Below are 115,343 nucleotides of genomic sequence, written 5' to 3'. Positions count from 1 at the left end.
GGATGTTGAACACTTTTGCCGCTTTCGCCAGCGCCACGGTGTTGTTTTTCAGCACCTGGCGGTCAATAGACTGCACGCCAAACGCCATCTGCGGCTGGTGGTCGATGAAGATGATCTGACAGTTGGCTGGGGTTAAGACTTCGAGCTTTGTAGTGGTCATAAGATTATCCAGTGAGGTTAAAGGTTAAAATCGCCGCGAACAGCACGCCGATAAAATCGCATTCATCCTATGACCCACGCCGCTGGCGCGTAATTATCTCTTCGTATAGTTAACCTTAGGTATAGTTATACTTTGGTATACCTATCCTATTGTATAACTGGATCTTTCCCGAAACCGGTTCCCATAATCCTGACCATTCCCCTCTCAGTCTGGAGCAGTTATGGTTACCCTCGGTAAAGCCGATCTCATTCTGGTTAACGGCCAGTTTCACACCGTCGATCGCGAGAACCCTCTCGCGGAAGCCGTTGCCGTGCGCGACGGGAAATTCCTGGAAGTGGGCACCGTCGCCGAGGTGATGCAACACCACTGCGACGGCACTAAGATGGTCGACTTAAAAGGCCACACCGCCATCCCCGGCCTGAACGACTCGCACCTGCACCTGATCCGCGGCGGGCTGAACTACAACCTCGAGCTGCGCTGGGAAGGCGTACCGTCCCTGGCAGATGCCCTGCGCATGCTGAAAGAGCAGGCCCTGCGCACGCCGTCGCCCCAGTGGGTGCGCGTGGTGGGGGGCTGGAGCGAGTTCCAGTTTGCCGAGCGCCGTATGCCAACTTTAGACGAGATCAACGACGCCGCGCCGGATACGCCGGTTTTCATCCTGCACCTGTACGACCGCGCCCTGCTCAACCGCGCCGCGCTGGAGGTGGTCGGCTACACCAGGGACACGCCGAACCCGCCGGGCGGCGAGATCCAGCGCGACGCCAACGGCAACCCGACCGGGATGCTGATCGCCCGTCCTAACGCCATGATCCTGTACTCAACCCTCGCCAAAGGGCCGAAGCTACCACTGGAGCAGCAGGTCAACTCCACGCGCCAGTTCATGCGCGAGCTGAACCGCCTGGGGCTGACCAGTGCCATCGACGCGGGCGGCGGCTTCCAGAACTACCCGGAAGATTACGAGGTAATTGCCGAGCTGCACGAGAAAAAGCAGATGACCATCCGCATCGCCTACAACCTGTTTACCCAGCGTCCGGGCCACGAGCTGGAAGACTTTGAAAAATGGACCGACATGCTCACGCCGGGCCAGGGCAGCGACTTCTTCCGCCACAACGGCGCGGGCGAGATGCTGGTCTTCTCCGCCGCCGATTTTGAAGACTTCCTCGAGCCGCGCCCGGATCTCGCGCCGGGCATGGAGGACGAGCTGGAGCGCGTGGTGCGCCATCTGGTCGAACACCGCTGGCCGTTCCGCCTGCACGCCACCTATAACGAATCCATCAGCCGCATGCTGGATGTGTTCGAGAAGGTGAACCGCGACATTCCGTTCAACGGGCTGCACTGGTTCTTCGACCACGCCGAAACCGTGTCACAGGCCAACATCGACCGCATCAAAGAACTGGGCGGCGGCATTGCCGTGCAGCACCGCATGGCCTTCCAGGGGGAATACTTCGCCGAGCGCTACGGCATCGAAGCCACCCGCCACACGCCGCCGGTGGCGAAAATGCTGGAGACCGGCGTGCCGGTGGGCTTAGGCACCGACGCCACCCGCGTGGCGAGCTATAACCCGTGGACCGCGCTCTACTGGCTGGTCTCCGGCCGCACCGTTGGCGGGATGCAGATGTACGATCACAGCGCCCGTCTGGATCGCGATACCGCCCTGATGCTCTGGACCCAGGGCAGCGCGTGGTTCTCCAGCGAGCAGAACCAGAAGGGGCAGATCAAAACGGGCCTGCTCGCGGATCTGGCGGTGCTCAGCAAAGATTACTTCCGTGTGCCGGAAGAGGAGATCAAGGGCATCGAGTCCGTCCTCACCGTGGTCAACGGCGATATCGTCTACGCCGCTGGCAGCTTTGGCCCGCTCGCACCGCCCGCCATTCCGGTCCTGCCCGAGTGGTCCCCGGTGGTAAAGGTGCCGGGCCACTACCGCAGCGCGCCGCCGCAGGCCGCACGCGTCGGCATGAGCGCCGTCCACCACTGCAGCGGCCCGTGCGGGGTTCATAGCCACCAGCATGATTTCGCCCGCACGTCAGAGATGCCGGTGTCCGACGATAACGCTTTCTGGGGGGCGCTGGGCTGCAGCTGCTTTGCATTCTGATGAAACAAAATGACGCTTCACCCCGGATCGATCCGGGGCTGTTTTTCCTGCGCCTGACCGGCAGCCTGCTGCTGCTTTACGTGCATGGCCTGCCTAAGGTGCTCCACTTCAGCGAAGAGCTGACGCGCATCGAAGATCCGTTTGGTTTCGGACCTTACGCGAGCCTGATCCCGGCGATCGTCGCCGAGGTCATCTGCCCGCTGTTTATCATTGCAGGGGTTTACACCCGCCTGGCGTGCCTGCCGATTATCGCCGTGCTGCTGGTGGCGATGCTGGCGGTCCACCCGAACTGGTCGATTGCCGAAGGGCAGTTTGGCTGGCTGCTGCTGATTATCTTCACCACCCTCGCCCTCACCGGACCGGGCCAGTGGCGGCTGCAGCGTAAGACGACGGAGAGGTTCGCATGACCCAGGTTAACGACGTTCGCGACGCACACGTCGAGACGACGCCCGCATCGGCGGCTTCGCCCTGGCAGCCGCTGAGCCAGCCGGTGTTCCGCATGCTGTGGATCGCCACGGTGGTCTCTAACGTCGGCTCATGGATGAGCGACGTCGGCATCAACTGGAGCATGCTGACGCTCAGCGCCGATCCGCTGGATATCGCGCTGGTGCAGGCGGCCAGCAGCCTGCCAATGTTCCTCTTCGCCCTGCCGTCCGGGGTGATGGCGGACATCGTTGACCGACGAAAATACCTGCTCTTCTCCCAGCTATGGGTATTCATCGCCGCTGCCGGGCTGACGCTGCTCTCTTTTACCGGACACGTCACCCCCACCGTTCTGCTGGCGGCAACGTTTCTGCTGAGCGTGGGCGCGGCCATGAGTTCGCCGCCGTTCCAGGCGGTGGTGCCCGATCTGGTGAGCAAGCCCGAGCTGGGTTCCGCCGTGGCGCTTAACTCGCTCGGGGTCAACATCAGCCGGGCGATTGGCCCGGCGCTGGGCGGTTTCCTGCTGTCGCTGGCCGGGCCGTGGATGGTGTTTGCGCTTAACGCGCTATCCGTGGTCGGCGTGGCGTGGGTGCTGTGGCGCTGGCGTCCGGCGCCTTCCGTGCAGCGGCTGCCGCCGGAGCACTTCTTCTCGGCGGTGCGGTCCGGCATTCGCTACGTGCACGCCGCCCCGGTGCTGCGCAACGTGCTGGTGCGTACCGTGGCGTTCTTCGTTTTCGGCAGCGCGGGCTGGGCGTTACTGCCACTGGTGGCGCGCCGCGAGCTGGGCTTAGGCCCGGCGGGCTACGGCGTGATGCTGGCGTGTATCGGCCTGGGGGCGATTGCCGGGGCGATCCTGCTGCCGCGCCTGCGCCAGCGGCTGAATGCCGATCGGCTGATGGTGGCCGCCAGCCTGACGTTTGCCCTCACCATGCTGGCGCTGGCGTTCGTGCGCCACGTCTGGCTGCTGAACCTGTTTGAGTTTTTTACCGGCTTCGCGTGGATTGCGGTGCTCTCCACCCTCAACCTTGGCGCACAGCGCAGCGCCGCCCGCTGGGTAAAAGCCCGGGCGCTGGCTGTGTATCTGACGGTGTTCTTCGGCTCGATGACCGCAGGCAGCGCCGTCTGGGGGCAGATCGCCTCGCAGTTCGGCACCCCGACCTCGCTGGTGGTTGCCACGCTGGGGATGGTGCTGGCAAGCGCGACGGCGTTCCGCTGGAAGCTGGAGAAAGATCCGAATTTAAATCTCGACCTGAGCGGGCAGCCGCTGGACGGCGTGGAGATTGAACTCCCGAACGAGCGCGGCCCGGTGCTGGTGTCGCACGAGTACATCATCGACCCACAGAACGCGAAAGCGTTTTTGCAGGCCGTGCACGAGCTACGCCGGGTGCGCCGCCGCGCCGGAGCGATGAGCTGGGCGGTGTACGAGGATATCGAACGTCCAGGGCTGTTTATCGAGACCTTCCTGATGGGTTCCTGGATTGAGCATTTGCGCCAGCAGGAACGCCACACCATGAATGACCTCCTGTTGCAGAGCCGCGTTCTGGCTTTTCATCAGGGCACAACATCACCGGCAATTCGCTATCTGGTCGCGCCGGTATAACCATAACGATCACCTGCACAGGAACACACTATGGCACTGTTTAAGGCAAAAGACGGCACGCAGATTTACTACAAAGACTGCGGCGCGGGCAAACCGATCCTCTTCAGCCACGGCTGGCCGCTGGACGGCGACATGTGGGACAGCCAGCTGAACTACCTGGCCGAGCGCGGCTTCCGCGCCATCGCCTTTGACCGTCGCGGCTTTGGGCGTTCGGATCAGCCGTGGAACGGCTATGACTACGACACCTTTGCGTCCGACATTAACGACCTGATTACTACCCTGGATCTGCGCGACGTAACGCTGGTGGGCTTCTCCATGGGCGGTGGCGACGTGACCCGCTACATCAACAACTACGGCAGCGAACGCGTGGCTGGTCTGGCGCTGCTGGGCGCGGTCACTCCAATCTTCGGTAAATCGGATACCTTCCCGCAGGGTGTGGATCAGAGCGTGTTCGACGGCATCCGTGACGGACTGCGTAAAGATCGCGCCCAGTTCATCAGCGACTTCGCCACCCCGTTCTACGGCACCAACGCCGGGCAGACCGTTTCCGCGGGTGCCCTGACGCAGACGCTGAACATCGCCCTGCTGGCGTCCCTGAAGGGCACCATCGATTGCGTGACCGCCTTCGCCGAAACCGACTTCCGTCCGGATATGGCGAAAATCGACGTGCCGACGCTGGTGATCCACGGCAGCAACGACCAGATCGTGCCGTTTGAAAGCACCGGCAAGCTGGCGGCGGAGATGATCAAAAACGCCACGCTGAAGGTGTACGACAACGCGCCGCACGGCTTCGCGCTGACCCACCAGGATCAGCTCAACGAAGATCTGCTGGCGTTTGTGAAGTCGCTGTAAGTCATTACTCGAAGCCTGATGGCGCTTCGCTTATCAGGCCTACAAGGGCTGGTCCTGTAGGCCGGGTAAGGCGCAGCCGCCACCCGGCGCTTTCGCAGACGCATTCCGCTCCGCCAGCAGCCGACAAATCTCCGCATGCTTCTCTTCGGTAAAGGTAAAGCGCGACATAAAGCCCATGCGGATCAGCGACCCAATCGCCGGCAGCAGGCAAATCCCGAAGAACAGCCCCGACAGTACGCCTTCGCTCTGGATCTGCGCCTGCGGCACATAGTTGATCATCGTCAGAAACACGCCGATTAACCCGCCGCCCACCGCCACCGACATCTTGCCGGTAAAGGTCTGCCCGGAGAAAGTGATCGCCGCGCAGCGCTTGTTAGTGTGGTACTCCGCGTACTCGATGGTGTCGGCAATCATCGACGAAGTGAGGATGTTGGTCATCATCACGAACAGCGTGCTCAGGCCGAGGAGAATAAACAGCATCGTCACCTGCTGATACCCGACAAACCACATCACCACGCGCACCGCCACGTCCAGCCCGCAGAGGATCATAAACAGCTTCCGCTTCTGCATCCGGCGCGTCAGCAGCGGGGCGACCAGGCACAGCACCGCCGCCACTATCCCCATCACGCCAATTGCCATTTGCAGGCTGCCGTCGCCCATGTTGTTGATAAAGAAGTAGATATAGAGTCCGCCCGCCACGTTATGGAACACGCAGAAAAAGAACGACAGCAGGACGATAAACAGCGGCTTGTTCTGGCGCAGGTTGTGGAAGGTGTCGCGCATCGTCACCTTTTCCGGGCTGGGCGGGACGCGCTCTTTGATCTGCATAAAGCCGTTGAGCATCAGCGGCAGCCCCACCAGCATCATCACCAGCGCCGCCATAAAGTAGCCTTTATCGTTGCTGTACTGGGCAAAGAACGCCGCCAGCTTCGGGAAGAAGATGTTGGCGCAGGCAATCCCGGCGTTTACCCCGAGCATTGCCGCCGTCACCGCGCGGGTGCGCTGGCCGGAGTCATTGGTCATCACCGACGACATCGACCAGAACGGGATATCGGAGATGGCGTACAGCGTCCCCCACAGGATATACGTTACCCCGGCGTAGAGGATTTTGGTGGTCATGTCCGCTTCGATTTTATAGAACGCCAGCAGGGTGACGCCGGTAATCAGCAGCGGCGCAATCAGTAAAAAGTGGCGAAACTTGCCAAACCGGCTGTTAATGGTGTCCATAATGCTGGCAAACAGCGGATCGTGAACCGCGTCCCACGCGCGGGCAATCAGGAAGATGGTACTTGCCGCCAGCGCCGAGATCCCCAGCACGTCGGTGTAAAAATAGTTTATAAACGAACCCACTAAACCAAAGCTAAAACACTGACCTAAACCATAGCCAAAGTAGGACCATAACTCGCGAGACGGTATTTTCATTGTCATTGCCATAGTGCGTACCTGGTTGCCCGGCGACAGCGCGCCGGGTCGTTATTATTAGCCCTGCGGATCCGGGGCGATATTGCGCAGCTTCTTCATCAGCGCGATTTCAGCGCGTGAAAACGGGATACCGTTCTCCTCGAACACGTCGTGGAACCACAGGCGGCAGTAGTCCGTGGACTCCTTCATCACCACCGGCCACGGCAGCCAGGTCTGGGTTTTACCGCGCACCAGCCCCCACTGATACGGCGCGACCTTCGCCATGTACATCAGCGGGAGCTGCTCTTCGATGGTGCCGCCCACGTGACGCGCCAGCCATTCGGTGCAGAAGATTGGGCGGCCCAGCGCCTGAAGTTGCTGGATAATCGCCGTCATGCGCCCGGTATTGGTGTAGGCGTGATAGCTCACCACGTCCGACAGTTCCAGCGCGGTCTGGTCCAGCGGGTGCTGATAAAACGTCTCGCCCTCCTCTTCCGCCGGCAGACGCCAGGCGCAGACGGTAAGCGGCTGGGTCGGATCTTCTTCACGCACCCACTGGAACGCCAGCTTCATCAACTCGTGCGCGCAGGTCTCCAGCTTCTTGTCGTACAACACCTCTTCCGTGCCCGTCGCGAAAATGCCGCGGTTTCCCGGCTCGTTATACAGATCCCACAGCAATACGCGCTTATCCTCGCGGAACTGGCGCACAACGTCGCGGATATAGCGCTCAATCTGTGGCCAGCAGTCGCGATCGCACACCTTGTCGCGCCCCGGGCTCGCCGCCGCCTGGCTGTTGTGTTTGCCCGGTACGGGCGGCTTTTGCGGGCCGAGGTACGGCTCATCGCCGGAGAAACCGCAGTCGTCCATCAGGGTCAGCATGGTGCTGAACCCATTGTCGTCGGCAATCGTCAAAAAGCGGTCGATGCGCGCCATCAGCCCGTCGCGGTCATGCTCCCAGACGATGAACGGCAGGTTGATGCGCAGGGTGTTATAGCCCGCGTCCGCCGCCCAGCCCAGCTCGCGGTCGATAGTGGCGGCATCGAAGGTCTCTTCCTGCCAGATATCGGTCCAGTTCACCGCTGTCGACGGCAGATAGTTGAACCCGCACAACCAGCCTTTTTGCTGATACCACGCCTGTGCCTGTTCTTTACTCCACTGCTCTTTCATTACGCATCCTCTTGCTGATAATGTTTAGCTAATAAATATTAGCTGCGGGATAAATGCGCAAATCGCGGAGCAAAGAAAAGCGACGCCTCTCACAAAGTTCACGCTTCGATGAATGAGAAACGTGATCGGCGGCGCTAAAGCGTGCGGTTAGGGTATGATGCAAATTCGCGAAAGGGAGAGGACGGATGAAGCGAAAAACGAAAGTGACGATGAACGATATTGCGCGGGCGGCGGGCGTGTCGCAGGCGACGGTATCGCTGGTGCTTAACCAGTCCCGCAACATCAAGCTCAGCGACGACACCCGTCAGCGGGTGATCAACGTCGCTACCGAGCTCGGCTACGACCGTCTTCCTGCCATTCACGCTCCGCGCAACCAGGAGGAGATCGCCCTGCTGGTCAGTTCGTTGCAGAGCTTCGACCCGTTTATCGACGCCATCAGCCAGGCGCGGGAAGCGGCGTGGCGCAACGAGACGCTGCTCACCGTCTACGACTACGGCGACGACGTGGAGCTGGCCCTGAACATCATCCGCCAGCTGGACAAGCGCAACTGCATCGGGATTATTCTTGCCTCTCCGGTCACGAACGTCGTCGATATGACGCCATTTCAGGACTGTACCCGCATCCCGCTGGTGCTGCTCAACCAGCGCGACCCTGGCTCGCCGCTGCTGCCGTCGTTTATCCCGGACGACTACGCCAACGCTTTCCAGGTGACTAAACACCTCATCGCCTGCGGCGCCACGCGCATCGCCCACATCACCGGCGAGAGCTGGATGGAGGCCTCGCGCCAGCGTCTGGCGGGCTACCAGGCGGCATTGAAGCAGGCCGGTTTAACGTGTGACGAGAGCCTGGTGCGCCAGACCAACTGGCAGTTCAGCGAGTCCTTTACCGCCACCACGTCCCTGCTGGAACTGACCGAACGCCCGGACGCCATTTTCTGTGCCAGCGACTGGCTGGCGATTGGCTGCTACCAGGCGCTGGCGGTGAATGGCGTGCGTATCCCGCAGGACATGCTGCTGGCGGGCTACGATGACCAGAAGATTTCCGAACAGCTAACCCCGCCGCTGACCAGTATCCAGTTGCCCTACAGCGAGTTGGGACGGCTGGCGGTGGAGTACCTGTGCAATCAGGAAGATGCCGCCACACACGTGACGCTGGCGGGCAGGCTGAAGGTGCGCGCCTCAAGCCCCGTCTGAAGTAAATACCATGCCCGCATAGGGCTTCTCGCGACACGCCGCCAGCCGCGCGGCGAGGCTGCCCACGTGCAGCTCCAGCTTGTGCCCGTCCGGGTCGAGAAAATAGAACGACGCCCCCTCGCTTTTGTTCTGCTTCCAGACGGTGACGCCCGCCTGCTCAAGCCTTTGCGAGAGCGGTTCAAAATCCTCTTCCGCCACGGTAAACGCGTAGTGGGTGTAGTCGCTCTCCTGCGGTGGCACGTACTGGCGCGCCTCGTCGTAGGACAGGCAGACCCACAGATCGCCGCAGGTGAGATAGGCCCCGGTATTCCAGCGGGCGTGCAGCGCAAGCCCCAGCAGCTCGTGCCAGAAGGTGACGCTTGTTTGCAGGTCGCTGACCGCGAGGGTCAGGTGGTTGAGTGATTGCAGCATGACGTGCCCTTTTGTTTTTCGCGCCGGACGTGATACGGTAAAGAGATGAACATAAACCACGCCGTGCTCACCGTAAACCGCTGGTGGCTGCCTTCTTAAAGGCGGCACGGAGTAGTTTTCCCCATTTTCTGATAGCCGCCGAAAGGCGGCTTTCACTTTTCTAAGACCCCTTTCGGCAATTGCACATTAAGGAGTCTTTATGAACACACCAACCATCCTCACCGGCGACCGCCCAACCGGCCCACTGCACCTCGGTCATTTCGTCGGATCGCTGCGCCAGCGCGTGGCGCTCCAGCAAACGCACAACCAGTTTGTGCTGATTGCTGACCTTCAGGGGCTGACCGACAACGGCAGCAACCCGCAGAAGATCCGCGACAACATCCCCGAAGTGCTGGCCGACTACCTCGCCGCGGGCATCGACCCGAATATGACCACGATCTGCCTGCAGTCCGCCCTGCCCGCCCTCGCCGAGCTGACGATGCTGTATATGAACATCGTCACCGTCGCCCGCGTGGAGCGTAACCCGACGGTGAAGAACGAGATTGCGCAGAAAGGGTTCGCCCGCTCGCTGCCGGTCGGGTTTATGGCCTACCCCATCAGCCAGGCGGCGGACATCACCGCGTTTAAGGCCGAGTGCGTGCCGGTCGGCGACGACCAGTTGCCGATGATTGAGCAGACCAACGAGATTGTGCACAAGATGAACAGCCTGCTGCCCGCCCCGGTGCTGCGCCACTGCAAGGCGATGCTGAGCGACACCAGCCGTCTGCCCGGCATCGACGGCAGCGCCAAGATGTCGAAATCGCTGGGCAACACGCTGCACCTTTCGGCCAGCGAAGAGACCATTCACCGTGCGGTGAGCGCCATGTACACCGACCCGAACCACCTGAAGGTGAGCGACCCGGGGCAGATTGAGGGGAACGTGGTGTTTACGTACCTCGACGCGTTTCATCCGGACAAAGAGAAAGTGGCGGCGATGAAGGCGCATTATCAGGCGGGCGGGCTGGGTGACCGGGCGTGCAAGAACGAGCTGGAGGGGTGTTTGCAGGAGCTGATTGCACCGATGCGGGAGCGGAGGGCGATGTACATGCAGGACAAGGGAGAGTTGATGGCGATGCTGAAGCGCGGGACAGAACGGGCGCAGGGGGTGACGCAGGCGACGTTGAGGGAGGTGAAGGTTGGGTTGGGGGTGCCGGTGTTTAGTTAAAGTAGGTTTAGCGGTGGAGTGCGGGGGATTGGCATGAAGCCGCTTAATTGTTTTAGAAAGCAGCTATGAAATATTTCATCCCTGCTTCAGGTTGTATATCTTTCGGATGATAATCATCAGTAGCGCGGTAACGACGACCATCATCCCACCTAGCACCCACAGGAATGATGGGTCTGCTTCACCATCAGCAAACCCCAAACCGGTGCGATTTAAAAAATCATTGCTTGCTTGAGATAAGTAATCGAGCAAGCCTCCCAGAGGAAACAGGACGATAAAGAAGGAAGCAATGAGGCATGCCAGACCAATCAGGATATTATTTTTTAACTTTGCATGAAGCATAATCAGCCCTTCCTGTCACATCAATACGTCCATATGCCATCAACCCTTTACCACCAGGAACACGAATCTTCTTACGAGCAAGCAAAGATTGTCTAACCAGTTGAAAATCAGGGATATTATAGAACGTTATGCATCCCCACGACTCTCCCTCACCATTCGGCCTCAACGGATGAAGTCTAAATGAACCTCTGTCGACCCCATTCACAAATACGTTATCAGCCATGGTAGTAGCATTAAACAAACCGAACCATTCAGAATGTTTGGTACCGTTCTTGAAGTCTTTTACAAACCGCTCGACCCGATTAGCAATACTGCCTTCCGGTGCATCAACGATCCAGTACGTACCCACAGGTAATGCTGCATTCCTGATAAAGGCGCACTCTGCAATATTGGTTACGGGTTCTATCCCTGAAAAAACGGGAAACGTCCCAACGCCATAAACGTGTAGTTTCAGCCTTCGTCCATCGGCTGAGACATCGTTGTAATCCATCCTACAAATCTGCATAGCAATCCTCCCTGTCGCTTTGCGGAGAATGTTACAACCGATTTATTGAGTGCACCAGCGGTGTTAGATAATTCATTTAAAAAAGGAAAAATACGGGCATGCGTATTCAAGCCCGTATTAACTTATCCTTTTACATGATTAATGAAGGGATATTTTAGATATTATTCTAACTCTGCCAGACCATTTCCGCGCTTCACCATAGGTATATCTCCCGTATCATTCAGCGCTCCCGGAAACGTTTTTAACCACTGCACGACTTTCTGCTTATTTATATTCACCACACTCATACCTTCCAGACATCCCCATAATTCTCTTGTATGCTGTGGCGTAATCACGATGCAGTCTTTCATGGCGCGGATTTTCACAGGCATACCGTTGATAAAGCCTGCACGGGTTAACCAGTCGCCGCCTAGGAGAAGGTATTTCATGTCTATGCGTGCATACAGTTCGCAGCAAGCGGCACTGTCCTGCGGCGTTTCCGCGCGAGGGTGGACGGGCGCCGCGTTGGGCGGGTTGCCGTGCAGACGGCGGGCGCTGTTTTTGCGTACCAGCTCGCGGTTTTCAATCATGCTGGTGAAAGCGTCTGATTCTGTTTTGCAAACAGTAAACTCTGGCTTAAAATTCGTCGCAGCCATTTTCAACTCCTCAGTAGTTGGTAGTGGTTAGCGGTATGGGGGTGTTGCAGCACCTTCATATCGCGAATTCTCTCTTTAAATATTCCTTGATACTTCCTTTGCCGTTCGGCGTAATTTCTGGTGCTTATTATACAGGGCTGAATATAAATACAGCGGTTTTGGGTGGGGGAAATTTGGAATTTGCGAGGGGGATTCAGGAAATAGAATTCTTTGCGGTAAGGTCATGTTTTTATTGATTGCGGGTTGATTGGTCTGGGTTTTGCGAGCATCATCGCAATTATTTACCTTCTTCCGTAACGCGATGGCTTCCAGCAAAACTCTCGAACAGGCAATTGCCGACATCACCATCTGGCGCAAAGGCGAACAGCGTGCGCCGCATAAGCCCTTATTGCTTCTGTACGTGCTGGCGAACTATCAGCAGGGGCATGTGAGACTGTTTGATTACGGAACCGAGGTCCACGAGCAACTGCTTAGCCTGTTAGAACGCTTTGGCCCACAGCGGAAGGCGCATTACCCGAATATGCCCTTCTGGCGGCTCAAGAGGGACGGATTTTGGGATCTTCAGAACACTGAGTTCTGTTCGACCACCGGCAGTAAGCAACCGCCCGTCAAAGAACTTGTGGAACATAATGTCGCAGGTGGGTTTGATGAAGAACACTTTGCATTGCTGAGTAAGAACAAAAACCTGATCGGCTCGCTGGCGCAGCAGATCCTTGAAGCGCACTTTCCTGAAAGCATTCAGGAGGAGATCGCGGATGAGATGGGTTTTGATATTCAACAGATCCGTAAGGTTCGCGATCCGCTGTTCCGTCAGCAGGTGTTGCGTGCTTATAACTATGAATGCGCAATCTGCGGGTTCAACATGCGGCATGATAACGCATCTGTTGGACTTGAAGCTGCGCATATTAAGTGGAAGCAGTTTGGCGGGCCGTGTGAGATCCCGAACGGACTGGCACTGTGTGCGATTCATCATAAGGCGTTTGATAAGGGCTCTATTGGGCTTGATGAGAGTATGCGGGTGCTGGTGTCCGAGGCGGTGAATGGGGGAGGGATTGTTGGGCGGCTGTTCTGGGATTTTGCAGGGAAGCAAATTGCGCTGCCAATGGTGAAAAGGAATTATCCAAGGGAGGGGTTTGTGGAGTGGCATCGTAGGGAGGTGTTTAAAATAGGTTAAAACCAATCTAAAGTAGTTATTTTTTAAGCAATGACGTACATTTTTATGGGCTTTAATATTAAAATTATCATCTACTACAAAATCTAGTACATATAGTTTATAATACCCCATTGCTTTAATTGGAACAGCAGAATGAAAGAAAACGAAAAAATAAAAGAGTTCGCTATTAAAAAAATACTTTTAACGCATTTATTGAAATGCGAAGATGATTCTAACAGTTATGCTATAACAGAATTTAGCATCGCTAATTTCACGAGAAGAGTAGATGTTTTCTTTGTGAAAGATGATACTCTTCATGCTTTTGAAATTAAAAGTGAATTCGATTCACTTAATAGATTAGAGGGCCAAATCTCTGAATACTTGAATCATTTTGACAAAGTTACTATAGTAGCTGCGTCAAAATTCATTCCTAATATACTACTTAAAACACCAAGCAATGTTGGCATATGGGAAATCAAAGATACAACATTTAAAATCATTAGGCAAGGACGCATATCGCGAGTAAAAGACAAATTAACATTTGTTCGAATGATGACTCTGGTAGAACTGATTAATTTATCAAAAAAACAACATTTAAATATAACGAGCAGAAAAAGAATAGACATCGAAGTTTTAGTGTCAAAACTACCTATTTATCTTCTAAGAGGGGCAGCCATAGAAAATATTAAGAATAGGTATAGAAAAAGAGGAGGTAATTTTTATAATTACTCAGAATTACAGACAAAGGCGATAATTAAAACTGAGAGTAAAAAGAAAAATATGCCAGCAATCTCTTATGAAAAAAAATTAGACAGTTTTCTTCAAGCAATAAAAGCAATCAAAGATGGTATTTAATAACGATATTATAATTATAATATCGTTATTAATGTATTAATCAACCCATTCCTCCTCAGTATCTAAATCATCTAAAGAGTCATGATAATGTAGTTGCTGATACAAATGCAGGTTTATACGTACTGCCGTTGCCCTGTTAGCTGAAGTAATCCCAAAAGGATCTCCAAGGCATGTCTTTTCAATCATTTGAGTGCCCCAAAGATGTAAATTATGATCCCAATATTCAGAATCTAACATTTCACATGCAGCAAGTTTGTATAATTCCTCCTTCTCGATCGTCCCAGATGAAAATTCTTTTCTTATAAAACGCCACTCATTTTTGAGAGGATAATCTATTCTTGGTGGGGGAGTACCGGCACCACCATCATTGTTTAATGCTCTTGTACTTGCTCGATCAGAATAAATAGTCTTAATTTTTTTACAATCTTTAAAAATTTTATTAAAAATCTGTCTTTCATAGATTGGTATCTCCCCACGATAGGAGCCAGCAAAAGAGTATGGAAATGAAGTTCCAGAAACACTAAACACAGCTGAAGGGAGTAAGGTATTAATGTTTTTTATGAGATTAGAATATTTTTGATACTCTAAAAGATCAAACCGATTCACATCGCCATAATCAAATATTACAAGCAAACCATGATCGTAATTTTTTTTTGATAAAATCTTAATTGCAGCAGTGAAATCTGACAGTGATATTGCATGAGACCCAAAAAACTCAAAACGAGCAACAATAGGTTTATTTAATAATATGAGTTTTTCTAATTGAGCACTCAATTCATTAACTTTACCAAATTGAAGCGCAGGTATAAAATTATTATGCTGAGCAATGAAATCCGACCAATTACTATACCCGTCATCTGGTGAAGATAAATTCAAAATTTCCTTAGTAAACTCATCTGAACAAGTAACTTTACCTTCCGCCAAGTTAACCAGAAAGTCTTTATCTAAATCAGCAATAAAATAATTATCACCAATGGCTTTTTTTATCCGTTCTAATGACTTTATAAAAGTTTTCGAGTTTGCCCACTTCTTAAGAGAGATTAAAGGCAATAAAAGAGACTTATCCTTTGAAGGTAATTCTTCCAAGGCTGCCATCTCTGCCGGCTTGAGTGCAAGAATTGGTATGTAAGAAAATTTTGTCAGCAGCATAGACATCCCTTTTCAATTAACTCCCAAACGATATTTCAAGGCTATTACGGAAACAGCAAGACTTTCAGCCATTAACTCATAAAGTATAGCATCTTTTTTCCCTTTATAATGAATTTGATATATCTTATCGATGTGAGATGATGGCATAATTATATCTGCAGCCAGCCTGTTAGCCTCTGCTTCAATATCACCGGATTGTGAAGAACGATATAAAACATCGTCGCTTATACCTTCTCGCAATAAATGGCGGTGCAAAAGAAAATGTGCAATTTCGTGTGCTAAAGTGTAACGTTGCCTGGCTTTAACATCATGCCTGTTTATCCTGATCGTTACAACACCCTCTACTTCCTTAATTTCACCCGAGATATTTGCAGGTAAAGTTGCTAATTTAACCTGCAAACCGAGCTCACTCGCAAGCAAGCCTAATTTAATCGGGCATTCTTCCTGATATTTTTGAATAAGTTGCTTATTTTTTTGAGATAATAGTTGCCATTCATGTGAGTGGTTCATTTCTCTAGTTCCTCATCATCTAATTCTGGATATTTGTTAAAACCATCCTTTGAATCATCTGGGCGGCCTCTCAGTCGTAGATATACCATATCAACTGCACTTTCAAGGTGCTGTGTTAATGCCCCTTCGTCTATTAATCTAACAAGTTCTTTCTTGGCAACATAATCAATTTGTTTTGTTGTTTCTTCTTTTGCAACTAATGATGAAATATTCTTAACTTTTAATTCAATACTCTTTTTGAAGTTTCGATATCCAACGATAGACATTAATGCCAATAACACACTTATAAGTGTGATTATTATCGTCACACATCCTAGAAGGATACTAGCCCACAAAGCATAATTAAAGCTGGTATTTTCTTTCAAATCATCAAGTGCTTGAAGAAATTCATTTTGAGTATCTTTGACATTACCGTACTGCTCTATAAGAAAATCATCATTTTTCTTACTATAATTTTCAAATGAATAATTCGGTTTAATTAATTCAAAAGCAGGATCAGACTGCGGCTGCGTTAAACTTAAAGATTCAAATTTAATGCTTCCATGCGCATTCAATGATACGAATAAAAAAAATAATATGATTTTCTTATGCATATACTGTCCATTTAATACAATTTTATTCAAGATAACACCATAAACCGGAGAAATCTAATGGACAAGTGCTAATTTTAGCATTTTAAGCAAAAAACCACCTTCAGGCAGCTCATTTTTGCATCATTTGGTGCGAAGGCCGGACTCGAATCTCGATGTAACTCACTGAAATTAAATAATTATTAATTTAATTATAACTAATATGCTACCCTTTTAAGCCCAAACCCTTTTTCAACCACTTCAAGCTTAGCCATTTGATATTGCAAGCAAATTAAAGATTACGCCCTATTCGGTAAGGATCCGAAATCCGGCTCCTTACCGAAACTCAATCCCCAAAAAGAATTTTTTTGCATTTAATAGTTCGCCTCGATTATTTCTCATTTTATATCATGTAGTTAAATGATGAGGAGTTAGTGTAGTGTAAACAGTCGACTCTTCACCTTTGTAATTTTTGCGCGCTCAGGTTGGGCCGGTTCAGGCGACGAGGGGAGGGGAATTTTTAGCTTTTACTGTTCATCTTTGATTTTTATATAAAATTTTCATAAGGTTAATAAGGTGATAGACACTGAAGGGGTGAACAGTCGATTGTTCACACAGTATGATCATCAGGTATAAAAAATACCGGCTATTCAGGCCTGACGCGGCTTCGCGGGCTGGTAATCGTAAAAAAACACACCCGCGCAAAACCAGAATTACGTGAATAAACGCTCAGAACTGGCCGCGCAGTAGCCCGTCAAAAAATCCCCGTAAATTAAGCCATGCATGCGCATGGTTTTGCATGCGTTTTACCCGCCTCGCTGCCCTCGATGACGCCAGCTCTGGCACCATCTGAAGCTGCTCTTGCACCTGCATAAAAAGCGGCCCCTTAAGTGAGCAGGCGTGGCGGGAAGAACATTACGCACCAGAAGTAGAATTATTTTTTTAGCAGTGTAGTCTCAAAATGGGATTTCAAATCTTGAAACGATACAATAATTATATTGATAAACTCTTTATTGTCATCATTCAGAATTGAATCAACAAAATCATTTAATGCTGAATATTGACTCAACACCTTGGAATCTATAAATTCCTTGTAAGTAATGCACTCACTTTTAATATTTAAACTATCACCAATGTACTGCTGTTCAAGAGATCGAATACACGGCAAACCGAATTCATTTCCTCGTAAAGTGATTGAAATGTTTTTAATTAGCTCGGTAATAAGCATCTCATCATTTGTTGGTGAGAACACAGAAGAGTCTCTATTTTTCCTAAAAAGTTGAGCCCAGAAAAGATACTGACACAAATAGAACCTTGTGCTATCAACAATATACTGGTTCGATGAAAGATTTTTGTGTTCTTTGATATAATACAATCGGCCTAAAAAGCCATTTGCAGCGCTAAGTAAAGTTAGTCCCCAACGGCCAACCTCAAGGTCCCTTGCCTTCCGAATATCGTAATTACGATCTTCTTCCTTTGCCTTTATATCACTTTCATATTTAAGTTTATTTTTAAAGGATTCTAATTCTCTTTTATCAATATGTTTTAAAAATGTTTTACAAACAAAACCAATAACGGCTAAAGAAATACTAGATGACAGAAGCCCTTCCCAAAACGCACTCATTTTCCACTCCGAGCTAAAAGTTCGTCATAATCAAATCCAGGAGGATTGTGTTTAATAAAATCCGAATCTATTCTAAATGACCGATATTGAGCCTCACGTAACGCATAAATATTCAGGGTAGCTGTTAAAATACAATGATTCTCTCCACCTTTAACATATATTTTATTAGAAATTGTACTGCTAGTAGGTTGAAGAACACATGAACCACCATAATGAGATGTATTTGATTGCGCAACATAGCAGTGTAAATCTCTGGCGGCTGATTCAGTGATGTGTTGATAATAATTTATATCCTTGTTCCATACACTAGCAAATAATATATCAAGCTTAGAGCGGAAAAGTGCCCGATGTTCAATATTTGCCAACTCAAAGCAGTTGTATGTTGAAAACGATATGTTTTTCCATTTTATTAAATGATATTTTTGATGTTCCGGAATAGGTGAAGAAATATCCAGCCTTAATGAGGTCAACATTTTAATTTCACTTGGTGCATAGTGATTTTTAACTCTAAATGTCAACATACTGGACTTATGCTTAAAATGGGAAGAATAAGGTAACATTTCAACCAAAATATTATTCGCACGATCATTCACCACCCAGTGCTCAAGACCAAATATTAGAGCAACTTGCTTTCTTCTTGAATGTGCAGCCATAAATGGCAACCAAGAAACAGGTATCGATAACTCAGGAAGCAGTAATATCTGAACCTTCTCATCGGTCGCGGAATTAAGAATACGATAAAGATTTTTCTGTCGCTCATAGCTTAAATTTGGCAACTGATCTTTTCTACATGCACTCTCAATATCTTTGTATTCGACCTTCATATTTGCAAGAGCAATTTTTATTGTATCATTATGTTTAGTATCGTCTACATCGATCGTTATTTCCAGCGCTTTATTGTCTTTTATACGTTCTACAGAACAACTTTTTCTATGATATTTATTTTCCTCTGTAAAGTCATTTAAAGTATTTTTGTGCAAAGCATCAATTAATTCAAACAGTTGTTCTTCATCGGCATGGATATATCTTGGAGTTTTATTGATCTTTCTTTTTAACAGTGAAACACCATGCAATTTACTATATAAATTTTCTTCTGTAAGATCACCATTATAACTTGTGTAATTAGCTAAAGGCCAAGAAACTAGATTATGACGAATCATGTTGCTCATCCTAAATCTTTTTATCATCAAGGGCATTTCATCATGCTGATTTATTAAATCCCACAATCCTTCCAAACTTCTATTTCGTGGTTTTTCACCCCCTAACAAAGTATCTAAATCTAGCAATGCGAGATTTAAACACATTGAGATATCTATATATCGCTGGATTCCTAGCTTTAACTTATCGGCCACTAGTTCACTAATTTCGTTATTTCTATCGATTACATTATCATCATTTTTACTATACCATTTAACCTTGTGTATTAATTCAATAACTTGCTTATAAAACATTATTGAAAAGCCATATCTCCTTGTAATTAAGGTGTATGAAAGAACCTTTTCCCACAATCGGCAAAACCTTAGCCCGTTTTCACCTTTAAAGAATAATGTTATTTGCTTCAAGGTGTTTTCATTAGAAGGCAAATTACATAATCTGTGAGCTAAAATATGAGAGGATATATACTTAGAAAGCTCTGTTTCATTTTCCGCCAAACCCACTATACTCCTAAATTTATTGGCAGAGCCATCAAATAAAATATCATATGCAAACTTATCTAGGTCACTTGAAATATGCTCTTCTGGCAAAAAACGAAAAGCACTACTTCTGTTTTCAATTTCTTGTTTGAAAACCTGCAAACCAGCAAGACTATGATCTTTATTAAAATAATGAAAGATAAGCTTATCTTTTTGAATGGGTAACTCATGATACGCTGACGTCAATTTGAACCCCTTTTGATCGTCAGTAGGTATTATAAAGTCGTTTAACTTTCTGTTAATGAAATTAACTACTTCATCACCTCTATCTTCAATTCCAATTTTAGGCGAAGAAAAGACAAATAAAATATCATCTACATAACGACCATAATAAGATGGATTAATCTTGGATTTAATATCCCGGTCAAAATCACCGAGATACCAGTTTGCCAATATAGCTGATGACGTAAAACCAATTGGAATCCCCTTTAAAATAGATTCCGGGTGAGTTTCCTCAATAAAAGGAGATATCTTATTCCTATAAGTTTCATGCATCAGCTTTAACTTTTCATTCAGAAATAATGATAGTTCTTTAATTTCTTCAAGTTGATATTCTCTAATAAAATCGTCAATGACATCAAAATCAATGTCAATATTGTAATAATAACCTTTCAGATCAAGTGATAATATAGCAACATCATTACGTTCTTTTTCTATAACCTCAATTGCTTTATTTATCCCACCATCTCGCCATCGATTATAGTTATCAATATATCTTTCGAAAATATTTTTAGCATTTATTTTTCTACTATCATCATTTTTCTTAGAGTATTTCTTGATTGACTTAGAAATTCTATTTCCGAAAACTGAGTCTGAAAAATTATCATCAAGTAAGGACCCAACAAAAATAGACCAAAGGGTTTCAATAATATATATTTCTGTCGGGGCAGTTATTAAATAATTCACTGCACAAACTTTATAATTATCCGCTGTTTTATTATTACTTAAGAAGAGGGCTCCACTTTTTTGTTCAAAGTCTAAATGACTATCAATTTTCTTTGGCAAAAGCTCAACTTCGATTTTATTCAGCCATTTTGTGAAATCTTCATTATCATTTTCGAAGAACTCAACTATTCGATCAATTTTTGATTGAAAATTAAAACTTTCAAAACGAGCCACTTCAGCTTTTAGAAAGAAATTAAGATTTTCATAGTAAGCATATGACTTAAGGCAATTATAAGCGCTTATAACGACATTGTTAGTAATCATTAATTATTATTCCTTTACTTAAGGGCGATTTAGTTTAAATCAAGCAAGCATCATCAATATTATTGATATATATTTAAGTGTTTAACTTTTTGCAAACTCATATGGAGAAATTAATGTCTGGGTATTTCCGGAAAGAAATTCGGCCCCCCATTGAACCATTAGACGACGCTCATCAAAATGTTCAGAAATATGCATGTAGGCCGCACGCACATTGCTACGTTCGGAATGGCTCAACCGCCATTCTATAGCATCTTTGCTCCATAACCCTGACTCTTCCAAAGCAACACGCGCCATTGTTTTGAATCCGTTTCCACAAACTTCAGTTTTCGTGTCATAACCCATCGCCTGCCAAATAAGCGGAACGTTATGCTCCGCTTTCATCTTCATACCAAGGTACGAGTAACGCACATATTTAATTTCATCTCGTTTTGCAGGTACACGCCAAAGAGATTCATCGAAGTCAAACTCATCCCAACGCGTAAAGCGTAACTCACTAAAAGGTAAAAAAGTTAGTAAAGAAAGCTCGACCGCGATCCGTGTCATTACACGGCCACGATATGCAGCAAGACGAGGAAGAAACTCAGGGAAGCGGCTAGAGGATAACGCGGGATAATGTCGCGGTTTGGTTGTCGATAGCGCACCGGCCATATCACTGGCTGGATTTGAGTTGATGTAATCATTCTGTACTGCATAATGCATAATAGTCGTGACACGCTGTTGAAGACGCTGCGCGACGTTATTCTTAGCACTGGCAATAACTTTTTTAATCGGGGCTAATAGGTGGCTGGTTTTGAACTGGCGAATGTCAGACGAACCGATTTGAGGGAAGATATAAAGCTCAAGGTAGCGTAGAACGCGCGATCTATGGTCTTCACTCCAGCGCTTGTTACTGGCAGGCCATTCACGAGCGACAGTTTCGAAAGTATATGCCCCCGAATTCTCGGCCTGAGCTTCTTTCTGCTCGGCTTTTGGATCAATGCTCTGCACTAACAGCTTTTTAGCTTCGTCGAGTTTTGCTATTGTCTGAGCAAGAGTCTCAGTAGGCCAAACACCTAAAGCGAGGCGCTCCTCTTTCCTGTCAGAGGAGCGTCGGTATTTCATGCGCCAGTTTTTAGAGCCCGTGGCCAAAACCTCAAGATACAAACCGCCGCCATCGGCGATTTTGTAGCGTTTGTCTTTTGGCTTAGCTGTCTCGACCTGTCTGGTGTTGACCTTCATTTGGGGGCACATTTCTAATCGAAGTTAAGATGCCCCCAATTATGCCCCCAATGACTTCCGGATTTCAACGGACAACCTCGGACGACTCAGGCCGTAAAAATCGCTGCGAAAATTGATTTTAAGTGAATAGTTGGACTTTTTCGGATGATCTTGGAAATACTACTGGTGCGAAGGCCGGACTCGCACATGATGACTAATCCTATGATTTAAAATAAATAAAAAATAACATTTAGATAATGTACCAACATCGATACCAACACATTAAATCGTTGATTTTGGGACTCGAATCGGGGCAAGAGTTACCTCGAAGATTATCACAATCAAGCATATCTCTGGCGCTATTCATCAACTATAGCTACCTGCGACGAAGATAATATCAGTCCCCCCATCATCTCGAAGCCAGCATTCCCGGAAAGTGTTTCGCAATGATGTCATTCATTCGCTCAATCAATTCCAGACGCTTGAAGGCCAAGTGCGCAGTGCCTTTCTGATAGTAACGAATGCGGAAGAACTCATCTTCGTAAACGTCCTTAGCCGGATTATCCCGGATATGCTCCATCAACCGGGTGGAGATATCACTCCGGTTAACTGACCCGCCAGTCACACTGCCATGCTGCCCATACCGGGACGGCTTTCGCCTGCGTGTCGTCTGGCGGTAAGGAGCACCACGATGTACGCCAAATCTTTCATAGCCCTTGACGGTAATGGTCGTCTCACCGCAGCCAGAACGGCGCAACGGTATCCGTATGACCGCTACACCTGCCACCTGTGCGGCAGTGCGCTGCAGTACCACCCTGAATACGACACTGAGCGACCTTACTTTGAACACCAGTCCGGGATGCTAACAGATAACGGGCGGCTGCATTGTCCATATGTCAGACCAGAGCCTGAGGAGGTCCGTCATAACCGGCAACTTAAATGTTACGTACCGCATGCCCGCCCTCTGGTTTACAAGTATGACTGGCACTGCAGTGGCTGCGGCAGCAATTACCATGGCGAGCGCTACTGCCTGAGCTGCCGGACCGGTGAGTTCAGCCGGGCGCTCCCTGATGCTGAAATTCGGACTGCAGAGGTAACGGCATGCGCGTACTGAAATGTTACCTGGCAAATGACCGCGAAGGTCACTTTGTGACGGCCGGTGAGGCCATGAGCGCACCGGGGCAGATATGGAGTTGTGCTTCCTGTGGTTGTCGTCTGGTGCTGCATGCCAGCACTTTCAGCGACCCGGCGTGGTTTGAACACGATACGCAGAGCGTGGCCCGGGATGTGCTGATGAACTGTGCTCATCTTGACCCGGAAGTGAAAGCTGAGGCCCGGCACAGGAAGCTGTGCAATATGCTCAACGGACTGGATGCAACGGTGATGACGCTGTCCTGGTACTGTGTGTGGTGCGGTGACCATTATCAGGGCGTGAAGCACTGTTACCGGTGCCAGACCGGTATCTACAGCATCGAAGACGTATCGGCAGCATTGCCGGTATACAGCCCTCTCCCCTGTTAACGATTTATATTAGCAAGTAAGTTTGATTATCCTGAACCCCAGACATTCTGTCACAACTGTAACGTTACTAACGAAAACTGGGGACAATGATAAAGTTACGACCCACAGCAATTGGCGCAAGATCGCTTACATCTCATGTTCGAATCCCACGGCAAAGAAACCCTAAGCTAATGATTAGTTTTGATTATGAGAACATACAGACGATGCATTTTGATCTGAGCCAGGCACTGGCATTTTAACTTTCCGTCGAAATGGTTTTACTTTTGCTTCAACGGTAAGATTGCCTCCAAGTTAAGTAACATTACGTAAGCCTACCGGGGAGACTACGTGGCTAAGCGAACCGGCGAAGACAGAACCCTAATGAGATTTAAAAATGAATACCTCTGAGGACTTCAACCGGCTTTATGCCGACGTGGGACGTAACATTGAGCAAACATTAGCTGATATTGCAGGACTTCACGTCGAGAACGAAGATGCTAAAAAGCAGCTTAATGCGATGACGGCGCAACTGCAGATTCTGCAGAATACTTTCAACCAGAAGTTATCCTATCTGCAGGAACATGCCGAGTGGGACAAATTTACGCTCGCGTTTTTTGGCGAAACCAACGCGGGCAAAAGTACTATTATCGAATCTCTGCGGATAGTGTTTGATGAAACCTCCCGCCGACAATTGCTGCAAAATAATCAAAACGATCTACAAAAAGCCGAGCAAGAACTGCGCGAGCATTTGACGCAATTACGCGATGATTTAGGGCGGATTTACAGCGATGTTGTCGATAAAATTAGTGCCATCAGTTTTTCCGCCATCTGCTTGCAGCAAATCATTACCAATGAAAGTGCCTTACGATTAAAAATGGAAGAAGAGGCGAATAAAGCACATCAGTTGCTGGAACAAAATGAAAGCCAGTCGCGTCTACAAATTTTGCAACAGCGAACCAGTACTAAGTCGCGTATCACCCTGCTTGTCACTGCCGTTGTGGGGGTGATAGTTGGTGCTGGAGCAGTTGTGCTAATTAATCTCCTGACGGGGCAATAGGGATGAGTGATGCACTTTATCTTGTAGAGAAAAACCCTGAACGGCTGGCTGATATCAGCCTCAGCGAACGTAAATCGGCGCTCAACATTCAGAAATTACTGGATCAAAGTTTGTCGTGTCTTATCCAGTCAGTTATCCGGACGGAAAAGTTAAAAAATACGGCAAAGCGCGTCGATGGCTTAATTATTGGTACTGGTGAGTCAGATTTTACCAAAGGAAATACCCATTACACGTTACATATCGACGATAAAGACTTTCAACTGATCGACGTACCGGGGATTGAAGGTAATGAGACCCGCTACGTTCATCTTGTGAAAGAAGCCATTGCGCAAGCGCATATGGTGGTTTACGTCAACGGGACCAACAAGAAACCCGAAACTGCGACTGCAGAGAAAATTAAGTCATATCTAGAATATGGCACGCAGGTTTATCCGCTGGTCAACGTTCGTGGTTTTTCCGAAGCCTATGAGTTCGAAGAGGATCGTCTGGAGCTCGCTCAGCAGGGCGGTGCTGGCGATGCACTACGCCAGACCGTTGAAGTGCTGGCTCCAGTCTTAGGGGCGGTAGTGCTACAGAAGGGCCATTGTGTTCAGGGGTTGCTTGCATTTTCGGCGCTGGCATATCACGACAGTACGCAAAGTACGAGCATTCACCCTTCCCGGGAGCATAACTTGGTAGTATCCCAACAGGAGTTTCTGGACGTGTTCCCTAGCCGTCAGGAAATGCGGACATTTAGCCAGATTGACGCGGTTGCACGGACCATCAGAAATAAAGTTGCTACCTTCCGTGAAGATATTGTCGAAAGCAATAAAGGCAAAGTCCGTGAGACGTTGGGGCAATATTTACAGGTGCTGGAGGAGCAGTTAACCAGCCATCGACGCTTTCTGAAAAAGACGGAGCCGGAGTTTGAAAAATGTCGGGTTGCATTCAGGAATGCAATTGCGGAGTTTGAACGCCGTATTGTGAATAACCGCCGCAACCGCTGGAATACCTTTTTTAACGAGCTGGCGGATGCCAGTGACGCTATTGTCGAAGACGATTTCGGCGATAGCGACGCGATATCTCAACGGATTCAGCGCGAGTTTAAAAAACGACGCATCAGCGTTGAGGAAGAAATGCTGAAGGATACAGAACAAGCCGTGGAGGTACTACAGCAACAGATGCTTCAGGCGGTGGAGCGCCTGTTGGAAGATATCAAGCATGTGGAATTTCAACAACGCGTTAGTTTTGAGCGTAGCGGCGGCATCGATTTTGGTAGTGATATGGTACTGGGCTACGACCTTGGTTTGGGCGATTTTGGCTCTATGGCTTTCAAAATTGGCAGCTATGCGATGACAGGTGGCACTATCGGCAGCGCATTCCCGGTGATTGGAACAGCGATTGGTGCCATCGCTGGGGCGCTGGTGGGCGTGGTCATGACGGTGATCGGCTTTTTTACCAGCAAATCGTCAAAAATTCGCAAAGCACAGGGAAAAGTGCGTGACAAGCTGGAGGGTGCGAGGGAGGAGGCCCTGGACGGCGTGCCCGCAGAGGCCCGGAAACTGGTTGCAGCCATAGATAAAGAACTCCAAAGCGGCCTGTTGAAAAAAGTAAATGATATGCAGAGTGCCTTGCAGCAGCCAATTACAATTTTTGCAACGCAAATTACCCGAATCACACGATTAAAAAATCAACTTGAGACGATGCCTTATGGAACAATTCAAACAGTTCAGTATAGAGAAGCAGGCAGCCATTGATTCGCTATTACAATTGCGCAGCATGTTAGAAACGCTGGGTGAAATGGAGATAGACATTGGTGATGACCTACAAAAAATAGCTTCCGCTATTACCGCCGTTGAATCTGATGTACTGCGCATTGCGTTGCTTGGCGCGTTTTCCGACGGAAAGACCAGCGTTATCGCCGCCTGGCTGGGCACAGTCATGGAAGATATGAATATCTCCATGGATGAGTCCTCCGATCGGTTGAGTATTTACAAACCGGAGGGCTTGCCAGGCCAATGTGAAATTGTCGATACGCCGGGGCTGTTTGGTGATAAGGAGCGCGAGATCGACGGTGAACAGGTGATGTATGAAGACCTGACCAAACGCTATATTTCTGAAGCGCATCTGATTTTTTACGTAGTTGATGCCACCAATCCGCTTAAAGAAAGCCACAGCGACATCGTAAAATGGGTTTTGCGCGACCTGAATAAGCTGTCTTCAATCATCTTTGTGATTAATAAAATGGATGAAGTAGCTAACCTAACGAACCAAGTATTATTTGACGAGCAGGCGGTCATAAAAAAAGAGAATTTGAAAAGCAAATTGCAGCGCGCCGCTAATCTCAACGCGGCAGAATGCGAACGGTTGAAGATCGTATGCATAGCCTCAAATCCAAACGGTCGCGGTCTGCCATTCTGGTTCGGCAAACCTGAACATTACGAAAGCCGCTCGCGCATTAACGATCTTAAAAACACCGCTGCCGAGATTCTGAAAGCCAATGTACCTGAAGTACTTTTGGCGAAAACCGGCATGGACGTTGTGAAGGATATTGTTAGTAAGCGCGTTACACAGGCGAGCTTACAGCTCAACGAACTAAATACCTTTGTTGAGAAAAATGAAGAGGATACGCGTCGCTTTCGTAACGATATAACGCAGAGTCGTACAGAGGTTAAAAGGCTGGCTGGTGAACTATTTGAAGAGCTGAACCAGATGGAAAAACAGCTGATGAGTCAGCTGCGTCCACTCAGCCTGGAAGATATCCGCCCGTTTATGGACGATGAACTGGGATATACGCAAGAGGGGGTTGGCTTTAAACTTCACCTACGCATTAAGCTGTCTGTCGATCGTTTTTTCGATCAGTCGACAGCGGTCACACAGCGCTTATCTGATGACATCACTCGTCAATTAAACTCCAGTGAAAGCTTTTTAAGCGGCCTGAGCGAAGGAGCTTTTCGCTCCCTTGGCGGGGCCTTTAAGGGCGTATCGAAAATTAGCCCGGCGACGCTGAAAACGACTATTTTTGCTGCACGCGATACGATTGGCAAACTCACGGGATATGTCTATAAATTTAAACCCTGGCAGGCCACCAAACTGGCCGGAGGTATTGCCAAATGGGCAGGCCCAGCGGGCGCAGCGTTTACGATTAGCTCCGATCTATGGGATGCCTATAAAGCACATGAGCGGGAGCGGGAACTGGAAGAAGTAAAAGCCTCGCTGGCGAAAATCATTAAAGAGCCGTTTAAAGATATCTATGACGTGCTTATCTCAGATGAAAAAATGTTCGCCTTTTTTGCGCCGCAGATTCAAAACATGGAACTGGTCATCACTGAAATGATGGGGAAAAGTCACGCTATTCGTGAGAGCCAGCAAAAACTGACCCTTATTCAGTCACAACTTGCACATTTAACACTGCCCGCGCCGGTAGACCCATCAGTCTGATTTGAATGCCGCTCTACCTCTTCAGAAATCGGTGGCGGTAGAGCGGTAAAATATTGGCTCTTTAAGAGATACTTCTTTCAGTCTAAAACTGGCGATTAACGAGCTATTAGAAAGGTATGCAAAAGCAAGCTGTGGATAATAAATTTAACCAAGGAAACAGGTATGGCATCCGCCTTAGGTTGGCTTGATCACGATGCAGACGCACAGGCCAAAACGTTAGATCTTCTTGCTCGCTTTCAGCAAAAAGAGAGCCGAGATGAGTTGGGCATTGGCACTATCAGAGACAGTTTTGCTGAACAACTATTTCCTGGCACCAGCACCATTCAGACACGTTTACGCTATATGCTTTTTGTTCCGTGGATGTATCAACGCCTCGAAAATAAACGCATACCCGCCGCAAACTTTGGTACCCAAGCCGATCGTGACGAACGAGCCTTAATTATCCCCCTCTCCCAGCTCGAAGAAGATTCGGCCGGTACATTTGGTAAAAACTCACGCGAAAAGCTTAAACGTCTGCCCAGTTCCGTTTACTGGTCCGGGCTACGTCGCTGGGGTATTCGCGAGATCCTATGGTCGCAGGAAGAATATCATCGGCGTGTTGATGAACTTTATCGCTCGCGCACGGAATTCAATGAGCAGAAATATCAAGAAAAAAATCGTGGTGATATGGGCGACACCAGCTTGTTCAAACCAGCCCAAAGCTGGCACTCCAGCCTGCCTGTACCACCGCCAAACTTTCCTGATGAGATAACGTTTGCACTAACACGCCAGGAAGCCAGCTTTCTTCGCGACCGCATTCAATTGTCATGCAAAGGCAGCTTGTTGGCCTGGCTGGCGCTGCATAGCGAACCGGCAGACATTAGTTCTCCATGGGAACACCCAGATTATGCGGGGTTCCCAGATGAACTCAAAGAAATGCTAACTCACGCGCGGCTTTTTTCTTATGCAATGCATGGCGCAGCCCTGCTTTATAACTATTTACTAGCCAAAGAACGTTCAGATAACAACCTTCTGTCTCAATACAATGATAACTTCGTCAACTGGTTTACTGCTCTCCCATGCCAAGAAATAGGTACCTGGTCACTTGATCGCATGTGGGAACTCACCGCCAAACCGGGCTATAGCATTAGCCTGAAAACCCGCCGCTTTGTGGAGCAGTGGATTGCTCTTATCCGACAGTCCCCTGAGACATTACTCACCAGTAAAGAAGCGTGTGCTCTAATTCGTACCCGTGAAATGTCCCTCAAAGGTCCACGCTCGCGTTTTAAAAACAGACGCGCCCTTGAACTATGGAGTGGCAATGCCGGAACCCTACGGCTGGTCTACCGCTGGCATAACGTCCAGATAATACTTAACGATCTGGCGCAGGGTCTCAGGAGAGAAGAATGCTAAATCCCAGCAATCGCAGCTTATATACTTCGGCACTGACCTCTCCACCCGGTATGGTGTTTGACGAAGCCATCGCCACCAGCTTCTCACTCGACCCAGCATTTCTACTGCAAGCACCGGTCTATTTGGCGTTCACAGCGACTGATAGCAATCGCGCTCAGGATCCGCTGTCCATTTTTGAAGCCATTCGTCGTTATTCCGAACGTATCACGGTGTACGTCCAAAAAGGGCGTATTCAGGTCCCCGCAAAGCTCAAGCCCAACCCTTTGTTCGGCTTGCTTGAAGATATGATTGTTGAATCAAAAGCCAAAGGTCGCGGGGTCTTTCACCCCAAAATCTGGGCGATTCGTTTTATCAGCCCTGAAACGGACGAAGTGATGTATCGGTTGGTAGTACTGAGCCGAAATTTAACTACCGATTCGTCCTGGGATCTCTCCTTGCAGCTGGACGGCCACACCGTAAAACGTAAGCAAAGTGCCAATAAAGCGCTGGTGCATTTATTCTCCGTGCTGCCCAAACGGGCGACGGGAAAAATGGCGAAACATCGCCGGGCGCAAGCGCAACGCTTTGCAGATGAACTGCTGTACGTTGAGTGGGAATGTCCCGGTGGCTTTGATGAGGTCGCGTTTTTCCTGCCCGGCGAAGGTTACGACTGGCATCCACCCGAAGCGGATCGCGCGGTGGTTATCTCACCGTTTTGCACCGACGAGGCACTGCAACACATCGTGAAGTATTGCCAGCAAGCCGATGCGCTAATTTCGCGCCCGGACACTCTTCTTGCCTTAAGTGAAGATACTCGTAACCTTTTCACGCGTCAGCTTCACCTTGACGATGCCGCCGAAGAGCAGGCATCCGACGAGAGCACCCTTGATGAAATTATTGCCTCCGGCCTACATGCTAAAGCGTATCTGTTTGAAAAGGGCAGAGATAGCGAGCTAGTATTGGGCTCAGCAAACGCTACCAGTGCCGCGCTATTGGAAAAAGCGAACTGCGAAATTTTAGTCTCGCTCAAGGGTAAGAAAAAGCGCACGGGTACCATTGATGATCTTCTAAGCAGTGGCGGGATGGAAAGCTATTTGCAAGATTTTGACCCTGCCCAGCCGTTTGAGCCAGATGCCATGCGTATAGAAGCCGAATGCCACCTTGAAAAGGCTCGGGCGTTGCTCGCTGATACCGCATTGACTCTTCATTGTCATCCTGGTGAAAACGACCAGAGCTGGTCCTTGTGGCTTGTCGGTGAAATTCCTGAGCTACCAGGTATTGTTAAGGCTACTGCATGGCCCGTGACGGTATCCGATGGGTTTGGCTGCAACCTGCTGGCCCCAGCAGATGGGAATAAAAGATCACTCGGTGAGTTTTCAGTCCAAGCTATTAGCAGGCTGACAGCGTTTTCGCTTAAAACATCGCATTCGGATGTATCTGTCAGATTCGTCCTCAATCTGTCGATTGACGCTTTGCCACCTGATCGCCACGCAATGATTTTACAAAGCAGCATGCAGAAACAGGATTTTCTGCGTTATCTATCGATGTTGATAGGCGAGACGGGACAGCAGGCCTTCTTTGACGAAAGTGCCTTTGGTAATGGCAATTTCTTTACAGGGCTTGCCAATGGGGAAGATTTTGCTGTTCTGGAAGAGCTAACACGTATCTATAGCCGTGATCCCAAACGTTTAAACGATATCTCCGCGCTGATAAGCAATATGCGCAAAGGGCAAAGCGATATGATTCCGCAAGATTTTCTTACCCTATGGGCCGTATTTGAATCAGCGATGAGAGGACGAAATGACCGATAAGCCCCCCTGTATTATCGCCCCACTAACGGGATTGAAAGATTTTCAGCAACGCACTGTGAATTATGTTTTTCAGAAATTTTACGGTGATAGACAGCAAAACCGCTTTTTGGTAGCCGATGAAGTAGGTCTGGGAAAAACGATGGTTGCTCGGGGCATCATCGCCAAAGCCATTGAACATTTGCAGGATAAAGTCGACCGTATCGACATTATTTATATCTGTTCAAATGCGGCCATCGCAGCGCAGAATATCAAGCGCCTAAATGTCAGCAATGAAACGCAGTTTTCGCACTCGACGCGACTGACATTCCTGCCAAAACAGGTACGGTCTCTTCGCAAAAACAGAATTAATTTTATCAGCCTGACGCCGAACACAGCCCTCGATCACACCCGCAGTCGTGGAGGTCATAAAGAAGAGCGCGCGATCCTGTATCGAATTTTGTACGATTTGCCGCTGGCTAAAGGCGATCGTCGCGAACGTTTACGTCTGGGCATGCTTAACCTTCTCCAGGCCGCAGCAGGTCGGTCTGGCTGGCATTCTACGGTTGACCAGCTTTCTGTCGACGATATTGACAGGGAACTGGCAAAAGATTTTCGTTGCAAGGTATTGGACGATGCCGAACTTTACGCCCAGCTTAAAGAAGGGTGTGAATGTTTTGCCGATGACGACGAGGACAGTGAGCTTCACGATACTGAACTGCGTTACGCCCTGATCGGCAAACTCAGAAGCAAGCTGGCTTCCGTGTGCTTATCGGCGCTGGCACCCGATCTGGTTATCCTTGATGAGTTTCAGCGGTTTAAAGCCTTACTCGACGGGGACGATGAAGCCGCACTGCTGGCCAAAGCGCTCTTTGAGCAGCCCGATGTTCGCGTGCTCTTGCTCTCAGCGACCCCGTATAAAATGTTCACCCTCGATCAGGAAAGCGAAGAAGATAACCACTACGCCGACTTTATCCGCACATTGCAGTTTTTGTATAACGATGACAGTCAAATCAAAGATATTCAGCAGTACTTGCTCGATCACCGTACCGCACTGCACGCCTCAGAAAACGCAGCGGAGACAAAAAAAACACTGGAGCACGCTTTATTACAGGTCATGTGCCGTACCGAGCGGGTAATGATGACACAAAAACTGGATGCGATGACGAAAGAAGTCTCACAACCAGCCATGATTACGCCCGCCGATCTTTATCACGCGGCGGCGGTTGATGGCGTCGCCGTGGAAGTACAAGCTCGCAATGTCCTAGAATATTGGAAATCGATGCCTTATCTTTTCAATTTCCTGAAACATTACGAATTACGTACCCGTATGGATAAGGCACTGGAATCGCCTTCAGATGCATTGCGTAAACTCGTCAAATCAGCAAAACCACAGTTGCTGACGAAGGCAAAACTGGAGCGCTACCAGCCGCTTGATGCCGCCAACCCACGTATGCGGATGCTGTTTGAAGACACGCTGGATAAAGGCATGTGGCAGCTTTTGTGGATGCCTCCTTCGCTGCCTTATATGACACCAGACGGGGTATATGCCAACAAAGGCAACCTAACCAAAACGCTGGTTTTTTCCGGCTGGAGTGCAGTACCCAATGCGATTGCCACAGTCTGCTCTTATGAAGCCGAACGACGCATGATTGGCGCCGATCCCCAAATTCTGCACAGCCAGCTCAAGAAAAAAGTCAAACCGCTGCTCAACTTTGCAAAATCATCAAAAGATGGCCGTCTCACCGGTATGCCCGTTATCGCCTGGATGTTGCCGTCACCGACACTCGCCCGCCATATCGATCCGCTTGAAATTGCCCGCCAGCATGCGGGCGAGCCGCTGAGTGTGAAGGCCATAAGAACGATTGTAACGACGAAATGCGAAGCATTGCTTGAAACACTAGGTAAGGGCGAGCCGGGAGTACGTGCGGATGAACGCTGGTACTGGGCAGCTCCGGCGTTACTGGATGCCCGTACCGAAACACCAGACTGGTGGCAAGGTGAACATCACAGGTATATCGGAACGACCCAAAATGAGCCTGCCGAAAACTTCCAGGAACATATCGACCTGTTTGCTCGGATGGCAAAGGGTGAAATCTCCCTCGGCCCGCGTCCTGAAGATCTGGTAGACGTTCTTTGTGACTTCGCGCTTGCCAGCCCCGGTACATGCGCACTACGCGCGCTCAGCCGTATCGACACAGGCCTGGCAACCGATTCGGCTGAGATGTTGTCCGCTGCAGCGCAGATCGCCTCTGGATTTCGTTCGCTCTACAATCTGGCCGAGAGCATTTCGCTGCTACGCGGCACAGGAGATGACACTTACTGGCGGCTGACACTTCGTTATGGCATCGATGGCAACATTCAGGCCATGCTTGATGAGTATGTTCATACGCTGCTGGAGTCGATGGGGTTGCAGCATGAACCCGCCGAAGCACAACTAGCGGCTATTGCATCCCGTATTCAGGCTGTGGTTTCACTGCGCACCACACAATTGAACGTTGATGAGCTCAAGACGAAAGGCGGTAATTATACTTGGAGCGATTTGTACACGCGGTGCCGCTTTGCCTTACGCTACGGCCAACTGCGGGACGACACGGATCAGGCCGTAGCGCATGCAGAGTCGGTTAAAGATGCGTTTAACTCCCCCTTTCACCCCTTTGTATTGGCTTCCACCTCAATCGGCCAAGAAGGACTCGATTTTCACACCTGGTGCCACGCGGTGATGCACTGGAATCTTCCGTCAAACCCAGTCGATATGGAGCAGCGCGAAGGACGAGTACACCGTTATAAGGGCCATGCGGTAAGAAAGAACATTGCCGAGCATTATGGTTTGAGTGCACTTCATTCGCTGGCAGAAAGTGCAGATCCATGGACACAGCTCTTCGCACTTGCGGCAAGTCAGCGTAAAGCGGGACAGTCGGAATTGATTCCCTACTGGATTTTTGAAGAAGGAACCTCTCGCGTCGAACGCCGGGTTCCCATACTGCCGTACAGCAAAGAGAGCATTAAGTTTAAGCGGCTCAAACGAGAACTTGCACTCTACCGTATTGTCTTCGGTCAGCCGCGCCAGGAAGATTTGCTGTTCGGCCTGAAACACAGTGGCGATGAGTCTTTAACGGATATGGCACAGTGGCTTATCTCTCTTGAACCACCAAAGGTATGAAGTTCCTCAGTGTAACTGACTTAATTCTTTACCTTATCCGAAATGCTATAACTCGGGATGTTAACCAGCCAGCCTACAAAAACGCGCTCAGGCAGCACAGTTCGCTGACGGTCTGGCTTGACGAGTCGACTGTGGATGCATGGACTGACAGCGCACAACCTGTAGGTCGTGGACGACCGCTACACTACACTGATATCCGTTCTGATGATGAAGCGCGTGTTTAACCTGTCGCTCCGGGCGTTACAGGGCTTTGTTGACTCGATTTTTAAACTGATCGGCTTGCCGCTTGTGCTGTCCGGACAACTCTCTGGTCAGCCGACGAGCAAAACCCGTCAATATCAGCATTAAAACGCCGACTCGGGGTGAAATCTCGCATCTGGTCATCGACTCTACCGATCTGAAGGTCTTTGGCGAAGGCTAATAGAAAGTTAAGCAACATGGGGCTGAAAGACGCAGGATGTGGCGCAAACTTCATCTGACCGCGGACAGTGCGATGCACGAGATTATCAGTGTCAGTTTATCGCTCAGCGGTACGACGGATGCGCAGGCACTGCCGGAGCTAAAGTCGCCTATCACCGGCGTTCAGTAGAGAAAACAGCGATGTTCCGCATCAAAACCCTGCTGAGTAGCCATCTGCGCCTGCGGGATTATGATGTGCAGGTGTGTGAAGCGATGGCAATGGTCAAAGCGCTTAACAGGATTACGTTGTTGGGTATGCCGCACATTGTCCGGATCGCATAACAGGTGTACCGGTTGGAGACATCCTGTCCGCTAACTCTGATTTATTCAACAAAGCCCAATTTAGTATTTAATTTACGAAATTATCAAACGTCTTGAAGATATACAAATCCCAGCGCATGATATCATCAATTTGATTACATTCTCGGTGTGGTATGAGTTACAGAAATAATCGTTCTTCTCTTTTGGTCTGCAAGCATGGTTAGCACGTCCTCTCAGCATGTCGAGGATTTAAGTCTTGCCCAACGCGAGCGACTTGCCTATATCGATTTCCGGCTTTACTTCTTCGGTGTGATTGGCCGTCCGGACCTAATCGAACGTTTCGGTGTGGCACCTGCGGGGGCTACACGCGATCTAGCGCTGTATAGGGATATCGCGCCACAGAACATCACTTTCGACGGTAGCCATAAGATTTACCGCATTGGGTTGGCCTTTTCCCCGTTGTTTAAGCACGCTTCACATCGCGTGCTATCGGCACTGGCTCTAGGCTTCGGTGATGGCATGAATGGTGAATTGCAGCCAATGTTACCTTGCGAATCACCCACCACTTTGAGCCCCCCCAAGATGGATGTGCTTGCTCCAATCTGCCGTGCAATCCATACCAAAAAACCAGTCATTATCCGTTACCACTCAATGAGCAGTGGTGAGTCCGAACGGGTCATCGTGCCATTAGCCTTAGTAGATACTGGCTTATGCTGGCACGTTCGTGCCTTTGATCGGAAAAGCAGCGAGTTCCGCGATTTCGTCCTTACACGTATCGAAGCACCGAGCTTGCTTAATGAGGAGGTGCAGGCCAATGAACAACCGGACAATGACATCCAATGGATGCGCATCCTCGAGCTGGAGTTCGTGCCGCACCCTCGCCTAGAACGCCCCGAGATCATCAAGATGGACTATGGGATGACCGACGGTTCGATCCGGCTATGTGTCCGCGCAGCAGTGGCGGGCTACATGCTGCTGCGCTGGTGCGTGGACTGCTCGCCTGACTACCGGCTCAATGAAGAACAGTACCGCCTGTGGCTCAGCGATCCGCTGGCGCTGTATGGCGTTGAGAACGCCAAGCTAGCTCCGGGCTATCAAATCCCAGCAACAAATATATTACACCAAGGATAAGAAACGATGGCACAGAAAGACACCGCCAAGAACGGCAACGGCGGCAACCTCGGCTTCGAGGCCGATCTTTTCAAGGCCGCCGACAAACTGCGTGGCAACATGGAACCGTCCGACTACAAACACGTCGCACTTGGACTCATCTTCCTGAAGTACATCTCTGACGCCTTCGAGGCTAAACACAATGCGCTACTGGCGGAAGATGCACAGGCTGCCGAGGACAAAGACGAATACCTCGCAGACAATGTGTTCTGGGTGCCAAAAGAGGCGCGCTGGTCGCATCTGCAGGCCAACGCCAAACTGCCCACCATCGGTACCTTGATTGATGACGCAATGCGAGCCATCGAGAAGGATAACGAGTCGCTCAAAGGCGTGCTGCCAAAGGATTACTCACGCCCGGCGCTCAACAAAGTAATGCTAGGGGAGCTGATTGACCTAATTTCCGGCATTGCACTCAACGAGGAAGGAGACCGTTCCAAAGACATACTCGGACGCGTGTACGAGTATTTTCTCAGCCAATTTGCCGGGGCTGAAGGCAAGCGTGGCGGCGAATTTTACACCCCGCGTTCGGTTGTTCGCGTTCTGGTTGAGATGATCGAACCCTACTCAGGTCGCGTCTACGATCCTTGCTGCGGTTCGGGCGGTATGTTCGTGCAATCAGAAAAGTTTGTGCATGAGCACGGCGGTCGAATTGGCGACATTGCGATTTACGGGCAAGAGTCGAACTATACCACTTGGCGACTGGCCAAGATGAACCTGGCGGTGCGCGGCATCGACTCCGACATCCGCTGGAACAACGAAGGCAGCTTCCACAAGGATGAACTGCGCGACCTCAAGGCCGATTACATCCTCGCCAACCCGCCGTTTAATATTTCAGACTGGGGCGGCGACCGCCTACGTGAAGACGTGCGCTGGAAATTCGGTGAGCCGCCTGTGGGCAATGCGAACTACGCGTGGCTACAGCATATTTACCACCACCTTGCGCCCAATGGCAAAGCTGGAGTCGTGCTGGCCAACGGCTCAATGAGCTCCAGCCAATCCAGTGAAGGTGATATCCGCAAGGCGATGCTAGAGGCCGACGCCGTGGATTGCATGGTAGCGCTGCCGGGACAGCTATTTTACTCCACACAAATCCCCGCTTGTCTGTGGTTCCTAACCCGAAACAAGAACCCCGGCAAGGGACTATGTGACCGGCGAGGTCAAGTACTGTTCATCGACGCCCGCAAGCTAGGCGTGCTGGTGGATCGCACCCGTCGCGAACTCACCGATGAAGAAGTTCAGAAGATCTCCGACACTTACCACGCCTGGCGTGGGGAAGAGGATGCGGGTGAGTATGCCGACATAGCGGGCTTCTGCAAGTCGGCATCGATGGACGAGATCCGCAAGCACGGCCATGTGCTGACGCCGGGGCGCTACGTCGGTGCTACGGAACAGGAAGATGATGACGAGCCCTTCGAAGAAAAGATGCTTAGGCTCTATGCGCAGTGGCGTGGATACCGTACCACTGCTGCCAAGCTTGATGCGGCGATTGAGGCCAACCTGAAGGAGCTTGGGTATGGAGAATGATTGGCGTTCATCCAATTGGGGGGATGAAGTTACTCTCGAATATGGAAAAGCAATCCGTGGCTATAGCCAATCCCACGGAAAATATCGTGTTTTTGGCTCGAATGGCCCAATTGGCTGGACATCCGCTGCGTTAACTCAAGGGCCAGGTGTTGTGCTCGGTCGGAAAGGTGCATATCGAGGTGTTGAGTTCTGTCGAGAACCATTCTGGGTTATTGATACCGCATATTATATTGTACCTAAGACCGATTTAGATATGCGCTGGCTTTACTACGCGGTGAAGCATTACAAACTCGGTGAAGTGGATGACGGCTCACCGATCCCTTCAACAACCCGTGCTGCTGTCTACATGCTTGAATTTAATGTTCCGCCAAAGCATGAGCAATGCGCGGTAGCCCAAATCCTAGGTACGCTCGACGACAGGATCGAACTCAATCGGCAGGCGAATGATACGCTAGAGGCGATGGCTCGCACCTTGTTCAAGGCATGGTTCGTGGACTTTGAGCCGGTACGGGCCAAAATGGAAGGTCGCTGGCAGCGCGGCCAATCTCTACCCAGCCTGCCCGCGTATCTCTACGACCTCTTCCCTGAGCGACTAGTTGAATCGAAGTTGGGTGAGATTCCGGAGGGAATGGAAATAACGTCACTGTCGGAATATTCTTCTCTGAATCCTGAGTCTTGGACAAAACGGACACGTCCTGAGCAGATTCAGTATGTCGATCTTTCAAAAACAAAGTGGGGGCGAATTGAAAGCGCTACGAGCTACGGAGCCAATGATGCACCGAGCCGAGCACAACGAATATTGCGCCCTCTGGATACGATTGTCGGCACCGTCCGTCCCGGAAATGGCTCCTATGCCTTGATCTCTGATGAAGGACTGACAGGTAGTACCGGGTTTGCTGTACTTAGACCACTACGGCATGAATGCTCCGAATTTGTTTATCTCGCCGCCACTTCTCGTGAAAATATCGAGAGGCTATCCAATTTGGCGGACGGTGGGGCATATCCAGCTGTCCGTCCAGAAATCGTATCTGCAACACCTGTTCTACGTGTTGGACAAGAACTAATCAATGCGTTCTCGCGACAAGTTAGCCCAATGTTTGCAGGAATGGCCGACAGTGAACGTACTTCACAGTCACTCGCTCAGCTTCGTGACACTTTGCTGCCCAAGCTCATCTCCGGCGAGATGCGTGTACAGGATGCTGAGCACATTGTCGGAGTGACAATATGACTTTAGATTGGTGTCCCGGTATTCGTGAGGCCTGCGGGCATTGGAGCGATGCACCTATGCTTCAGCATACTTTTGAAGCATTGCAGGCAAGCATTGAGAACGAGAGCGATGCTTCGATTGATGCTGCAAAGGGGCTTGTTGAGTGTGTTTGTCGGGTCATTGTTGAACAGCTCGACAACGCAACAGCGCCACTGAAGCCACGGGATGAAGCAACAATCACCCAATGGGTCACAGCGGCAACTCGGCTATTAAGACTTAGTGATATCCGTGATAGGCAATTCGCTGATCTGATAAAACACCATAACGGTTTGACGGAATCTCTCCGTTTGCTGAGAAATAATGCAGGGCCATTGAGCCACGGAAAAGACGGATTCATCGAAGCCCTAACAGTCTATCATCGTCGATCAGCAATTCTGGCGGCCGATACCGTCGTAGCTTTTCTGCACAAGGCCTATATGGATTTGCAGCTAGACCCGATCAAATCCCGCGAACCTTGGGAACGATTTGCAGAAGAAAATACACTGATCGACGAGCATGTGCGTCTGTCTATAGATACAGAGGACGGCGATTCGCCAACCTTACGTTTCCTGTTGCCAAGCGGTGATGAGCTGCCCATAAATATCGAAGTCAGCCGTTTGCTTTACCAACTGGATCGAGATGCCTACGTCGAAGCGTTGAACTCTGCGCGCGGAGTGGCTCAGGTTCTTACTGTGGTACCCGTCGAAGAAAAAGGAGAACCTTAATGGCTTTTTTGTCGGAGGCCGCTGTGGAGAGAGCGCTACTAGATCAGTTGCACTCGCTTTGTTACAGCATTGAGCGAGAGGAAAATATCGGTCCTGATGGACACAGACCTGAGCGCGATAGTCACGATGAGGTCATACTCAAGAAACGGTTCGAGGACGCTGTTGCGCGACTGAACCTTGGCCTACCATCAGAGGCGATCCAGGATGCTGTACGCCGCGTGATGCAGTCCGAACTACCATCTCTGCTCGAGGAAAACCGCCGCATTCATAGACTGATGACAGAAGGCGTGGATGTTGAGTACTACGCTGACGACGGCACGCTGACGGCTAGTAAGGTTGCGCTCATCAACTTCGAGAACCCAGAGCAGAACGACTGGTTGGTAGTGAGCCAGTTCGTGGTGATTAACGGACAGAACAAGCGGCGGCCTGATGTGGTGGTGTTCGTGAACGGCTTGCCGCTGGGTGTGATCGAACTGAAAGCACCTGGCAGCGCCGGAGCGCACTTGTTGGGGGCGTTCAACCAACTACAGACCTACAAGCAGAAGATTCCAGCTCTGTTCAATACCAACGCATTGTTGGTAACGTCGGACGGCATCATGGCCCGGGTGGGGTCTCTGTCGGCAGACCTTGAGCGCTTCATGCCTTGGCGCACCACCGACGGCATGAACGTTGCGCCGAAAGGCACGCCGGAGCTATCGACATTGATCGAAGGCGTCTTCGAACAGCGACGACTACTAGCCTTGCTGCGCGATTTCACGGTCTTTGGCGAAACTGGCTCGGGACTAGCTAAGATCATCGCGGGTTATCACCAATTTCACGCAGTACGGCACGCGGTCAACAGTACGGTGATAGCTTCCTCGCCAGAGGGTAATCAGCGAGCTGGAATCATTTGGCACACTCAAGGCTCCGGCAAAAGCCTGCTGATGGCATTCTACGCTGGACAACTCGTTAAGCATCCGGCGATGGCTAACCCAACACTAGTGGTACTGACCGACCGCAACGATCTCGACGACCAGCTCTTCTCAACTTTCTCAATGTGTCGCGATCTGATCCGACAGACCCCGGTGCAAGCAGAGAGCCGCGAAGATTTGCAGAAGGTTTTGAGCCGGGCATCAGGCGGCGTAATATTCACGACCTTGCAGAAGTTCGGCGAGATTGCAGGGCCGCTTACCACGCGCCGCAACGTTGTCGTCATCGCGGATGAAGCACATCGTAGCCAATATGGCTTCAAGGCCAAGGTGGACTTGAAGACCGGCGAACTTTCTTATGGCTTCGCAAAGTACATGCGCGATGCCCTGCCAAATGCATCCTTTATTGGTTTTACTGGAACACCCATCGAGGCAGGCGACGTCAACACCCCGGCAGTATTTGGCAACTATATAGATATCTACGACATTAGCAGGGCAGTCGAGGATGGCGCGACCGTGCCGATTTACTACGAATCCCGGCTGGCGCGCATCGAACTCGACGAGGACGAGAAGCCAAAGATCGACGCTGAGATCAACGAATTGACCGAGGAAGATTCCGAGGCAGACCAAGAGCGCTTAAAGAAGAAGTGGTCAGCGGTCGAATCTCTGGTGGGCAGCCAGAAACGCCTTGCTTTGGTGGCTAAAGACATGGTCGCCCACTTCGAGAACCGCGTTGCAGCGCTCGATGGCAAAGCAATGGTGGTGTGTATGAGCCGCCGTATCTGTGTCAATCTCTACGACGAGATCGTCAAGCTACGCCCAGACTGGCACAGCTCCGATGACAACGCGGGTGCGGTCAAGATTGTGATGACTGGCGCGGCAAGTGACCCGCAGGAATGGCAACAACACATCGGCAACAAGGCCCGACGGGATCTGCTGGCCAAGCGCGCCCGCGATCCCAAGGACCAACTCAAGATGGTGATCGTGCGTGATATGTGGTTGACTGGCTTTGACGCACCTTGCATGCACACTATGTACGTGGATAAGCAAATGCAAGGCCACGGATTGATGCAGGCAATTGCGCGCGTGAATCGAGTGTTTCGCGACAAGCCTGCAGGACTAATCGTCGATTACATCGGCATCGCACAGAACTTGAAGTCAGCCCTACAGCAATATTCCCAGAACGATCAGGAAAACACAGGCGTTGACGAAGCGCAGGCCATCTCGGTGATGATTGAGAAATACGAGGTCGTACGGGACATGTACCACGGTTACGACTACGCCTCCGCGATGGTAGGCACTCCACAAGAACGCCTTGCGATGATGGCAGGTGCCATAGAGTGGATTCTCGACCTGCAACAAAAGTTGGCGGCGAAAGAGAACACCAAAGAGGGTAAGAAGAATGCGCATCGTCGATACCAGGATGCAGTGTTAGCCTTGTCCAAGGCATTCGCTTTGGCATCAGCATCCGATGAGGCCCGAGAAATCCGGGAGGAAGTCGGTTTCTTCCAGGCAATACATGCCGCTCTAGTCAAAAGTAGTAATGGTTCAGGTGCGACGCAGCAAGAACGCGAATTGGCGATCCAACAGATCGTCAGTCGAGCTGTGGTCTCGACCGAGATCGTGGACATACTTGCTGCTGCGGGTATTAAGAGTCCAGATATTTCCATCCTCTCCGACGAGTTTCTCGCTGAAGTACAGCAGATGGAGAAGAAGAATCTTGCGTTGGAAGCCCTGCGTAAACTGCTCAATGATGGAATTCGCTCACGTAGCAAGGCCAACGTGGTACAGACCAAAGCTTTCTCGGAGCGACTGGAAGATTCGGTGGCACGCTACCACGCCAATGCTATCACCACTGCCGAAGTGCTGCAGGAACTAATCAAGCTGGCCAAGGACATCCGTGCGTCGCGCCAACGGGGTGAAGAGCAAGGTTTGTCTGAGGATGAGATTGCCTTCTACGACGCATTGGCTGACAACGAGGACGCCATTCAAGTTATGGGTGACGATAAACTGAAACTCATTGCTCATGAGTTGCTAATGAGCCTGCGTGAAAACGTGTCCGTTGACTGGGCTCATCGCGAGTCTGCACGCGCTCGGATGCGAGTGCTGGTGAAGCGTATTCTCCGTAAGTATGGTTATCCACCAGATCTTCAGGAAACAGCCGTACAAACAGTACTTCAACAGGCTGAAGCTTTGTCATCAGGGTGGTCGGTTTCACGTGGATGATCGGCCTTATATGGCAGTTCTAGTGATTGACACATAAAGAAATGATAGGAAAGTCAATGTGGCATGACAATGAGACAACCGTTGATTACGTTAATTTTCGCCTAGTAGCAAAAGCATGCGCGGAGCTCATTCAAGATACCGGTGGGGAGCCAATCTCGATTGGGATCTCGGGAGGCTGGGGCGCAGGAAAATCGTCACTTGTACGGATGATCGCATCTGAGTTATCGCTGGAACAGACTGTCGGAGTGGGAATTGCCTCTGAGGAACGACCAAAACATGTAGTGATAACTTTCAATCCATGGCTTTACCAAGGCTTTGAGGATGCACGTACCGCGCTGCTACAGACGGTTGGAGATGCAGTACTTGAGGCTGTAGTCGCTCAGAATAGTGGACTTTTAGGTAAGGCAAAATCCCTCGTCAAGCGCATTAATTTTCTACGGTTGGCTCAACTTGGTGGAGAAGTTGCAGCCACTTTGATCACAGGAGTTCCGGTCGGTCTTATTGGAAAAGTTGTCGAGGCTGGAAAAGGTGCATTGCAGAATGAATCACTTAATGAAGGCATCGCAGTCGCCAAAGATGCATCAGAAGCTACCAAAGGACTCTTGAACGAAGCTAAACCCGTTTCGCTGCCAAAAGAAATACAATCCTTTCGGGAAGCCTTGGAAGAGCTACTCGTCGAGTTGAATATCACGTTGGTAGTCTTTGTCGATGACCTTGATCGATGTCTACCTAAGACTGCTATTTCAACGCTCGAGGCTATTCGGTTGCTGCTGTTTCTGCGTCGAAGTGCATTCGTCATCGCCGCGGACGATGTGTTTATTCGTGGAGCCGTCCGTGTCCATTTTGCTGGTACTGGTTTGGATGACGATATCGCAACCAATTATTTCGACAAGTTAATTCAAGTTCCATTGCGAGTACCAAGACTGGGCGCTAACGAGACTAAAGCATATACCGCGTTGCTATTTTTGGAACGTGCTCACCGCAGCGGACAGCTGAAAACTGAGAATTTTGAGAAAGCTAAACTCAGCGTAGAAGCTCGACTACGAGAAACTTGGACGGGAAAAACCGTTGATCTTGCATTCCTCGAAACGCTGGTGGAAAAGGAGGATGCTGAGTTGCTCGACCTAATGGGGCTGGCTGAGAGGTTGGCTCCGTTACTTTTTAGTGCAAGTACAGTCCAAGCCAACCCACGACTGATTAAGCGATTTCTTAATACAGTGTTTTTGCGTAGGACATTAGCTAAGCCACAAGGCATTGATGTGGATGTACAAATTCTGGCTAAGTGGCATTTGCTCGAGCGGTGTGACGAAGCTACGGCAAATGCATTGGCAGAAAAAGTTTCGGCCGAAAACGAAGGAAGAGTCAGCATTCTTCATGACGCAGAGATGGCTGCTAAAGACCCGGATAATACGCTCCCCACTCTATTTGGAGATAAAGAGTTTGTTCGTGAGTGGCTGCAGCTTAAACCTCTGCTTGGTGATATGGATATGCGACCTATATTGCACCTCAGTAGAGATAGCACCGTTAGGGATTTTGGTGCCGATGATCTGAACGTAGCAGGTAAAGCATTGCGTGATGCGTTGGTGGCAGCCCGAAATTCGAATGAAGCATTAAAACAGCAAATAATGGATGCTGGTGAACTGCAGTCTGGTCTTGCCATGGCTCGCGCCTGGGAAATTCGGCGACCAAACCGTTTATGGCAAAAGGCCGAAGAGGTCTTGATGCTTATCGAGGTGTCTCATATTCACCCAAGTACCGGGGCTCGAGCCGCTGCACTCATTAGTCAGGCACCTATTTCTCAGCTCGCCCCAGGCTTGGTTTCAGCTTTGACAGAGTGTAGCTGGGCGAAAGATGTTTTATCTAAGTGGGAACGGGACGAACAGATTCCGAAACCTGTTAAACGTGCAATTGAAAATGCAAGGAAGAAATAAATGGGTACCTCGACCTCAAGCGCAGGAGCCGGTTCTGGCGCATCATTTGATCCACCATGGCTAGATGATGCTGAAACTGGCATTGACTCTAGCCATGCAGACAAACCTATATCACCAAATCCAGCTCCCGAAGATGGCTCTGATGGTGAAAATGACAGTGACTCGGAGAATGACAACACTACACCGCAGCATGTAGAAAGTCCGGCGGTAGCGCCAGCGGGTCGTTATCAGGAAGCACGAAGGGCTCTCACGGGTTTCGTGCAATCTGGTAGTGGATCTGATTTAAGGCGAGGTATTTCGAGTTTCATTAAAAAAGGTATGGGCGGCTCAGTTAAAGCGGCCAGTCGTATGCGCACTAGCGCTATAGCTTCTGCTTCATTAGGGGGCTTTCTGGCAACAGCCCGAGATGGAACTGACCCTGATATCGATGCGTGGGTTGCTTCGGTAAAACAGAGAAATCTATCTGCCCATGATACTGCGCTAGAAGTTGTACAAAAGCTGCTGCCCACGGGTGGAAGTATTGACGAAGAGTCAGCCAAGCATGCAATGAATCAGGCCATCTCTCATCTTTATGAAGTAGATCCCACTGCTGATATCTTCAATCTTGCGGATGACCAGATTGCCAATGTAATGGCATTCACAGTGGCGTACGATGTTTACAACCGGGTTCAACTTGAACTCGGAAGGGTTTTTGAAAAGCTAAAATATGTACCCAGCGTCATACAACAGCGATTAGCACAAGTGCTTGACTACATCATGGTTGTTGTTAACAAATCGATGGGAAAAGTACGCTCTGGCAGTACTTCACATTCCATGCGAGAAATTGCGACTTCGGCGTTACAAGACGCCCTTACGGTGTTCTCTGAATCATGAAAATTCTTTGCTCAAGTATCAATTCGCTACCCCAAAATGTGCCAGTAGGCACTCGTGCATTCACCTTCTTAGAGGCATCATCACGACCCGGCATTGGACGCATTGCCTCTGGTTGGCTGCGTAAGCTAGAAGGTGCTGGCTATGCCCCATCGATCCCAGTATGGGATTTCATGCTTTTTTGTTTTGCTGTTTATGCCTCAGATATTGCTGTTCTTCGCAAAAATAGTGCTGATGGTTGGACTCGCCAAATTGAGCTCGATATTACACTTAATGATCCAGTTCCTTGGGAAGCAAATAAAGCTATTGCAGAGGAAATGCTTCGAGTTCTTTCTGGTGACTTTTGGACGCTGCACTTCCTGCCTGGCGGCCCAACACCACCAAAAGGCAATCACAGGGAGTGCGACCGAGATTGCGTGTCTCTACTTTCTGGAGGCCTTGATAGCCTGATAGGTGGCATTGATGCAACAGCAGCAGGGCGTAAACCAATTTTTGTGTCACAACTTGCTTTTGAAGATTCTGCTCGGCAAGTTGCCTATGCTGATGCACTAGGTGGAGGCGACTGGCATCAACAGTGGAGTCATAAAGTCGTTTTTAGTGGTAAAAAAGAAACATCGACCAGAGCTCGCTCAATGGCGTTCTATGGTCTTGCTGTGCTCGCTACATCATTGTTGTCGGTCAACAGAGCCGAAATATTGGTACCAGAAAATGGATTCATAAGTATCAATCCTCCATTACTTCCGGGAAGGATGGCTAGCCTCAGCACAAGAACAACACATCCACAGTTCATGACTTTCCTTCAAAAATTACTTGATGCCGTTGGCGTCAATGCCCAATTGTGTATGCCCTATCGGTTCATGACGAAGGGAGAGATGTTGGCACAGTGCGCAGATCAAACACTGCTAGCAAGATTTGCATGTGATTCGACAAGTTGCGGTCGTTTCCGTACCTACAACCGAACACACTGCGGTCGATGCGTGCCATGTATGGTTCGTAAAGCTGCGATTCAGCGCTGGGGTATTTCTGATACGACAAGATATAAATTCACCAATCTGTCGTTGGCAGGAAAAGCAAATGCTGACGATCCAATGGCAGTAGCTTGTGCTGTACTCGCCGCCGAAAAAAAAGGGATTGATGCCTTCCTAGGGGCCACACTAGCCTTTGCGTCAGCTGCGGATCGCCCTCATTATCGTCACGTTGCTGAACAGGGTTTAGCTGAGTTAGCTACATTGCTTCGAAGGGACGGAATAATTTGATGGATTTCCACTGCCACTTAGATCTTTATCCGGATGCCAAGAAAGTCTACATCGAAGCTTTGAAGCGAACCGAATTTGTATGGCTGGTTACAACTAGCCCAAGAGCATACGCAGCAACCTCGAAAGTTCTGGCCACCACTCAGAAATGTTTCATTTCCCCAGGCCTCCACCCTGAGATAGCAGATAAAAAACATAGCGAATTGGAAATGTTGCTATCACAAATGGAGGATTGCACTGGTATTGGCGAAATTGGTCTGGATGGTTCATCGCGGTACAGGCCGTACTTTGAACTTCAAAAGAATATATTTCAAGCCATTGTTGAAAAGTGTGTAGGACTAGGTGGGCGAGTTCTCAGCATTCATTCTCGGGCTGCTGCCAAGGAAGTTTTAGATATTCTTGATATGAACCCTGGGTTTGGCACAGCGGTCCTTCACTGGTTCACCGATTCTCCTTCCATCCTTCGAAGAGCAGCCGATGCCGGTTGTTGGTTCAGTGTTGGACCAACAATGATGGAGTCTGCTAATGGACGGAAGCTGGCAGCACTAATGCCACGTGATCGAGTGGTCCCAGAGAGCGACGGACCATTCGCGAAAATGCATGGTGTACATGTAATGCCATGGGAGGCACATAATGTGACAATTAAACTCGCCGAGATATGGGATATACCGCAAGATGAAGTTTCATTATTGCTGAAATCAAATGGCTTACATCTAATGCAGCTGCTAAGGATCTAGTTTGTCTATTGCTTTTACTCATATCCCGAATTGACAAATCAATGGGGTAAACCCTAGTAGGTATGACGCGGCTTTGGCGTCAGGTAACGTGATAACGCAACCTTATGTACAGGTTCAATATAATCGAAATTACACACTGTAAGTCACCATGAACATCGCTTCAAAGAAAAGACATCCAGCCATCTTCATGGCTAGATGTCTTTTTATTTTATAACTCTGCTGTACTAAGTGAGTTTGACATAGCGGGGCTACCACCCTGTCTATTTCCCCAAATTAATTTTTGCAAAATCAAACGGACTCACTACCCCTCCCCGATTCAGGATATACACCCAAAGCCAACATCTTTTGCTTTCCACCAAAGCGGTATTGGAGACGCCAGTATCTTGAACCATTTGGATGGACAAGCAGGTGCATACCGCTGCCATCGGTCAGCTTATATTGCTTATCCATTGGCTTGGCTGTTCTGACTTTGATATCTGTTAGAGCCATGCTTATCCCCTCCCTGTTGGTACAAGCATTATCGAACCGGAAATACCATCATCTGTACCAACATCTGTTGATAGATGTACGTTGAAGTCGGTTGACCTTGAGAGAGTTAATATAGCGGGAATGACAGGTAAATACTGGATTTCAGGCACAAAAAAAGACGTCCGTTGACGTCTATTGATGTTCCGATGGTGCCGAAGGCCGGACTCGAACCGGCACGTATTTCTACGGTTGATTTTGAATCAACTGCGTCTACCGATTTCGCCACTTCGGCACTGAAGGGGATGCGGAAACGTTGTGGATTATACCTGTCGCGCGCCGCCATGCAAGCGACGACGCGCGAAACCCGCGCTAAGTGCCCAAAAAACCAGCGCCCTTCGTCACTCCAGCTCAGATACCGCCAGCCGAATCACCCCTGCCGCCTTCTGCTCCGGCAGCGCCAGCACCTTGGCCCACATCTCCTGCACCATATCGCAGGAGAGCTTCTCTTTGCCCGCCGCCTTCTCCGGCATCTGCAGCAGTTGGATGTCCTCGCCGTACTGATCGGCAAGTTGCTTCATAATCGGTCGGACATCCTCGACGGCCGCCTCACGCTCGGCCTGGGTCACGGTGTGGCGGTTTTTGCCGTAGGCCGCGCGCATCATGTCCGCATCGGCCTGCATGCGCCGCGCCATCAGGTCTTTATCCAGCATGCGCATCGGGTTGATGCCGCCCTTCACCATCGGGTAGAGGAAGCGGAAGCAGGCGTCGTCGCTCACCTTCTGGATGGCGGCGGTCTGCTCCATGTTGATGGTCATGTAGTTCACCACGTTGGCGTCCGGGGCGTTTTGCAGGCGCGACATCTGCAGATGCAGGATCTGCGGCTGGATGGTGTCGATAATCTGCTGCTCCGGCTCGCCCGCTTTTTGCAGGGCGGCCATCTGGTCGAGAATGCGCTGATGCAGCGCGGGCTCCTGCTCCTTAATCACCTGCCAGGCGGGCATCGCGTTGAGGGCGTTATCCATCTGCCGTTCCGGGGCGCGCTGCCTGTCGAAAAACACCCAGAACGCCACGGCGGCAGCCGCAATGACGATAATCACAATACGGGTCCACTTTTTATTCATCTCGCATCCTTATCCTTGAGTTATGCCGGTTTACACCGGCACGCCGCTGTGGAAGCGAAACTCGTGGTCCGGTGTCGAGATAAGTGTGGCTTCAATTTTGCCAAAAAGCTGTATGCGCGGTGAGATATCGTCGTCGCTCACCTGCTGAGCCAGCGTCAGGTAGTCCTGATAATGGCGCGCTTCCGAGCGCAGCAGCGAGAGATAGAACTTCTGCAGGTCGTCGTCGAGGAACGGGGCCAGCGCGGCGAAGCGTTCGCAGGAGCGGGCTTCGATGTAGGCGCCGCAGATGAGCTTGTCGATCAGCGTCAGCGGTTCGTGGGTGCGCACTTCCTTCAGCATCCCTTTGGCGTAGCGGCTGGCGGTGATTTTGACGTACGGAATATCGCGGGCCAGCATCGCCTCGCGCACCTGCCAGAAGTGGTGCAGCTCCTCTTTAATCAGCAGCACCATGCTGTCGATGAGCGCCTGTCCCCACGGGTCGTCGGTTTTGGGCATCACGCTTTTGCCAATCTGCCTGTGCAGGGCGATGAAGTCCGGCTCCGGGCCGTCGCGGAAGGTGAACTGTTCGTAGGGCTTGAGCCAGTCGAGCAGCGCATCGGCACCGCTTTCGTCGGCGACGTATTTACGCACGAGTAATAGCGCAGTCTGGGCGGCCTTGAGCTCGCACACCATGTGGTCGGTGAGCAGCAACGGCAGGTTCGCCGGGTCGCGGGCTTTATCAATCCATGCTTGCGGGGTCGGGCACTGGAGGAAGTTGAGTACGGGGGCGAGTATCTGCGGGTAATCCATGGTTCTGCCTTGAAAAAGCGGTGGCGCGTGCCACCGCCTGAAACGCTTAGTGACGCACGCCGTCGTCGTCTTCGTCGACGTAATCTTCGTCGTCGCCTTCTTCGCCGTCTTCACCGTTCGGATCTTCGAAGTAGGTTCCCCAGCCGTCGTACTCCACGTCAAACTTCTCGGCCAGGTTCATCAGCTGTTCTACCTGCGCGTCGATCAGCTCCGCCTTCAGCGCGCCTTCGCTCAGGATATCGCAGCAGATGACGGTGTCGCCCTCTTCCACTTCCAGCTCTTCCGGCTCGGTCACTTCGTAACCCAGCTTGAAGGCTTCCACGGCCATTTTTTCCAGCGCTTCAAAGTCGTCCGCAGAGAAATGGTGTTCGATGGTGTACAGCGCGTCCGGATCGCTACCGTCTTCCAGCAGTTCTTCAATAATCAGACGCGTCTCTTCGCGTTGCTCTTCCAGTAATTCCGGGTTTGCCATGGGTCAATCCTCTTTAAAGTGCGGCAGATACTTCTATTTTCACACACGGACGGGTTTGCCTCCACCTTTGTTGGAAAGATTTGTGAAACGGGGTTGCAAATGAATAATTACACATATAAAGTGAATTTTAATTCAATAAGTGGCGTTCGCCATGCGAGGATAAAATGTCTGATCTGTACAAGAAACACTTTCTGAAATTGCTCGACTTTACCCCTGCACAGTTCACTTCTCTGCTGACTCTTGCCGCACAGCTCAAAGCCGATAAAAAAAATGGCAAGGAAGTACAAAAGCTTACCGGTAAAAACATCGCGCTCATCTTCGAAAAAGACTCAACCCGTACACGATGCTCTTTCGAAGTTGCCGCATTTGACCAGGGCGCGCGCGTTACCTATTTAGGGCCGAGCGGCAGCCAGATTGGGCATAAAGAGTCAATTAAGGATACCGCACGCGTGCTCGGGCGGATGTACGATGGCATTCAGTATCGCGGTCACGGCCAGGAAGTCGTCGAAACGCTGGCGCAGTATGCTGGCGTGCCGGTGTGGAACGGGCTGACCAACGAGTTCCACCCGACGCAGCTGCTGGCGGACCTGCTGACCATGCAGGAGCACCTGCCGGGCAAGGCGTTTAACGAGATGACGCTGGTCTACGCGGGCGACGCGCGCAACAACATGGGGAACTCGATGCTGGAAGCGGCGGCGCTGACCGGGCTGGATCTGCGTCTGGTGGCCCCGAAAGCCTGCTGGCCGGAAGAGAGCCTGGTGGCGGAGTGCATTGCGCTAGCGGAAAAGCACGGCGGGAAAATCACCCTGACGGAAGACGTGGCGGCGGGCGTGAAGGGCGCGGACTTTATCTATACCGACGTGTGGGTGTCGATGGGCGAAGCCAAAGAGAAGTGGGCGGAGCGGATTGCGCTGCTGAGGGGGTATCAGGTGAACGCGCAAATGATGGCGCTGACCGGCAACCCGAACGTGAAGTTCCTGCACTGTCTGCCCGCGTTCCATGACGACCAGACCACGCTTGGCAAGCAGATGGCGAAGGAGTTCGACCTGCACGGCGGGATGGAAGTGACGGACGAGGTGTTTGAGTCGGCGGCGAGTATCGTCTTCGACCAGGCGGAAAACCGGATGCATACGATTAAGGCGGTGATGGTGGCGACGCTTGGGAAGTGATTGACTCCTCTGCGGTCTGGTGCCCTCACCCCGGCCCTCTCCCACGGGGAGAGGGAGAACACCCAGCCCGTAGGCCCGTGCAAGCGCAGCGCCGCCGGGCGAATCAGGCGACGATGCGGCCTGATGCCCTCACCCCGTCCCTCTCCCACAGGGAGAGGGAGAAAACACAACCCGTAGGCCCGTGCAAGCGTAGCGCCGCCGGGCGAATCAGGCAACGCTGCGGCCTTATGCCCTCACCCCGGCCCTCTCCCACGGGGAGAGGGAGAACACCGGCGCCATTTCATTGATTTTTCACCCCGAAAAAGGTACGTTTTCGCCTTCATTCCAGCGTGGACATGCCAGCATTATGCCGATTATTCAGTCTGTTGAACGTGCGTTGCAGATCCTCGACCTGTTCAACGAGCAGGCCACCGAGCTTAAGATCACCGACATCAGCAAACTGATGGGGCTGAGCAAGAGTACCCTCCACTCGCTGCTGAAAACCCTCCAGCTTCACGGCTATATCGATCAGAACCCGGAGAACGGCAAATATCGCCTCGGCATGAAGCTGGTTGAGCGCGGTCATTTCGTCGTGGGCTCCATCGACATTCGCCAGAAGGCGAAAGGCTGGCTGACGGAGCTGTCCCAGCGGACCGGGCAGACCACCCATCTGGGGATCCTGGACGGTCGTGAAGGGGTCTATATCGAGAAGATTGAAGGCAAGCTGGCCGCCATAGCATATTCGCGCATTGGCCGCCGCCTGCCGGTTCACGCCACTGCCATCGGCAAGGTGTTGATTGCCTGGCTGGGCGAGGCCGAGCTGAACACCCTGCTGGAGGGCTATCAGTACACCACCTATACCCCTTCCACCCTCGCCTCTCGCGAAGCATTAATGGCCGCTCTGGCGCAGACCCGCGAGCAGGGCTATGCCCTGGACAGCGAAGAGAACGAGCAGGGCGTGCGCTGCGTGGCGGTGCCGGTGTGGAACCACGAGTCCCGCGTCATCGCCGCCCTGAGCCTGTCGACGCTGACCTCGCGCGTGGACGACGCCGAGCTGGCTAATTTCCGCGAGCAGCTTCAGCAGGCCGGGCTCCAGCTATCACGCGCGTTGGGCTATGCCGGCTCGTAGGTGAAGTAGTCGAAGTCCGCGTGGCAGCCGTCGCCGCTGATGTCCTCGCAGTGCAGTCCCACAAACGCACCAGTGAAGAAACCGCGCCCGCCGATATAGTCGTCCGACAGCTTCCACGCCTCATACGTCACCGGCACGGTGTGCCACGTCTCGTCGTCGAACGAGTAGCTGTAGCGGTAGACCAGTTTATCCACGTCCACCCTTAGCCAGACGCTCTCCGCACTCTCCGGCACGGGAATGGGCTGCTCGTGCAGCGGCCACGACGGCACGTTGTGGTCGAGCTGAATAACCTTAATCGTTCTGCCCTGCCCCTCCTCGTAATCCACAAAGCAGTAGCTCCAGTTTTTGCTGTTGTAGTAGCAGGTCAGCCCCGCGCTCTGCTGGAAGTGGACCGGCGAGAACTGCATCCGCGTCTCGGCCCGGAAGGTGAAATGCTGCCAGCGGCGCGCCACGGTCGACTGGGTAAAGGTCGAGTTGAGCGAGTCGTTGCCGTAGAGCCGTAAGTAGCCCGGGCGGGCGGTAAGCGAGCCGAGGGTATCGTCGAACGGAATGCGCAGGGTCTGCAGTTCCGGGTCGAGCGAACTGGCGTAGAAATCGTCCCGCCAGATGCCCGGAACGGCTACAGGCTGCTCCGCTATCTGCGGGCCTTTCACGGTCAGCTGCGCGTGCTTGCCGCCTTCCACGTACGGCCAGCCGTCGCGCCATTCAATGCGGGCGATGCCGGTCTCGCGCCCCAGCGGGCAGTAGCCGCGCCCGCCGGAGGCCAGCAGCGGCACGCCGGGCAGGCGCAGCGGGCGGCTGGTGAGGTAGGCCATATACCACTCCCCGGTGTGGGTCTGCAGCAGCGAGCCGTGGCCGCTCTTTTGCAGCGGGTTCTCCGGCAGGTGCCAGCTGGTCATCATCGTCACGTCCGGGTGCAGCTCGTACGGCCCGTCGATGGTTTTTGCGCGCAGCACCACGACGGCGTGCTCGTAGCTGGTGCCGCCCTCGGCAACCATCAGGTAGTACCATCCCGCGTGGCGATAAAGATGCGCCCCTTCGGTGTAGCAGAGCGGCGTGCCGGTAAACAGCGTTTTGCGCTCGGGCGAGAGCGTGCCAGTCTGCGAATCAAACTCCTGCATCACGATGGTGTTGTGCGGGTTGCTGTGGTGGCGCGGCCCCCACGGGCGGTAGAGGTAGTATTTGCGGCCATCGTCGTCGTGGAACAGGGAGGGATCGAACCCGCCGTTGCCCATCGGGATCGGCTCGCTCCACGGCCCCTCGATGGACGGCGCGGTGACGAGAAAATTGAGGCCGTTTTTCCACGGCGAGTCGACAATCTTCACGTCGGTGTAGAGCAGCCAGAACCTCCCGTCGGCGTAGCTCAGGCACGGTGCCCAGATGCCGCCGGAGTCCGGGTTGCCCTTCATGTCCAGCATCGACACGCGGTCCAGCGGGGTGCTGACCAGCGACCAGTTTTTCAGATCGCGGGAGTGGTAGATGCGCACGCCCGGGAACCACTCGAAGGTCGAGGTGGCGATGTAGTAGTCCTCGCCCTGACGGCACAGGGACGGGTCCGGGTTGAAGCCTGTGAGTATCGGGTTAGTAATTTCCATGTTGCCTCCGGTTAATGGGATGCGGCTGTCGCAGCGTCGGGAACGGCCTCGCCCTGCGACGCGCGGTGCTTGATCAGCTGCTGGCTGATGGCCTCCACGCGGGCGTCGGTGAGCTTGTAGAACGAAAGCATGATGAACATGCCCGCGTAGAGCACCACCGGCACCACGCAGAACAGAATTTTGATGGTGGTCAGCACCTCGACCGGCTGCACGCTGCTGCTGGCGGAGTAGTTGACGTACGCCAGGATCCAGCCCACCACCGCCCCGCCAATTGCCAGGCCAATCTTCAGGCTGAACAGGTAGGTGGAGAACACCAGCCCGTCGAGACGGCGACCGCTACGGCTCTCCTCGTAATCCACCACGTCAGAGGCCATCAGCCACTGCAGCGGCGTGGTGGTGTTAAAGACGAACAGGAACAGAATGTTGAGGGCAAAAATCAGCGCGATGTGCTCCGCCGGGGTGACGAAAATCAGCAGGCTAATCAGCGAGTAAGCGACGATGATCCACTTGAAGGCGGTAACGCGGTCGAAGCGGCCCAGCAGGCGGGAGGAGCAGAGCGAGCCGAACATGGTGGCGAGGCTGCCGTAGAGTAAAAACTGGGTCGCCATCTCCGGGTGATCCATCACGTATTTCACGAAGTAGAGCGTCGCCCCGCCGCGCACCACGTTGGAGCAGGTCGCCATCATCTTGAAGGCACACATGATGCGCCACTGGCTGTTGCCCAGCAGCAGCTTAAGGTCTTTCGCCACTGACGAACCCGGCTGCACCTCAAAGGTGTAGCGCTCTTTGGTGGTAAAGAAGCAGACGTAGAGCAGCACCACGCCGCTCAGCCCCAGCACGCACATGGCGCCGAAATAACCCACCTGCTCGTTGCCTTTGCCAATGATGCTGACCAGCGGCAGCGCGATGCCGCTGATGGCGAGCGACCCCGCCGCCGCCAGGAAGAAGCGCCAGGACTGCAGGGCGTGACGCTCTTTCGGGTCGGCAGTAATGACGCCCGGCATGGCGCAGTACGGGACGTTAACGAAGGTGTAGACCAGAGTCAGCAGAATATAGGTCACGCAGGCGTAGATGATTTTGCCCTGCGCGGAGAAGTCCGGCGTGTAGAAGGTCAGCATGCAGACGATGCCGAACGGGATGGCGCCCCACAGCAGGAACGGGCGAAACTGGCCATGCCGCGTGCGGGTGCGGTCTACCAGCAGCCCCATCAGCGGGTCGGTCACGGCGTCGAGCACGCGGGAGACTAAAAACAGCGTCCCCATAATGCCCGCGGAGAGGCCAAACACGTCGGTGTAGAAATAGGCCAGCAGGAACATCGTGGCTTGCCAGACGAAGCCGCAGGCGGTGTCACCCAGCCCGTAGCCAATTTTGTCTTTCATGGTTAATTGCGTCATCAGAATTACACCCTTATGTAGTGTGCTGAATTACAACATCGTGTTAATGGAGTGTAATGAGCTGTTCAATTAACCAGCAATGCTCATATCTTATTTCTTAATTACGTTATTTCGCTTTTGTGACGTCAACGATATATCGCAACTTATTGTTTAAATTAGTAAATTGCAGACACGTAAAAACCGCCCGCGGACTATTTTCCGCAGACGATTTTCTCTCACAAAATAATTAAATACCGAGCGCTTTTTTACCGGCGTTAATTACCTCAATGATTTTATCGGTGTCATAAATACAGCCTTTCCAGGTGCCGCCGCTCACGGACTGTAATGCCGCCCACAGCCGGGTATCGTCCGGCAAAAAGTCGTGAGCGTGCAGGTCCGGATGCACCTGCCGCCGTGCCAGCTCGCGCGCGCCCTCTTCCGGCGTCAGCGGGTTGTCCACAGTACCGATAAAGTTTACGCTGCCTGTTAATGTCAGGCGGTCCACCGCAATCTCAATGATGTCGTTATCGCGCAGCTTGCCTATCGGCCCGCCCGCCAGCGCCTCCGGCGACACGTGGCCGAAACAGGCGCCCGTCGACACGCCCGAGAAGCGCGCATCGGTGATTAACGACACCGTTTTGCCCCACGAAATGTGTTTGAGCGCGGAGGTGAGCTGGTAGGTCTCCTCCATGCCGGTGCCGGACGGTCCACCGCCGATCACCACCATGATATCGCCCTGCTCAATCTCTTCCCGCTTGATGGCCCTGATCGCCTGCGCCTCCGAGACAAACACCCGCACCCGGCCGGTGTGGCGGTAAACGCCATCTTCACCGACGACCGACGGGTCGATCGCCGTGGCCTTGATCACCGATCCTTCCGGCGCGATGTTGCCCGTCGGGAAGCAGACCGTCGAGGTCAGCCCTTTCGCTTTTGCCTTCTCCGGCGGCAGGATCACGTCATCCGGCTCCACGCCGTCCTGCTCGCGCAGGCACTGGCGGAAGCGCTTACGGCGTTCGGACGTCTGCCACCAGTCGAGGTTCTCGCCCACCGTCTGGCCGGTGACGGTCATGGCATCCAGGTGCAGCAGGCCGAGATCGCGCAGGTGGAGCATGACTTCCGGCACGCCGCCCGCGAGGAACGCACGCACGGTCGGGTGATAGTCCGGGCCGTTGGGCAGCACGCTCACCAGACGCGGCACCCTGCGGTTGACGCGCGTCCAGTGTTCAACGTCCGGGATCGTGCAGCCCGCCGCGTGGGCAATGGCCGGAATGTGCAGCAGTAAATTGGTGGAGCCGCCGAACGCCGCGTGGATCACCATCGCGTTTTCAATGGCTTTATCGGTAAGGATATCGCGCGTGGTAATGCCGCGGTTATCCAGTTCACTGACTGCGCGCGCCGACTGGCGGGCGATCTCCAGCCACACCGCCTGTCCGGACGGGGCCAGCGCGGAGTGCGGCAACGCCAGACCCAGCGCTTCGGCGACCACCTGCGAGGTGCCCGCCGTGCCGAGGAACTGACACCCACCGCCCGGCGACGCGCAGGCGCGACAGCCCAGCTCGGCGGCCTCCTGCAAGGAGAGTTCATGGTTGGCGAAGCGCGCGCCGATGGTCTGCACCTTGCCCGCATCTTCCCCCACGGTCGGCGGCAGCGTCGCTCCGCCTGGCACCAGAATGGTCGGCAGGTCGTGCATCGCGGCCAGCGCAATCATGGTGGCGGGCAGCCCTTTATCGCAGGTTGCCACGCCGATCACCGACCGCCGCGTCGGAAGAGAGCGGATAAGACGACGAAACACGATCGCCGCGTCGTTACGATACGGCAGGGAGTCGAACATGCCGTGCGTGCCCTGCGAGCGCCCGTCACACGGATCGCTGACGAAGGCCGCGAACGGGATCCCCCCGTTGCGTGTGATCTCCTTCGCTGCCGCCTGCATCTGCATGCCGATTTCCCAGTGTCCGGTGTGGTAGCCCAGCGCAACCGGGCGTCCGTCTCCGGCGCGGATGCCGCCCTGAGTACCGATAATCAGCACCTCTTTGCCGGTCAGCTTGTTGGCGTCCCAGCCCATCCCGGCGTTCTGCGTCATGCCGAACAGGTTGCCGCTGGGGGATTCCATCAGCATCTGCGGAGTCAGCGGCAGCGCGCCCTGCGGACCCGCCGCGTGGGTGATCACCGCATAAAACGCGTCGTCCTGTGGGGTGAAAATTTTCTCAATGGTCATCGTTATCGTCCGGCTCAGCAGAGCTTGAGCTGTTGTAGCAGGTTTTTCAGCTGCGCCTTACGCGGCTCGTCCAGCGGCGAGGCTGGTGGCAGGACGTGCGTAGAAATTGGACGACCGCAGAGCACGATCGCCTCTTTAATGACGTTCACAAACGGCGTATCCAGCTGATACATCTGCGGGATTTGCAGCAGGGTCTGATGATAATCAGCCGCTTTCGCCACGTCTTTATCCCGCCAGGCTTTCAGAAGATTTACCGACACCTGCGGAGCAAAGTTACCGCTGGCCGAGATCGCCCCGTCACCGCCGAGCAGCAGGGTATTAAACAGATGATCGTCGTAGCCGCAGAGCACGGTGAAGTGTGGATGGGCCGCTTTAACGGTGTGGATCATGCTGCGCAGGTGGGCGACGGAGTCGATGGTGTCTTTGATGCCGACGATGTTACTGCGCGAGTCGGCGAGGGTTTTCACTAACGCCGGGGTCAGATCCTGCCCGGTCAGCGCCGGGAAGTTATAGAGCATCACCGGCAGCGTGACGCTGTCGGCCACCTGTTCGAAGTAGCGGATCAGGTTCGCTTCCGACACTTTCCAGTAGTAAGGGTTGATCACCACGATGCCGTCCGCGCCCGCCAGCTGCGCGTGCTGGCTCAGCTCAATGGTTTCCCGGGCGTTGGTGCCGCCGGTGCCGATCAGGACCGGCACACGACGATCGACATGATCGATCGCAAACCGGGCGATGGTTTTACGCTCTTCGGCGCTGAGCTGGGAGAACTCGCCGCCGCTGCCCAGGAAGAACAGGCCGTCGACGCCCGCAGCGATCAGATCGTCGATCAGCGCGGCGGTACCCGGTTTATCAAGCTGGCCATCGGCGGTAAAAATGGTGGAGACAGGGGGAATGATACCCGTGAACAACGCGGACTGCGGCATGTGATCTCCTTGCTGAATCATTTTGTTCTACATTATAGAACAGTGTTCATTAATTTAACGATCATACTATGACGGAGAAAAAGCACAGGTAAATGGGAGATGAGGAGGGAGTGCGGGAAGTTTAAGCTGGATCACATAATGTCCGCTAACCCCTCACCCCGGCCCTCTCCCCAAAGGGGCGAGGGTGGTAAAGTCCCCTCTCCCCTTTGGGGAGAGGGTTAGGGTGAGGGGTAAGGGTTACTCCACCAGCATCTTAACAACCACTTTCCTGACCTTAGCAGGTGCACCCACCGCGCACAGCGGCTTATGCACTTCACCCGGCCAGAACACCACGAAATCCCCTTCGCTCAGCACCACGGTTTTCTCCTGCTCGCCTTCCGGCAGGAACGCGATGTCTTTGTCCGCCAGCCAGTCGGTGTCCGGCGTGCCGTGCGGCAGGGTGCTGAAGGTCATCCCTTCCTGCCCCTTCAGCACAATCTGAATATCCAGGTAGCGTGCATGGTATTCAGCGCGACGCTCAGCGAACGGCTGGGTCATGTCCTCCGATACCAGATAAAACAGGCTGTTGCCGCTGATGTCGTGCTTGCCGGTCGGCGTCGCGTCGGTGACGTGGGCCTTGACGTGCTCAATGGCCTGGCGCAGCTCTTCTGGTAGCCAGGACTGGAGATGATGAATATTGCCAATAATCATGATACAACCCTCAAATCAAAACATTGTTTCATTTTTATCTTTTATACGAGAATCGCCTCTCCCATACCAGCCCTTTTTAGACAAGATTTGCGCCAGCGCATGTTTATCGGAAAATGTGTTAATTCACTGTTAATTACATAAAGGCATTTATGCAGTCGTTATGCATAACCTCATTTCCTAAGCTTTACGCAACTTATCTAACTCGCTGAATTTAAAACGTAACTCACAAAACCTGTTGTTGCATCACACTTTATCACTTCGGTTATTTCCTTTAAAATCCCATAATTATTTATCGATTTCTCTTAAGTGAAAAATAGTTAACTGTCATTATTGCATAGCTATTCTCGAGGCAAAATTTTATTCATTAAAATCAACAGCATAACTAAATATTTCAAAGCATGTAATTCTACAAAACAATAACAACCTCAAATATTGCCACCCGTTCCTGCTTAGCTATTCATCCCGTAATAATATGAAATTAATCATTATCTGATACGAATCATGCAATTGAAAATAAACTGCTCAATATCGGTTTTCGCGTGAGCAGCGTCACAATAACCATTATTTAAGCGCCTACTATGAATCACGAAATCAATTGAGCTTAGCCGCCATGAAATTAAACACATCACATGGCGCATGCCCTTTTTATTCTGAAAAACAGTTAAAGGAATAATTATGGAAAAGCATTACGTCGGTTCTGAAATTGGTCAATTGCGTAGCGTTATGCTGCACCGTCCTAATTTAAGTCTTAAACGTTTAACGCCATCGAATTGTCAGGAGCTATTATTTGATGACGTGCTCTCGGTTGAGCGGGCGGGAGAGGAGCATGATATCTTCGCAAACACGCTGCGCGAGCAGGGTGTGGAAGTCCTGCTATTGACCGACCTTCTTACGCAAACGCTTGATATTGCGGAAGCAAAAGCCTGGCTTCTTGAAACACAAATCTCCGACTACCGCCTCGGCCCAGCCTTTGCCAGCGACGTCCGCGGCTGGCTGGCGGATATGCCGCACCGCGAACTGGCGCGCAGATTAAGCGGCGGATTAACCTACGGTGAAATTCCGGCAGCTATTAAAAATATGGTGGTCGATACCCACACGGCAAATGATTTTATTATGAAACCGCTGCCGAACCACTTATTTACCCGCGATACCTCCTGCTGGATTTATAACGGCGTATCCATTAATCCGATGGCGAAACCCGCCCGTCAGCGCGAAACCAATAATCTGCGCGCAATATATCGCTGGCACCCCGCATTTGCCGATGGCGAGTTTATTAAGTATTTCGGCGACGAGAATATTAATTACGACCACGCCACCCTGGAAGGCGGCGACGTATTAGTGATTGGCCGCGGGGCGGTATTGATCGGCATGTCTGAGCGCACGACGCCGCAGGGCGTGGAGTTCCTCGCCAACAGCTTGTTTAAACATCGTCAGGCCGAGCGCGTGATCGCCGTTGAGCTGCCAAAACACCGCTCCTGCATGCACCTCGACACCGTGATGACCCACATCGACGTGGACACTTTCTCCGTTTACCCGGAAGTGGTGCGCAAGGACGCCCAGTGCTGGACGCTCACCCCGGACGGACGCGGCGGCCTGCTGCGTACCCAGGAAACCGACCTGCTGCACGCCATCGAAAAAGCCCTCGGCATTAACCAGGTGCGCCTGATCACCACCGGCGGCGATGCCTTTGAAGCCGAACGCGAGCAGTGGAACGACGCCAACAACGTCCTGACCATCCGTCCGGGCGTGGTGATCGGCTACGAGCGCAACGTCTGGACCAACGAGAAGTACGACAAGGCGGGCATCACCGTGCTGCCGATCCCGGGCGACGAGCTGGGACGCGGTCGCGGCGGCGCGCGCTGCATGAGCTGCCCACTGGAACGCGACGGAATTTAAAGGAGCCATCATGGAACGAAAACCCACTCTGGTTGTGGCCCTGGGCGGCAACGCGCTGCTCAAGCGCGGCGAGCCGCTGGAAGCGGACATCCAGCGTCAGAACATCGAGCAGGCCGCCCGCACCATCGCAGGCTTAACGGAGCAATGGCGCGTGGTGCTGGTGCACGGCAACGGCCCGCAGGTCGGGCTGCTGGCGCTGCAAAACAGCGCCTACGACAAAGTCACCCCCTACCCGCTGGACGTTCTTGGCGCCGAAAGCCAGGGAATGATCGGCTACATGCTCCAGCAGGCGCTGAAAAACAATCTGACCCAGCGCGAGGTGAGCGTCCTGCTCACGCAGGTGGAAGTGGACGCCGCCGACCCGGCGTTCAGCAACCCGACCAAGTACATCGGCCCGGTCTATGGCGAAGCCCAGGCGAAAGCGCTGGCCGCGGAAAAAGGCTGGGTGTTCAAGGCCGACGGGGCCTATTTCCGCCGCGTTGTGCCCTCTCCGCAGCCGAAGCGCATCGTCGAGAGCGACGCCATTACGGCGCTTATTCAGCGCGACCACCTGGTCATCTGCAACGGCGGCGGCGGCGTGCCGGTGGTGGAAAACGCCAACGGTTATCGCGGCATTGAGGCGGTGATCGACAAAGACCTCTCCGCCGCTCTGCTGGCGCGGCAGATCGAGGCCGATGCCCTGCTGATCCTCACCGATGCCGACGCAGTGTACCTCGACTGGGGCAAGCCGACCCAGCGCCCGCTGGCGCAGGTCACGCCGGAACTGCTCAGAGGCATGCAGTTCGACGCCGGATCGATGGGGCCAAAAGTGGCCGCCTGCCGCGAGTTCGTTGAAGCCTGCAACGGCATTGCCGGGATCGGCGCGCTGGCCGACGGCGCGGAGATCCTGGCGGGCGAGAAAGGCACGTTGATTCGTAACTGAGCACCCATTTCCCCTCATCCTAACCCTCTCCCCAAAGGGGAGAGGAGACGATTACACCCCCTCCCCTTTGGGGAGAGGGCTGGGGTGAGGGGTAAGGACTTAGACATTAATTTTAAAAAGGATTTACCCATGACCATCAACCTGAAAAACCGCAACTTCCTGAAACTGCTGGACTACACCCCGGCGGAGATCCAGTACCTGATCGACCTCGCCATCGAGCTGAAGGCGGCCAAAAAAGCCGGGCGCGAAAAGCAAACCCTGGTCGGGAAAAACATCGCCCTGATCTTTGAAAAAACATCCACCCGCACCCGCTGCGCCTTTGAAGTGGGCGCGTTCGACCAGGGCGCGCAGGTCACCTACCTCGGCCCAAGCGGCTCGCAGATTGGCCACAAAGAGTCGATGAAGGACACCGCGCGCGTGCTGGGCCGCATGTATGACGGCATCGAGTATCGCGGCTACGGCCAGGCCATCGTTGAGGAGCTGGGCGAATACGCGGGAGTGCCGGTGTGGAACGGCCTGACCGACGAGTTCCACCCCACGCAAATCCTTGCCGACCTGATGACTATGCTGGAGCACTCTCCGGGCAAAACACTGCCGGAGCTGAGCTTTGCTTACCTCGGCGACGCGCGCAACAACATGGGTAATTCGCTGATGGTCGGCGCGGCCAAAATGGGGATGGATATCCGCCTTGTGGCGCCGAAATCCTTCTGGCCGGAGGCCGGGCTGGTTGAGCAGTGCCGCGCCATCGCCAAAGAGACCGGCGCGCGCATCACCCTCACCGACGATGTGGAAGAAGGCGTGCAGGGCACCGATTTCCTCTACACCGACGTGTGGGTTTCAATGGGCGAGCCGAAGGAGGCGTGGGCCGAGCGCGTTAGCCTGATGAAGCCGTATCAGATTAATGCGGACGTGATGAAGGCCACCGGTAATCCGAACGTCAAGTTCATGCACTGCCTGCCGGCATTCCACAACGAACATACCAAAGTGGGCCGCGAAATCGAGATGGCGTACGGCCTGAAGGGGCTGGAGGTGACGGAGGAGGTCTTTGAATCCCCGAACTCCATCGTCTTCGACGAAGCAGAGAACCGCATGCACACCATTAAAGCGGTCATGGTGGCGACACTCGGCGACTAATCACCGCCCGGCGCGCCGCGGGGTGCGCCGGGTTCAGGAGAACATCATGGGCAAGTTCAAATTTCCCTCCGCTTATACCATTCTCTTTTTTCTGATTGCCGTGGTTGCCGTGCTGACGTGGATTGTTCCGGCCGGGCAGTACCATATGACGATGAACGAGGCGCTCGGCAAAGAAGTGCCGGTTGCTGGCACTTACGCGCACGTGGCAGCGCACCCGCAGGGGCTCGTCTCCGTGCTGATGGCGCCGATTGCCGGGCTGTACGATCCGGAGTCCGGCCAGGCCGGGGCGATCGACGTGGCGCTGTTTATTCTGATCATCGGGGGATTCCTCGGGATCGTCACTAAAACCGGGGCGATAGACGCCGGGATCGAGCGCGTCACCACCCGACTGCGCGGCCGCGAAGAGTGGATGATCCCGATCCTGATGGCGCTGTTTGCCGCAGGCGGCACGATTTACGGCATGGCCGAAGAGTCGCTACCCTTCTATACCTTACTGGTGCCGGTGATGCTGGCAGCGCGGTTCGATCCGGTGGTTGCGGCTTCTACCGTGCTGCTCGGCGCGGGGATCGGCACGCTCGGATCCACCATCAACCCGTTCGCCACGGTGATCGCCGCCAACGCCGCCGGGATCCCCTTCACCAACGGCATCATGCTACGCATCGCGCTGCTGGTGATCGGCTGGATCATCTGCGTGGCGTGGGTAATGCGCTACGCCCGCAAGGTGCGCAAGGATCCGTCGCTGTCGATCGTGGCGGATAAGCAGGAAGAAAATCTCGCCCACTTTCTCGGTAACAAGGGCGAGCAGTCGCTGGAATTTACCCCGGTGCGCAAACTCATCCTGGTGATCTTCGCCCTCGCCTTCGCGGTGATGATCTACGGTGTGGCGGTGCTGGGCTGGTGGATGGCGGAGATTTCGGCGGTGTTCCTCGCCAGTGCCATTATCGTCGGGCTGATCGCCCGCATGAGCGAAGAGGAGCTGACCTCAACCTTTATCAACGGCGCGCGAGATTTGCTGGGCGTCGCGCTGATAATCGGCATCGCGCGCGGTATCGTAGTGATCATGGATAAGGGCATGATTACCCACACCATTTTGCACAGCGCCGAGGGAATGGTCACCGGATTGTCGACGGTGGCGTTCATCAACGTGATGTACTGGCTGGAAGTGGTGCTGTCGTTTCTTGTGCCTTCTTCGTCCGGCCTGGCCGTTCTGACGATGCCGATCATGGCGCCCCTTGCCGATTTCGCTAACGTCAACCGCGACCTGGTGGTTACGGCTTACCAGTCGGCGTCCGGCATCGTCAACCTGATCACTCCCACCTCTGCCGTCGTGATGGGCGGGCTGGCTATCGCCCGCGTGCCCTACGTGCGTTATCTGAAATGGGTCGCGCCGCTGCTGGGGATTTTAACGGTGGTGATTATGGTGGCGTTAAGCCTGGGCGCTTTGTTGTGATTTGCCGGATGGCGCTGCGCTTATCCGGCCTACGGATCGGTGCGGTGCCACCGGTTATTTCGGGAACTGATATGGGAACTATGATGGATTACGAAGAGTACTCTCCCAAAGAGCAACTACAGCTAACGGTCTGCCAGCGTCTGATCGCGGAAAAGAGCTATCTCTCCCAGGAAGAGATCCGCCGTGACTTACAGGAGCGTGGTTTTGAGACCATCAGCCAGTCCACCGTTTCACGTCTGCTCAAGTTGCTTGGTGTCATAAAAATTCGCAATGCCAAAGGGCTAAAGATTTATTCGCTGAATCCCCAGCTGCGCCCGGCCCCCGACGCGGCGCGTACGGTCTCTGAAATGGTGGTGAGCGTGGAGCACAACAGCGAATTTATCCTTATCCATACCGTCGCCGGATATGGCCGCGCGGTGGCGCGTATTCTGGATTATCACCAGTTACCGGAAATTTTAGGTGTAGTGGCCGGGAGCAGTATTGTCTGGGTCGCGCCCCGCGTAGTGAAGCGCACCGCGCTGGTACATAAGCAAATTAATTATTTACTCAGAACGCATTAATATTCACAAAGAACCGTTTGCATTGAGTAAAGCGTGCATTAAATCGCTTGATCCCAAAAGCGAGCTGCGTATAATGCCCGACAATTTGCCGGGAGGAAGCATGGTCAAGCGTGTACGACATAACGTCTTACCGCGTCTGAAATCAGACGCTGGCCTGCCGTTTTTCTTCCCGTTGCTAAACCTATTCCCAGAGCCCCTCATTTGAGGGGCTTTTTTTTGCCCGGCGTCAGGAGATAAACATGAATCCGCTTTATCAAAAACACATCATTTCCATAAACGACCTCAGCCGCGAAGAGCTGGAACTGGTTCTGGAAACCGCGGCAAAACTGAAGGCCAATCCGCAACCGGAGCTGTTGAAGCACAAGGTGATTGCGAGCTGCTTCTTCGAAGCCTCGACCCGCACCCGCCTCTCCTTCGAAACCTCCATGCACCGTCTGGGCGCGAGCGTGGTGGGCTTCTCGGACAGCAGCAACACGTCGCTGGGCAAAAAAGGCGAAACCCTGGCGGATACCATTTCGGTTATCAGTACCTACGTTGACGCGATTGTGATGCGCCACCCGCAGGAGGGCGCGGCGCGTCTGGCGACCGAGTTTTCCGGCGGCATTCCGGTGCTGAACGCCGGTGACGGTGCTAACCAGCATCCGACGCAGACCCTGCTGGATCTGTTCACCATTCAGGAGACTCAGGGCACGCTTGAGAACCTGAACATCGCCATGGTCGGCGACCTGAAATATGGCCGCACCGTCCACTCCCTGACCCAGGCGCTGGCGAAATTTAACGGCAACCGCTTCTTCTTTATCGCGCCGGACGCGCTGGCGATGCCGCAGTACATTCTCGACATGCTGGACGAGAAAGGCATCGCGTGGAGCCTGCACGCCAGTATCGAAGAGGTGATGGGCAACGTGGATATTCTCTACATGACCCGCGTGCAGAAAGAGCGTCTGGATCCGTCCGAGTACGCCAACGTGAAGGCGCAGTTCGTGCTGCGCGCCAGCGACCTTGAAGGCGCGCGTGACAATATGAAGGTGCTGCACCCGCTGCCGCGCATCGATGAGATCACCACAGACGTGGACAAAACGCCGCACGCCTGGTACTTCCAGCAGGCCGGAAACGGCATCTTCGCTCGCCAGGCGTTACTGGCACTGGTTCTGAATCGCGAATTAGCTCTGTAAGGGGAGACGACCATGACACACGATAACAAACTCCAGGTTGAAGCCATCAAGCGTGGCACCGTGATTGACCACATCCCTGCGCAGGTGGGCTTTAAACTGCTGACGCTGTTCAAACTGACCGAAACGGACCAGCGCATCACCATCGGCCTGAACCTGCCGTCGGGCGAAATGGGCCGTAAAGACCTGATCAAAATCGAGAACACCTTCCTGACCGACGAGCAGGTTAACCAGCTGTCGCTGTACGCGCCGGACGCCACGGTTAACCGCATCGACGATTACGACGTGGTGGGCAAATCCCGCCCAAGCCTGCCGGATCGCATCGAAAGCGTGCTGGTCTGCCCGAACAGCAACTGCATCAGTCATGCTGAGCCGGTTTCCTCCAGTTTCGCAGTGAAAAAACGCGCCAATGACATCGCACTCAAATGCAAATACTGCGAAAAAGAGTTTTCTCATTATGTGGTGCTGGCCAACTAATTGAGGTTGGTAATGAAATCCCGGCTGTTATAATGGCCGGGAACATTCTTAACGCTGTAATTCTGGAGAAAAAATGAGCAAAGTACTCGCGACGGAAAATGCACCAGCGGCTATCGGCCCATACGTTCAGGGCGTTGATCTGGGCAGCATGATCATCACTTCTGGTCAGATCCCGGTGAACCCAAAAACCGGTGAAGTGCCAGCCGACGTAGCGGCGCAGGCGCGTCAGTCGCTGGAAAACGTGCAGGCGATCGTGGAATCTGCCGGTCTGAAAGTGGGCGATATCGTCAAAACCACCGTGTTCGTAAAAGATCTGAATGATTTCGCGACCGTTAACGCCACTTACGAAGCGTTCTTCACCGAGCACAACGCGACCTTCCCGGCTCGCTCTTGCGTGGAAGTGGCGCGTCTGCCAAAAGACGTGAAAATTGAAATTGAAGCGATTGCCGTACGTCGCTAATTCAATTCAATTAAGAAAGGGCAGCTTAGCTGTCCTTTTTATTTCGACTATTTTTACTCTCCATATAAAATGACAAATCGCACCGTCCATTATTAAGCTTCACCACCCGGTAATATTCTCTAATAATGGATGAGTAATGAAACTTTCAAAAATTGCACTTGCCCTCGCGACAGTGACCGTTGCATCGTCGGCATTTGCTCACGGCTATATTGAATCTCCAGCCAGCCGCGCCTATATGTGTAAGCTTGGCCAAAATATTGATTGCGGCGCTGTACAGTATGAACCGCAGAGCGTGGAAAAAACTTCCGGTTTCCCGACCGGCGCTATGCCGCCGGACGGCCAGCTCGCCAGTGCAGGTATTTCCCAGTATTCTCAGCTGGATAAGCAAAGCCTGAATGCCTGGACCAAAAACCCGATAACAGCAGGCCCGCATGAGTTCGTCTGGCATCATACTGCACCGCATAAAACCACTAACTGGCGCTATTACATCACCAAACAAAACTGGGATCCAAATAAGCCGCTGACTCGCGATCAATTTGAATTAACTCCATTCTGTACGATCAACGGAAATAGTCAGGCACCAGCCGTAACAAAATCTATGACTTGCAATGTTCCTGCGCGTACGGGGTACCAGGTTATTTACGGCGTGTGGGAAATTGCGGACACCTCAAATAGCTTTTATCAGGCCATTGACGTTGATTTCGGGAATGGTGGCAACGTAACCCCGGACGAAACGCCTGCGATCGTTTCCGAATGGAGCAAAACCCTGAGCGGCCAGATTGCCGGTAATAACCTGAACGTGGGCGATAAGGTTATCGCACGCTTCTTCGACGCCAACGGTGAAGTGACCGCCATGCGTACCGAAATGACCATCGGCTCTGCTGAACAAGGCGACGCTAACCAGTGGTCTTACGATCTGGCGCAGAAGATCAACACCGCTCAGAGCGATGTCCGCGTCGGTGTTAAAGATGAAGCCGGTGACATCAGCCCGGTTCACGGCGCCAACAGCGTATTCGTTAAAGACGGCAGCACGCTGAAATCCGTTGCCATCTCCTATGAAGAGCAAAAAGCGCAGGTGAGCGAGACCATCGCCGTTTCCGATCTGCAATACAGCAAAATCGAACATGGCAACGCGACCGTCACCTTCCACGTCAACACGCAGGGTGACGTTAATTTTGAAGCACACGTGATGAACCACCACGGTGCGGAAAAAGGTTACCTGAAGCAGGACATGAACAACGTCAATCAGGACGTGACCATGACGTTGACTGACGTGACGGCGGGACACCATATGCTGAAATACTACGCGACCAATAAAGACGGCACGATGTTCGCCCAGGACGTGCTGAACCTGATGCTGGAAAGCGATGCGGCTGCGGACAGCACCGGCCACCACGACTTTACCTTCCCGGAGAATATCGCCTCGTACAAAGCAGGCACCGTGGTACTACAGCCAAAAGACGGTAAGACCTACGAATGTAAGCCTTTCCCGTACAGCGGCTACTGCGTGCAGTACAGCCCAACCGCAAACCAGTTTGAGCCTGGCGTTGGCGCGCACTGGAAAGAGGCGTGGGTGTTGAAGAACTGAGTGGAAAAACCTTACCCCTCACCCTAACCCCTCTCCCCAAAGGGGAGAGGGAACGGATCGAGCCCCCTCGCCTGGCCCTCTCTCCAAAGGGGAGAGGGTACCGATAGAGCCCCCTCGCCTGGCCCTCCCTCCAAAGGGGAGAGGGTACCGATAGTGCCCCTCGCCCCTATGGGGAGAGGGGTTGGGGTGAGGGGTATTTTTTTCTACTGATTCTGCGTCGCACGCAGCAGCGTTTCCAGCGGGTACACCGCCGCAATCACCACTTCGTCCTGGATTGTCGCCGCGTTATCCAGTTCGCTCTGGATCGACGCGATCTCTTTATCATCCAGCGTTCCCTGACGTGCCACCAGATCCGTCAGCCGCAGGCCAATCGAGGCCAGCTTGTCCACCTCCTGAATTACCGGTTTGATGGCCTTCAACTGATAGCTGTTTTCGCTCAAGGCCAGCACGTCGCTGGTGTTGTTCTGCCAGCGGTTAAAGACGTGGCGCAGCGCGTCGGCGCTCTCCGTGTCTTCCGCATCGCTCACCAGACGATCAGCCCATTTATTCATCTGACGCACGGTCGCACTTTCCGCGTTTAGCGCGTCAGCGAGCCGGTTAAGCGGCTCAAACTGATGATAGTTTCCGGCCTGGAACTTAAGATGCTGACGGGTGTAATACTGCGCCGGTTCAAGCGCCTGGGCGAGGATTTGCAGCGGCAAGGTATCCGCATTGTTAGCGAGGCGCGTGAACTGTATCTGCTGCTGGGTATGCTGCTGTAGCCCAACCGATACCGTGGACCAGCTGTCCATCGCCTGGAGCCGGGTATACATGTTGTCGATGTCGTTGACGTCCTTCGCCGACCAAAGCCGCTCCGCCACCGCAAAGGCGCGCGGCCACAGACGGATATCCAGTACTGGCGCGACTACGTTTTCCGCCCACAGCGCGGCTTCACCGCCGAGCAGATTGGCCTCGTTCGCCGGGTCCGGCACCACCGGCGGAACGCCTTTCGGCACCTCGTCCAGACGCGTGCCGCTAATCAGGTAGCGGGCGTTACCCACCAGGAAATAGCCGCTGAGCTTATCGTTCTCAACAGAAACGACCGGACGCGTTTCACCCATCCAGGTATCAACGGTAAACGTTACCTGATTGTCGTCCCGCCACTGAATGTTATCCACCGCCCGACGCGATTTCCCGGCAAAATCAATGAATCCGCGCCAGCCAGCATCGCCTTTCACCAGCGTAAAGCTGCCTTCCACCGGCTTGCCTTTCAGACGCGGCATGGAGAAAGCCCAGCTCTGGACGCTGTCGGTGTCTGCTATCACATCCACGCCGTTCAACCCCTGCGGCACAATTTCATTGCGGTAGTGGTAGGCGGTGGATTGCGGCTGATCAAGGTAGAAACCGGTAGAGAGAATGCCCTTATAGCCGTTCTGCGCCACCTGCCCCAGCGCGTCCTGTCCCTGCCAGGACTGGATCAGAATGCTTTTCGGCAGATCGGGATGGTAGATCTCATCCCAGCCAACCATCTGCCGGTGGTGCTTCTCAAGGATCGTCTCCAGCTTGCGGTTGAAATACGCCTGCAACGCATGGCTGTCCGCCAGTTTGTTGTCGCGCATGAATCTCTGGATCGCAGCGTTCGCTTTCCACTGGCTGTCGTCAACCTCATCGCCGCCAATATGCAGATACGGATCCGGGAAGATCGCCGCCAGTTCGCTGACCATCGCGTTGGCAAAGGTATAGGTCGCCTCTTTGGTGGGATCCAGCACTGGCTTAAGCACGCCCCAGTGGCGCTCCATGGCGTACGGCCCCGGCGCGCTCATCAGCTCCGGGTAGGCGACGGCAATCGCCGAGGCGTGGCCCGGCATATCAATTTCCGGCACCACGCGTATGCCGCGCTCGGCAGCGTAACGCACAATCTCGCGCATCTGCTCCGGGGTGTAGAACAGCCCATCGCTGGCAAGCTGGGTTAATTTTGGATAACGCTTCGAGGTAAAGCGCCAGCCCTGATCGTCCGTCAAATGCCAGTGCAGGACGTTGAGCTTAGCCGCGGCCATGCCGTCGATCTGGCGTTTGATATCGGGTAACGGGATGAAATGGCGCGCTGAATCGAGCAGCAGCCCGCGCCACGGGAAGCGCGGCGAATCTTCAATGCTAACCCACGGAATCGAGGTGTTTTCGGCACCGTTCTGCATCAGCTGGAGCAAGGTTTCCATGGCGCGCAGCGCGCCGAAGCGGGTGTTGGCGGAGATATTTACGCCGTTGGCGTCCACCGTGAGTTTATAGCTCTCATCGCTGTCCGGCAGCGGCTGCGGCTTCACCTTTTTCGCGATGGAAATAAGGATGGTTGGCTTGTCAGGTTTTTCGGCCTGCGGCTGTAGCGTCCAGCCAGTTTGCAGGGCGATGCGCTGGCGCAGGCGGTTGACCGCATCCCCCAGATCGTCGCCGATGACGCTCACGGTGAGTTGATTGTTAAGCACCAGCGCACCCTGCGTGGTCGGGCGTTCAACCTTCGCAGGCCAGGGCATTAAGGGAAGGTCGCCTGCCGGGGCGGCAAAGGCGGAGGCGCCGAGCATAAGCCCGGCGGTTAAGAGACTGTACCGTAACATGAATGTTCCTTATCTGACGGGCCAAATAAAGGCAAAACATTCTGTTAACATGCGCTCAAATTGTCGTCAAGCGAATGCGCTGACGGAGATCACAGGTTGTTGAATTTGGGAGGAAAGCCAGCTGCCGGGTGGCGGCTTCGCCTTACCCGGCCTACGTTCGGATCGTAGGCCCGGTAAGCGCAGCGCCACCGGGCTTGCCGTTACTGCCATCCATACCGACGGCTATAGAACCCTTTGACCATCTGCGTCAGCACCATGTAACCCGCGAGGATCGCCACCAGCCACGGGAAGTAGCTCAGCGGCAGCGCCTGAAGTTGCAGGTAACTTGCAAGCGGCGAGAACGGCAGCGCGATCCCGAGCGCCATCACAATGCCCGTCATCACGATCAGCGGCCATGCGGCACGGCTCTGGATAAACGGAATGCGGCGGGTGCGGATCATATGCACAATCAGGGTCTGGGACAGCAGCCCCACCACGAACCAGCCGGACTGGAACAGCGTCTGGTGTTCCGGGGTGTTGGCGTGGAACACAAACCACATCAGGCAGAAGGTCAGAATGTCAAAGATGGAGCTGATCGGCCCAAAGAACAGCATAAAGCGCCCCAGATCGGCGGGGTTCCAGCGCTGCGGCTTCTGGATCTGCTCGTCGTCCACGTTATCAAACGGGATGGCGACCTGAGAGACATCGTACATCAGGTTCTGGATCAGCAGGTGCAGCGGTAGCATCGGCAGGAACGGCAGGAAGGCGCTCGCCACCAGCACGCTGAAGACGTTACCGAAGTTGGAGCTGGCGGTCATTTTGATGTATTTGAGCATATTGGCGAAGGTGCGACGCCCTTCGATGACGCCCTCCTCCAGCACCATCAGGCTCTTTTCCAGCAGAATGATATCTGCCGCCTCACGGGCGATATCCACCGCGCCGTCCACGGAGATACCGATATCCGCCGCACGCAGGGCTGGCGCATCGTTGATGCCGTCGCCCATAAAGCCCACCACGTGCCCTTCACGACGCAGCAGAGTGACGATGCGTTCTTTATGCATCGGCGTCAGGCGGGCAAACAGCGTGGTGCGCAGGGCAAGCTCGGCCAGCTCATCGTCGGACAGGTGCTCAATGTCGCTCCCCACCACGACGTCGCCCGCGTCCAGGCCCACTTCGTGGCACACTTTGGCCGCCACCAGCTCGCTGTCGCCGGTCAGGATTTTGACGGTGATCCCGCTCGCTTTCAGTGCTTTCAGCGCCGGCGCGGTGGTCTCTTTCGGCGGATCGAGGAATGCGATGTAACCCTCGAGGATCAAATCGGATTCATCGATACGCTGGTAGTCCCCTTCCCGCGCGGGCAGGAACTTGCTTGCTACCGCCACCACGCGCAGCCCCTGACGGTTCAGGTTATCGGTGACGCGTTTGATGCGGCGCAGCATGGTCTCATCCAGCGGCACGATCTCGCCGTTATGACGCACCTGCGTGGAAACATTCAGGATCTCCTGCAATGCCCCTTTGCAGATCAGCTGATGTACGTCCGGCTGCTCGCTGACCACCACCGACATGCGGCGCCGTTCAAAGTCGAACGGAATTTCGTCCACCTTCTGCCAGCGGCCGGAGAGCATGCGGGCAGACTCTTCATCCACACCTTCCAGCACCGCCACGTCGAGCAGGTTTTTCAGCCCTGTCTGGTAGTGACTGTTCAGCCACGCGCTGTACAGCACCCGTTCGCTGGTCTTTCCGGCGATATCGGTGTGGTTCTCCAGCACGATTTTGTCCTGGGTCAGGGTGCCGGTTTTATCGGTGCAAAGAATGTCCATCGCGCCAAAGTTCTGGATGGCGTCGAGGTGTTTGACGATCACCTTTTGTTTAGAGAGTTTGACCGCCCCGCGCGCCAGCGTGGAGGTGACAATCATCGGCAGCATTTCCGGCGTTAAGCCGACAGCCACGGAGAGGGCGAACAGCGCCGCTTCCCACCAGTCACCTTTGGTGTAGCCGTTGATCAGCAGGACAATCGGCGTCATGACCATCATAAAGCGGATCAGCAGCATGCTGACGCGGCCAATGCCTTTCTGGAATGCGTTCGGCTCGCTCTCCTGCTCGCTGACGCGTCCGGCAAGCTGCCCAAACCAGGTGTTGCCGCCGGTAGCGGTGACAATGGCCTGCGCCGTGCCGCTGACCACCGTGGTGCCCATAAAGCACAGGGTGTCGCATTCCAGCGGGTTCATCTGCTGCGGATCGCGGCTCCTCGCCACCTTCTCTACGGGCAGGGATTCACCGGTGAGTGACGCCTGCGCGACGAACAGATCCCGCGCCTGGATGATGCGTAAATCCGCCGGGATCATGTCCCCCGCCGCCAGCTTCACCAGATCGCCCGGCACCAGCTGGTCAATGGGCAGTTCAATCCAGGCGTTTTCGCCGAGGTCGTTAATCACACGCGACACGGTGGCAGTATTGCTGACCATCGCTTTCAGCGCATCCGCCGCTTTGGTGGAGCGCGCTTCCTGAATAAAGTTAAGCAGCGTGGAGATCCCCACCATCAGGGCAATTACGCCTGCGGCAAAAAGATCTTCAGTGGCGTAAGAGATAATCCCGAGCACCGTCAGCAGCAGGTTGAACGGATTGCGGTAGCAGAGCCACAGGTGGACCCACCATGGAGAGGGTTTTTGCGCCGGGATCTGGTTATCGCCATGTTCCTCGCGGATTTTTGACACTTCTTGCGCGTTCAGCCCTTCCGGGTGGCCGCCAAAGGCGCGCCAGACTTCGTTTTCATCCATCGCCGCCACGTTCAGGCAGCGCTCGGTCAGGGAAGCGGGGATTTCCGCGCCCGCCAGGGTGTTGGCATTTGGCAGCGGATCGCGCGCAATCAGGCGATGTGGCAGGTGGCGGCTCAGCTGCGCGAACAGCTGCCGGGTGATATTTTTCAGCATAGTCATTCCCCCGCATCCGCAAAGGCGGACGCAGTTTTCCCGCAGGCGTGGCAGAGCCGTACCTGTCAGGCACTTAATTTATCAAGCAGGAACGTATGAACGTTGCTGCCTCACGCCGGTGAGACAGCAAAAGGCTGGCTTACCGGAAAGAAGGTTTTCTCCTGGTCAGGAGAGGTGTGGGATCGGGATCCATGTGGCCTCCGGTAAGTTAAAAATGGGATGTCGTCGCGCAGTATAAGGATTTAACCATACCTTTTGTGACTATTCGGGCGGTATGATACCCCCTCGTAAATAAACCGCACGTAAACCAGACTTTGCCCATAGCGAATTCGCAGGATAGCATTAGGCTCAACTGATTATTTTATCGTTGTTACAGGGAATACAGCATGCAGAACCGCCTTACGATTAAAGACATCGCGCGTTTAAGCGGCGTGGGGAAATCGACCGTCTCACGCGTGCTTAACAACGAAAGCGGTGTCAGCGAGCGCACACGCGAGCGCGTCGAGGCGGTGATGAATCAGCACGGTTTTTCCCCTTCCCGCTCCGCGCGCGCCATGCGCGGGCAGAGCGATAAAGTGGTCGCCATTATTGTCTCGCGTCTGGATTCCCTCTCCGAAAACCTCGCCGTACAGACGATGCTGCCCGCGTTCTACGAGCAGGGCTACGATCCGATCATGATGGAGAGCAAGTTCTCGGCGCAAATGGTGGAGGAGCATCTCGGTATGCTTCAGCGCCGCAACATTGATGGCGTAGTGCTGTTCGGGTTTACCGGCCTTAAAGAGGACATGCTTAAACCCTGGCAGCCGTCTCTGGTGCTGCTGGCGCGCGACGCCAGCGGGTTTGCCTCTGTCTGTTACGATGACGAAGGGGCAATCGTGATCCTGATGCAGCGCCTGTATGAGCAGGGCCATCGGCATATCAGCTATCTCGGCGTGCCGCATGCCGACATCACCACCGGCAAGCGTCGCCATGAAGCGTACCTGGCGTTTTGTAAAAAAAACAATCTCCCCGCCGTGGCCGCGCTGCCTGGACTGGGTATGAAACAGGGATATGAGCAGGTCGCCAGCGTGCTGACTGCACAAACCACCGCCCTGGTGTGCGCCACGGATACCCTTGCATTGGGTGCGAGCAAATATTTGCAGGAGCAACGCATCGGGGAGCTGCAGTTAGCGAGCATGGGAAGCACGCCGCTGATGAAGTTCTTACACCCGGAGATTATCAGCGTTGACCCGGGTTATGCCGAGTCTGGCCGGCAGGCTGCCGCGCAGCTGATCGAGCAAATTACCGGGCGTACCGAGCCCCGTCAGATCGTTATTCCAGCCCGCCTCTCATAATTTTTTTGAATGGATTATTGTGATCTTCGCCCGATTTCGGGAACGTTCCCATTTTCGCCGTCACGTTGAAGGAGTAGGCTTGCGCACAGGTCATAACCCCTTTCACCATCTGTCATGAGGTTTCATGATGAGTAAAGTCAAACAAGCCGATATCGATCAGCTGATCGTCCTGGTCGGCGGACGCGAGAACATCGCCACCGTCAGCCATTGCATTACCCGCCTGCGCTTCGTGCTGAACGATCCGGCCAAAGCCAATCCGAAAGCCATTGAAGAGTTGAAAATGGTTAAAGGCTGCTTCACCAACGCCGGGCAGTTCCAGGTGGTGATTGGTACCGAAGTGGGCGATTACTATCAGGCTCTGCTGGCGACTACCGGGCACTCTTCCGCCGATAAAGAGCAGGCGAAGAAGGCAGCGCGCCAGAATATGAAATGGCATGAGCAGCTGATTTCCCATTTTGCGGAGATCTTCTTCCCGCTGCTGCCAGCGCTGATCAGCGGGGGCTTAATTCTGGGCTTCCGTAACGTCATCGGCGATGTGCCAATGAGCGACGGCAAAACCCTGGCGCAGATGTACCCGGCGCTGCAAAGCATCTATGACTTCCTGTGGCTGATTGGCGAAGCCATCTTCTTCTATCTGCCGGTCGGGATCTGCTGGTCAGCGGTGCGCAAGATGGGCGGAACGCCCATTCTCGGAATCGTACTCGGCGTGACGCTGGTCTCTCCGCAGTTAATGAACGCTTACTTACTTGGTCAGCAAACGCCAGAGGTGTGGAACTTCGGCCTGTTTACCATCGCCAAAGTGGGCTACCAGGCGCAGGTTATCCCGGCATTGCTGGCGGGTCTGGCGCTGGGCTTTATTGAGACGCGTCTGAAGCGCATCGTGCCGGACTATCTCTATCTGGTGGTGGTCCCGGTCTGCTCGCTGATCCTGGCGGTGTTCCTGGCGCATGCCTTTATCGGTCCGTTTGGCCGCATGATTGGCGACGGCGTGGCCTTCGCGGTCCGTCACCTGATGACCGGCAGCTTCGCACCGATTGGCGCCGCACTGTTCGGCTTCCTGTACGCTCCGCTGGTGATCACCGGCGTGCACCAGACCACGCTGGCGATCGATATGCAGATGATCCAGAGCCTCGGCGGCACGCCGGTCTGGCCGATTATCGCCCTGTCTAACATTGCGCAGGCCTCAGCGGTAACCGGCATTATCATCGTCAGCCGTAAGCACAACGAGCGTGAGATCTCCGTTCCGGCGGCCATCTCCGCTTACCTCGGCGTCACGGAACCGGCGATGTACGGTATCAACCTGAAATATCGCTTCCCGATGCTCTGCGCGATGATCGGCTCCGGTCTGGCGGGCTTGCTGTGCGGCCTGAACGGCGTAATGGCAAACGGGATTGGCGTCGGCGGCCTGCCGGGTATCCTCTCCATTCAGCCTTCATTCTGGCAGGTATTTGCGCTGGCGATGGCGGTGGCGATTATCATCCCAATGGCGCTGACTACCGTGGTTTACCAGCGTAAGTTCCGTCAGGGCACGTTGCAGATTGTTTAATCCCCTTTTTCGGGGCGCAGTTGCGCCCCTTCGCATTTGCAGGAACGTACTATGAATACCCTTCCTCACTGGTGGCAGAACGGCGTTATCTATCAGATTTACCCAAAGAGTTTTCAGGATACCACCGGCAGCGGCACCGGCGATCTGCGCGGCGTAACGCAGCGCCTTGACTACCTGAAAACCCTTGGCATTGACGCCATCTGGCTGACGCCGTTTTATATCTCGCCGCAGGTGGATAACGGTTACGACGTGGCGAACTACACTGCCATCGACCCGACCTACGGCACGCTGGACGACTTTGACGAGCTGGTTGCCCGGGCGCATGAACGTGGCATCCGCATTGTGCTGGATATGGTCTTTAACCACACGTCCACGCAGCACGCCTGGTTCCGCGAGTCGCTGGATAAAGCGAGTCCGTACCGTGAGTTCTATATCTGGCGCGACGGTACGCCGGACGCGCTTCCCAACAACTGGCGCTCCAAGTTTGGCGGCAACGCCTGGCGCTGGCATGCCGAAAGCGAGCAGTATTATCTGCATCTGTTCGCGCCGGAGCAGGCGGATCTCAACTGGGAAAACCCGGCGGTGCGCGCCGAGCTGAAAAAAGTGTGCGAGTTCTGGGCCGATCGCGGCGTGGACGGCTTGCGTCTGGACGTCATTAACCTGATTTCAAAAGATCAGGATTTCCCGGACGACACCATCGGGGATGGCCGACGTTTCTACACTGACGGGCCGCGCATCCACGAATATCTTCAGGAGATGAGCCGGGATGTCTTTACGCCGCGCAACCTGATGACGGTGGGCGAGATGTCCTCCACCTCGCTGGAGAACTGTCAGCAGTATGCGTCGCTCGACGGGCGCGAGCTGTCGATGACCTTTAACTTCCATCATCTGAAGGTGGACTACCCCGGCGGCGAAAAGTGGACGCTTGCGAAGCCGGATTTTGTGGCGCTGAAAACCCTTTTCCGCCACTGGCAGCAGGGGATGCACAACAAAGCCTGGAACGCGCTGTTCTGGTGTAACCATGACCAGCCGCGCATCGTGTCACGCTTTGGTGACGAAGGGGAACACCGCGTGGCGGCGGCGAAAATGCTCGGCATGGTGCTGCACGGGATGCAGGGCACGCCGTATATCTATCAGGGTGAAGAGCTGGGCATGACCAACCCGCATTTCAGCCGTATCACCGACTACCGCGACGTAGAAAGCCTGAATATGTTCGCCGAACAGCGGGCTAACGGCCGCGATACGGATGAACTGCTGGCGATTCTGGCGAGTAAGTCACGTGATAATGGGCGCACGCCGATGCAGTGGGACGCCTCGCACAATGCGGGCTTTACCGGGGGCGAACCGTGGATTGGTGTCTGCGACAACTACGAAATCGTGAACGCCCGCGCGGCGCTGGACGACCCCGACTCGGTGTTCTACACCTATCAGTCGCTGATTCGCCTGCGCAAAACCCTGCCGGTGCTGACGTGGGGGGATTATGAGGATCTCCTGCCTGACCACCCTTCCCTGTGGTGCTATCGCCGCCAGTGGCAGGGGCAAACGCTGATGGTGGTGGCGAACCTGAGCCATTTGCCTCAGGAATGGCAAGCGGACGCTCTCAGCGGCGAGTCGCAGGTGGTGATAAGCAACTACCCCGGCCCTCAAACCTCAATGCTTCGTCCGTTTGAAGCCGTGTGGTGGTTAAAGCAGTAATTCCTCCGCCGGGCACGATGCCGTGTCCGGCTTACTTTACTGTTTTTGTTGAATAATTAATCAGATTTTTCCTTCGAGTCTTTACAATTGCCTCAGCGCCCGCCGTTTGTACTCTCGTCTTTTTACTTTGTCCTGCATCAAAAAAATCGCAAACATGTTTGATGCAAATCACTATATGTAGCACTTAAAATGCACGCCGACCCAACATCTTGTATTTATCGTCTACTATTCCAACAACAAGACGGCGCGAACGCTGGCCGGAATTGTGGATAACACGAGCTGGGCACGCGGGAAGTCTTTGCCTCGGCGAGGAATACGCCCGGTGAATACTTCTCCACCTCTGTGGATAACCTGTTTTTAAAATGGAGTGATCATGACACCGCATGTGATGAAACGTGATGGCTGTAAAGTGCCGTTTAAATCAGAGCGCATCAAAGAAGCCATTCTGCGTGCAGCTAAAGCAGCGGGAGTCGATGACGCAGATTACTGCGCCACCGTCGCAGAAGTCGTTAGCAGCCAGATGCACGAACGCAGCCAGGTGGATATCAACGAGATCCAGACCGCGGTTGAAAACCAGCTGATGTCTGGTCCGTACAAGCAGCTGGCGCGCGCCTACATTGAGTATCGTCACGACCGTGACGTCCAGCGTGAGAAACGCGGTCGCCTGAACCAGGAGATCCGCGGCCTGGTAGAGCAAACCAACTCGTCGCTGCTCAATGAAAATGCCAATAAAGACAGCAAAGTGATCCCGACCCAGCGCGACCTGCTGGCTGGTATCGTCGCCAAGCACTATGCCCGCCAGCACCTGCTGCCGCGCGATGTAGTCTCGGCGCACGAGCGCGGTGAGATCCACTACCACGATCTCGACTACTCGCCGTTCTTCCCGATGTTTAACTGCATGCTGATCGACCTGAAAGGCATGCTGACCCAGGGTTTTAAAATGGGTAACGCCGAGATTGAGCCGCCGAAATCCATCTCCACCGCGACGGCGGTTACGGCGCAGATCATCGCCCAGGTGGCGAGCCACATCTATGGCGGCACCACCATTAACCGCATCGATGAAGTGCTGGCCCCGTTCGTGACCGAGAGCTTCAACAAACACCGTAAAACGGCGGAAGAGTGGCAGATCCCGGACGCCGACGGTTATGCCCGTTCCCGCACCGAGAAAGAGTGCTACGACGCGTTCCAGTCGCTGGAATATGAAGTAAACACGCTGCACACCGCCAACGGCCAGACGCCGTTTGTGACCTTCGGGTTTGGCCTCGGAACCAGTTGGGAATCACGCCTGATCCAGCAGTCTATTCTGCGTAACCGTATCTCCGGCCTCGGTAAAAACCGTAAAACGGCGGTGTTCCCGAAACTGGTGTTCGCCATTCGCGACGGCCTGAACCACAAGTTTGGCGATCCGAACTACGACATCAAACAGCTGGCGCTGGAGTGCGCGAGCAAGCGTATGTACCCGGACATTCTGAACTACGACCAGGTGGTAAAAGTCACCGGTTCGTTTAAAACGCCAATGGGCTGTCGCAGCTTCCTCGGCGTGTACGAGGATGAGAACGGCGAGCAGATCCACGACGGGCGCAACAACCTGGGCGTCATCAGCCTGAACCTGCCGCGCATCGCGCTGGAAGCCAAAGGTAATGAAGCGGCCTTCTGGGCGCTGCTGGATGAACGTTTACAGCTGGCACGTAAGGCGCTGATGACCCGCATCGCCCGCCTTGAAGGGGTGAAAGCCCGCGTCGCGCCAATTCTCTATATGGAAGGGGCCTGCGGCGTGCGCCTGAAGGCGGATGATGATGTGTCGGAGATCTTCAAAAACGGTCGCGCGTCGATCTCTCTCGGCTATATCGGCATTCACGAAACCATTAACGCGCTGTTTGGCGACAAGCACATCTATGACAACGACGCCCTGCGTGAGAAAGGTATCGCGATTGTGCAGCGCCTGCGCGATGCGGTAGACCAGTGGAAAGAGGAAACCGGCTACGGTTTCAGCCTGTACAGCACGCCGAGCGAAAACCTCTGCGATCGCTTCTGCCGTCTGGATACCGCCGAGTTCGGCATCGTGGAAGGGGTGACCGACAAAGGTTACTACACCAACAGCTTCCACCTCGATGTGGAGAAGAAGGTGAACCCGTACGACAAGATCGACTTCGAAGCGGCTTATCCGCCCATCGCGAACGGCGGTTTTATCTGCTACGGCGAGTACCCGAACATTCAGCACAACCTGAAGGCGCTGGAAGACGTGTGGGATTACAGCTATCAGCACGTGCCGTACTACGGAACCAACACGCCAATCGACGAGTGCTACGAGTGCGGCTTTACCGGTGAGTTCGAGTGCACCAGCAAAGGCTTCACCTGCCCGAAATGCGGTAACCACGATGCAGCCCGCGTCTCCGTGACCCGTCGCGTGTGCGGCTACCTCGGCAGCCCGGACGCCCGTCCGTTTAACGCCGGTAAGCAGGAAGAGGTGAAGCGCAGGGTGAAACATCTGGGGAATGGGCAGATCGGGTAATCCGCTGCCACGTTAATGCCCGGTGGCGCTGCGCTTACCGGGTCTACGGACCGCTCTCTTTTGTAGGCCGGGTAAGCGCAGCGCCACCCGGCGTGGTTATTCGCGATGAACTATCACCAGTACTACCCCGTCGACATCGTCAACGGCCCCGGCACCCGCTGCACCCTCTTTGTATCAGGCTGCGTTCACGAGTGCCCCGGCTGCTATAACAAAAGCACCTGGCGCCTGAACTCGGGTATGCCGTTTACCGCTGAGATGGAAGACCGCATCATCAACGACCTGAACGACACGCGCATTAAACGTCAGGGGATCTCGCTCTCCGGCGGCGACCCGCTCCATCCGCAAAACGTGCCGGCGATCCTGAAGCTGGTAAAACGCATCCGCCGCGAGTGCGCGGGAAAAGACATCTGGGTCTGGACGGGTTATAAGCTGGATGAACTGAATGCGCAGCAGAAGGAAGTGGTGGATCTGATTAACGTCCTGGTCGACGGCAAGTTCGTGCAGGATCTAAAAGATCCTATGCTTATCTGGCGCGGCAGCAGCAACCAGGTTGTGCATCATCTGCGTTGAATGAAGGCGGATATCCTCTGTCCGCCTGAACGTCAAAACCGACTCACACTCTCCATTGCCTCAGCCTTAAACGCCGCAAAATCCTCGCACTGGCACAGGCGCGCCATCGCGCGTTCACGCAGGAAAGTGACAAAAATATCGTAAATCGCCATTGCCTCTTCGTACTCGCTTTTGCTGATGGCGAGCAGAAAAATGACATGGGCAGTTTCATCTCCCCACTGAATGCCCTGCGGCGCCAGCACGGTGTAGACCACCGTTTTTTGCGCCAGCAGGCCGAGGGAGTGCGGCAGCGCGATGCCGTCGCCGAGCATAGTGCTGACGATAGCTTCACGCTCGATAACCGATTCCAGAAATTCCGCGCCGACAAAGCCTTCGCTTTCAAGCTGCCCACACAGTTCGCGGAACAGCGTTTGCTGGTCGACAGGCTTGTCGAGAATGCGGAAATGGGCCGCGTCGAAGTATTTCTCCAGCATCCACGGGCGGGTACGGTCCACCAGCACCAGCTTGCCGATCTGCTCTAACTGATAATCGGTCGGGAACGGGGCGATTATCACCACCGGTTTGGATTTTTCGCTCACGCGAGCGGTGGAGATCACGAAGTCTTCGCCGATGGCATCGGCAAGTTCGTACTCGCGCAGGGTGAGCGTGCGCGTCACCTCAATCTGCGGGTATTTGCGCTGAAGCACCGCCTCGATCATGCGCACCATCGCGTTACCGGCGTCACATACCAGCAGCACGCGCGGCTGACGCTGGTAGCCGATGTTGTAGTGGCGCTCCAGACCGACACCGATATGCAGCACCAGAAAACCGATTTCGTTTTCGCTGATCACATACGGCGTGTATTTGCCCCAGCTCGACACCGCCGCGAGGGTCATATCCCACGCCATCGGGTAGTGCTGCTTGATGTTATCCAGCAGCGGATTGGGGATCATGATTTGATACCGCACGCGGGTAATCATGGTTTTGATGTGCGTGAGCAGATCTGCATGCAGTTGCTCGTCGCTCAACAGGTTGTAGTTATAGTGGGTGTTGATGTAGCGCAGGATATAGTTGACCAGGGCTTCGTCGTCGTCAGCATTAATGGCGCTGGGGGCGATCTCCTGGATCTGCCGCGCCGCAATGTGCACGCACAGCCAGCTCTCTTCCGATGGCGAAAGCGCCTTGCCCGCCAGCTCCTGGATAGCCACAGCGATATCTTTAGCCGCCTCGCGTACGTTCTCTTCCACGTCTTCAGCGTGGAATTCCGGCAGCGGATACCCCTCGCTGATGCGCCGCACCGACACCGCGCAGTACAAGCGCAGGAACAGCTCGCCTTCATCGGTCAGGCGAATGTGATGGCGCGTCAGCGCGTCGTGCAGGACAGGGACCATCTTTTCCGCCACGCCCGCGTTGAGCGCCACGTCGGTCACCAGCGGGTTAAGGCTATCCTGCTGCGCCAGCTCCCACAGGAGGTCGGTCAGGCAGGCGCGGATCGCCATCTCGCTGCCAAACAGCTTCATGCCGTGGCGCGGGCGGGTTTCCAGCGTCAGGTTGTAACGGTGGAACCACTCGCGCACTTCCACCATGTCGCTCTGCAATGTGGCCCGGCTGACGAACCACTCATCGGCCAGATCCTCCAGCTTGAGGGAAAAGGCTGACGTCAGAAAACGCACCACCAGATAGTGCACACGCTCCGGTCCGGTTCGCGGAATACGCAGCGCGCGCGGGTGGGACGACTGCAATTGTTGATAGCGCACCACATCACTAATTTTGAGCTGATAGCCGTTGCCCCGGCTCAAAATGAACTGCGCGCCGTGGCTGGCCAGCAGCGCGTTCAGGGCGGTGATATCCGCCCGGACGGTTCGCGTGGAGACCGACAGCCGCTGCGCCAGCTCGTCCTGCGGCAGCGTCTCGTTTTGCAACAGATCGAAAAGTTGCGCTAAACGTTGGTTCGGAAATCGCACGTCGTTGTCCTCTTACTGCTCAGGGTGAAATGACCATCTGGGATGGGCTGCCGACCGGGGTATAGTCTGACTCGGCGCTCAGCTTGCCGTCCGGCGCCACGCGGAAACGGGTAATGTTGTCGCTGCGCTGGTTCATGACGTACAGCCAGCGCCCCTGCTTATCAAGCGTCAGGGTGCGCGGATAGTCACCCCGCGTCCAGACATCGTCCTGATGCGTCAGCGTGCCCTCCGCCGTTACGGTAAAGTGCCCGATGCTGTTATGCAAACGGTTAGCGACATACAGCTGTTTCCCGTCGGCGCTTAGCGCCAGCCCGGCAGCAAAACTGGTGCCTTTATAACCGTCCGGCAAGGCTGAAACCGTTTTACCCTCTTGCAGCCTGCCGTTGCTGTCCAGCGCATAATGGGTGAGCGTAGAGGCTTCTTCGTTAATCAGCCACAGGGCATCCCCCTTCGGCGTAAAGACGAAGTGGCGCGGCCCGGCCCCTTTTGAGGATGCGCTTATAAACGGCGGATCGTTCGGGGTCAGCTTTCCGGTTCGATCGTCAAAACGGTACTGATAGATGCGATCCAGCCCCAAATCGGTGGAAAAAACGTATTTCCCGCTCGGATCGGCGGCGATCATGTGCGCGTGAGGGCCGTTATGATCGCTGATGGCGAAACTGCCCTCGACGGCAGCTTCCGGCTTTGCCGCGCCCGGTTCGCCTTTGTCCTGATGGGTGTCCGTAGCATCGCCCAGGCTGCCGTCTGCGTTAACGGGCAGCACCGCGATCGATCCGCTGACGTAGTTCGCCACCAGCAAATGTTTGCCGTTCGGCGTCAGGGAAAGATACACCGGCCCCGCGCCGCCGGAGGCCACCTGACTCAGCTCGCTCAGCGCGCCGTTATCGCCTATTCGCAACGCCTGCACCACGCCCTGCTCCACCTCGCTTGCCAGGTAGAGCGTTTTGCCGTCGTGCGAGACGGTAAGCTGCGCAGCGTTCGGGAGTTGGCTCACCAGCGTTTTGTTATCGAGCGCGCCGGTTTGCGGGTCGACGGTAAAACGGTACAGCCCTTCGCCGTTGGGATTATAGGTGCCCACCCAGGCGTATTGCGTCTGGGCGACAGCGGCGGTGGCGAGCATTGAGAGTGAAGCGACAAGCAGGGTACGGGTGTGCATGGTGGCTCCTTCGGGTGTGTGCGGTGTGTTTCCCCTCACCCTAACCCTCTCCCCAAAGGGGAGAGGGGACGATTACACCCTCTCTCCTTTGGGGAGAGGGCTGGGGTGAGGGGCAGGTTCTACTTCACCAGCTTCTTCGTCATCGCCAGCAGCGTACGCACATCTTCCGGACGCGTGTCGCCGCTGGCTTTGTCGATAATCGAGCTGTAGATATGCGGGATGATTTTGCTCACGCCCGCGTCCAGGGCGATCTGCAGGATCTCCTCAAAGTTCTCCAGATCGATTCCCCCGGTCGGCTCCAGCCAGAAGTCGTGACGGGCGCAGGCTTCCGCCACCGCTTTATACTCGTCACGGCACTTGAGGCCGCCCATCGGGAAGTACTTGATTGAGCTTCCGCCAAAATCTTTCAGCAGGGCGATAGCGGTTTCAACCGGCACAATGCCGTCCGGCGCGTTGCTGCTCAGCGGGCCGGTGGAAATTTTAACCATGCCGACGGTGCCGGTCGGGGAGACCAGGCCGTTGACCACGGACTCATTCTGCCCCAGCAGCGCGCGGCTGGTGGCCACGCCGGTGAAGACCTGATTGACGTGCTGCGGCTGTACCTGGCGGGAGATTTCACTCACCATCGCCGACTGGTTCGGATCGCCTGCGCCCAGCCCCACGGAGAGCGCGTTATCAATCAGGGCCGCATACTCACGCATATCCGCGACGGCGCTCGCCACGTCGGGGTAATTTTTGGAGAGCACGCCCACCAGCACATGACCTTCCGCCGCCTCGTAAATGGCGCTGGCGTTGGCTTTCGATCCTGCCAGCACGTTAAGGCAGACGCGGTCACGGTAAAAGTTGGGGGTCAGTTTCATGCGTTTTTCTCCTGTCCTAATACTTCGCTAATACGGCGGTACACGATGTTCAGCTGATCAGCATTCACGCTGCGCACATCCGCTTCGATAATCCCTTCGTTAGCTTTATAGCCACGGAAGTAAATGGCGTATTCGCCCTGCTTGAGCGCGTTCACCAGGTCACCGGTGCCGACGCCGGTGGTCGCTTCGTCAAACTTAATCTCGGTGCGCGCGATATCGCGACCCGCGCTGTCCCAGACCACGCGGGCGGTGACGCCGTTCAGGGTGTTGAGCGCGTCAATAAACGGCGTCATCTTCGCCACCATCTCGGCCCCGCTCTCCCTGGTGGCCGTCAGGTAGTGTTCGATGGCGCAGGTCAGGCCAAGAATGCCCTCTTTGCCCACCTTCATCGCGCGGCCAATGCCCGCCGTCTGGCGCTTCACCCACTCAACGTACTGGGTTTTGCCGATCACCAGGCCGCTGGTTGGCCCTTCAATCGCCTTCGCGCCGCTGTAGATCACCAGATCGGCGCCGGATCGGTAATAGGTATGCAGATCTTCTTCCGCCGCGGCGTCAACGATCAGCGGCAGATCGTGTTTACGCGCCACGACCGCCGCCTGCTCAACGCTAAGCATGCTTTTCTGTACGCAGTGGTGCGATTTAATGTAGAGGATAGCCGCTGTACGCGGGGTGATCGCCGCCGCCAGCTGATCGGCAGAGCATTCGTTGGCGTAGCCCGCTTCCACCAGCCTGCCGCCACCCAGCGCTACCATGGTGCCTACCGGCGCGCCAAAGTTAACGTTGTGGCCTTTCGGCAGGACGATCTCGTTGTTCTCAATCGGTGTGACGTGCAGGTTTTCCAGCAGCCAGTCGCTGTCTTTCACCAGTACCGCCGCCACGGACTGGGCAATGCCCGCTGACGCGCAGGAGACCACCGTTGCGCCTTCCACCTCCAGCAACTTCGCGATGTATTCGCCGGTTTTATTGACCAGATCCTTTATCTCGAAATAGTGATTCATGCCGTCCATCGCCGCCTGCACCACTTCCGGGCGCGGCGTGGAGACACCCAGCGCCGTCATGCGGCCAGAGGTGTTGATAACCTGCTTTAAGTTGTACTTCTCATAAATCGAAGGCATGTTCCGTGCTCCCTTGTTCGGTCATGTAGCCCTTGCCCGCGCGGATCGCGGCAAGCGGCACCAGAATGTGTTCAGCCTGCAGGCTGTCGTTTTCAGCATCCGTCAGCACCGTCGGCTGGCGTTTGAGGGTGAACAGCGTCAGATCAGCGTCGAGACCAGGCTGAATGCGGCCTTTGCGCGTCAGGCGCAGGCCGTCTGCGGCGTTGGCGGTGACGCAGTCAATCACCTGCGGCAATGACATGCCGATGGCGAGGAATTTCGACATCACGCTGGCCAGCGAGCCGACCGGGCCGTTGATGCGGTTGCGGCAGTAGATATCCGAGCTGATGGTGTGCGGCAGAATGCCCATCGCGATGGCGCGCTTCGCCACTTCAAAGCTGAAGCTCGCCGTGCCGTGACCGACGTCCAGGCGCACGCCGCGCTTCAGGGCGGAGGTGATGGAGGCGCGCAGCTCGCCGGAGGGCGTCAGAATGCGGTTAGGCTTGCCGTTGTAGCAGTGGGTGATGATGTCGCCGGAGCTCAGCAGTTCGGCAATCTCATCGAGGTTCGGCGGGTTGTTGCCGATGTGCACCATCAGCGGCAGGTCGCCATTCTCTTTTTGAATCGCTTTCGCGCGCTCCAGCGGGGTAATGCCGTTTTCACCGACCACGCTGCTGCTCATGCGCGCCTTCAGGCCGACGATAAAATCCGGGTAGCGCGTCACCGCCTGCTTCACCGCATCAGCATCAATATTGGCCATATTGGCCAGCTCGTTCTGGGCAATCAGCCCCACGCGGGAGATGTTCAGCAGGGCAAACACCTCGGTGGATGCTTTGCGGGTGATGGCGTAAAAATCATCCACGTCGTCGGCCCCGGTACTGCCCGCGTCCACCACGGTGGTGACGCCGGTGGCAATGCCCACGCTGTCCGGCTCGTCGTGGTAAATTGGGGAGTTCGGGTAGCAGTGGACGTGGGAGTCAATCCAGCCCGCGCTGACGAACACGACACCGTTAAGCTCAACCGTTTTACGAGCGGGAGCGTCAATTTGGCCTGTCGCGGCGATCTTCCCGTCCTGAATGGCGATATCGGTCAGGGTATCGTCGGCGAGGCGCGCACGGCGCAGGAGTAGATCAAACATGGGGTTCTCCTGATAAGGCGGGCACCGAAGCGCCCGCAGGTATTAAAGGGCGACCGGGAACAGCCAGCCCAAAATCATTGCGCCGAGGATGGCGCCACCGGTAATCGGCTTCTGCCAGATGTAGAACAGCAGCGCGCCCACCAGGGAACCGACGCCGATTGGAATGGAGGCGGTCATGGCGCTGAGGATAATCAACGGCCCGAGGAAGCGGCCGGAGGCGTTACCCGCGCCCATCATCACGTCTGCACCGTAGGTGGAGTTACTCTGGTTGATGGTGAACTTACGCGCCAGGATGATGACGTAGCCAATCGCCAGACCAATCACCAGGCCGGTAATCAGCGAGGCAATAAAGTTGGTCACCGGGAACATGATCCCCGCGCCCAGCAGCAGCGCCGGTACGCCGAGGCCCACGCCGGTCTGGATCGCCCCGCCGATGTCGAGAATCCCGACCAGCGACCCTTCGATGATACGGGCGAACAGGAAGCTCGCGCCGAACGCCGCCACCGCGCCGTAAACGCCGGTATCGATTCCCGCTTTCAGCATCGCCACGAAGGCCACTTCGTTAAACGCGCCGATACCGTAGAGGTAGTACATGTGCGTCCCGGCGAAGACGCCGGAGGAGAGCAGGCCAACGAAGATCGGGAACGACCAGTCGGCATACCAAAAACCTTTATTCTGTTCCATGTCGAGGCTCCTGTTATTTACCGCTGAGCGAGTTGTGGATCATATCGAGCCAGTTCGGCACGGTCAGATGGAAGGATTCGATCATCTTCATGTCGAAGCCGCGGAAGAAGCCGCTCAGCACAAACAGCAGGACGATCGCCGCCATCATCACTTTGGTGACGTGGTTCCAGCCGCTCTCTTCCACGCCTTTACCGATCAGGATCCCCAGCACCAGGCCCGGCACGGCGTTACCCATGATCAGCTGCGCTGCGCCGCCAAAGATGGTGGCCCAGAAGCCCGATTTTTTACCCGCGTCGATGGCTGCCAGCCAGAAGATCACCGGCATCACGGTGTTGACCAGCAGGTTCGCGGCAGGCACCAGCACCTTCACGGCAGTGACCTGAAGTGCAGCCGGAACGGAGGAGGCAGTCAGGTTAAGGAAGGTCACGACAATCATGCCGATAATGCCGCAGGCAATCGCCATTTTGCGCGGGTCATGCAGCGTTTCACCGACGTTACGGTTTTTGATCATCAGTGCAGCAGCACCCCAGTTCGGGATGATGCGGTGGTCAACGTCCTGTGTGAAGGCACCTGCGGCCACGGAAGAGGCCCAGGCGTTAAAGAAGAAACCTAACCCAAAGGAGAAGTGGGACGCCGGATCCCCTTCACAGGAGTTCAGTTCCCCCAATGTACGAAACGCGCCCATACCCTGAGTGGTAGGCGCATGAAACATGCGTGCAGCCCCGGCTCCAACACCGACGCCAACCAGGCCGCCAATGATGAGCGATTTTATTAATATAATTAAGAACATCAGTCTGCCCTTTTATGAATAATCAGCGTTGCGTGACGAAATCCACCTGGTCGAGATTGATGGCGGTCACGTTGACGGTCACATCCAGCTCCACGCTGTAGGTGCGTCTTTCCCGACGCAGAAAGAAGAACAAAAACGCTTCTTTTCGCACCGCTTCTTGCGCCTGAACAACCTGCACATCCTGTGGCTCAATACGCAGTAAGATATGCGGTGAGGCTTTCATCACCGCGGCCTGTACGTGGTTGAGGGCGTCGGCAAAGGCGCGCGCTTTGGCGTCGCCCTTCCCCTTCACTCTCACCGTGGTCGTGAACTGTTCTTTCATGCTTACGCGCCGTATTTCTTCTGCCACGCCTGTACCAGACGCTCGCCCAGCTCTTCTTTATCCATAAAGCCAAAGCCCAGCACGTTGCAGCCTTCGTTGATAGCGGTCACCCCCTCATCCACGGAGCGCATGCCGTATTTGGCCTTGTAGCCGTATTTGGTCTGGGCGGTGATGGCACCCGCGCCGCCGCTGCCGCAGAACGAGATCCCGAAGGTGGCGTTTTCTGCTTTCATCACGTCACCGAGCTTCATATCCGCTGCCATGCCCGGTACGACAACCGCGCGTCCGCCGGCTTTTTCCACACCCGCAGCCACTTTCTGACCTTTACCCAGGCGATCGCCAATCACGACTGTAATCTGTTCCATGTGTTGCTCCTTAAAGGTTGTCTTTCGCGACTTCGAAGTGAACGGAGAGCAGCCAGGCTTCTTCATCAGGAAGATTGCCAAACTGCGCTACCACTTCACGGGCAAGTTGCATTGAATCTGGTGAAATTTCGTCGAACAGCTCTGCTTCAACCTCCGGCAGCGGCTCGCCGGTCACAGACCGGTGCGCCATTGCGCGAACGTGGGAGGTCAGCATCTGCTCCTGTACCGCGTTGGGGATGATGTTGTGCCGGGCCAGCAGGGCGTAGACCTGCTGAAGCATGGTGTTCGCGAGCTGTTCTGTTTGCACCGCCTGTTCCCCAACGTCGTTCATTACCGCTCCGTTAATCACTCGTCTTACCCCGTTAATGGCTCTGGAATAAAACTAACGTCGAGGGGGCGTTGTTTGTAGCGAGTTGTTTTCCACTTCGAAGTGGAAAGGCGAGCCGCGGCAGTGATCTGTGCCACATAAAGGCGGTGAATCTGGATTAATCGCTGGATTTACGTGATGAATATCACGCTATTACGCGGCACTAAACAGGTAAGCGGAGTGGAAAAGATTACGAGCAAGCTCGTAGAAATGTGACGTGGATAAGGTTTTCTTATGGGGAGGGAGAAGAGTGTGAGCGGGGATGCTTAACGCGCCCCGCTCATCCAGACTATCAACGATACTTTTTGTGATACGCGTTGCGGGTCGCCGCAAACTGGTCGGCTGCCGCCTGGGCTTCCTTCACTTTGCCTTCGTTAGCCAGCTTCAGCGCGCCGTCGATCTGGCCGACCAGCACGTCAAAACCGTGGCGGTAGTCTTTCATCTCGGCGCTGTCCGCCGCTTTGCTTTCCAGCTTCGGCGGCGTCGCTTTTTGCGCATCCAGCGCCGCTTCACGCATTTTGGTCAGTGCGTCTTTCATCTCCGCCGCATCGTCGGTTTTCTGCACCACCTTCAGGTTTTGACTGAGGATGTCCATGTTGTCTTCAAGATCGGCAGCAAACGCAGATGAACCAAGAACCAGCGTTGAAGCCGCGACGATCGCTAACAGGTGTTTACGCATTGCTCACTTCCTTTTTTATTATAAATCACGCTTTTACGGGGATTATTGCCCGGCGATTTTCATCTCCGGCAGTAATACAGAACCACACTGAATATTGCTGCGTGTTTCAATATCGTTACCGACCGTAACAATATTGCGCCACATGTCCTTGAGGTTGCCGGCGATGGTGATTTCGCTCACCGGATACTGAATTTCACCGTTTTCGACCCAGAAGCCCGCTGCGCCGCGAGAGTAGTCGCCGGTGATACCGCTCACGCCCTGCCCCATCAGCTCGGTGACCACCAGACCGGTGCCCATCTCTTTCAGCATCTGTTCAAAATTCAGGCCCTGCCCGGCAATGCGCCAGTTATGAATGCCGCCCGCGTGCCCGGTGCTTTTCAGCCCCAGCTTACGCGCGGAGTAGTTGGTCAGCAGCCACTGGGTCAGAATGCCGTCTTTAACGATATCCCGGCGCTCCGTGCGCACGCCTTCGCTGTCGAACGGCGTGGAGGCCAGCCCTTTCAGCAGGTGCGGGTGCTCTTCGATGGTCAGCCATTCCGGCAGGATCTGCTTGCCCAGCGAGTCGAGCAGGAAGGTCGATTTACGGTACACCGAACCACCCGCAATCGCCCCCACCAGATGACCAAACAGACCGGTTGCCACTTCGTTGGCAAAAATGACCGGGGCTTTCATGGTGGAGAGTTTACGCGGCGAGAGGCGTGACAGCGTACGTTCGGCGCACTCTTTTCCCACCCACTCCGGAGACTGCAAATCCCCCAGCGCGCGGCCAATGGTATACGCGTAATCACGCTCCATATCGCCGTTCTCTTCGGCGATCACGCAGCTGGAAAGCGAGTGGCGGGTTGAGCAGTACCCCTGCAACATGCCATGGGAGTTACCAAACACTTTGATGCCGTAGTGGCTGTTAAAGCTGCCGCCTTCGGTATTGGTGATGCGTTTGTCAGCCTGCAAAGACGCCTGCTCGGCGCGCGAGGCCAGCTCAATGGCTTCATCCGGGGTCACTTCCGCCGGATGGAACAGATCGAGATCCGGCGCGTCAAACGCCAGCAGCTCTTTATCAGCCACGCCAGCGTAAGGATCCGGGGAGGTGTACCGCGCGATATCCAGCGCCGCCTGTACTGTACGGGCGATGGCATCCGGGCTGAGATCGGTAGACGACGCGCTGCCTTTGCGATTCTGGTGATACACCGTGATCCCCAGCGCGCCATCGCTGTTAAATTCTACATTCTCCACTTCGCCATAGCGGGTGCTCACGCTAATACCGGTGGTTTTGCTGACCGCCACTTCGGCGCCATCTGATTTACCTGAAGCGAGCATCAGCGCGGTGGAGACGGCTTCTTCCAGGATCTTACGCTGCGCTTCAACTTGTGAGGTTACTTTCATCGCAAATGCCATACTGTAAGAGAGAGTTAAGTGAAGTCTAACAGAGAACCGTTTTTCAGTGCGCGTCTTAACTGGTAACATTAGCCTCTTTTTTTAAGGAGCCTGACATGACTAAGCAGCCCGAAGACTGGCTCGACGACGTTCCCGGTGATGACATCGAAGACGAAGATGATGAGATCATCTGGGTCAGTAAAAGTGAAATTAAACGTGACGCCGAAGAGTTAAAACAGCTTGGCGCAGAAATGGTAGAACTGGGTAAGAACGCGCTGGATAAGATCCCGCTCGACCAGGATCTGCGTGATGCCATTGAACTGGCACAGAAAATCAAGAAAGAAGGGCGTCGCCGCCAGCTTCAGCTTATCGGGAAACTGCTGCGTCAGCGCGATGTTGAGCCGATCCGTCAGGCGCTGGATAAACTTAAGAACCGCCACAACCAGCAGGTTGCGCTGTTCCATAAGCTGGAGCAGATCCGCGACCGTCTGATCGAGCAAGGTGATGACGCGGTACCTGAAGTGCTGAACCTGTGGCCGAATGCCGACCGCCAGCAGCTGCGTTCTTTGATCCGTAACGCGAAGAAAGAGAAAGAAGGGAATAAGCCGCCGAAGTCTGCGCGTCTGATTTTCCAGTATCTGCGCGAGCTGTCTGAGAACGAAGAGTAAACCCCTCACCCCAGTCCCCTCTCCAAAGGGGAGAGGGAGAAGAGATAATGTAGGCCCGGTAAGCGCTAACGCCACCAGGCCTTTTTTTACTCTGCGGCCGCGGCTTTCTTCGCCAGACCGTCCAGCAGCTTCTGATGGATCCCACCAAACCCGCCGTTGCTCATCACCAGAATGTGATCGCCAGGCTGTGCGGCTTTCACCACCATATCCGCTAAGACATCCACGTCCGCACTCCAGTGCGCTGGCTGAATGCAGGCGTCGGCCACTTCGGCCACCTGCCACGGAATATGCTGCGGTTGCAGGAGGAAGACCTCGTCGGCACGCCCTAAGGACGGCGCGAGATCGTCTTTGCATATCCCCATCTTCATGGTGTTCGAACGCGGTTCCAGCACGGCCAGAATACGCGCGGTGCCGCCAACTTTGCCACGCAATGCGGCAAGCGTCGCCAGAATGGCGGTTGGGTGGTGCGCGAAATCGTCGTACACCGTCACGCCATTCGCTTCACCACGCAGCTCCAGACGGCGACGGGCGTTAATGAACGAACCCAGCGCATTGGCGGCATCCGCAGGCAGTACGCCCACGTGACGCGCCGCGGCGATCGCCATCAGGCCGTTGTGCATATTGTGCTCACCCACCAGGCCCCACTTCACTTCGCCCACTTTTTCGCCGTCGAGCAGCACTTCCCATTCGGAAGCATCCGCGTTGAGCTTTTTCGCCTGCCAGTGCCCCTGCTCGCCAACCAGCTCCTGCTCGCTCCAGCACCCCATCGCCATAGTCTGCTTCAGGTTGATGTCGTTCTCCGGCAGGATAATGCGGCCCTGACCCGGAACAATGCGCACCAGATGGTGGAACTGTTTCTGAATCGCTTTCAGGTCGTCAAAGATATCCGCGTGATCGAACTCAAGGTTGTTGAGGATCAGCGTGCGTGGGCAGTAATGCACGAACTTGGAGCGCTTGTCGAAGAACGCGCAGTCGTATTCATCCGCTTCAATCACAAAGAACGGGCTGTCGCCCAGACGCGCGGAGACGTCGAAATTCCCCGGCACGCCGCCGATCACGAACCCCGGCTTGTAGCCGCAGGCTTCGAGGATCCAGGTCGCCATACCGGCGGTGGTGGTTTTGCCGTGCGTCCCGGCAACGGCGACAACCCAGCGGTCGCGCAGGACAAAGTCATGCAGCCACTGCGGGCCAGACATGTACGGGATATTACGTTCCAGCACCGCTTCAACGCATGGATTCCCACGGGTCATGGCGTTACCAACGATCACCAGATCCGGCTGCGGCTCGAGCTGGCTGGCGTCATATCCCTGAATCAGAGAAATCCCCTGCTTCTCCAGCAGCGTGCTCATCGGCGGATACACATTGGCGTCCGAACCTGTCACTTCATGGCCCAGCGAGCGCGCCAGCATTGCCAGTCCGCCCATGAAAGTGCCACAAATCCCCAATATATGAATGCGCATACGTCACTATCCTTCTTCAATGTGGCGCACATTTTACTCACATGTCAGCGGCTGTGAAACGCATTTCAGGTAAATCCGTATTTTGCTGGCGCGATTCACCTCTGCGCTAATATTTGAATGTTTGTTAAGATTGTTGGACATCAACCGCTTTACTCAACATAAGATGCAGGGAAAGTGTTATGAAAACGTTAGGTGAATTTATTGTCGAAAAGCAGCACGAGTTCTCTCATGCTACGGGTGAGCTCACTGCTTTGCTGTCGGCAATAAAGCTGGGCGCTAAGATCATCCACCGCGATATCAACAAGGCCGGTCTGGTCGATATCCTGGGTGCCAGCGGTGCCGAGAACGTTCAGGGTGAGGTTCAGCAGAAACTCGACCTGTTCGCCAATGAAAAACTGAAAGCAGCACTGCGCGCGCGCGACATCGTTGCGGGTATCGCCTCTGAAGAAGAAGATGAGATCGTCGTATTCGAAGGGTGTGAACACGCAAAATACGTTGTTCTGATGGATCCGCTGGACGGCTCCTCCAACATCGACGTTAACGTTTCTGTCGGTACCATTTTCTCCATCTACCGTCGCGTCACCCCGGTTGGCACACCGGTGACGGAAGAAGACTTCCTGCAGCCGGGCAGCAAGCAGGTTGCTGCCGGTTACGTGGTGTATGGCTCATCCACCATGCTGGTGTACACCACCGGCTGCGGCGTGCACGCCTTTACCTACGATCCGTCGCTGGGCGTTTTCTGTCTGAGCCAGGAGCGCATGCGCTTCCCGGAGAAGGGCAATACCTACTCCATCAACGAAGGCAACTACATCCGATTCCCGAATGGCGTGAAGAAGTACATCAAATTCTGCCAGGAAGAGGATAAAGCCACCCAGCGCCCGTACACCTCGCGCTATATCGGCTCGCTGGTGGCGGATTTCCACCGTAACCTGCTGAAGGGTGGTATTTACCTCTACCCAAGCACCGCCAGCCACCCGGACGGAAAACTGCGTCTGCTGTACGAGTGCAACCCGATGGCATTCCTGGCCGAACAGGCAGGCGGCAAAGCGAGTGACGGTAAAGAGCGTATTCTGGATATCGTGCCGGAAAGCCTGCACCAGCGCCGTTCGTTCTTTGTCGGCAACGACCACATGGTGGAAGACGTTGAACGCATGATCCGCGAATTCCCGGACGCGTAACGCGTAAATAGGGGAGCCCGACAGGCTCCCCTATTTTTATCATGCCGTTTGCGCCGTCAGTTTGAAGGATGCCATCGCCTCCATCAGCTCGCGCGATTGTTCCTCCAGGGAACGCGTTGCCGCAGAGGACTGCTGAACCAGCGCCGCATTTTGTTGCGCCGTTTCATCCATCTGATTGACGGCAATGTTAACCTGCTCAATACCGCGGCTCTGCTCCTGAGACGCCGTCGCAATTTCTCGCATCAGTTTGGTCATACGCAGCACTTCGGTAGCGATCTCGTCCATCGTCTCACCGGCCTGTTGCGCCAGCTCGCTGCCCTCGTTCACGTGGGTTTGCGAATCGCTGATAAGCGAGCGGATCTCTTTCGCCGCATCGGCACTGCGGCTGGCGAGATTGCGCACCTCACCCGCCACGACCGCAAAACCCCGTCCCTGCTCGCCCGCGCGCGCCGCTTCCACGGAGGCGTTCAGCGCCAGAATATTGGTCTGGAAGGCAATGCCGTCGATGACGCTCAGGATATCGGCGATGCGCGCCGAGCTGCCGGCGATGTCGCGCATCTTCTCAATGACGTAGCAGACCATTTCGCTGCCATGATCGGCGGTATCGGAGACCGACTGCGCCAGCTGGTGCGCCTGCCCGGCGTTATCGGCGTTAAGTTTCACCGTGGCGGTGATCTCTTCCATGCTGGCGGCCGTCTGTTCCAGCGAGGTGGCGGTGGATTCCGTGCGCTGGGCCATGTTCAGGTTCCCTGCCGTCAGCTCGCGGCTGCCGGTATCAATCTGCGAGCTGGCGTCACGCACCCGCAGAACGGAGTTCATCAGCGACTGGCGCATCTCTTCGATGACCGCGTTGAGGCGATTAAATTCCTGGCTCGCCGGCGCGTTCAGGGTGTGGGTTAAATCCCCGGCCGCTACGTGCTCCAGCTGGGCAATTGAGGCTGAAAGCGGCTTGAGCAGCATATGGCGCAGCACCAGCCAGGCCAGCACGATAATGCCTGCCGTCAGCAGCGCCGCGACGATAATCAGGATCAGCACACGGGTTTTACTCGCCTGCACGGCGCTCACCTCCGCTTTGCCGCGCGCCTCGCTCCACGTCTGGAACGCCTGCATATCGTTATCAAACTGCTTCGCCACCGGGACCAGCTTACTTTCCAGCAGATCGTAATAGCCGTCCGCACTTTGCTCGTTCAGGGCTTTCAGCATCGGGCTGATACCCTGCTGGTTGTACACCGCCAGGCTCGAGGCGACGTTATCCAGCAGCTTTTGCCCCTGCTCATCCGCCACGCCGCCGCCGATCACGCCCTTCAGCGTTTTCTGTGCCAGCGCCACTTCCTGGTTAATGGTTTTGACCGCCCTGGCCGCATCGTCCAGCAGGCCGACCTCCATCATGCGGACGGCCTGACCCGCTTCGTTACGCGCGCGCAGGATCAGCGTATAGCCGGCATTCAGCTGCACCATCTGTTCACCCTGAAGATGATTGATGCGCTGGAGAGAAGTGGAACTTTGTGTAAGGGCATAAATGCCAATGCCGCTGACAATCAGCAGCAGAAGGGTCATAACGGCCAGTAAAGAGAGCAAGCCGGTACGAATCGATAGCGTTTTAAGCATGATGTTATTTCCGGTAGCGAGATATTTCTGGGCATAAAAAAAGAGTATCGACCGCTACCGGAAAATGTTTAGAGTTTAAGCAATTTCAGCATGTTATCGCCCTGTTAAAGATGTATTCACACGGGTAACAGGCGAGCTCTGGCGGTTCTCCCACAGCACCGTCAGGCCGCGCTGGAGCGCGATAAAAATAAACAGCAGAATACCGATGGCGATTTTGGTCCACCAGGAGCTGAGCGTGCCGTCGAAGTTGATATAGGTCTGAATCAGCCCCTGGATCGCCACGCCAAACAGCGTACCGAGCACCGTCCCTACCCCGCCGCTGAGCAGCGTACCGCCAATCACCACCGAGGCAATGGCGTCAAGCTCAACGCCCACCCCCGCCAGGGCATAGCCTGCCTGGGTGTATACCGAAAACACAATCCCCGCGAGCGTGGCAAGGCCGGTCGAAAGCATATAGATGCGGATGGTGGTGCTGCGCGTGGAAATCCCCATCAGGTTCGCGGACGTGGCGCTGCCGCCAATGGCATAAACCTGGTTACCAAACCGGGTACGGTGGGCGAGGAAGATCCCGATAACCACCACGCCCAGCATCAGCAGCCCCATTGCGCTCAGGCGCCCCCCGCCGGGGATTTTCCACGCCAGGCTGGAGAGCGTGTCGTAGATCGGGTGGTTAATCGGAATTGACTCCTCCGACACCAGATAGCTCACGCCGCGCAGGAAGAACATCCCGGCGAGGGTGATGATAAACGCCGGTATTTTCAGCGCGTCGATCAAAAGCCCCATAAAGGCGCCGAACGCGCAGCCCATGACCAGCACCAGCGGAAACGCCAGCAGCGGCGAAATACCCCAAAAGCCAATCGCCTTGGCAAGGAACACGCCGGTAAAGGCGATCACCGACCCAACGGAGAGATCGATCCCGCCGGAGAGGATCACAAACGTCATGCCGACGGCGATAATGCCTAAAAAGGCGTTGTCGGTCAGGATGTTGCAAATCACCCGCGTGGAGGCGAAGCCCGGGAACTGGGTCAGGCAGTAAAGGTATCCCAGCACGAACACACCCAGCGTGATCATTAACGGCAAATTACGTTTTATCATGACCGCGGAACCCCTTAATGAGAGTGATAAAGCGCGGCGACTGCACGATAAGTACGATAAGCACCACGACCGCTTTGACGACCTGATTAAGCTCCGGCTGGAACCCGGAGAGCAAAATACCGGTATTCATACCCTGAATAATTAACGCCCCCACCACCGAGAGCAGCAGATTAAAACGTCCGCCCATCAGCGACCCACCGCCGATAACCACCGCGAGGATCGCATCAAGCTCCAGCCAGAGTCCGGCGTTGTTGGCATCCGCCCCGCGAATGTCGGCCGCCACAATCACCCCGGCAATCGCAGCACAGACGCCGCTCAGCACATAGGTCAGCATCACCATCAGCCGTGTATTTACCCCGGCGTTTTTCGCGGCCCGAATGTTAATCCCCACCGCTTCGATGAACATCCCGAGCGCCGTTTTGCGGGTGAAAAGCCAGAACACCACCAGCGTCACCAGCGCGACGATAACCGGCGTCGGGAAGAACAGAAAATTACCGCTGCCGATCCACGCAAGATTCGGGGAGGTAAAGGTGACGATTTGACCGGAGGTGATAAGCTGCGCCACACCGCGCCCGGCCACCATCAAAATCAACGTCGCGACAAACGGCTGGATCTTGAGCACCGCGACCAGAATGCCGTTCCACAGCCCGGCTAATACACCGGAGCCCAGCGCGGCCAGCAGAACCACCGGCAGGCTGTGCCCGGCAACGGTCATCGAGGCGGCGGTGGCGCCCGCAATTGCCATTACCGCACCGACGGAGAGGTCAATCCCGCCGGTGGCAATCACCAGCGTCATGCCAATCGCCAGCAGCGCCACGGGCGCGGCACGGTTTAAGATGTCGATCGGGCTACCAAACAGGCGGCCATCCTGCACGACGATCTGGAAGAAATGCGGAGCCACCAGGCTATCCACCAGCAGCACCAGCAGCAGCGCCACGATTTGCGGCGTGCCGGTCGGCCAGCTGAAGCGGCGCTTCGCTTCGCCAGTTTGCGAAAGAGAACGGGACATCACATATGACTCCTTACGCCGCGATGGCATTCATGATCGCCGGAACCGACAGTTTATCCAGCGGGATCTCTGCCACCTGCCTGCGATCGCGCATGATGATGACGCGATCGGCATAGCCAACCAGCTCCTCTAGTTCAGACGAGATCACCAGCAGCGCCAGACCGTCGGCGCACAGCGTTTCGATAAGCCGGATGATTTCGGCATGCGCGCCCACGTCGATACCGCGCGTGGGCTCGTCGAGGATCAGGAACTGCGGTTTGGTCAGCAGCCAGCGCGAGAGCAACACCTTCTGCTGATTACCGCCCGAAAGGAACTCGATGGGCTGTTCCGCGCTCGGGGTACGGATACCGAGCTGGCGGATGAAGCGCTCGGCAATGGCGTTCTGCTCGCGCTTAGGGATCGGACGCAGCCAGCCGCGCTGGGCCTGTAGCGCCAGAATGATGTTTTCCCGCACCGAGGCGGCGGCAATAATCCCGTCCGTTTTTCTGTCCTCCGGGCAGAAGCCCACGCCGAGGCACGACGCCTGATGCGGTGAACGTAGCGTTTGCGGTTTACCTTTGATCAGCGCCGTTCCGCTGTCGGCAGGTTTGATCCCGAAGATCACTTCGGCGGTTTCGGTGCGCCCGGAGCCTAACAGCCCTGCCAGACCCACAATTTCACCGGGGCGTACCTCGAGGTTAAACGGCGCGATGGTCCCTTTTTTGCCGTAATCGTGAAACGCGGCGATCGGTTTTTCGCTCAGCAGCGTGCGGCCCGCGCGCTGGAGTGCGTTGGTCTCCAGCTCGCGGCCCAGCATCATTTTAACCAGCTCAATCTGCGGCAGCTCGCGGGTTTCCCGGCAGCCGACAAAGCCGCCGTTGCGCAGCACCGTAATACGGTCGCTTACCTCGTAAACCTGATCGAGGAAGTGCGTAACAAAGATCAGGCTCACGCCCTGATCGCGCAGCTGGCGCATCAGGGTAAAAAGCATCTCCACTTCCTGGGTATCGAGGCTGGCGGTGGGTTCATCGAGGATCAGCACTTTCGCCGAGAGATCGATAGCGCGACAGATCGCCACGATCTGCTGCATCGCCACGGAAAAACGGTTCAGCGGTTCGCGCACGTCGAGAGAGAAGCCATACGATTCCATCAGCTTCGCGGCGCGCGCTTCCATCTCTTTACGGCGCAGCAGGCCAAAACGTCTGGGCTCGCGGCCAATAAACAGGTTATCCGCTACCGACATGTTTGGCAGCAGGTTCACTTCCTGGTAGACCGTGCCGATCCCCAGTTGCTGCGCATGCGCGGTGTTTTTGGGCGAAATAGCATTACCTTCCAGCCAGATAGCGCCGCGATCGGCGTGATAGACCCCGGTCAGGGTTTTAATCAGCGTCGACTTCCCCGCCCCGTTTTCGCCGAGCAACGCCATGATCTCCCCACGCCGCAGGCTGAAATCAACGTTATCCAGCGCCTTAACGCCAGGGAAAAATTTACTCAAGCCCTCTGTGCGGAGGATTTCCTGGTGTTGTTCGGTGGTCATGGTTTCCCCTCACACTGACCCTCTCCCCGGAGGGGAGAGGGGATTATTCGTGCCAGTCTTTAATTTTCTGCCCAAACTGCCCTTTTCCCTCTCCCCTCCGGGGAGAGGGCTAGGGTGAGGGGGGGCTGAGCTTAGTAGCCCATATTTTTCTTCTTCTCTAACTCTTCTTTCGCCGTGTCCGGCAGGTAGAGCGTGGATTTGGTGATGGTCAACTTCTCAGGCTGGGTGCCGTCTTTCTTGAATTTCTCCAGCGCATCGAATGCCGGGCCCGCCATGTTCGGCGTCAGCTCCACGCTGGCGTTCGCTTCGCCGTCAATCATCGCTTTGTAGATGTCCGGTACGCCGTCGATCGAGCCGGTGAGAATATCTTTGCCCGGCTTCAGGCCCGCTTCTTTGATGGCCTGGATGGCGCCGATCACCATGTCGTCGTTGTGGGCGTAAACCATGCAGATATTTTTGCCGTTATTTTCTGCCTTGATGAAGCTTTCCATGACCTCTTTACCTTTGCTGCGGGTGAAGTCGCCGGACTGAGAACGGATGATCTTGATGTTTGGTGCTTTGCCGATGGCCTCCGCGAAACCTTTCTTACGGTCGATAGCCACGCTCGCCCCGACGGTGCCCTGCAACTCAACCACGTTACACGGCTTGCCATCCACCTGCTTCACCAGCCAGTCACCAATCAGTTTGCCTTCCAGCACGTTATCGGCGGTGACGGTGGTCATATAGAGAGATTTGTCTTTAACGTCGATGGAACGGTCGAGTAAGAACACAGGAATTTCAGCCTCTTTAGCTTCCTTCAGCACCGGCTCCCAGCCCGTGGCAACAACCGGGGCGATAAAGATGGCATCCACGCCCTGAGCGATAAAAGAGCGCACCGCTTTAATCTGATTCTCTTGCTTTTGCTGACCGTCGGCGATTTTCAGGGTAATACCGCGCTTTTCGGCCTCACTTTTCGCCACGTTCGTTTCAGCGGCGCGCCAGCCGGATTCAGATCCGACCTGCGAAAATCCAACGGTTAACGGTGCGGCCATCGCCATAGACGACATGGCTGCCGAAACTGCTGTAACAAGAAGTAAGCGCTTCCACATATGAACGTCCTCGTAGGGTAGGTTATTGTTGGTTAAAAGATGTTCTGCGGATGAACTATAGCCAATGGAATATGTTACGGATTGCGTTACATCACACTTCAGAAAAGTGAATAAAACGTTAATCACAAGTTTGTAATCGCTTTCATTTCCACATTTAAAATGCGGCTGAGTTTATGGATTATCCTGTCATGGAAACGGTCTGAAAAGTGAAAGCGCGAGGGAGATAAGACGAAAACAGGCGAAGACTTTCAGCGCCAGTTGGCTATAATACCTGCCACTTGTTTACCATCCATTTTAAAGGACACCGACATGAGCTTACTCAACGTCCCTGCGGGTAAAGAACTGCCAGAAGACATCTACGTTGTGATCGAAATCCCGGCCAACGCAGATCCAATCAAATACGAAATCGACAAAGACACCGGTGCGCTGTTCGTTGACCGTTTCATGTCTACCGCCATGTTCTATCCGTGCAACTACGGCTACATCAACCACACTCTGTCTCTGGACGGTGATCCGGTTGACGTACTGGTCCCAACGCCATACCCATTGCAGCCAGGCTCCGTCATTCGCTGCCGTCCTGTTGGCGTGCTGAAAATGACTGACGAAGCGGGTGAAGATGCGAAACTGGTTGCCGTACCGCACACCAAGCTGAGCAAAGAGTACGATCACATTAAAGATGTGAACGACCTGCCAGAGCTGCTGAAAGCGCAGATCGCCCACTTCTTCGAGCACTACAAAGATCTCGAAAAAGGCAAATGGGTTAAAGTTGAAGGCTGGGATAACGCAGAAGCGGCGAAAGCAGAAATCATCGCCTCTTTCGAGCGTGCTGCTAAGAAGTAATTCTTACTGCTGATACTAAGCCCCGCGCGTCGGGGCTTTTTTGTGCCTTTCGATGCGCCCGGCGGCGCTACGCTTGCACGGGCCTACAATCAGCAAGAGGCGCAAAACGATAACGCCACCTTACGGTGGCGCTGTCGTTTTTCAGAACTGGTCTCTGTCTAACCAGTTACCGCTTTCAATCAGCGTTAACCCGTTGACCGAACGTTGGTACACATACATCCATGCACTGCCGTAAGGCGTCTGGATCAACTGGCGAGCGTATTCACCGCCCCTGGTGCGCAAGGCATCAAGTTCGGCCAGCGTAGCATTATCAATACGATAAACCTCACCCTGTACCGTTCCGTTCCCCGGAACCGCGCCTGGATAGTGGCCCAGACTGTACAACTGGTAGTTTTCGATTGTGTAATTTCCCAGCAACTGGGCGTTGGTCATCCAGTGGCTGTTGCCTTGCTTGGTTCGTAAACTGCCGTAAACAAATATTCGCATTGCTAAAACTCAAACTGATAGAGCAGATCAAGTGCCTGGTCTACGCCGGACACTGCTTCCAGATATAGCTTAGGCATCAGGCGATAACGTAACGTGAGTGTAGCCAGTGAGTCAAAGATCCCCACGCCATATTTTACCTGTAGACCCGGCAGTACATAGCCGCTGACCACTACCTGCGAAGAGTCACCCACGCCCTGAGTGTCCAGCGCCAGATTGCTTACGCCAAACGTCTCGCCGATTTTACCCACAACCTGACCACTTTGTGCAACCCCCAGACCGACTAACATCGATGTCATTGCCGCACCATCGCCCTGTTGGCTATCCAGACCCTGGCCGCGCAGCAGGTAGGAGAGCGCTTCCTGCTGCGACATGGCCGGGTCAGAGAAGATCTCTGCCTTAGGTTCATCGGCGGAGCCCGTCACGCGCACGCCCGCAATCACATCATCTTCGGTGGCTTCCGGGTTACGGATCGCTTCGATATTGAGTACCGGCTGATCCGGTGGGCCGGAGAACAGCAGCTCACCTTTACGCACAATCAAATCCTGACCGTAGGCATGGAAGCGCCCTTCAGGAATACTGATTTGTCCATTGAGGCCAAGCCCCTGTTGATCCTGCGCCACCTTCAGGTCACCCGTGAGTCTCGCCTTCAGCCCAAACGCGTCCAAACGCACGTTATTCCCCACGTGCACAATAAGATTACTATTGATCGGTATGCCAGCGCTCTTCTGTTCAACAGGTTTCAGATTTTCATTGAGCATAACTTCATCACTGGAGACGCCAACCGCGCTTTCCGGCACTTCGTGAACCACGATGCGCGCCCAGGGCACGTCGACGCGGCCGTCCAGGGTGAAGAGACTCGGCGTTGCCTCAAAGACCACGTCTGGCGACACGTCCAGGCGCACCATCGGCGGTACCGTGATACGCACCCTGCTGCCCTTGGCCGCAATACGGGCGCGCCAGTTGTCGAGCTGGCTCCAGTCTGCGTCACCAGTCAGGTTGATTTGTCCCTGCTGTGTCAGCACTGAGCCACTGAGGGTTGAGCTTTGGCCGTTAAAGTTCATCGTCAGCTGGCTTGGCTGCATATCGAACGGCATAAAGTTACCGTCAATGTCCACGCCGTTTAACCGCATCTGGCCAAACAGCTGCGGGCTTTGCGCATCCCCCGCCAGACGCAGGTTGGCGCTGAGCATCCCCGCCGCCTTTTCTCCCCGCGAGAAAATCGGATTCACCATCGCCAGGTTGAAGTTGCGAATATTGACGTTGCCGCCGAGATTGCGCCGCCCTTGCGGATCGGTAATTTGCACCTGTCCGTCAAGCTGACCGTTGTTGGTCAGACGAATAAGCCATCCCAGTTCCGCACGATTGTTACGCAGGTCAGCGTTCACATTCAGGGTGTCGAACGCCACCGGCAGCGGCGCGTCATTGACCTCCTGCGTCACCTTCACGTTACGCCCGGAGAGGGTAACGCTGCCCTGCGGCAGTCCCTCTTTGGTGGTGTCCCACGCGACGTCCGCTTTACCGCTGAAGACCCCGCTGGCCTGGGTGGTTTCCGGCATAAACGGTTTCAGCATCGCCAGGTCAAAACGGTTGAGGTTGATCTGCGCGCGTCCTTCCGCGCCCGCATCAATGGTCTGCGGCACGCACAGCTCAGCATTCGGGTTGGTCCAGCAGTGTGGCCCAATGCTGATCTTTTGCTCCGCATTGCGGTAGTCCAGCGCGATGGATCGGGACAGCACCAGCGGGCCGACCGGCGTGCTGAAGCGGGTGTTATCCAGCACGCCCTTCCAGCGCGTTGCCTGGCGGTCAAAACTGCCCGTCAGGTGCAGCTGCCCGGAGACCGGCTCGCCCTGCACGCGCAGCTGGAGATCGTGCTGCTTTTCGTTACCTTTTGCCGCCAGCGTGACCAGACTGATGTTCACGTCCGGCTGGGAGATACGCTCCACGCGCAGGTCCAGGTTTTCGCCGATCTGATCGGTGGATTTCACGTCCCCTTCGACGCGCACGCGGGCAATGGAAAGTTCCTGCCAGCGCAGGTTATTGGCGGTGATGTCCGCCAGCAGCTGCGGCGCCTCCACTGTACCGCGAACCTTCACTAACCCCTTCGCCGTCCCGCCAAGACCCGGCAGGGCGTTATCGAGATTTGGCGCGTCGATGGTGGCATCCAGATCGAGATCTTTCACCCCCAGCTCGCCTTTGATATCTGCCGTGTTGCGGCCCAGCGCCACGTGCAGGCCCGGGATCACCCACTGGAGATAGCTGTTGCCCTTAAGCGAGCCCTCTACGTTGACTTTGTTCTGCTTTACATTACCGGTGAGCTTGAGTTCCGGCACGTCCATCTGCCAGGTGCCGCCGTACAGGCTACCGCGGGTTTTGATGAGACCATTCAGTTTTGACGGCCAGTCCGGGACTTCTTTAGCGGTGTTGATCCCGGTCAGCTTCAGCTCGCCGCGCCAGCTGATCGCCTGCTGCCAGTCGAGCAGCGCGATCAGCTCGGTTTTCCCTTCCAGCGCCGCCACGGTCAGCTTGTCGAGGTTAACCTGCAACTCGTTACCCTTCGCATCCAGAGTAATATCGGCGGGCGGTACTCCCTGCCCCTTCACTGCCGTACGGAACGACAGCGTGTAGTCGGTCATTTTGCCACTCAGCTTCAGCTTTAGATCGTCGGCCTGGAACTGCTTTTCACCGGTGAACGGCCAGTAAAGCTGCTTGCTGACAATCTCAAGGTTGAGCGGTAGACCGGCCTCTGCCAGCTGGGTTTGCCCGCGCAGTACCATTTCCACAGGGCCGGAGAGGTTCACGCCGAACTCCAGCTTCTCGCGCAGCGCGCCGCCGACTTTCACCTTCACCTTCTCGCCTTTCAGCGGATCGATGTTCAGGGCGCTGTTAAGGGTAATATCTACCGGCCAGTTATCGCGCAGCAGCGCATTGCCTGAGGCATTTACCGACCCCTGGTTGGTATCGATATCCAGCGCGTCGAGCTTCATGTTGCCGTCGATACTGCTGACTTTAAGCAGCATGTTGAAGACCGTCAGATCGGTATCGCCGGTCAGACGCAACTGCTCGCCTTTAAACTCTTCGATATTGAGGTTCAGCGGCAGATGCACGTCGGTCATCTCCGGCAGAACCGGTTTCGAGAAGAGATCTTTCAGCGTTTCACCCAGCGGTTTTTCTTCCGGCTGCGGGTTCTGGATCTTCGGCTCGACGATCTCTTCCTGCGCCACGTCGGCCACCTTCGGCAGCGCAATCAGCAGCCCTTGCAGGGAGGTTGGGGTCAGGGTGAGGTTTTTCTCCTGCCAGCGCAGACCGGAGGTGAAATCCATCACGGATACCGTCGTGTCGTCGATTTTGATATTGACGTTATCCAGCGCGACCCGGTAGAGCGCAATCGGGTACGGCGTGGAGAGATTCAGCGGGCCGCTGTCCTCTTCCTCGACAGGCTCAGACTTCGGCATTTTTTTGGAGTCTATCGCCACATTCACATCTTTTAGCGACAGATCGTTTACGCACAGCTGGCTGTCCCGCAGGCAGCCGAGCTTGACCGCCAGATGAAACTCGCCCGCGTTCACCGCCACGCCGGGCTGTTCATAACGAATATTCTTCAGGCGCAGATCGCGCCAGCCGCCCGTCACCTGGCCGATTTCCAGCCCTGGCACCCAGCGGTTCGCGGCGTTAAACAGCAGATGCAGACCCGTGGTGGTGCCCACCAGAAACGCCACCGTACCGAGCAGTAATACGATAAAAATCAGCACCCCGAGGCTTATCTTCTTCCATAAACTCATAATTCAGGCCCCAGACCGATGTAAAACTGTAAACCGTGTTCTTCTTTGTCGCCCACCGGAACGGCGAAATCGAGCTTGATCGGCCCGACCGGTGACTGCCAGCGCACGCCCACACCCGCGCCGGTTTTGAAATCGCTGCGGCGGATGTCGTTCACCGCCTCGCCGCTGTCGACAAACATAGCGCCCCACCATTTGCCGCTGACGTTGTACTGATACTCCAGCGAGCCGGTCGCCAGTTTAGAGGCCCCGGTCAATTGGCCTTTCTCGTTTTCAGGTGAGATCGATTTGTACTTATAGCCGCGAATGCTGCGGTCGCCCCCGGCGAAGAAACGCAGATCTGGCGGAACGCGTTCGAAGTCACCGGTTTCGATCCAGCCCAGGTTGCCGCGAACCACAAAGCGGTGCTTATCGTAGAGGGTACGGATCCAGACGTTTTGCGCCTGCACGACGGAGAAATCCACGTCTGAGCCCCAGGCGGAGTTGGAATAATCGATGGAGTAGCGCTGAGAATCGCCCCAGGTCGGCATCAGGCCACCGCGCGAGCGGGTACGGCTGATCATCACGCCCGGATAAAGCAGCATGGTGGTGTTGGTGACGTTTGCCTGAGTAAAGTGGTCAAGGCTCCAGCGCAGGTTAATGGCGCGCTGCCAGCCGCTGGAGAGATCCCAGAAGCGTGATACCGCAAGCGTCGTCGAATCCTGCTCGGTATCGTTCAAATCGGTACGTTTAAAGCCGCCCTGCACGAGGTAGTATTGCTCAAGCGGATTTTTCAGCAGCGGCATTTTATAGCTGAAGTCCAGCTGCTGTTCAGGCGCAGACAGGCTGAGGCTGGTGGTCAGGCTGTGACCGTAGGAGTTCATCCACGGTTTTTTCCACGAGGCTTTCACGCGCGGGCCGACGTCCGTGGAGTAGCCGACACCAGTCTCAATGGTGTTCTCGGTGCGCGGTGAGACCACGCCATGCAGCGGTAACACTTTCGTTTTACGGGATTTATCAAATTGCGGTGCCACCACCACGGAGTTAAACCAGCCGGTGGCAGATAAACGACGGTTCAGCTCGCCCAGGTCGCTAGACTGGTAGTAGTCACCCTTTTTAAACGGCACCAGGTTTTGCAGATACTCATCACGGATTTGCGATCCTTCAAAGGTTACATCGCCAAACCGATAGCGCTCGCCGCTGTCGTAATCGATATCCCAGAATGCCTGACGTCGTTCAAGCGCAACGCCCAGCTGGCTTTTGTTGAACTGGCTGTCAAAGTAGCCTTTGCGCAGCGAAACGCTGGTTAAGGATTTTTTAAAGCGATCGTAATCCCCGTGATTAAGCACGGTGCCCACTTTCGGGCGGTTGCTGAGCAGATCCAGGTAGTCACGATCCGTGCGTGCACCGCCGCGCAGCACCACGTTCGTGCCGCCAATCAGGACGGGTTCTCCCGGCGAGACGCGGGCAATCAATACCTGACGTCCTTTAGCCGGCGGCGGGCGTAAATCGAAATCAATGGTGGGTTCGTAGTACCCCAACGCCTTTAAGCCTTCGCGAATGGCGTCATCCACGCGCGCGCGAAAACGCCGATCCGGCGTGACTTCATCGCTCTGGATGGTGGAAAGCTGCGCACGCACGTTTTTTTCCAGCGCCCCGGATAACCCCTCAACCTGCAAACGGACATTCGCCGCGCTGGCAATCCCGCTTGTCAGCATTAAACTGACTAAACATAACTGGCGGATCTTTGTCACGTTTTCTCCTGAATATCCCTGTTTCCACCCTGGAAGCAAATGCAGTGCCGCTCCGCGGCAAAATACGGCCTGAAAGCCAAAAACCCAAATTACGGGTTGAAAAAGGGCCTAACACCCAAATATTTCTTATGATTAAATCTAGACTCATTCATCGCATTTATTGTGTTCAATTAAACGCTTCGTGACAACCTTAACCGAAACAACGCTACCCCGGAGGCCCCACCGTGAGTTTATTTGATAAAAAGCATCTGGTATCACAAGCCGATGCGTTACCGGGACGCAACACCCCTATGCCAGTGGCGACATTACACGCCGTAAACAACCATTCAATGACAAACGTTCCTGATGGAATGGAGATCGCCCTGTTTGCCATGGGCTGCTTCTGGGGCGTAGAACGCCTGTTCTGGCAACTGCCGGGCGTGTACAGCACCGCTGCGGGCTACACCGGAGGATATACGCCTAACCCAACCTACCGCGAAGTCTGTTCCGGTGAGACCGGTCATGCTGAAGCGGTACGTGTGGTGTATGACCCGAGCGTCATCAGCTATGAACAGCTGCTCCAGGTGTTCTGGGAAAATCATGACCCGGCGCAGGGCATGCGTCAGGGTAACGATCACGGCACCCAATACCGCTCGGCCATCTATCCGCTCACCCCTGAGCAGGAGGCTGCGGCCCACGCCAGCCTGACGCGTTTCCAGGAAGCGATGCAGGCAGCCGGTGATAAACGTCAGGTCACGACGGAAATCGCTACTGCGAAACCGTTCTACTATGCCGAAGACGACCACCAGCAGTATCTGCATAAAAATCCGTACGGCTACTGCGGCATTGGCGGCATCGGCGTCTGTCTGCCTCCACAGCAGGACTGATTACAACATCAGCGCCACGCGAGCCGCGTGGCGCGCCTGTAAGCAAAAGTGTCAGTTCATTACTTAACCACTCTCTGCCTTTTCATCCGGCCACTTTTTGCCGAAAACGTGACCTCTGGCAGATTTACACGCCTTTACGCTATACTACCGCTGAAATAATCGGCTCAACGCTACGAGCTGAGTTCAATGTGTCTTCACACGAATGGTATCAACTCCCCTTCTGAGGATCTGGCGAGAAGCCGGATAAACTATGTTAAACAGTATTTTAGTAATACTTTGTCTTATTGCCGTCAGTGCATTTTTCTCGATATCGGAGATCTCGCTGGCTGCCTCCCGTAAAATCAAACTGAAGCTGCTTGCCGACGAGGGCAACATCAACGCATCACGCATTCTGAAAATGCAGGAAAACCCAGGCATGTTCTTTACCGTGGTGCAGATTGGCCTGAACGCGGTCGCCATTCTTGGCGGTATCGTGGGCGATGCAGCATTTTCTCCGGCGTTTTATAGCCTCTTTGTAAAGTACATGTCCGCAGAGCTGGCCGAGCAGTTGAGCTTCATCCTCTCCTTCTCGCTGGTCACCGGTTTGTTCATTCTATTCGCGGACCTGACCCCGAAACGCATCGGTATGATTGCGCCAGAAGCTGTGGCTTTGCGTATCATCAACCCGATGCGCTTCTGCCTGTATGTCTTCCGTCCGCTGGTGTGGTTCTTCAACGGCCTGGCGAACGTCATTTTCCGCATCTTCAAGCTGCCGATGGTGCGTAAAGACGACATCACCTCCGACGATATTTATGCGGTAGTGGAAGCCGGGGCGCTGGCAGGCGTGCTGCGCAAGCAGGAGCACGAGCTGATCGAGAACGTTTTCGAACTGGAATCCCGTACCGTGCCGTCCTCCATGACCGGCCGTGAGAACATCATCTGGTTCGATCTTCATGAAGACGAGCAGAGCCTGAAGACTAAAGTGGCGCAGCATCCGCACTCCAAGTTCCTGGTCTGTAACGAAGATATCGACCATATCATCGGCTATGTGGACTCCAAAGACCTGCTGAACCGCGTACTGGCAAACCAGAGCCTGGCGCTGAACAGCGGCGTGCAGATCCGCAACACCCTGATTGTGCCGGACACCCTGACGCTCTCCGAAGCGCTGGAAAGTTTCAAAACCGCCGGTGAAGACTTCGCGGTGATCATGAACGAATATGCGCTGGTGGTGGGCATTATCACCCTTAACGACGTCATGACGACGCTGATGGGCGACCTGGTCGGCCAGGGGCTGGAAGAGCAAATTGTGCAGCGTGATGAGAACTCATGGCTGATCGATGGTGGTACGCCGATTGAAGACGTCATGCGCGTGCTCGACATCGACGAGTTCCCGCAGTCCGGAAACTACGAGACCATCGGCGGCTTTATGATGTTTATGCTGCGTAAGATCCCGAAACGTACCGACTCGGTGAAATTCTCTGGCTTCAAGTTTGAAGTGGTGGATATTGATAACTACCGCATCGACCAACTGCTGGTAACGCGCATTGATAGTAAACCGACCGTGCTGGTACCGAAGCTGCCAGATGCGGAAGATAAGGTGTCAGCGTAACCCTTTGTATGTCCCACAAACATCAACGGCTCCCATCGGGAGCCGTCTTTTTAACTACTACTGCATAGCACGTTGGTTAAGCCATCTCAGTTTGCAGACGCATAACCTGACGGTTGACTTCGGACATCACAGACAAGTGCTGTTTGTCCTTCACTTTCGGGATAAGGATTTTGCCCTTATCGAACTCAAAAGCGCCAACATCCTTGATATACAACCGTCCACGGAACAGGATCTTCACGTACTTCGCCACCTGAAGCGGGTTGTAGCGTTGGAAAATTTTCATTCTTGTATCTCCTGCGAATCATACGCCCTTGCGGTGCCACAATCGGCCCGACTGTCCTGAGCGCAAATTTTGATGCCCAATGACTATAGACCAGAACCTCGTACTTACCCAGTGTGCATAAGTTTATTTACCGTTTGATTACAATTATTCAGAATAATCTTTGCAAAGCGTGATACAGAGCAGTATATGCCGTCGTTTTTGCGTGGATATGTGCGTTCGCCCGCAAACTGGCATCGGGATTGCGGGAAAAGCCCATTGATCGCACTTATGATTAAAAGCGCATGACCAAGTGGTCGGATCACCTGCTCACAATAAGGAAACACCATGACCCTACGTAACCTCCTGGCAGCAGCTTGCCTGTTGCTGCCGCTGATGGCTTCCGCACACAACATTGAAAAAGGACAACGTGTCCCGCCGGTCGGCATTGCTGACCGGGGAGAATTGATTCTCGACAATGATAAGTTTAGCTACAAAGCCTGGAATAGCGCGCAGCTTGCGGGCAAAGTGAGAGTTGTACAGCATATTGCCGGACGTACATCCGCTAAAGAGAAAAACGCCACCCTCGTGGAAGCGATCAAGGCCGCAAAACTCCCGCACGATCGCTACCAGACCACCACCATCGTGAATGCCGACGACGCGATTCCCGGCTCCGGGATGTTTGTGCGCTCAAGCCTTGAGAGCAATAAGAAGCTCTATCCCTGGTCGCAGTTTATTGTCGACAGCAACGGCGTGACGCGTAAGGCGTGGCAGCTGGAAGAAGAGAGTTCAGCGATTGTTGTGCTGGACAAAAACGGTCGCGTACAGTGGGTTAAAGACGGCGCGCTGACGCAGGATGAGGTGCAGCAGGTAGTAGCCCTGCTGCATAAGCTACTGGCTCAGTAAAGTGACACCCTGAAGCCAGGGTTGAGGAACGACTCGCGCGGGGTGTAGTCCAGTGGCTTACCCTGCCAGTCATGCACATGCGCGCCTGCGGCCGCAGCCACCGCATGCCCTGCCGCCGTATCCCAGACGTTCGTCGGCCCGAAACGGGGGTACAACTGCGCCTGCCCTTCCGCCACCAGACAGAACTTCAGCGACGAGCCAATCGACGTCGTCTGGTGTTCCCCCAGCTGTTGCAGGTACTCCTCCAGCTCGCTGTCGCTGTGCGAGCGGCTGATCACCACCAGCGGAGGACGGGCATCTCGCACCTGGATCTGCTTACGCACGCCGCACTCTTCCTTCCAGGCTTTACCTTCCGCCGCGCTGTACATCACCTTCATCACCGGGGCATAAACCACGCCAAGCACCGCCTTTCCTTTTTCAATCAGGGCGATATTCACGGTAAATTCACCGTTACGCTTGATGAACTCTTTCGTGCCGTCCAGCGGGTCCACCAGCCAGTAACGCTGCCAGTGCTGACGTTCGTCCCAGCCCTGGGGCGCTTCTTCAGAAAGGACCGGAATATCCGGCGTCAGGGTCTGCAAACCTTTCAGGATCACCGTATGCGCCGCGATATCCGCCGCCGTCACCGGGGAGTCGTCCGCTTTGCTGACAACATCCATCGGTTTCGCACCGTCGTACACCTGCATAATGGCATCACCCGCATCCCGTGCGAGCTGACAAATTTGATCTAACATTCTCCACCTCTTCGTTAACGCAGTGGGCATAACTTATTGTTTTAGTTATATCGTAATGTGAACAATTCCGCTATCTGTGAAGCAATTCTGGTTTCAGCGTTCTTTTTTCTGGCAGCATTCACACTTCTGTAAGCAACAAATACTACATACATACTCTTTTGTGGCTTGGATCGAAAAAAGGACTCCTCAGATGATTAAGTTTAGCGCAACGCTCCTGGCAACGCTGATTGCGGCAAGCGTTCAGGCAGCGACGGTGGATCTCCGCATTCTGGAAACCACCGATCTGCACGGCAACATGATGGACTTCGATTACTACAAAGATACGCCTGTCAAAAAATTCGGACTGGTACGTACGGCAAGTTTGATCAACGCCGCCCGCGGTGAAGTGAAAAACAGCGTGCTGGTCGATAACGGGGACTTAATTCAGGGCAGCCCGCTCAGCGACTACATGGCGGCGAAGGGGCTGAAGAAAGGCGAGATCCATCCTGTTTATAAGGCAATGAATACGCTGGACTATGCCGTCGGCAACCTGGGCAACCACGAATTTAACTACGGCCTGAAATACCTGCACGATGCGCTGGCAGGAGCAAAATTCCCGTACGTTAATGCCAATATCATCGACGTTAAGACGAAAAAGCCGCTCTTTACCCCTTACCTGATTAAAGAGACCGAGGTTGTCGACCAGGATGGTAAAAAACAGACGCTGAAAATCGGCTATATCGGCTTTGTGCCGCCGCAGATCATGACGTGGGATAAAGCCAACCTCGACGGGAAAGTAACCGTCAACGACATTACCGAAACGGCGCGCAAATACATGCCGGAGATGCGGGCGAAAGGCGCAGATGTGGTGGTCGTTGTGGCCCACTCTGGCCTCTCGGCCGACCCGTATCAGGCGATGGCTGAGAACTCCGTGTATTACCTCAGCCAGGTACCGGGCGTCGATGCGATCCTGTTTGGTCACGCCCACGCCGTCTTCCCGGGCAATGATTTCGCCAGTATCAAAGGCGCGGACATCGAAAAAGGGACGCTCAACGGTGTGCCATCGGTGATGCCGGGCATGTGGGGCGACCACCTTGGCGTGGTAGATCTGGTGCTGAATAACGACAGCGGGAGCTGGAAAGTCACGCAGTCGAAAGCGGAAGCGCGTCCGATTTATGATGCCGCTGCAAAAAAATCCCTGGCCGAAGAAGATAAAAAGCTGGTCGATGTCCTGAAGCATGACCACGACGCAACGCGTGAATTTGTCAGCAAGCCGATCGGTAAATCGGCTGATAACATGTACAGCTTCCTCGCGCTGGTACAGGATGACCCGACCGTGCAGGTAGTCAACATGGCGCAGAAAGCCTATGCCGAGCACTATATTCAGGGCGATCCGGATCTGGCCAATCTGCCGGTTCTGTCTGCCGCGGCGCCATTCAAAGTGGGCGGGCGTAAGAACGATCCGGCCAGCTACGTTGAGGTGGAAAAAGGCCAGCTGA

The 115,343-nt window shown here is 54.3% G+C and carries 96 protein-coding genes, 1 tRNA gene and 4 pseudogenes (2 of these 101 only partly in view); 51 read left to right on the top strand and 50 right to left on the bottom strand.

Features of this window, described 5'->3' with window-relative positions; genetic code table 11:
- Nucleotides 1-160: the 5' end (the start) of a hydrolase gene (locus ACQG1K_RS02750; RefSeq protein ID WP_022646922.1), read on the bottom strand. It extends 527 nt beyond the left edge of the window; only the first 160 of its 687 coding nucleotides appear in the window; it begins with the start codon at nucleotides 158-160; its stop codon lies off the left edge, out of view.
- A 220-nt stretch (nucleotides 161-380) separates the two neighbouring features.
- Here ACQG1K_RS02750 and ACQG1K_RS02745 point away from each other — a divergent pair, with 220 nt between their 5' ends.
- The 4 genes from ACQG1K_RS02745 to ACQG1K_RS02730 are packed head-to-tail and all read left to right on the top strand — an operon-like array spanning nucleotide 381 to nucleotide 5,127.
- On the top strand, nucleotides 381-2,252 hold the full coding sequence (locus ACQG1K_RS02745; protein WP_038415221.1) for an amidohydrolase: 1,872 nt from the start codon (nucleotides 381-383) through the stop codon (nucleotides 2,250-2,252).
- Nucleotides 2,252-2,659: a DoxX family protein gene (locus ACQG1K_RS02740; protein ID WP_038415219.1), complete on the top strand. Its 408-nt coding sequence runs from the start codon at nucleotides 2,252-2,254 to the stop codon at nucleotides 2,657-2,659. The genes ACQG1K_RS02745 and ACQG1K_RS02740 overlap by 1 nt, the downstream gene beginning before the upstream one ends.
- On the top strand, nucleotides 2,656-4,275 hold the full coding sequence (locus ACQG1K_RS02735; protein WP_038415218.1) for an MFS transporter: 1,620 nt from the start codon (nucleotides 2,656-2,658) through the stop codon (nucleotides 4,273-4,275). The genes ACQG1K_RS02740 and ACQG1K_RS02735 overlap by 4 nt, the downstream gene beginning before the upstream one ends.
- 30 nt (nucleotides 4,276-4,305) lie before the next feature.
- Nucleotides 4,306-5,127 carry an alpha/beta fold hydrolase gene (locus tag ACQG1K_RS02730; RefSeq protein ID WP_038415217.1) on the top strand — a complete coding sequence of 274 codons (822 nt, stop codon included), beginning with the start codon at nucleotides 4,306-4,308 and terminating at the stop codon, nucleotides 5,125-5,127.
- A 39-nt stretch (nucleotides 5,128-5,166) separates the two neighbouring features.
- Here ACQG1K_RS02730 and ACQG1K_RS02725 read toward each other — a convergent pair whose 3' ends face one another.
- Together ACQG1K_RS02725 and ACQG1K_RS02720 are read right to left on the bottom strand one after the other, a co-directional pair.
- Nucleotides 5,167-6,561 (bottom strand): MFS transporter, encoded by a 1,395-nt coding sequence (locus ACQG1K_RS02725; protein ID WP_367075502.1) that lies wholly within the window; start codon nucleotides 6,559-6,561, stop codon nucleotides 5,167-5,169.
- A gap of 45 nt (nucleotides 6,562-6,606) precedes the next feature.
- Nucleotides 6,607-7,695, bottom strand: coding sequence for a cellulase family glycosylhydrolase (locus ACQG1K_RS02720; RefSeq protein WP_367075501.1), 1,089 nt, complete (start codon nucleotides 7,693-7,695; stop codon nucleotides 6,607-6,609).
- A gap of 185 nt (nucleotides 7,696-7,880) precedes the next feature.
- Between ACQG1K_RS02720 and ACQG1K_RS02715 the strand changes: the two genes are divergently transcribed.
- A complete protein-coding gene (locus ACQG1K_RS02715) occupies nucleotides 7,881-8,888 on the top strand; it encodes a LacI family DNA-binding transcriptional regulator (RefSeq protein WP_069596203.1) in 1,008 nt (335 codons plus the stop codon).
- Here ACQG1K_RS02715 and fosA read toward each other — a convergent pair.
- Complete coding sequence (gene fosA, locus ACQG1K_RS02710) at nucleotides 8,874-9,299, bottom strand: FosA/FosA2 family fosfomycin resistance glutathione transferase (protein ID WP_367075499.1); 426 nt, start codon at nucleotides 9,297-9,299, stop codon at nucleotides 8,874-8,876. The genes ACQG1K_RS02715 and fosA overlap by 15 nt on opposite strands.
- Before the next feature lie 199 nt (nucleotides 9,300-9,498).
- Here fosA and trpS point away from each other — a divergent pair, with 199 nt between their 5' ends.
- Nucleotides 9,499-10,503 (top strand): tryptophan--tRNA ligase, encoded by a 1,005-nt coding sequence (trpS, locus tag ACQG1K_RS02705; protein ID WP_367075497.1) that lies wholly within the window; start codon nucleotides 9,499-9,501, stop codon nucleotides 10,501-10,503.
- Between the two features lie 75 nt (nucleotides 10,504-10,578).
- Here the strand turns inward: trpS and ACQG1K_RS02700 are convergent, their stop codons facing one another.
- The 3 genes from ACQG1K_RS02700 to ACQG1K_RS02690 form a co-directional block, all read right to left on the bottom strand.
- A complete protein-coding gene (locus ACQG1K_RS02700; RefSeq protein WP_367075495.1) occupies nucleotides 10,579-10,842 on the bottom strand; it encodes a hypothetical protein in 264 nt (87 codons plus the stop codon).
- Nucleotides 10,817-11,347, bottom strand: coding sequence for a DUF2778 domain-containing protein (locus tag ACQG1K_RS02695; protein ID WP_023305371.1), 531 nt, complete (start codon nucleotides 11,345-11,347; stop codon nucleotides 10,817-10,819). The genes ACQG1K_RS02700 and ACQG1K_RS02695 overlap by 26 nt, the downstream gene beginning before the upstream one ends.
- Nucleotides 11,348-11,508: 161 nt before the next feature.
- On the bottom strand, nucleotides 11,509-11,982 hold the full coding sequence (locus ACQG1K_RS02690; protein ID WP_367075492.1) for a SymE family type I addiction module toxin: 474 nt from the start codon (nucleotides 11,980-11,982) through the stop codon (nucleotides 11,509-11,511).
- A 301-nt stretch (nucleotides 11,983-12,283) separates the two neighbouring features.
- Here ACQG1K_RS02690 and ACQG1K_RS02685 point away from each other — a divergent pair, with 301 nt between their 5' ends.
- Both ACQG1K_RS02685 and ACQG1K_RS02680 read left to right on the top strand, forming a co-directional pair.
- Nucleotides 12,284-13,156 (top strand): phosphorothioated DNA-binding restriction endonuclease, encoded by an 873-nt coding sequence (locus tag ACQG1K_RS02685; RefSeq protein ID WP_367075491.1) that lies wholly within the window; start codon nucleotides 12,284-12,286, stop codon nucleotides 13,154-13,156.
- Nucleotides 13,157-13,288: 132 nt separating this feature from the next.
- A complete protein-coding gene (locus ACQG1K_RS02680) occupies nucleotides 13,289-13,990 on the top strand; it encodes a sce7726 family protein (RefSeq protein WP_367075489.1) in 702 nt (233 codons plus the stop codon).
- Between the two features lie 36 nt (nucleotides 13,991-14,026).
- Here the strand turns inward: ACQG1K_RS02680 and ACQG1K_RS02675 are convergent, their stop codons facing one another.
- From ACQG1K_RS02675 to ACQG1K_RS02645, 7 genes and pseudogenes are all read right to left on the bottom strand, one after another.
- A complete protein-coding gene (locus ACQG1K_RS02675) occupies nucleotides 14,027-15,139 on the bottom strand; it encodes a beta family protein (protein WP_367075487.1) in 1,113 nt (370 codons plus the stop codon).
- 12 nt (nucleotides 15,140-15,151) lie between these two features.
- Nucleotides 15,152-15,649 (bottom strand): ImmA/IrrE family metallo-endopeptidase, encoded by a 498-nt coding sequence (locus tag ACQG1K_RS02670; protein WP_367075485.1) that lies wholly within the window; start codon nucleotides 15,647-15,649, stop codon nucleotides 15,152-15,154.
- Nucleotides 15,646-16,242: a hypothetical protein gene (locus ACQG1K_RS02665; protein WP_367075483.1), complete on the bottom strand. Its 597-nt coding sequence runs from the start codon at nucleotides 16,240-16,242 to the stop codon at nucleotides 15,646-15,648. The genes ACQG1K_RS02670 and ACQG1K_RS02665 overlap by 4 nt, the downstream gene beginning before the upstream one ends.
- A gap of 910 nt (nucleotides 16,243-17,152) precedes the next feature.
- Nucleotides 17,153-17,842: a hypothetical protein gene (locus tag ACQG1K_RS02660; RefSeq protein ID WP_367075481.1), complete on the bottom strand. Its 690-nt coding sequence runs from the start codon at nucleotides 17,840-17,842 to the stop codon at nucleotides 17,153-17,155.
- Complete coding sequence (locus ACQG1K_RS02655) at nucleotides 17,839-20,745, bottom strand: RNA-directed DNA polymerase (RefSeq protein ID WP_367075480.1); 2,907 nt, start codon at nucleotides 20,743-20,745, stop codon at nucleotides 17,839-17,841. Before ACQG1K_RS02655 ends, ACQG1K_RS02660 begins: the two co-directional genes overlap by 4 nt.
- 81 nt (nucleotides 20,746-20,826) lie before the next feature.
- Complete coding sequence (locus ACQG1K_RS02650) at nucleotides 20,827-21,963, bottom strand: tyrosine-type recombinase/integrase (RefSeq protein ID WP_367075478.1); 1,137 nt, start codon at nucleotides 21,961-21,963, stop codon at nucleotides 20,827-20,829.
- 388 nt (nucleotides 21,964-22,351) lie between these two features.
- Nucleotides 22,352-22,549 (bottom strand): annotated as a pseudogene (locus tag ACQG1K_RS02645) (DUF4942 domain-containing protein); the annotation flags it as partial.
- Nucleotides 22,550-22,633: 84 nt separating this feature from the next.
- Here ACQG1K_RS02645 and ACQG1K_RS02640 point away from each other — a divergent pair.
- The 18 genes and pseudogenes from ACQG1K_RS02640 to qatD all read left to right on the top strand — a co-directional run bounded on the left by ACQG1K_RS02640 (nucleotide 22,634) and on the right by qatD (nucleotide 47,550).
- Entirely contained in the window at nucleotides 22,634-23,056 is a 423-nt protein-coding gene (locus tag ACQG1K_RS02640) for a putative zinc ribbon protein (protein ID WP_367075476.1), read from the top strand.
- Nucleotides 23,044-23,463, top strand: coding sequence for a putative zinc ribbon protein (locus tag ACQG1K_RS02635; RefSeq protein WP_367075475.1), 420 nt, complete (start codon nucleotides 23,044-23,046; stop codon nucleotides 23,461-23,463). Before ACQG1K_RS02640 ends, ACQG1K_RS02635 begins: the two co-directional genes overlap by 13 nt.
- Nucleotides 23,464-23,836: 373 nt before the next feature.
- Nucleotides 23,837-24,499 carry a hypothetical protein gene (locus ACQG1K_RS02630; RefSeq protein ID WP_367075473.1) on the top strand — a complete coding sequence of 221 codons (663 nt, stop codon included), beginning with the start codon at nucleotides 23,837-23,839 and terminating at the stop codon, nucleotides 24,497-24,499.
- Nucleotides 24,500-24,501: 2 nt separating this feature from the next.
- A complete protein-coding gene (locus ACQG1K_RS02625; RefSeq protein ID WP_426720958.1) occupies nucleotides 24,502-26,235 on the top strand; it encodes a DUF1269 domain-containing protein in 1,734 nt (577 codons plus the stop codon).
- The gene (locus ACQG1K_RS02620) at nucleotides 26,189-27,919 is read left to right on the top strand and encodes a LeoA/HP0731 family dynamin-like GTPase (RefSeq protein WP_367075469.1); all 1,731 of its coding nucleotides are present in this window, start codon (nucleotides 26,189-26,191) and stop codon (nucleotides 27,917-27,919) included. Before ACQG1K_RS02625 ends, ACQG1K_RS02620 begins: the two co-directional genes overlap by 47 nt.
- 162 nt (nucleotides 27,920-28,081) lie before the next feature.
- Nucleotides 28,082-29,311, top strand: coding sequence for a DUF6361 family protein (locus tag ACQG1K_RS02615; protein WP_367075467.1), 1,230 nt, complete (start codon nucleotides 28,082-28,084; stop codon nucleotides 29,309-29,311).
- Complete coding sequence (locus tag ACQG1K_RS02610; protein ID WP_367075465.1) at nucleotides 29,305-31,101, top strand: phospholipase D family protein; 1,797 nt, start codon at nucleotides 29,305-29,307, stop codon at nucleotides 31,099-31,101. The genes ACQG1K_RS02615 and ACQG1K_RS02610 overlap by 7 nt, the downstream gene beginning before the upstream one ends.
- The gene (locus ACQG1K_RS02605; RefSeq protein ID WP_426720959.1) at nucleotides 31,091-34,240 is read left to right on the top strand and encodes a helicase-related protein; all 3,150 of its coding nucleotides are present in this window, start codon (nucleotides 31,091-31,093) and stop codon (nucleotides 34,238-34,240) included. Before ACQG1K_RS02610 ends, ACQG1K_RS02605 begins: the two co-directional genes overlap by 11 nt.
- Nucleotides 34,237-34,981, top strand: a pseudogene (locus tag ACQG1K_RS02600) (IS5 family transposase). The gene ACQG1K_RS02605 and the pseudogene ACQG1K_RS02600 overlap by 4 nt, the downstream one beginning before the upstream one ends.
- 195 nt (nucleotides 34,982-35,176) lie before the next feature.
- The gene (locus ACQG1K_RS02595; protein WP_367075461.1) at nucleotides 35,177-36,091 is read left to right on the top strand and encodes a helix-turn-helix transcriptional regulator; all 915 of its coding nucleotides are present in this window, start codon (nucleotides 35,177-35,179) and stop codon (nucleotides 36,089-36,091) included.
- A 6-nt stretch (nucleotides 36,092-36,097) separates the two neighbouring features.
- A complete protein-coding gene (locus tag ACQG1K_RS02590) occupies nucleotides 36,098-37,654 on the top strand; it encodes a type I restriction-modification system subunit M (RefSeq protein ID WP_256543154.1) in 1,557 nt (518 codons plus the stop codon).
- Complete coding sequence (locus ACQG1K_RS02585) at nucleotides 37,644-38,882, top strand: restriction endonuclease subunit S (RefSeq protein ID WP_367075458.1); 1,239 nt, start codon at nucleotides 37,644-37,646, stop codon at nucleotides 38,880-38,882. Before ACQG1K_RS02590 ends, ACQG1K_RS02585 begins: the two co-directional genes overlap by 11 nt.
- Complete coding sequence (locus ACQG1K_RS02580; protein ID WP_264252993.1) at nucleotides 38,879-39,625, top strand: abortive infection family protein; 747 nt, start codon at nucleotides 38,879-38,881, stop codon at nucleotides 39,623-39,625. Before ACQG1K_RS02585 ends, ACQG1K_RS02580 begins: the two co-directional genes overlap by 4 nt.
- Complete coding sequence (locus ACQG1K_RS02575; protein WP_367075456.1) at nucleotides 39,625-42,759, top strand: type I restriction endonuclease subunit R; 3,135 nt, start codon at nucleotides 39,625-39,627, stop codon at nucleotides 42,757-42,759. Before ACQG1K_RS02580 ends, ACQG1K_RS02575 begins: the two co-directional genes overlap by 1 nt.
- A 56-nt stretch (nucleotides 42,760-42,815) precedes the next feature.
- Nucleotides 42,816-44,690 carry a KAP family P-loop NTPase fold protein gene (locus ACQG1K_RS02570; RefSeq protein ID WP_367075454.1) on the top strand — a complete coding sequence of 625 codons (1,875 nt, stop codon included), beginning with the start codon at nucleotides 42,816-42,818 and terminating at the stop codon, nucleotides 44,688-44,690.
- Entirely contained in the window at nucleotides 44,691-45,563 is an 873-nt protein-coding gene (qatB, locus tag ACQG1K_RS02565) for a Qat anti-phage system associated protein QatB (RefSeq protein WP_367075452.1), read from the top strand.
- Nucleotides 45,560-46,816, top strand: a complete 1,257-nt coding sequence (qatC, locus tag ACQG1K_RS02560) for a Qat anti-phage system QueC-like protein QatC (RefSeq protein WP_227667966.1) — start codon at nucleotides 45,560-45,562, stop codon at nucleotides 46,814-46,816. The genes qatB and qatC overlap by 4 nt, the downstream gene beginning before the upstream one ends.
- Nucleotides 46,816-47,550, top strand: a complete 735-nt coding sequence (gene qatD, locus ACQG1K_RS02555) for a Qat anti-phage system TatD family nuclease QatD (RefSeq protein ID WP_196093073.1) — start codon at nucleotides 46,816-46,818, stop codon at nucleotides 47,548-47,550. The genes qatC and qatD overlap by 1 nt, the downstream gene beginning before the upstream one ends.
- A 315-nt stretch (nucleotides 47,551-47,865) precedes the next feature.
- Here qatD and ACQG1K_RS02550 read toward each other — a convergent pair.
- The 5 genes and pseudogenes from ACQG1K_RS02550 to rraB all read right to left on the bottom strand — a co-directional run.
- A pseudogene (locus ACQG1K_RS02550) lies at nucleotides 47,866-48,039 on the bottom strand (Arm DNA-binding domain-containing protein); the annotation flags it as partial.
- Nucleotides 48,040-48,225: 186 nt separating this feature from the next.
- A tRNA-Leu gene (locus ACQG1K_RS02545) sits at nucleotides 48,226-48,310 on the bottom strand.
- 106 nt (nucleotides 48,311-48,416) lie between these two features.
- Complete coding sequence (locus ACQG1K_RS02540) at nucleotides 48,417-49,139, bottom strand: topoisomerase II (protein ID WP_154051856.1); 723 nt, start codon at nucleotides 49,137-49,139, stop codon at nucleotides 48,417-48,419.
- A 30-nt stretch (nucleotides 49,140-49,169) separates the two neighbouring features.
- Entirely contained in the window at nucleotides 49,170-49,928 is a 759-nt protein-coding gene (gene miaE, locus ACQG1K_RS02535) for a tRNA isopentenyl-2-thiomethyl-A-37 hydroxylase MiaE (protein WP_367075449.1), read from the bottom strand.
- Nucleotides 49,929-49,974: 46 nt separating this feature from the next.
- A complete protein-coding gene (gene rraB, locus ACQG1K_RS02530) occupies nucleotides 49,975-50,400 on the bottom strand; it encodes a ribonuclease E inhibitor RraB (protein WP_032625251.1) in 426 nt (141 codons plus the stop codon).
- A 99-nt stretch (nucleotides 50,401-50,499) separates the two neighbouring features.
- Between rraB and argL the strand changes: the two genes are divergently transcribed.
- From argL to xynR, 3 genes are all read left to right on the top strand, one after another.
- On the top strand, nucleotides 50,500-50,595 hold the full coding sequence (gene argL, locus ACQG1K_RS02525) for a putative translational regulatory protein ArgL (protein ID WP_213083700.1): 96 nt from the start codon (nucleotides 50,500-50,502) through the stop codon (nucleotides 50,593-50,595).
- The gene (gene argF, locus ACQG1K_RS02520) at nucleotides 50,565-51,569 is read left to right on the top strand and encodes an ornithine carbamoyltransferase (protein WP_367075444.1); all 1,005 of its coding nucleotides are present in this window, start codon (nucleotides 50,565-50,567) and stop codon (nucleotides 51,567-51,569) included. Before argL ends, argF (ACQG1K_RS02520) begins: the two co-directional genes overlap by 31 nt.
- Nucleotides 51,570-51,915: 346 nt before the next feature.
- Nucleotides 51,916-52,677 carry a DNA-binding transcriptional repressor XynR gene (gene xynR / locus ACQG1K_RS02515; protein ID WP_367075519.1) on the top strand — a complete coding sequence of 254 codons (762 nt, stop codon included), beginning with the start codon at nucleotides 51,916-51,918 and terminating at the stop codon, nucleotides 52,675-52,677.
- On the opposite strand, the gene ACQG1K_RS02510 is transcribed toward xynR, so the two are convergent.
- The 5 genes from ACQG1K_RS02510 to ACQG1K_RS02490 form a co-directional block, all read right to left on the bottom strand.
- Nucleotides 52,662-54,272: a glycoside hydrolase family 43 protein gene (locus ACQG1K_RS02510; RefSeq protein WP_367075442.1), complete on the bottom strand. Its 1,611-nt coding sequence runs from the start codon at nucleotides 54,270-54,272 to the stop codon at nucleotides 52,662-52,664. The genes xynR and ACQG1K_RS02510 overlap by 16 nt on opposite strands.
- Nucleotides 54,273-54,283: 11 nt before the next feature.
- Complete coding sequence (locus ACQG1K_RS02505) at nucleotides 54,284-55,666, bottom strand: MFS transporter (protein WP_023299198.1); 1,383 nt, start codon at nucleotides 55,664-55,666, stop codon at nucleotides 54,284-54,286.
- Between the two features lie 226 nt (nucleotides 55,667-55,892).
- Entirely contained in the window at nucleotides 55,893-57,860 is a 1,968-nt protein-coding gene (yagF, locus tag ACQG1K_RS02500; protein ID WP_367075440.1) for a xylonate dehydratase YagF, read from the bottom strand.
- A gap of 14 nt (nucleotides 57,861-57,874) precedes the next feature.
- A complete protein-coding gene (yagE, locus tag ACQG1K_RS02495) occupies nucleotides 57,875-58,783 on the bottom strand; it encodes a 2-keto-3-deoxygluconate aldolase (protein ID WP_171932346.1) in 909 nt (302 codons plus the stop codon).
- A gap of 237 nt (nucleotides 58,784-59,020) precedes the next feature.
- Complete coding sequence (locus ACQG1K_RS02490) at nucleotides 59,021-59,473, bottom strand: YhcH/YjgK/YiaL family protein (RefSeq protein ID WP_023305334.1); 453 nt, start codon at nucleotides 59,471-59,473, stop codon at nucleotides 59,021-59,023.
- Between the two features lie 675 nt (nucleotides 59,474-60,148).
- Here ACQG1K_RS02490 and arcA point away from each other — a divergent pair.
- The 5 genes from arcA to ACQG1K_RS02465 all read left to right on the top strand — a co-directional run bounded on the left by arcA (nucleotide 60,149) and on the right by ACQG1K_RS02465 (nucleotide 65,435).
- Complete coding sequence (arcA, locus tag ACQG1K_RS02485) at nucleotides 60,149-61,369, top strand: arginine deiminase (protein ID WP_023299194.1); 1,221 nt, start codon at nucleotides 60,149-60,151, stop codon at nucleotides 61,367-61,369.
- Nucleotides 61,370-61,379: 10 nt separating this feature from the next.
- Nucleotides 61,380-62,291 carry a carbamate kinase gene (arcC, locus tag ACQG1K_RS02480; protein WP_367075437.1) on the top strand — a complete coding sequence of 304 codons (912 nt, stop codon included), beginning with the start codon at nucleotides 61,380-61,382 and terminating at the stop codon, nucleotides 62,289-62,291.
- A 129-nt stretch (nucleotides 62,292-62,420) separates the two neighbouring features.
- Nucleotides 62,421-63,425, top strand: a complete 1,005-nt coding sequence (gene argF, locus ACQG1K_RS02475) for an ornithine carbamoyltransferase (protein ID WP_003863360.1) — start codon at nucleotides 62,421-62,423, stop codon at nucleotides 63,423-63,425.
- 46 nt (nucleotides 63,426-63,471) lie between these two features.
- The gene (locus ACQG1K_RS02470; RefSeq protein WP_045620966.1) at nucleotides 63,472-64,875 is read left to right on the top strand and encodes a YfcC family protein; all 1,404 of its coding nucleotides are present in this window, start codon (nucleotides 63,472-63,474) and stop codon (nucleotides 64,873-64,875) included.
- A gap of 80 nt (nucleotides 64,876-64,955) precedes the next feature.
- Nucleotides 64,956-65,435 carry an arginine repressor gene (locus ACQG1K_RS02465; RefSeq protein ID WP_003863366.1) on the top strand — a complete coding sequence of 160 codons (480 nt, stop codon included), beginning with the start codon at nucleotides 64,956-64,958 and terminating at the stop codon, nucleotides 65,433-65,435.
- 3 nt (nucleotides 65,436-65,438) lie between these two features.
- Here the strand turns inward: ACQG1K_RS02465 and ACQG1K_RS02460 are convergent.
- Nucleotides 65,439-65,556 (bottom strand): annotated as a pseudogene (locus ACQG1K_RS02460) (hypothetical protein).
- On the opposite strand from ACQG1K_RS02460, the gene ACQG1K_RS02455 reads away from it, so the two are divergent.
- The 5 genes from ACQG1K_RS02455 to gbpA all read left to right on the top strand — a co-directional run bounded on the left by ACQG1K_RS02455 (nucleotide 65,536) and on the right by gbpA (nucleotide 69,129).
- Complete coding sequence (locus tag ACQG1K_RS02455; RefSeq protein ID WP_022646880.1) at nucleotides 65,536-65,640, top strand: pyrBI operon leader peptide; 105 nt, start codon at nucleotides 65,536-65,538, stop codon at nucleotides 65,638-65,640. The pseudogene ACQG1K_RS02460 and the gene ACQG1K_RS02455 sit on opposite strands and share 21 nt — an antisense overlap.
- A gap of 34 nt (nucleotides 65,641-65,674) precedes the next feature.
- Nucleotides 65,675-66,607 carry an aspartate carbamoyltransferase gene (gene pyrB / locus ACQG1K_RS02450; RefSeq protein WP_003863368.1) on the top strand — a complete coding sequence of 311 codons (933 nt, stop codon included), beginning with the start codon at nucleotides 65,675-65,677 and terminating at the stop codon, nucleotides 66,605-66,607.
- 12 nt (nucleotides 66,608-66,619) lie between these two features.
- Nucleotides 66,620-67,081: an aspartate carbamoyltransferase regulatory subunit gene (gene pyrI / locus ACQG1K_RS02445; RefSeq protein WP_003863370.1), complete on the top strand. Its 462-nt coding sequence runs from the start codon at nucleotides 66,620-66,622 to the stop codon at nucleotides 67,079-67,081.
- A gap of 73 nt (nucleotides 67,082-67,154) precedes the next feature.
- Nucleotides 67,155-67,541 carry a 2-iminobutanoate/2-iminopropanoate deaminase gene (gene ridA, locus ACQG1K_RS02440; RefSeq protein ID WP_003863373.1) on the top strand — a complete coding sequence of 129 codons (387 nt, stop codon included), beginning with the start codon at nucleotides 67,155-67,157 and terminating at the stop codon, nucleotides 67,539-67,541.
- Between the two features lie 136 nt (nucleotides 67,542-67,677).
- Nucleotides 67,678-69,129 (top strand): N-acetylglucosamine-binding protein GbpA, encoded by a 1,452-nt coding sequence (gene gbpA, locus ACQG1K_RS02435; protein ID WP_048966074.1) that lies wholly within the window; start codon nucleotides 67,678-67,680, stop codon nucleotides 69,127-69,129.
- A gap of 203 nt (nucleotides 69,130-69,332) precedes the next feature.
- Here gbpA and ACQG1K_RS02430 read toward each other — a convergent pair whose 3' ends face one another.
- The gene (locus ACQG1K_RS02430; RefSeq protein WP_367075433.1) at nucleotides 69,333-71,717 is read right to left on the bottom strand and encodes a beta-N-acetylhexosaminidase; all 2,385 of its coding nucleotides are present in this window, start codon (nucleotides 71,715-71,717) and stop codon (nucleotides 69,333-69,335) included.
- Nucleotides 71,718-71,917: 200 nt separating this feature from the next.
- On the bottom strand, nucleotides 71,918-74,626 hold the full coding sequence (gene mgtA, locus ACQG1K_RS02425) for a magnesium-translocating P-type ATPase (RefSeq protein ID WP_426720960.1): 2,709 nt from the start codon (nucleotides 74,624-74,626) through the stop codon (nucleotides 71,918-71,920).
- 386 nt (nucleotides 74,627-75,012) lie between these two features.
- Here mgtA and treR point away from each other — a divergent pair, with 386 nt between their 5' ends.
- The 5 genes from treR (at nucleotide 75,013) to nrdG (ending at nucleotide 82,283) form a co-directional block, all read left to right on the top strand.
- Entirely contained in the window at nucleotides 75,013-75,960 is a 948-nt protein-coding gene (treR, locus tag ACQG1K_RS02420) for a trehalose operon repressor TreR (protein ID WP_367075430.1), read from the top strand.
- A gap of 127 nt (nucleotides 75,961-76,087) precedes the next feature.
- On the top strand, nucleotides 76,088-77,506 hold the full coding sequence (gene treB / locus ACQG1K_RS02415; RefSeq protein WP_022646875.1) for a PTS trehalose transporter subunit IIBC: 1,419 nt from the start codon (nucleotides 76,088-76,090) through the stop codon (nucleotides 77,504-77,506).
- A gap of 51 nt (nucleotides 77,507-77,557) precedes the next feature.
- The gene (treC, locus tag ACQG1K_RS02410; RefSeq protein ID WP_063853060.1) at nucleotides 77,558-79,201 is read left to right on the top strand and encodes an alpha,alpha-phosphotrehalase; all 1,644 of its coding nucleotides are present in this window, start codon (nucleotides 77,558-77,560) and stop codon (nucleotides 79,199-79,201) included.
- Nucleotides 79,202-79,574: 373 nt separating this feature from the next.
- Nucleotides 79,575-81,713 carry an anaerobic ribonucleoside-triphosphate reductase gene (gene nrdD, locus ACQG1K_RS02405; protein ID WP_022646868.1) on the top strand — a complete coding sequence of 713 codons (2,139 nt, stop codon included), beginning with the start codon at nucleotides 79,575-79,577 and terminating at the stop codon, nucleotides 81,711-81,713.
- 105 nt (nucleotides 81,714-81,818) lie between these two features.
- Nucleotides 81,819-82,283 carry an anaerobic ribonucleoside-triphosphate reductase-activating protein gene (gene nrdG, locus ACQG1K_RS02400; protein ID WP_022646867.1) on the top strand — a complete coding sequence of 155 codons (465 nt, stop codon included), beginning with the start codon at nucleotides 81,819-81,821 and terminating at the stop codon, nucleotides 82,281-82,283.
- A gap of 32 nt (nucleotides 82,284-82,315) precedes the next feature.
- Here the strand turns inward: nrdG and ACQG1K_RS02395 are convergent, their stop codons facing one another.
- From ACQG1K_RS02395 to pmbA, 12 genes are all read right to left on the bottom strand, one after another.
- Nucleotides 82,316-84,226 carry a BglG family transcription antiterminator gene (locus ACQG1K_RS02395; protein WP_023299187.1) on the bottom strand — a complete coding sequence of 637 codons (1,911 nt, stop codon included), beginning with the start codon at nucleotides 84,224-84,226 and terminating at the stop codon, nucleotides 82,316-82,318.
- 19 nt (nucleotides 84,227-84,245) lie between these two features.
- Nucleotides 84,246-85,382, bottom strand: a complete 1,137-nt coding sequence (locus ACQG1K_RS02390) for a lactonase family protein (protein WP_163347066.1) — start codon at nucleotides 85,380-85,382, stop codon at nucleotides 84,246-84,248.
- Nucleotides 85,383-85,501: 119 nt separating this feature from the next.
- Nucleotides 85,502-86,242: a 2-dehydro-3-deoxy-phosphogluconate aldolase gene (gene dagF / locus ACQG1K_RS02385; protein ID WP_155025635.1), complete on the bottom strand. Its 741-nt coding sequence runs from the start codon at nucleotides 86,240-86,242 to the stop codon at nucleotides 85,502-85,504.
- Nucleotides 86,239-87,357 carry a DgaE family pyridoxal phosphate-dependent ammonia lyase gene (locus ACQG1K_RS02380; protein ID WP_155024552.1) on the bottom strand — a complete coding sequence of 373 codons (1,119 nt, stop codon included), beginning with the start codon at nucleotides 87,355-87,357 and terminating at the stop codon, nucleotides 86,239-86,241. The genes dagF and ACQG1K_RS02380 overlap by 4 nt, the downstream gene beginning before the upstream one ends.
- A complete protein-coding gene (locus ACQG1K_RS02375; protein WP_022646862.1) occupies nucleotides 87,341-88,474 on the bottom strand; it encodes an amidohydrolase/deacetylase family metallohydrolase in 1,134 nt (377 codons plus the stop codon). Before ACQG1K_RS02375 ends, ACQG1K_RS02380 begins: the two co-directional genes overlap by 17 nt.
- Before the next feature lie 42 nt (nucleotides 88,475-88,516).
- A complete protein-coding gene (locus tag ACQG1K_RS02370) occupies nucleotides 88,517-89,158 on the bottom strand; it encodes a DUF4310 family protein (RefSeq protein ID WP_003856081.1) in 642 nt (213 codons plus the stop codon).
- A 13-nt stretch (nucleotides 89,159-89,171) separates the two neighbouring features.
- A complete protein-coding gene (locus ACQG1K_RS02365) occupies nucleotides 89,172-89,948 on the bottom strand; it encodes a DUF4311 domain-containing protein (RefSeq protein ID WP_006810337.1) in 777 nt (258 codons plus the stop codon).
- A 22-nt stretch (nucleotides 89,949-89,970) separates the two neighbouring features.
- Complete coding sequence (locus ACQG1K_RS02360) at nucleotides 89,971-90,270, bottom strand: DUF4312 family protein (RefSeq protein WP_006810338.1); 300 nt, start codon at nucleotides 90,268-90,270, stop codon at nucleotides 89,971-89,973.
- A 2-nt stretch (nucleotides 90,271-90,272) separates the two neighbouring features.
- Nucleotides 90,273-90,635: an SFCGS family glycine-rich protein gene (locus ACQG1K_RS02355; RefSeq protein ID WP_006810339.1), complete on the bottom strand. Its 363-nt coding sequence runs from the start codon at nucleotides 90,633-90,635 to the stop codon at nucleotides 90,273-90,275.
- Between the two features lie 10 nt (nucleotides 90,636-90,645).
- Nucleotides 90,646-90,984 carry a PRD domain-containing protein gene (locus ACQG1K_RS02350; RefSeq protein WP_026080657.1) on the bottom strand — a complete coding sequence of 113 codons (339 nt, stop codon included), beginning with the start codon at nucleotides 90,982-90,984 and terminating at the stop codon, nucleotides 90,646-90,648.
- A gap of 310 nt (nucleotides 90,985-91,294) precedes the next feature.
- The gene (gene cybC, locus ACQG1K_RS02345; protein WP_022646861.1) at nucleotides 91,295-91,681 is read right to left on the bottom strand and encodes a cytochrome b562; all 387 of its coding nucleotides are present in this window, start codon (nucleotides 91,679-91,681) and stop codon (nucleotides 91,295-91,297) included.
- A gap of 42 nt (nucleotides 91,682-91,723) precedes the next feature.
- Nucleotides 91,724-93,076 carry a metalloprotease PmbA gene (gene pmbA, locus ACQG1K_RS02340; RefSeq protein ID WP_023299182.1) on the bottom strand — a complete coding sequence of 451 codons (1,353 nt, stop codon included), beginning with the start codon at nucleotides 93,074-93,076 and terminating at the stop codon, nucleotides 91,724-91,726.
- 95 nt (nucleotides 93,077-93,171) lie between these two features.
- On the opposite strand from pmbA, the gene yjgA reads away from it, so the two are divergent.
- The gene (yjgA, locus tag ACQG1K_RS02335) at nucleotides 93,172-93,723 is read left to right on the top strand and encodes a ribosome biogenesis factor YjgA (RefSeq protein ID WP_003856072.1); all 552 of its coding nucleotides are present in this window, start codon (nucleotides 93,172-93,174) and stop codon (nucleotides 93,721-93,723) included.
- A gap of 86 nt (nucleotides 93,724-93,809) precedes the next feature.
- Here yjgA and mpl read toward each other — a convergent pair whose 3' ends face one another.
- Nucleotides 93,810-95,183, bottom strand: a complete 1,374-nt coding sequence (gene mpl, locus ACQG1K_RS02330; protein ID WP_022646859.1) for a UDP-N-acetylmuramate:L-alanyl-gamma-D-glutamyl-meso-diaminopimelate ligase — start codon at nucleotides 95,181-95,183, stop codon at nucleotides 93,810-93,812.
- 179 nt (nucleotides 95,184-95,362) lie between these two features.
- Between mpl and fbp the strand changes: the two genes are divergently transcribed.
- The gene (fbp, locus tag ACQG1K_RS02325) at nucleotides 95,363-96,361 is read left to right on the top strand and encodes a class 1 fructose-bisphosphatase (RefSeq protein WP_022646858.1); all 999 of its coding nucleotides are present in this window, start codon (nucleotides 95,363-95,365) and stop codon (nucleotides 96,359-96,361) included.
- A gap of 39 nt (nucleotides 96,362-96,400) precedes the next feature.
- Here the strand turns inward: fbp and ACQG1K_RS02320 are convergent, their stop codons facing one another.
- The 5 genes from ACQG1K_RS02320 to ytfQ all read right to left on the bottom strand — a co-directional run bounded on the left by ACQG1K_RS02320 (nucleotide 96,401) and on the right by ytfQ (nucleotide 102,677).
- Nucleotides 96,401-97,969, bottom strand: coding sequence for a methyl-accepting chemotaxis protein (locus tag ACQG1K_RS02320; RefSeq protein ID WP_367075424.1), 1,569 nt, complete (start codon nucleotides 97,967-97,969; stop codon nucleotides 96,401-96,403).
- Nucleotides 97,970-98,062: 93 nt separating this feature from the next.
- On the bottom strand, nucleotides 98,063-99,064 hold the full coding sequence (gene yjfF, locus ACQG1K_RS02315; protein WP_022646856.1) for a galactofuranose ABC transporter, permease protein YjfF: 1,002 nt from the start codon (nucleotides 99,062-99,064) through the stop codon (nucleotides 98,063-98,065).
- Complete coding sequence (gene ytfT / locus ACQG1K_RS02310; protein ID WP_161496795.1) at nucleotides 99,051-100,076, bottom strand: galactofuranose ABC transporter, ATP-binding protein YtfT; 1,026 nt, start codon at nucleotides 100,074-100,076, stop codon at nucleotides 99,051-99,053. Before ytfT ends, yjfF begins: the two co-directional genes overlap by 14 nt.
- A gap of 10 nt (nucleotides 100,077-100,086) precedes the next feature.
- A complete protein-coding gene (ytfR, locus tag ACQG1K_RS02305) occupies nucleotides 100,087-101,589 on the bottom strand; it encodes a galactofuranose ABC transporter, ATP-binding protein YtfR (protein ID WP_022646854.1) in 1,503 nt (500 codons plus the stop codon).
- A gap of 131 nt (nucleotides 101,590-101,720) precedes the next feature.
- Nucleotides 101,721-102,677, bottom strand: coding sequence for a galactofuranose ABC transporter substrate-binding protein YtfQ (ytfQ, locus tag ACQG1K_RS02300; protein WP_046621030.1), 957 nt, complete (start codon nucleotides 102,675-102,677; stop codon nucleotides 101,721-101,723).
- A 309-nt stretch (nucleotides 102,678-102,986) separates the two neighbouring features.
- Between ytfQ and ppa the strand changes: the two genes are divergently transcribed.
- The gene (ppa, locus tag ACQG1K_RS02295) at nucleotides 102,987-103,517 is read left to right on the top strand and encodes an inorganic diphosphatase (protein WP_006810347.1); all 531 of its coding nucleotides are present in this window, start codon (nucleotides 102,987-102,989) and stop codon (nucleotides 103,515-103,517) included.
- A gap of 141 nt (nucleotides 103,518-103,658) precedes the next feature.
- Here the strand turns inward: ppa and ACQG1K_RS02290 are convergent, their stop codons facing one another.
- From ACQG1K_RS02290 to tamA, 3 genes are read right to left on the bottom strand one after another with little or no spacing between them, the layout of a single operon-like run.
- Complete coding sequence (locus ACQG1K_RS02290) at nucleotides 103,659-104,003, bottom strand: gamma-glutamylcyclotransferase family protein (RefSeq protein WP_022646852.1); 345 nt, start codon at nucleotides 104,001-104,003, stop codon at nucleotides 103,659-103,661.
- Between the two features lie 2 nt (nucleotides 104,004-104,005).
- Nucleotides 104,006-107,782, bottom strand: coding sequence for an autotransporter assembly complex protein TamB (tamB, locus tag ACQG1K_RS02285; protein WP_426720962.1), 3,777 nt, complete (start codon nucleotides 107,780-107,782; stop codon nucleotides 104,006-104,008).
- Nucleotides 107,779-109,512, bottom strand: a complete 1,734-nt coding sequence (gene tamA / locus ACQG1K_RS02280; RefSeq protein ID WP_022646850.1) for an autotransporter assembly complex protein TamA — start codon at nucleotides 109,510-109,512, stop codon at nucleotides 107,779-107,781. The genes tamB and tamA overlap by 4 nt, the downstream gene beginning before the upstream one ends.
- 224 nt (nucleotides 109,513-109,736) lie before the next feature.
- Between tamA and msrA the strand changes: the two genes are divergently transcribed.
- Both msrA and ACQG1K_RS02270 read left to right on the top strand, forming a co-directional pair.
- Nucleotides 109,737-110,378 carry a peptide-methionine (S)-S-oxide reductase MsrA gene (msrA, locus tag ACQG1K_RS02275; protein WP_003856057.1) on the top strand — a complete coding sequence of 214 codons (642 nt, stop codon included), beginning with the start codon at nucleotides 109,737-109,739 and terminating at the stop codon, nucleotides 110,376-110,378.
- Nucleotides 110,379-110,628: 250 nt separating this feature from the next.
- Complete coding sequence (locus ACQG1K_RS02270; RefSeq protein ID WP_022646849.1) at nucleotides 110,629-111,966, top strand: hemolysin family protein; 1,338 nt, start codon at nucleotides 110,629-110,631, stop codon at nucleotides 111,964-111,966.
- Nucleotides 111,967-112,042: 76 nt separating this feature from the next.
- Here the strand turns inward: ACQG1K_RS02270 and ACQG1K_RS02265 are convergent, their stop codons facing one another.
- A complete protein-coding gene (locus ACQG1K_RS02265; RefSeq protein WP_003856054.1) occupies nucleotides 112,043-112,249 on the bottom strand; it encodes a DUF1107 domain-containing protein in 207 nt (68 codons plus the stop codon).
- 324 nt (nucleotides 112,250-112,573) lie between these two features.
- On the opposite strand from ACQG1K_RS02265, the gene ACQG1K_RS02260 reads away from it, so the two are divergent.
- Nucleotides 112,574-113,131: a YtfJ family protein gene (locus tag ACQG1K_RS02260; protein WP_058647068.1), complete on the top strand. Its 558-nt coding sequence runs from the start codon at nucleotides 112,574-112,576 to the stop codon at nucleotides 113,129-113,131.
- Here the strand turns inward: ACQG1K_RS02260 and cysQ are convergent.
- Nucleotides 113,125-113,865, bottom strand: coding sequence for a 3'(2'),5'-bisphosphate nucleotidase CysQ (gene cysQ / locus ACQG1K_RS02255; protein ID WP_022646848.1), 741 nt, complete (start codon nucleotides 113,863-113,865; stop codon nucleotides 113,125-113,127). The genes ACQG1K_RS02260 and cysQ overlap by 7 nt on opposite strands.
- Nucleotides 113,866-114,055: 190 nt before the next feature.
- Here cysQ and ACQG1K_RS02250 point away from each other — a divergent pair, with 190 nt between their 5' ends.
- On the top strand, nucleotides 114,056-115,343 hold the 5' portion of the coding sequence (locus ACQG1K_RS02250; protein WP_426720963.1) for a bifunctional 2',3'-cyclic-nucleotide 2'-phosphodiesterase/3'-nucleotidase. 656 nt of this gene lie beyond the right edge of the window; only the first 1,288 of its 1,944 coding nucleotides appear in the window; its start codon is at nucleotides 114,056-114,058; its stop codon lies off the right edge, out of view.

The organism is Enterobacter cloacae complex sp. 402C9 (assembly GCF_050030745.1).
Classification (GTDB): Bacteria; Pseudomonadota; Gammaproteobacteria; order Enterobacterales; family Enterobacteriaceae; genus Enterobacter; species Enterobacter intestinihominis.
The sequence above is the reverse complement of the archived record's forward strand: the minus strand, read 5'-3'. Positions and strand labels throughout refer to the sequence as shown.

What these genes read in the sequence shown, in the direction of transcription:
- argF (WP_367075444.1), top strand. Translation starts at nt 50,565, where the DNA reads ATGTCTGATCTGTACAAGAAACACTTTCTGAAATTGCTCGACTTTACC.
- argF (WP_003863360.1), top strand. Translation starts at nt 62,421, where the DNA reads ATGACCATCAACCTGAAAAACCGCAACTTCCTGAAACTGCTGGACTAC.
- ACQG1K_RS02390 (WP_163347066.1), bottom strand. Translation starts at nt 85,382, where the DNA reads ATGCACACCCGTACCCTGCTTGTCGCTTCACTCTCAATGCTCGCCACC.
- rraB (WP_032625251.1), bottom strand. Translation starts at nt 50,400, where the DNA reads ATGGCAAACCCGGAATTACTGGAAGAGCAACGCGAAGAGACGCGTCTG.
- yjfF (WP_022646856.1), bottom strand. Translation starts at nt 99,064, where the DNA reads ATGATAAAACGTAATTTGCCGTTAATGATCACGCTGGGTGTGTTCGTG.
- ACQG1K_RS02580 (WP_264252993.1), top strand. Translation starts at nt 38,879, where the DNA reads ATGACTTTAGATTGGTGTCCCGGTATTCGTGAGGCCTGCGGGCATTGG.
- ACQG1K_RS02260 (WP_058647068.1), top strand. Translation starts at nt 112,574, where the DNA reads ATGACCCTACGTAACCTCCTGGCAGCAGCTTGCCTGTTGCTGCCGCTG.
- arcC (WP_367075437.1), top strand. Translation starts at nt 61,380, where the DNA reads ATGGAACGAAAACCCACTCTGGTTGTGGCCCTGGGCGGCAACGCGCTG.
- ACQG1K_RS02655 (WP_367075480.1), bottom strand. Translation starts at nt 20,745, where the DNA reads ATGATTACTAACAATGTCGTTATAAGCGCTTATAATTGCCTTAAGTCA.
- ACQG1K_RS02355 (WP_006810339.1), bottom strand. Translation starts at nt 90,635, where the DNA reads ATGGAACAGATTACAGTCGTGATTGGCGATCGCCTGGGTAAAGGTCAG.
- ACQG1K_RS02690 (WP_367075492.1), bottom strand. Translation starts at nt 11,982, where the DNA reads ATGGCTGCGACGAATTTTAAGCCAGAGTTTACTGTTTGCAAAACAGAA.
- ACQG1K_RS02320 (WP_367075424.1), bottom strand. Translation starts at nt 97,969, where the DNA reads ATGCTTAAAACGCTATCGATTCGTACCGGCTTGCTCTCTTTACTGGCC.
- qatC (WP_227667966.1), top strand. Translation starts at nt 45,560, where the DNA reads ATGAAAATTCTTTGCTCAAGTATCAATTCGCTACCCCAAAATGTGCCA.
- nrdG (WP_022646867.1), top strand. Translation starts at nt 81,819, where the DNA reads ATGAACTATCACCAGTACTACCCCGTCGACATCGTCAACGGCCCCGGC.
- dagF (WP_155025635.1), bottom strand. Translation starts at nt 86,242, where the DNA reads ATGAAACTGACCCCCAACTTTTACCGTGACCGCGTCTGCCTTAACGTG.
- ACQG1K_RS02700 (WP_367075495.1), bottom strand. Translation starts at nt 10,842, where the DNA reads ATGCTTCATGCAAAGTTAAAAAATAATATCCTGATTGGTCTGGCATGC.
- fbp (WP_022646858.1), top strand. Translation starts at nt 95,363, where the DNA reads ATGAAAACGTTAGGTGAATTTATTGTCGAAAAGCAGCACGAGTTCTCT.
- ACQG1K_RS02380 (WP_155024552.1), bottom strand. Translation starts at nt 87,357, where the DNA reads ATGCCTTCGATTTATGAGAAGTACAACTTAAAGCAGGTTATCAACACC.
- ACQG1K_RS02640 (WP_367075476.1), top strand. Translation starts at nt 22,634, where the DNA reads ATGTACGCCAAATCTTTCATAGCCCTTGACGGTAATGGTCGTCTCACC.
- ACQG1K_RS02595 (WP_367075461.1), top strand. Translation starts at nt 35,177, where the DNA reads ATGGTTAGCACGTCCTCTCAGCATGTCGAGGATTTAAGTCTTGCCCAA.
- pyrB (WP_003863368.1), top strand. Translation starts at nt 65,675, where the DNA reads ATGAATCCGCTTTATCAAAAACACATCATTTCCATAAACGACCTCAGC.
- ACQG1K_RS02570 (WP_367075454.1), top strand. Translation starts at nt 42,816, where the DNA reads ATGTGGCATGACAATGAGACAACCGTTGATTACGTTAATTTTCGCCTA.
- gbpA (WP_048966074.1), top strand. Translation starts at nt 67,678, where the DNA reads ATGAAACTTTCAAAAATTGCACTTGCCCTCGCGACAGTGACCGTTGCA.
- ACQG1K_RS02430 (WP_367075433.1), bottom strand. Translation starts at nt 71,717, where the DNA reads ATGTTACGGTACAGTCTCTTAACCGCCGGGCTTATGCTCGGCGCCTCC.
- ACQG1K_RS02505 (WP_023299198.1), bottom strand. Translation starts at nt 55,666, where the DNA reads ATGACGCAATTAACCATGAAAGACAAAATTGGCTACGGGCTGGGTGAC.
- ACQG1K_RS02265 (WP_003856054.1), bottom strand. Translation starts at nt 112,249, where the DNA reads ATGAAAATTTTCCAACGCTACAACCCGCTTCAGGTGGCGAAGTACGTG.
- ACQG1K_RS02740 (WP_038415219.1), top strand. Translation starts at nt 2,252, where the DNA reads ATGAAACAAAATGACGCTTCACCCCGGATCGATCCGGGGCTGTTTTTC.
- ppa (WP_006810347.1), top strand. Translation starts at nt 102,987, where the DNA reads ATGAGCTTACTCAACGTCCCTGCGGGTAAAGAACTGCCAGAAGACATC.
- ACQG1K_RS02270 (WP_022646849.1), top strand. Translation starts at nt 110,629, where the DNA reads ATGTTAAACAGTATTTTAGTAATACTTTGTCTTATTGCCGTCAGTGCA.
- pyrI (WP_003863370.1), top strand. Translation starts at nt 66,620, where the DNA reads ATGACACACGATAACAAACTCCAGGTTGAAGCCATCAAGCGTGGCACC.
- argL (WP_213083700.1), top strand. Translation starts at nt 50,500, where the DNA reads ATGAATAATTACACATATAAAGTGAATTTTAATTCAATAAGTGGCGTT.
- yagF (WP_367075440.1), bottom strand. Translation starts at nt 57,860, where the DNA reads ATGACCATTGAGAAAATTTTCACCCCACAGGACGACGCGTTTTATGCG.
- ACQG1K_RS02510 (WP_367075442.1), bottom strand. Translation starts at nt 54,272, where the DNA reads ATGGAAATTACTAACCCGATACTCACAGGCTTCAACCCGGACCCGTCC.
- pmbA (WP_023299182.1), bottom strand. Translation starts at nt 93,076, where the DNA reads ATGGCATTTGCGATGAAAGTAACCTCACAAGTTGAAGCGCAGCGTAAG.
- ACQG1K_RS02670 (WP_367075485.1), bottom strand. Translation starts at nt 15,649, where the DNA reads ATGAACCACTCACATGAATGGCAACTATTATCTCAAAAAAATAAGCAA.
- ACQG1K_RS02540 (WP_154051856.1), bottom strand. Translation starts at nt 49,139, where the DNA reads ATGAATAAAAAGTGGACCCGTATTGTGATTATCGTCATTGCGGCTGCC.
- ACQG1K_RS02745 (WP_038415221.1), top strand. Translation starts at nt 381, where the DNA reads ATGGTTACCCTCGGTAAAGCCGATCTCATTCTGGTTAACGGCCAGTTT.
- ACQG1K_RS02605 (WP_426720959.1), top strand. Translation starts at nt 31,091, where the DNA reads ATGACCGATAAGCCCCCCTGTATTATCGCCCCACTAACGGGATTGAAA.
- fosA (WP_367075499.1), bottom strand. Translation starts at nt 9,299, where the DNA reads ATGCTGCAATCACTCAACCACCTGACCCTCGCGGTCAGCGACCTGCAA.
- ACQG1K_RS02635 (WP_367075475.1), top strand. Translation starts at nt 23,044, where the DNA reads ATGCGCGTACTGAAATGTTACCTGGCAAATGACCGCGAAGGTCACTTT.
- miaE (WP_367075449.1), bottom strand. Translation starts at nt 49,928, where the DNA reads ATGGATTACCCGCAGATACTCGCCCCCGTACTCAACTTCCTCCAGTGC.
- ACQG1K_RS02625 (WP_426720958.1), top strand. Translation starts at nt 24,502, where the DNA reads ATGAGTGATGCACTTTATCTTGTAGAGAAAAACCCTGAACGGCTGGCT.
- mgtA (WP_426720960.1), bottom strand. Translation starts at nt 74,626, where the DNA reads ATGCTGAAAAATATCACCCGGCAGCTGTTCGCGCAGCTGAGCCGCCAC.
- qatB (WP_367075452.1), top strand. Translation starts at nt 44,691, where the DNA reads ATGGGTACCTCGACCTCAAGCGCAGGAGCCGGTTCTGGCGCATCATTT.
- ACQG1K_RS02615 (WP_367075467.1), top strand. Translation starts at nt 28,082, where the DNA reads ATGGCATCCGCCTTAGGTTGGCTTGATCACGATGCAGACGCACAGGCC.
- ACQG1K_RS02465 (WP_003863366.1), top strand. Translation starts at nt 64,956, where the DNA reads ATGATGGATTACGAAGAGTACTCTCCCAAAGAGCAACTACAGCTAACG.
- cybC (WP_022646861.1), bottom strand. Translation starts at nt 91,681, where the DNA reads ATGCGTAAACACCTGTTAGCGATCGTCGCGGCTTCAACGCTGGTTCTT.
- ACQG1K_RS02730 (WP_038415217.1), top strand. Translation starts at nt 4,306, where the DNA reads ATGGCACTGTTTAAGGCAAAAGACGGCACGCAGATTTACTACAAAGAC.
- ACQG1K_RS02685 (WP_367075491.1), top strand. Translation starts at nt 12,284, where the DNA reads ATGGCTTCCAGCAAAACTCTCGAACAGGCAATTGCCGACATCACCATC.
- ACQG1K_RS02725 (WP_367075502.1), bottom strand. Translation starts at nt 6,561, where the DNA reads ATGGCAATGACAATGAAAATACCGTCTCGCGAGTTATGGTCCTACTTT.
- xynR (WP_367075519.1), top strand. Translation starts at nt 51,916, where the DNA reads ATGCCGATTATTCAGTCTGTTGAACGTGCGTTGCAGATCCTCGACCTG.
- ACQG1K_RS02630 (WP_367075473.1), top strand. Translation starts at nt 23,837, where the DNA reads ATGAATACCTCTGAGGACTTCAACCGGCTTTATGCCGACGTGGGACGT.
- ACQG1K_RS02720 (WP_367075501.1), bottom strand. Translation starts at nt 7,695, where the DNA reads ATGAAAGAGCAGTGGAGTAAAGAACAGGCACAGGCGTGGTATCAGCAA.
- ACQG1K_RS02590 (WP_256543154.1), top strand. Translation starts at nt 36,098, where the DNA reads ATGGCACAGAAAGACACCGCCAAGAACGGCAACGGCGGCAACCTCGGC.
- ACQG1K_RS02735 (WP_038415218.1), top strand. Translation starts at nt 2,656, where the DNA reads ATGACCCAGGTTAACGACGTTCGCGACGCACACGTCGAGACGACGCCC.
- ACQG1K_RS02375 (WP_022646862.1), bottom strand. Translation starts at nt 88,474, where the DNA reads ATGTTTGATCTACTCCTGCGCCGTGCGCGCCTCGCCGACGATACCCTG.
- ACQG1K_RS02455 (WP_022646880.1), top strand. Translation starts at nt 65,536, where the DNA reads ATGGTCAAGCGTGTACGACATAACGTCTTACCGCGTCTGAAATCAGAC.
- ACQG1K_RS02675 (WP_367075487.1), bottom strand. Translation starts at nt 15,139, where the DNA reads ATGCTGCTGACAAAATTTTCTTACATACCAATTCTTGCACTCAAGCCG.
- ACQG1K_RS02610 (WP_367075465.1), top strand. Translation starts at nt 29,305, where the DNA reads ATGCTAAATCCCAGCAATCGCAGCTTATATACTTCGGCACTGACCTCT.
- cysQ (WP_022646848.1), bottom strand. Translation starts at nt 113,865, where the DNA reads ATGTTAGATCAAATTTGTCAGCTCGCACGGGATGCGGGTGATGCCATT.
- ACQG1K_RS02585 (WP_367075458.1), top strand. Translation starts at nt 37,644, where the DNA reads ATGGAGAATGATTGGCGTTCATCCAATTGGGGGGATGAAGTTACTCTC.
- yagE (WP_171932346.1), bottom strand. Translation starts at nt 58,783, where the DNA reads ATGCCGCAGTCCGCGTTGTTCACGGGTATCATTCCCCCTGTCTCCACC.
- tamB (WP_426720962.1), bottom strand. Translation starts at nt 107,782, where the DNA reads ATGAGTTTATGGAAGAAGATAAGCCTCGGGGTGCTGATTTTTATCGTA.
- treC (WP_063853060.1), top strand. Translation starts at nt 77,558, where the DNA reads ATGAATACCCTTCCTCACTGGTGGCAGAACGGCGTTATCTATCAGATT.
- ACQG1K_RS02695 (WP_023305371.1), bottom strand. Translation starts at nt 11,347, where the DNA reads ATGCAGATTTGTAGGATGGATTACAACGATGTCTCAGCCGATGGACGA.
- treR (WP_367075430.1), top strand. Translation starts at nt 75,013, where the DNA reads ATGCAGAACCGCCTTACGATTAAAGACATCGCGCGTTTAAGCGGCGTG.
- mpl (WP_022646859.1), bottom strand. Translation starts at nt 95,183, where the DNA reads ATGCGCATTCATATATTGGGGATTTGTGGCACTTTCATGGGCGGACTG.
- ytfR (WP_022646854.1), bottom strand. Translation starts at nt 101,589, where the DNA reads ATGACCACCGAACAACACCAGGAAATCCTCCGCACAGAGGGCTTGAGT.
- ACQG1K_RS02360 (WP_006810338.1), bottom strand. Translation starts at nt 90,270, where the DNA reads ATGAAAGAACAGTTCACGACCACGGTGAGAGTGAAGGGGAAGGGCGAC.
- ACQG1K_RS02290 (WP_022646852.1), bottom strand. Translation starts at nt 104,003, where the DNA reads ATGCGAATATTTGTTTACGGCAGTTTACGAACCAAGCAAGGCAACAGC.
- yjgA (WP_003856072.1), top strand. Translation starts at nt 93,172, where the DNA reads ATGACTAAGCAGCCCGAAGACTGGCTCGACGACGTTCCCGGTGATGAC.
- treB (WP_022646875.1), top strand. Translation starts at nt 76,088, where the DNA reads ATGAGTAAAGTCAAACAAGCCGATATCGATCAGCTGATCGTCCTGGTC.
- ACQG1K_RS02620 (WP_367075469.1), top strand. Translation starts at nt 26,189, where the DNA reads ATGGAACAATTCAAACAGTTCAGTATAGAGAAGCAGGCAGCCATTGAT.
- qatD (WP_196093073.1), top strand. Translation starts at nt 46,816, where the DNA reads ATGGATTTCCACTGCCACTTAGATCTTTATCCGGATGCCAAGAAAGTC.
- arcA (WP_023299194.1), top strand. Translation starts at nt 60,149, where the DNA reads ATGGAAAAGCATTACGTCGGTTCTGAAATTGGTCAATTGCGTAGCGTT.
- ACQG1K_RS02490 (WP_023305334.1), bottom strand. Translation starts at nt 59,473, where the DNA reads ATGATTATTGGCAATATTCATCATCTCCAGTCCTGGCTACCAGAAGAG.
- ACQG1K_RS02365 (WP_006810337.1), bottom strand. Translation starts at nt 89,948, where the DNA reads ATGTTCTTAATTATATTAATAAAATCGCTCATCATTGGCGGCCTGGTT.
- ACQG1K_RS02660 (WP_367075481.1), bottom strand. Translation starts at nt 17,842, where the DNA reads ATGAGTGCGTTTTGGGAAGGGCTTCTGTCATCTAGTATTTCTTTAGCC.
- ACQG1K_RS02665 (WP_367075483.1), bottom strand. Translation starts at nt 16,242, where the DNA reads ATGCATAAGAAAATCATATTATTTTTTTTATTCGTATCATTGAATGCG.
- ridA (WP_003863373.1), top strand. Translation starts at nt 67,155, where the DNA reads ATGAGCAAAGTACTCGCGACGGAAAATGCACCAGCGGCTATCGGCCCA.
- ACQG1K_RS02650 (WP_367075478.1), bottom strand. Translation starts at nt 21,963, where the DNA reads ATGAAGGTCAACACCAGACAGGTCGAGACAGCTAAGCCAAAAGACAAA.
- ytfQ (WP_046621030.1), bottom strand. Translation starts at nt 102,677, where the DNA reads ATGTGGAAGCGCTTACTTCTTGTTACAGCAGTTTCGGCAGCCATGTCG.
- ACQG1K_RS02370 (WP_003856081.1), bottom strand. Translation starts at nt 89,158, where the DNA reads ATGGAACAGAATAAAGGTTTTTGGTATGCCGACTGGTCGTTCCCGATC.
- ACQG1K_RS02715 (WP_069596203.1), top strand. Translation starts at nt 7,881, where the DNA reads ATGAAGCGAAAAACGAAAGTGACGATGAACGATATTGCGCGGGCGGCG.
- nrdD (WP_022646868.1), top strand. Translation starts at nt 79,575, where the DNA reads ATGACACCGCATGTGATGAAACGTGATGGCTGTAAAGTGCCGTTTAAA.
- ACQG1K_RS02470 (WP_045620966.1), top strand. Translation starts at nt 63,472, where the DNA reads ATGGGCAAGTTCAAATTTCCCTCCGCTTATACCATTCTCTTTTTTCTG.
- trpS (WP_367075497.1), top strand. Translation starts at nt 9,499, where the DNA reads ATGAACACACCAACCATCCTCACCGGCGACCGCCCAACCGGCCCACTG.
- ACQG1K_RS02680 (WP_367075489.1), top strand. Translation starts at nt 13,289, where the DNA reads ATGAAAGAAAACGAAAAAATAAAAGAGTTCGCTATTAAAAAAATACTT.
- ACQG1K_RS02575 (WP_367075456.1), top strand. Translation starts at nt 39,625, where the DNA reads ATGGCTTTTTTGTCGGAGGCCGCTGTGGAGAGAGCGCTACTAGATCAG.